This window comes from Ottowia beijingensis (genome assembly GCF_042680925.1).
GTDB classification, from domain to species: Bacteria; Pseudomonadota; Gammaproteobacteria; order Burkholderiales; family Burkholderiaceae_C; genus Ottowia; species Ottowia beijingensis.
Window position 1 is genome coordinate 110,601 of record NZ_JBHUEP010000006.1, and the last position, 110,453, is coordinate 221,053.

General features: G+C 68.7%; 109 protein-coding genes and 1 tRNA gene (1 of these 110 only partly in view). 60 read left to right on the forward strand and 50 right to left on the reverse strand.

All coding sequences use genetic code 11. The features are described from left to right. The 4 genes from rplU to proB form a co-directional block, all read left to right on the forward strand. Positions 1-120 carry the end of a 50S ribosomal protein L21 gene (rplU, locus tag ACFSCU_RS07675; RefSeq protein ID WP_180549893.1) on the forward strand. 210 nt of this gene lie to the left of the window's left edge, so the window shows 120 of its 330 coding nt (coding positions 211-330); the start codon falls outside the window, past its left edge; it ends in the stop codon at positions 118-120. Positions 121-126: 6 nt separating this feature from the next. After that, positions 127-390, forward strand: a complete 264-nt coding sequence (gene rpmA / locus ACFSCU_RS07680; protein ID WP_333706680.1) for a 50S ribosomal protein L27 — start codon at positions 127-129, stop codon at positions 388-390. 82 nt (positions 391-472) lie between these two features. After that, entirely contained in the window at positions 473-1,531 is a 1,059-nt protein-coding gene (cgtA, locus tag ACFSCU_RS07685; protein WP_377560325.1) for an Obg family GTPase CgtA, read from the forward strand. A 54-nt stretch (positions 1,532-1,585) separates the two neighbouring features. After that, positions 1,586-2,731, forward strand: a complete 1,146-nt coding sequence (proB, locus tag ACFSCU_RS07690; protein ID WP_180549892.1) for a glutamate 5-kinase — start codon at positions 1,586-1,588, stop codon at positions 2,729-2,731. Between the two features lie 28 nt (positions 2,732-2,759). Here the strand turns inward: proB and ACFSCU_RS07695 are convergent, their stop codons facing one another. After that, positions 2,760-3,296: a CNP1-like family protein gene (locus tag ACFSCU_RS07695; protein WP_377560326.1), complete on the reverse strand. Its 537-nt coding sequence runs from the start codon at positions 3,294-3,296 to the stop codon at positions 2,760-2,762. After that, positions 3,293-3,946, reverse strand: a complete 654-nt coding sequence (locus tag ACFSCU_RS07700) for an RNA pyrophosphohydrolase (protein WP_180549889.1) — start codon at positions 3,944-3,946, stop codon at positions 3,293-3,295. Before ACFSCU_RS07700 ends, ACFSCU_RS07695 begins: the two co-directional genes overlap by 4 nt. Before the next feature lie 108 nt (positions 3,947-4,054). Here ACFSCU_RS07700 and ACFSCU_RS07705 point away from each other — a divergent pair, with 108 nt between their 5' ends. Continuing rightward, the gene (locus ACFSCU_RS07705) at positions 4,055-5,800 is read left to right on the forward strand and encodes a proline--tRNA ligase (protein ID WP_377560328.1); all 1,746 of its coding nucleotides are present in this window, start codon (positions 4,055-4,057) and stop codon (positions 5,798-5,800) included. Next, complete coding sequence (locus ACFSCU_RS07710; RefSeq protein ID WP_180549888.1) at positions 5,797-6,450, forward strand: lytic transglycosylase domain-containing protein; 654 nt, start codon at positions 5,797-5,799, stop codon at positions 6,448-6,450. Before ACFSCU_RS07705 ends, ACFSCU_RS07710 begins: the two co-directional genes overlap by 4 nt. A gap of 138 nt (positions 6,451-6,588) precedes the next feature. Here ACFSCU_RS07710 and paeA read toward each other — a convergent pair whose 3' ends face one another. Continuing rightward, positions 6,589-7,881: a polyamine export protein PaeA gene (gene paeA, locus ACFSCU_RS07715; protein WP_180549887.1), complete on the reverse strand. Its 1,293-nt coding sequence runs from the start codon at positions 7,879-7,881 to the stop codon at positions 6,589-6,591. A gap of 211 nt (positions 7,882-8,092) precedes the next feature. Here paeA and ACFSCU_RS07720 point away from each other — a divergent pair, with 211 nt between their 5' ends. Beyond that, positions 8,093-9,193, forward strand: a complete 1,101-nt coding sequence (locus ACFSCU_RS07720; protein ID WP_180549886.1) for a YidB family protein — start codon at positions 8,093-8,095, stop codon at positions 9,191-9,193. A gap of 91 nt (positions 9,194-9,284) precedes the next feature. On the opposite strand, the gene grxD is transcribed toward ACFSCU_RS07720, so the two are convergent. The 4 genes from grxD to ACFSCU_RS07740 all read right to left on the reverse strand — a co-directional run bounded on the left by grxD (position 9,285) and on the right by ACFSCU_RS07740 (position 11,860). After that, entirely contained in the window at positions 9,285-9,611 is a 327-nt protein-coding gene (gene grxD, locus ACFSCU_RS07725) for a Grx4 family monothiol glutaredoxin (protein ID WP_180549885.1), read from the reverse strand. Between the two features lie 29 nt (positions 9,612-9,640). After that, entirely contained in the window at positions 9,641-10,075 is a 435-nt protein-coding gene (locus ACFSCU_RS07730) for a signal peptide prediction (protein WP_377560330.1), read from the reverse strand. Between the two features lie 97 nt (positions 10,076-10,172). Beyond that, complete coding sequence (locus tag ACFSCU_RS07735; protein WP_180549883.1) at positions 10,173-10,469, reverse strand: H-NS histone family protein; 297 nt, start codon at positions 10,467-10,469, stop codon at positions 10,173-10,175. 77 nt (positions 10,470-10,546) lie between these two features. Then, complete coding sequence (locus ACFSCU_RS07740; protein ID WP_180549882.1) at positions 10,547-11,860, reverse strand: hemolysin family protein; 1,314 nt, start codon at positions 11,858-11,860, stop codon at positions 10,547-10,549. 35 nt (positions 11,861-11,895) lie between these two features. Here ACFSCU_RS07740 and ACFSCU_RS07745 point away from each other — a divergent pair, with 35 nt between their 5' ends. Beyond that, positions 11,896-12,741, forward strand: a complete 846-nt coding sequence (locus tag ACFSCU_RS07745; RefSeq protein ID WP_180549881.1) for a symmetrical bis(5'-nucleosyl)-tetraphosphatase — start codon at positions 11,896-11,898, stop codon at positions 12,739-12,741. After that, positions 12,738-14,006, forward strand: coding sequence for a DUF445 domain-containing protein (locus ACFSCU_RS07750; protein WP_257645645.1), 1,269 nt, complete (start codon positions 12,738-12,740; stop codon positions 14,004-14,006). The genes ACFSCU_RS07745 and ACFSCU_RS07750 overlap by 4 nt, the downstream gene beginning before the upstream one ends. A gap of 178 nt (positions 14,007-14,184) precedes the next feature. On the opposite strand, the gene ACFSCU_RS07755 is transcribed toward ACFSCU_RS07750, so the two are convergent. Both ACFSCU_RS07755 and ypfJ read right to left on the reverse strand, forming a co-directional pair. Next, positions 14,185-15,636 (reverse strand): DEAD/DEAH box helicase, encoded by a 1,452-nt coding sequence (locus ACFSCU_RS07755; RefSeq protein WP_377560332.1) that lies wholly within the window; start codon positions 15,634-15,636, stop codon positions 14,185-14,187. 118 nt (positions 15,637-15,754) lie between these two features. Continuing rightward, positions 15,755-16,624 carry a KPN_02809 family neutral zinc metallopeptidase gene (ypfJ, locus tag ACFSCU_RS07760; RefSeq protein ID WP_180549880.1) on the reverse strand — a complete coding sequence of 290 codons (870 nt, stop codon included), beginning with the start codon at positions 16,622-16,624 and terminating at the stop codon, positions 15,755-15,757. 39 nt (positions 16,625-16,663) lie between these two features. On the opposite strand from ypfJ, the gene pcp reads away from it, so the two are divergent. Next, positions 16,664-17,350 carry a pyroglutamyl-peptidase I gene (gene pcp / locus ACFSCU_RS07765; protein ID WP_377560333.1) on the forward strand — a complete coding sequence of 229 codons (687 nt, stop codon included), beginning with the start codon at positions 16,664-16,666 and terminating at the stop codon, positions 17,348-17,350. Between the two features lie 333 nt (positions 17,351-17,683). After that, entirely contained in the window at positions 17,684-18,607 is a 924-nt protein-coding gene (locus ACFSCU_RS07770) for a delta(1)-pyrroline-2-carboxylate reductase family protein (RefSeq protein ID WP_180551699.1), read from the forward strand. A 4-nt stretch (positions 18,608-18,611) separates the two neighbouring features. Here ACFSCU_RS07770 and ACFSCU_RS07775 read toward each other — a convergent pair whose 3' ends face one another. From ACFSCU_RS07775 to guaD, 3 genes are all read right to left on the reverse strand, one after another. Next, the gene (locus ACFSCU_RS07775; RefSeq protein ID WP_180549879.1) at positions 18,612-18,944 is read right to left on the reverse strand and encodes a hypothetical protein; all 333 of its coding nucleotides are present in this window, start codon (positions 18,942-18,944) and stop codon (positions 18,612-18,614) included. Between the two features lie 110 nt (positions 18,945-19,054). Further along, on the reverse strand, positions 19,055-19,621 hold the full coding sequence (gene dcd, locus ACFSCU_RS07780; RefSeq protein WP_180549878.1) for a dCTP deaminase: 567 nt from the start codon (positions 19,619-19,621) through the stop codon (positions 19,055-19,057). A gap of 56 nt (positions 19,622-19,677) precedes the next feature. Next, the gene (gene guaD / locus ACFSCU_RS07785) at positions 19,678-20,976 is read right to left on the reverse strand and encodes a guanine deaminase (protein WP_377560335.1); all 1,299 of its coding nucleotides are present in this window, start codon (positions 20,974-20,976) and stop codon (positions 19,678-19,680) included. Between the two features lie 202 nt (positions 20,977-21,178). Here guaD and ACFSCU_RS07790 point away from each other — a divergent pair, with 202 nt between their 5' ends. Continuing rightward, positions 21,179-21,739, forward strand: a complete 561-nt coding sequence (locus ACFSCU_RS07790) for a TetR/AcrR family transcriptional regulator (RefSeq protein WP_180549877.1) — start codon at positions 21,179-21,181, stop codon at positions 21,737-21,739. Between the two features lie 103 nt (positions 21,740-21,842). Here ACFSCU_RS07790 and ACFSCU_RS07795 read toward each other — a convergent pair whose 3' ends face one another. Together ACFSCU_RS07795 and ACFSCU_RS07800 are read right to left on the reverse strand one after the other, a co-directional pair. Next, positions 21,843-22,913, reverse strand: coding sequence for a BMP family ABC transporter substrate-binding protein (locus tag ACFSCU_RS07795; RefSeq protein ID WP_377560336.1), 1,071 nt, complete (start codon positions 22,911-22,913; stop codon positions 21,843-21,845). 142 nt (positions 22,914-23,055) lie between these two features. Further along, positions 23,056-23,271, reverse strand: coding sequence for a hypothetical protein (locus tag ACFSCU_RS07800; protein ID WP_333706652.1), 216 nt, complete (start codon positions 23,269-23,271; stop codon positions 23,056-23,058). On the opposite strand from ACFSCU_RS07800, the gene ACFSCU_RS07805 reads away from it, so the two are divergent. Next, the gene (locus ACFSCU_RS07805) at positions 23,270-23,707 is read left to right on the forward strand and encodes an HIT family protein (RefSeq protein ID WP_180549875.1); all 438 of its coding nucleotides are present in this window, start codon (positions 23,270-23,272) and stop codon (positions 23,705-23,707) included. The genes ACFSCU_RS07800 and ACFSCU_RS07805 overlap by 2 nt on opposite strands. A 1-nt stretch (position 23,708) precedes the next feature. Here the strand turns inward: ACFSCU_RS07805 and ACFSCU_RS07810 are convergent, their stop codons facing one another. From ACFSCU_RS07810 to ACFSCU_RS07825, 4 genes are all read right to left on the reverse strand, one after another. Next, positions 23,709-24,764, reverse strand: a complete 1,056-nt coding sequence (locus tag ACFSCU_RS07810; RefSeq protein ID WP_180549874.1) for an adenosine deaminase — start codon at positions 24,762-24,764, stop codon at positions 23,709-23,711. 111 nt (positions 24,765-24,875) lie between these two features. After that, complete coding sequence (locus ACFSCU_RS07815; protein WP_377560337.1) at positions 24,876-25,970, reverse strand: DUF1521 domain-containing protein; 1,095 nt, start codon at positions 25,968-25,970, stop codon at positions 24,876-24,878. A gap of 166 nt (positions 25,971-26,136) precedes the next feature. Next, complete coding sequence (locus ACFSCU_RS07820; RefSeq protein ID WP_377560338.1) at positions 26,137-27,135, reverse strand: aromatic ring-hydroxylating dioxygenase subunit alpha; 999 nt, start codon at positions 27,133-27,135, stop codon at positions 26,137-26,139. 284 nt (positions 27,136-27,419) lie between these two features. Continuing rightward, positions 27,420-28,580 (reverse strand): BMP family ABC transporter substrate-binding protein, encoded by a 1,161-nt coding sequence (locus tag ACFSCU_RS07825; RefSeq protein ID WP_180549871.1) that lies wholly within the window; start codon positions 28,578-28,580, stop codon positions 27,420-27,422. Positions 28,581-28,777: 197 nt separating this feature from the next. Here ACFSCU_RS07825 and ACFSCU_RS07830 point away from each other — a divergent pair, with 197 nt between their 5' ends. From ACFSCU_RS07830 to ACFSCU_RS07840, 3 genes are all read left to right on the forward strand, one after another. Then, positions 28,778-29,614 carry a hypothetical protein gene (locus ACFSCU_RS07830; RefSeq protein ID WP_377560340.1) on the forward strand — a complete coding sequence of 279 codons (837 nt, stop codon included), beginning with the start codon at positions 28,778-28,780 and terminating at the stop codon, positions 29,612-29,614. Positions 29,615-29,702: 88 nt separating this feature from the next. After that, positions 29,703-29,831 (forward strand): hypothetical protein, encoded by a 129-nt coding sequence (locus ACFSCU_RS07835; RefSeq protein ID WP_257645641.1) that lies wholly within the window; start codon positions 29,703-29,705, stop codon positions 29,829-29,831. A gap of 96 nt (positions 29,832-29,927) precedes the next feature. Beyond that, the gene (locus ACFSCU_RS07840; RefSeq protein WP_377560342.1) at positions 29,928-30,629 is read left to right on the forward strand and encodes a hypothetical protein; all 702 of its coding nucleotides are present in this window, start codon (positions 29,928-29,930) and stop codon (positions 30,627-30,629) included. Between the two features lie 152 nt (positions 30,630-30,781). Here the strand turns inward: ACFSCU_RS07840 and ACFSCU_RS07845 are convergent, their stop codons facing one another. The 3 genes from ACFSCU_RS07845 to ACFSCU_RS07855 form a co-directional block, all read right to left on the reverse strand. Then, positions 30,782-31,702: an ABC transporter permease gene (locus tag ACFSCU_RS07845; protein ID WP_333708394.1), complete on the reverse strand. Its 921-nt coding sequence runs from the start codon at positions 31,700-31,702 to the stop codon at positions 30,782-30,784. Between the two features lie 172 nt (positions 31,703-31,874). Then, positions 31,875-32,936 carry an ABC transporter permease gene (locus ACFSCU_RS07850; protein WP_377560343.1) on the reverse strand — a complete coding sequence of 354 codons (1,062 nt, stop codon included), beginning with the start codon at positions 32,934-32,936 and terminating at the stop codon, positions 31,875-31,877. A gap of 185 nt (positions 32,937-33,121) precedes the next feature. Further along, the gene (locus tag ACFSCU_RS07855) at positions 33,122-34,675 is read right to left on the reverse strand and encodes an ABC transporter ATP-binding protein (protein ID WP_180549865.1); all 1,554 of its coding nucleotides are present in this window, start codon (positions 34,673-34,675) and stop codon (positions 33,122-33,124) included. Positions 34,676-34,886: 211 nt separating this feature from the next. On the opposite strand from ACFSCU_RS07855, the gene xdhA reads away from it, so the two are divergent. The 3 genes from xdhA (at position 34,887) to ACFSCU_RS07870 (ending at position 39,345) form a co-directional block, all read left to right on the forward strand. Further along, positions 34,887-36,437, forward strand: a complete 1,551-nt coding sequence (xdhA, locus tag ACFSCU_RS07860; RefSeq protein ID WP_377560345.1) for a xanthine dehydrogenase small subunit — start codon at positions 34,887-34,889, stop codon at positions 36,435-36,437. Continuing rightward, positions 36,434-36,598 carry a hypothetical protein gene (locus tag ACFSCU_RS07865; protein ID WP_333707851.1) on the forward strand — a complete coding sequence of 55 codons (165 nt, stop codon included), beginning with the start codon at positions 36,434-36,436 and terminating at the stop codon, positions 36,596-36,598. The genes xdhA and ACFSCU_RS07865 overlap by 4 nt, the downstream gene beginning before the upstream one ends. A 113-nt stretch (positions 36,599-36,711) precedes the next feature. After that, positions 36,712-39,345, forward strand: a complete 2,634-nt coding sequence (locus ACFSCU_RS07870) for a xanthine dehydrogenase molybdopterin binding subunit (protein WP_377560520.1) — start codon at positions 36,712-36,714, stop codon at positions 39,343-39,345. 48 nt (positions 39,346-39,393) lie between these two features. On the opposite strand, the gene ACFSCU_RS07875 is transcribed toward ACFSCU_RS07870, so the two are convergent. Next, a tRNA-Met gene (locus ACFSCU_RS07875) sits at positions 39,394-39,470 on the reverse strand. 50 nt (positions 39,471-39,520) lie between these two features. Beyond that, entirely contained in the window at positions 39,521-40,300 is a 780-nt protein-coding gene (locus ACFSCU_RS07880) for an enoyl-CoA hydratase (RefSeq protein WP_180549864.1), read from the reverse strand. Positions 40,301-40,424: 124 nt separating this feature from the next. Between ACFSCU_RS07880 and ACFSCU_RS07885 the strand changes: the two genes are divergently transcribed. The 4 genes from ACFSCU_RS07885 (at position 40,425) to ACFSCU_RS07900 (ending at position 44,157) form a co-directional block, all read left to right on the forward strand. Continuing rightward, on the forward strand, positions 40,425-41,243 hold the full coding sequence (locus ACFSCU_RS07885) for an enoyl-CoA hydratase-related protein (RefSeq protein ID WP_333707855.1): 819 nt from the start codon (positions 40,425-40,427) through the stop codon (positions 41,241-41,243). Beyond that, entirely contained in the window at positions 41,243-41,710 is a 468-nt protein-coding gene (gene paaI / locus ACFSCU_RS07890; protein WP_180549863.1) for a hydroxyphenylacetyl-CoA thioesterase PaaI, read from the forward strand. Before ACFSCU_RS07885 ends, paaI begins: the two co-directional genes overlap by 1 nt. Continuing rightward, positions 41,707-43,008: a phenylacetate--CoA ligase PaaK gene (gene paaK / locus ACFSCU_RS07895; protein ID WP_180549862.1), complete on the forward strand. Its 1,302-nt coding sequence runs from the start codon at positions 41,707-41,709 to the stop codon at positions 43,006-43,008. Before paaI ends, paaK begins: the two co-directional genes overlap by 4 nt. A 261-nt stretch (positions 43,009-43,269) precedes the next feature. Beyond that, positions 43,270-44,157, forward strand: a complete 888-nt coding sequence (locus tag ACFSCU_RS07900; RefSeq protein ID WP_180549861.1) for a GGDEF domain-containing protein — start codon at positions 43,270-43,272, stop codon at positions 44,155-44,157. Here ACFSCU_RS07900 and ACFSCU_RS07905 read toward each other — a convergent pair. The 5 genes from ACFSCU_RS07905 to ACFSCU_RS07925 form a co-directional block, all read right to left on the reverse strand. Then, complete coding sequence (locus ACFSCU_RS07905; RefSeq protein WP_377560346.1) at positions 44,154-45,383, reverse strand: DUF3108 domain-containing protein; 1,230 nt, start codon at positions 45,381-45,383, stop codon at positions 44,154-44,156. The two genes, ACFSCU_RS07900 and ACFSCU_RS07905, sit on opposite strands and share 4 nt — an antisense overlap. Beyond that, a complete protein-coding gene (locus ACFSCU_RS07910) occupies positions 45,329-47,173 on the reverse strand; it encodes a M61 family metallopeptidase (protein ID WP_377560348.1) in 1,845 nt (614 codons plus the stop codon). The genes ACFSCU_RS07905 and ACFSCU_RS07910 overlap by 55 nt, the downstream gene beginning before the upstream one ends. A 1-nt stretch (position 47,174) precedes the next feature. After that, positions 47,175-47,540 carry a DUF3429 domain-containing protein gene (locus ACFSCU_RS07915; RefSeq protein ID WP_377560349.1) on the reverse strand — a complete coding sequence of 122 codons (366 nt, stop codon included), beginning with the start codon at positions 47,538-47,540 and terminating at the stop codon, positions 47,175-47,177. Positions 47,541-47,689: 149 nt separating this feature from the next. Continuing rightward, a complete protein-coding gene (locus ACFSCU_RS07920) occupies positions 47,690-48,406 on the reverse strand; it encodes a DsbC family protein (RefSeq protein ID WP_180549858.1) in 717 nt (238 codons plus the stop codon). Positions 48,407-48,451: 45 nt separating this feature from the next. Beyond that, on the reverse strand, positions 48,452-49,582 hold the full coding sequence (locus tag ACFSCU_RS07925) for an FAD-dependent monooxygenase (protein WP_377560350.1): 1,131 nt from the start codon (positions 49,580-49,582) through the stop codon (positions 48,452-48,454). An 86-nt stretch (positions 49,583-49,668) separates the two neighbouring features. On the opposite strand from ACFSCU_RS07925, the gene ACFSCU_RS07930 reads away from it, so the two are divergent. The 3 genes from ACFSCU_RS07930 to ychF all read left to right on the forward strand — a co-directional run bounded on the left by ACFSCU_RS07930 (position 49,669) and on the right by ychF (position 53,048). Further along, a complete protein-coding gene (locus ACFSCU_RS07930) occupies positions 49,669-50,538 on the forward strand; it encodes an MOSC domain-containing protein (RefSeq protein ID WP_180549855.1) in 870 nt (289 codons plus the stop codon). Positions 50,539-50,633: 95 nt separating this feature from the next. Further along, positions 50,634-51,788 carry a hypothetical protein gene (locus ACFSCU_RS07935; protein WP_333705763.1) on the forward strand — a complete coding sequence of 385 codons (1,155 nt, stop codon included), beginning with the start codon at positions 50,634-50,636 and terminating at the stop codon, positions 51,786-51,788. 165 nt (positions 51,789-51,953) lie between these two features. Further along, complete coding sequence (gene ychF, locus ACFSCU_RS07940) at positions 51,954-53,048, forward strand: redox-regulated ATPase YchF (RefSeq protein WP_377560351.1); 1,095 nt, start codon at positions 51,954-51,956, stop codon at positions 53,046-53,048. A gap of 206 nt (positions 53,049-53,254) precedes the next feature. Here the strand turns inward: ychF and alkB are convergent, their stop codons facing one another. Together alkB and ACFSCU_RS07950 are read right to left on the reverse strand one after the other, a co-directional pair. Further along, entirely contained in the window at positions 53,255-53,905 is a 651-nt protein-coding gene (gene alkB / locus ACFSCU_RS07945) for a DNA oxidative demethylase AlkB (RefSeq protein WP_180549853.1), read from the reverse strand. 64 nt (positions 53,906-53,969) lie between these two features. Next, entirely contained in the window at positions 53,970-54,458 is a 489-nt protein-coding gene (locus tag ACFSCU_RS07950) for a YqaA family protein (RefSeq protein ID WP_180549852.1), read from the reverse strand. A 131-nt stretch (positions 54,459-54,589) separates the two neighbouring features. Here ACFSCU_RS07950 and dusB point away from each other — a divergent pair, with 131 nt between their 5' ends. From dusB to purH, 3 genes are all read left to right on the forward strand, one after another. Then, positions 54,590-55,627, forward strand: a complete 1,038-nt coding sequence (dusB, locus tag ACFSCU_RS07955) for a tRNA dihydrouridine synthase DusB (protein WP_377560352.1) — start codon at positions 54,590-54,592, stop codon at positions 55,625-55,627. A gap of 2 nt (positions 55,628-55,629) precedes the next feature. Continuing rightward, positions 55,630-55,863, forward strand: a complete 234-nt coding sequence (locus ACFSCU_RS07960) for a Fis family transcriptional regulator (protein WP_180549851.1) — start codon at positions 55,630-55,632, stop codon at positions 55,861-55,863. 206 nt (positions 55,864-56,069) lie between these two features. After that, a complete protein-coding gene (gene purH, locus ACFSCU_RS07965) occupies positions 56,070-57,674 on the forward strand; it encodes a bifunctional phosphoribosylaminoimidazolecarboxamide formyltransferase/IMP cyclohydrolase (RefSeq protein WP_377560354.1) in 1,605 nt (534 codons plus the stop codon). 209 nt (positions 57,675-57,883) lie between these two features. Here purH and ACFSCU_RS07970 read toward each other — a convergent pair whose 3' ends face one another. From ACFSCU_RS07970 to thiD, 3 genes are all read right to left on the reverse strand, one after another. Beyond that, complete coding sequence (locus tag ACFSCU_RS07970) at positions 57,884-58,135, reverse strand: hypothetical protein (protein WP_180549850.1); 252 nt, start codon at positions 58,133-58,135, stop codon at positions 57,884-57,886. A gap of 177 nt (positions 58,136-58,312) precedes the next feature. Next, positions 58,313-59,617, reverse strand: a complete 1,305-nt coding sequence (gene hemL, locus ACFSCU_RS07975; protein WP_180549849.1) for a glutamate-1-semialdehyde 2,1-aminomutase — start codon at positions 59,615-59,617, stop codon at positions 58,313-58,315. Then, positions 59,601-60,548, reverse strand: a complete 948-nt coding sequence (thiD, locus tag ACFSCU_RS07980; protein WP_180549848.1) for a bifunctional hydroxymethylpyrimidine kinase/phosphomethylpyrimidine kinase — start codon at positions 60,546-60,548, stop codon at positions 59,601-59,603. Before thiD ends, hemL begins: the two co-directional genes overlap by 17 nt. 100 nt (positions 60,549-60,648) lie before the next feature. Here thiD and ACFSCU_RS07985 point away from each other — a divergent pair, with 100 nt between their 5' ends. The 12 genes from ACFSCU_RS07985 to ACFSCU_RS08040 all read left to right on the forward strand — a co-directional run bounded on the left by ACFSCU_RS07985 (position 60,649) and on the right by ACFSCU_RS08040 (position 75,733). Beyond that, the gene (locus ACFSCU_RS07985; protein ID WP_180549847.1) at positions 60,649-60,819 is read left to right on the forward strand and encodes a rubredoxin; all 171 of its coding nucleotides are present in this window, start codon (positions 60,649-60,651) and stop codon (positions 60,817-60,819) included. Between the two features lie 74 nt (positions 60,820-60,893). After that, on the forward strand, positions 60,894-61,280 hold the full coding sequence (locus ACFSCU_RS07990; protein WP_180549846.1) for a response regulator: 387 nt from the start codon (positions 60,894-60,896) through the stop codon (positions 61,278-61,280). Next, a complete protein-coding gene (locus ACFSCU_RS07995) occupies positions 61,280-61,645 on the forward strand; it encodes a response regulator (protein WP_180549845.1) in 366 nt (121 codons plus the stop codon). The genes ACFSCU_RS07990 and ACFSCU_RS07995 overlap by 1 nt, the downstream gene beginning before the upstream one ends. A 6-nt stretch (positions 61,646-61,651) precedes the next feature. Continuing rightward, positions 61,652-62,185 carry a chemotaxis protein CheW gene (locus tag ACFSCU_RS08000; RefSeq protein ID WP_333705772.1) on the forward strand — a complete coding sequence of 178 codons (534 nt, stop codon included), beginning with the start codon at positions 61,652-61,654 and terminating at the stop codon, positions 62,183-62,185. Positions 62,186-62,206: 21 nt separating this feature from the next. Continuing rightward, positions 62,207-64,447 (forward strand): methyl-accepting chemotaxis protein, encoded by a 2,241-nt coding sequence (locus ACFSCU_RS08005; RefSeq protein ID WP_377560355.1) that lies wholly within the window; start codon positions 62,207-62,209, stop codon positions 64,445-64,447. An 85-nt stretch (positions 64,448-64,532) separates the two neighbouring features. Continuing rightward, complete coding sequence (locus tag ACFSCU_RS08010; RefSeq protein WP_417629395.1) at positions 64,533-70,808, forward strand: Hpt domain-containing protein; 6,276 nt, start codon at positions 64,533-64,535, stop codon at positions 70,806-70,808. A gap of 148 nt (positions 70,809-70,956) precedes the next feature. Beyond that, entirely contained in the window at positions 70,957-71,559 is a 603-nt protein-coding gene (locus ACFSCU_RS08015; protein ID WP_180549841.1) for a YqgE/AlgH family protein, read from the forward strand. Between the two features lie 121 nt (positions 71,560-71,680). Continuing rightward, complete coding sequence (gene ruvX / locus ACFSCU_RS08020) at positions 71,681-72,097, forward strand: Holliday junction resolvase RuvX (protein ID WP_180549840.1); 417 nt, start codon at positions 71,681-71,683, stop codon at positions 72,095-72,097. Continuing rightward, positions 72,094-72,609, forward strand: coding sequence for a bifunctional pyr operon transcriptional regulator/uracil phosphoribosyltransferase PyrR (gene pyrR / locus ACFSCU_RS08025; RefSeq protein ID WP_333705776.1), 516 nt, complete (start codon positions 72,094-72,096; stop codon positions 72,607-72,609). Before ruvX ends, pyrR begins: the two co-directional genes overlap by 4 nt. 2 nt (positions 72,610-72,611) lie before the next feature. Then, positions 72,612-73,574 carry an aspartate carbamoyltransferase catalytic subunit gene (locus tag ACFSCU_RS08030; protein ID WP_377560357.1) on the forward strand — a complete coding sequence of 321 codons (963 nt, stop codon included), beginning with the start codon at positions 72,612-72,614 and terminating at the stop codon, positions 73,572-73,574. Between the two features lie 73 nt (positions 73,575-73,647). Further along, positions 73,648-74,958, forward strand: a complete 1,311-nt coding sequence (locus tag ACFSCU_RS08035) for a dihydroorotase (RefSeq protein ID WP_377560358.1) — start codon at positions 73,648-73,650, stop codon at positions 74,956-74,958. Between the two features lie 22 nt (positions 74,959-74,980). Beyond that, positions 74,981-75,733, forward strand: a complete 753-nt coding sequence (locus ACFSCU_RS08040) for a lysophospholipid acyltransferase family protein (RefSeq protein WP_180549839.1) — start codon at positions 74,981-74,983, stop codon at positions 75,731-75,733. Positions 75,734-75,807: 74 nt separating this feature from the next. On the opposite strand, the gene ACFSCU_RS08045 is transcribed toward ACFSCU_RS08040, so the two are convergent. Together ACFSCU_RS08045 and ACFSCU_RS08050 are read right to left on the reverse strand one after the other, a co-directional pair. Beyond that, positions 75,808-77,523: an IPTL-CTERM sorting domain-containing protein gene (locus ACFSCU_RS08045; RefSeq protein ID WP_377560359.1), complete on the reverse strand. Its 1,716-nt coding sequence runs from the start codon at positions 77,521-77,523 to the stop codon at positions 75,808-75,810. Between the two features lie 194 nt (positions 77,524-77,717). Beyond that, positions 77,718-78,803 carry an ABC transporter ATP-binding protein gene (locus tag ACFSCU_RS08050; protein ID WP_180549836.1) on the reverse strand — a complete coding sequence of 362 codons (1,086 nt, stop codon included), beginning with the start codon at positions 78,801-78,803 and terminating at the stop codon, positions 77,718-77,720. A 57-nt stretch (positions 78,804-78,860) separates the two neighbouring features. On the opposite strand from ACFSCU_RS08050, the gene ACFSCU_RS08055 reads away from it, so the two are divergent. From ACFSCU_RS08055 to ACFSCU_RS08075, 5 genes are all read left to right on the forward strand, one after another. Then, positions 78,861-80,540, forward strand: coding sequence for an ABC transporter permease (locus ACFSCU_RS08055; RefSeq protein WP_377560361.1), 1,680 nt, complete (start codon positions 78,861-78,863; stop codon positions 80,538-80,540). A gap of 99 nt (positions 80,541-80,639) precedes the next feature. Continuing rightward, positions 80,640-80,990: an ArsR/SmtB family transcription factor gene (locus tag ACFSCU_RS08060; protein ID WP_377560362.1), complete on the forward strand. Its 351-nt coding sequence runs from the start codon at positions 80,640-80,642 to the stop codon at positions 80,988-80,990. 154 nt (positions 80,991-81,144) lie between these two features. After that, a complete protein-coding gene (locus ACFSCU_RS08065) occupies positions 81,145-81,456 on the forward strand; it encodes a c-type cytochrome (protein ID WP_180549835.1) in 312 nt (103 codons plus the stop codon). 11 nt (positions 81,457-81,467) lie between these two features. Next, entirely contained in the window at positions 81,468-82,751 is a 1,284-nt protein-coding gene (locus ACFSCU_RS08070; protein WP_180549834.1) for an NAD(P)/FAD-dependent oxidoreductase, read from the forward strand. A gap of 69 nt (positions 82,752-82,820) precedes the next feature. Then, a complete protein-coding gene (locus tag ACFSCU_RS08075) occupies positions 82,821-83,426 on the forward strand; it encodes a c-type cytochrome (protein ID WP_377560364.1) in 606 nt (201 codons plus the stop codon). A 65-nt stretch (positions 83,427-83,491) separates the two neighbouring features. On the opposite strand, the gene ACFSCU_RS08080 is transcribed toward ACFSCU_RS08075, so the two are convergent. Continuing rightward, positions 83,492-84,601 carry a YeeE/YedE family protein gene (locus tag ACFSCU_RS08080; RefSeq protein WP_377560367.1) on the reverse strand — a complete coding sequence of 370 codons (1,110 nt, stop codon included), beginning with the start codon at positions 84,599-84,601 and terminating at the stop codon, positions 83,492-83,494. 47 nt (positions 84,602-84,648) lie between these two features. Here ACFSCU_RS08080 and ACFSCU_RS08085 point away from each other — a divergent pair, with 47 nt between their 5' ends. Next, a complete protein-coding gene (locus ACFSCU_RS08085) occupies positions 84,649-85,626 on the forward strand; it encodes an MBL fold metallo-hydrolase (protein WP_377560369.1) in 978 nt (325 codons plus the stop codon). Continuing rightward, complete coding sequence (locus tag ACFSCU_RS08090) at positions 85,623-86,120, forward strand: thioredoxin domain-containing protein (RefSeq protein WP_377560371.1); 498 nt, start codon at positions 85,623-85,625, stop codon at positions 86,118-86,120. The genes ACFSCU_RS08085 and ACFSCU_RS08090 overlap by 4 nt, the downstream gene beginning before the upstream one ends. A 106-nt stretch (positions 86,121-86,226) precedes the next feature. On the opposite strand, the gene ACFSCU_RS08095 is transcribed toward ACFSCU_RS08090, so the two are convergent. Then, entirely contained in the window at positions 86,227-86,379 is a 153-nt protein-coding gene (locus tag ACFSCU_RS08095) for a hypothetical protein (protein WP_377560374.1), read from the reverse strand. Between ACFSCU_RS08095 and ACFSCU_RS08100 the strand changes: the two genes are divergently transcribed. From ACFSCU_RS08100 to soxB, 8 genes are all read left to right on the forward strand, one after another. Next, on the forward strand, positions 86,378-86,713 hold the full coding sequence (locus ACFSCU_RS08100; RefSeq protein WP_257645638.1) for a hypothetical protein: 336 nt from the start codon (positions 86,378-86,380) through the stop codon (positions 86,711-86,713). The genes ACFSCU_RS08095 and ACFSCU_RS08100 overlap by 2 nt on opposite strands. Before the next feature lie 114 nt (positions 86,714-86,827). After that, positions 86,828-88,204, forward strand: a complete 1,377-nt coding sequence (gene soxC / locus ACFSCU_RS08105) for a sulfite dehydrogenase (RefSeq protein ID WP_180549833.1) — start codon at positions 86,828-86,830, stop codon at positions 88,202-88,204. Further along, a complete protein-coding gene (locus ACFSCU_RS08110) occupies positions 88,188-89,255 on the forward strand; it encodes a c-type cytochrome (RefSeq protein WP_180549832.1) in 1,068 nt (355 codons plus the stop codon). Before soxC ends, ACFSCU_RS08110 begins: the two co-directional genes overlap by 17 nt. A 92-nt stretch (positions 89,256-89,347) precedes the next feature. Beyond that, positions 89,348-89,806: a thiosulfate oxidation carrier protein SoxY gene (gene soxY / locus ACFSCU_RS08115; protein ID WP_333707166.1), complete on the forward strand. Its 459-nt coding sequence runs from the start codon at positions 89,348-89,350 to the stop codon at positions 89,804-89,806. A 147-nt stretch (positions 89,807-89,953) separates the two neighbouring features. Then, positions 89,954-90,265 carry a thiosulfate oxidation carrier complex protein SoxZ gene (soxZ, locus tag ACFSCU_RS08120; RefSeq protein ID WP_180549831.1) on the forward strand — a complete coding sequence of 104 codons (312 nt, stop codon included), beginning with the start codon at positions 89,954-89,956 and terminating at the stop codon, positions 90,263-90,265. An 86-nt stretch (positions 90,266-90,351) separates the two neighbouring features. Beyond that, the gene (gene soxA, locus ACFSCU_RS08125; RefSeq protein WP_377560378.1) at positions 90,352-91,164 is read left to right on the forward strand and encodes a sulfur oxidation c-type cytochrome SoxA; all 813 of its coding nucleotides are present in this window, start codon (positions 90,352-90,354) and stop codon (positions 91,162-91,164) included. A gap of 149 nt (positions 91,165-91,313) precedes the next feature. Beyond that, entirely contained in the window at positions 91,314-91,991 is a 678-nt protein-coding gene (gene soxX, locus ACFSCU_RS08130; protein WP_333707167.1) for a sulfur oxidation c-type cytochrome SoxX, read from the forward strand. 64 nt (positions 91,992-92,055) lie between these two features. Beyond that, positions 92,056-93,789 carry a thiosulfohydrolase SoxB gene (gene soxB / locus ACFSCU_RS08135; protein ID WP_180549829.1) on the forward strand — a complete coding sequence of 578 codons (1,734 nt, stop codon included), beginning with the start codon at positions 92,056-92,058 and terminating at the stop codon, positions 93,787-93,789. A gap of 407 nt (positions 93,790-94,196) precedes the next feature. Here the strand turns inward: soxB and ACFSCU_RS08140 are convergent, their stop codons facing one another. Beyond that, positions 94,197-95,228 carry an integron integrase gene (locus ACFSCU_RS08140; protein ID WP_377560381.1) on the reverse strand — a complete coding sequence of 344 codons (1,032 nt, stop codon included), beginning with the start codon at positions 95,226-95,228 and terminating at the stop codon, positions 94,197-94,199. A gap of 138 nt (positions 95,229-95,366) precedes the next feature. On the opposite strand from ACFSCU_RS08140, the gene ACFSCU_RS08145 reads away from it, so the two are divergent. Both ACFSCU_RS08145 and ACFSCU_RS08150 read left to right on the forward strand, forming a co-directional pair. Further along, a complete protein-coding gene (locus ACFSCU_RS08145) occupies positions 95,367-95,666 on the forward strand; it encodes a DUF1010 domain-containing protein (protein WP_172208106.1) in 300 nt (99 codons plus the stop codon). 69 nt (positions 95,667-95,735) lie between these two features. Then, positions 95,736-96,167 carry a pyridoxamine 5'-phosphate oxidase family protein gene (locus ACFSCU_RS08150; protein WP_180549827.1) on the forward strand — a complete coding sequence of 144 codons (432 nt, stop codon included), beginning with the start codon at positions 95,736-95,738 and terminating at the stop codon, positions 96,165-96,167. A 187-nt stretch (positions 96,168-96,354) separates the two neighbouring features. On the opposite strand, the gene ACFSCU_RS08155 is transcribed toward ACFSCU_RS08150, so the two are convergent. From ACFSCU_RS08155 to gspG, 10 genes are all read right to left on the reverse strand, one after another. After that, entirely contained in the window at positions 96,355-97,755 is a 1,401-nt protein-coding gene (locus ACFSCU_RS08155; protein WP_377560384.1) for a GspE/PulE family protein, read from the reverse strand. Between the two features lie 2 nt (positions 97,756-97,757). Beyond that, positions 97,758-100,103: a type II secretion system secretin GspD gene (gspD, locus tag ACFSCU_RS08160; RefSeq protein WP_180549826.1), complete on the reverse strand. Its 2,346-nt coding sequence runs from the start codon at positions 100,101-100,103 to the stop codon at positions 97,758-97,760. Positions 100,104-100,227: 124 nt separating this feature from the next. Continuing rightward, a complete protein-coding gene (gene gspN, locus ACFSCU_RS08165; protein WP_377560387.1) occupies positions 100,228-101,037 on the reverse strand; it encodes a type II secretion system protein N in 810 nt (269 codons plus the stop codon). Positions 101,038-101,191: 154 nt separating this feature from the next. Further along, complete coding sequence (gene gspM, locus ACFSCU_RS08170) at positions 101,192-101,704, reverse strand: type II secretion system protein GspM (protein WP_180549825.1); 513 nt, start codon at positions 101,702-101,704, stop codon at positions 101,192-101,194. Next, positions 101,701-102,918 carry a type II secretion system protein GspL gene (gene gspL / locus ACFSCU_RS08175; RefSeq protein WP_180549824.1) on the reverse strand — a complete coding sequence of 406 codons (1,218 nt, stop codon included), beginning with the start codon at positions 102,916-102,918 and terminating at the stop codon, positions 101,701-101,703. The genes gspM and gspL overlap by 4 nt, the downstream gene beginning before the upstream one ends. A gap of 250 nt (positions 102,919-103,168) precedes the next feature. After that, on the reverse strand, positions 103,169-104,137 hold the full coding sequence (gene gspK / locus ACFSCU_RS08180) for a type II secretion system minor pseudopilin GspK (RefSeq protein ID WP_308645777.1): 969 nt from the start codon (positions 104,135-104,137) through the stop codon (positions 103,169-103,171). Continuing rightward, on the reverse strand, positions 104,134-104,817 hold the full coding sequence (locus ACFSCU_RS08185; RefSeq protein WP_257645636.1) for a PulJ/GspJ family protein: 684 nt from the start codon (positions 104,815-104,817) through the stop codon (positions 104,134-104,136). The genes gspK and ACFSCU_RS08185 overlap by 4 nt, the downstream gene beginning before the upstream one ends. A 67-nt stretch (positions 104,818-104,884) precedes the next feature. Further along, positions 104,885-105,241, reverse strand: a complete 357-nt coding sequence (gene gspI, locus ACFSCU_RS08190; protein WP_180549822.1) for a type II secretion system minor pseudopilin GspI — start codon at positions 105,239-105,241, stop codon at positions 104,885-104,887. After that, the gene (locus tag ACFSCU_RS08195) at positions 105,238-105,681 is read right to left on the reverse strand and encodes a prepilin-type N-terminal cleavage/methylation domain-containing protein (protein ID WP_377560390.1); all 444 of its coding nucleotides are present in this window, start codon (positions 105,679-105,681) and stop codon (positions 105,238-105,240) included. Before ACFSCU_RS08195 ends, gspI begins: the two co-directional genes overlap by 4 nt. A gap of 187 nt (positions 105,682-105,868) precedes the next feature. After that, positions 105,869-106,312: a type II secretion system major pseudopilin GspG gene (gene gspG / locus ACFSCU_RS08200; protein ID WP_180549820.1), complete on the reverse strand. Its 444-nt coding sequence runs from the start codon at positions 106,310-106,312 to the stop codon at positions 105,869-105,871. A 72-nt stretch (positions 106,313-106,384) separates the two neighbouring features. On the opposite strand from gspG, the gene ACFSCU_RS08205 reads away from it, so the two are divergent. Further along, on the forward strand, positions 106,385-106,978 hold the full coding sequence (locus ACFSCU_RS08205) for a type II secretion system protein N (RefSeq protein ID WP_180549819.1): 594 nt from the start codon (positions 106,385-106,387) through the stop codon (positions 106,976-106,978). A 115-nt stretch (positions 106,979-107,093) separates the two neighbouring features. Here the strand turns inward: ACFSCU_RS08205 and ilvA are convergent, their stop codons facing one another. Further along, on the reverse strand, positions 107,094-108,665 hold the full coding sequence (gene ilvA, locus ACFSCU_RS08210; RefSeq protein WP_180549818.1) for a threonine ammonia-lyase, biosynthetic: 1,572 nt from the start codon (positions 108,663-108,665) through the stop codon (positions 107,094-107,096). Positions 108,666-109,008: 343 nt separating this feature from the next. On the opposite strand from ilvA, the gene ACFSCU_RS08215 reads away from it, so the two are divergent. Next, positions 109,009-109,458 (forward strand): OsmC family protein, encoded by a 450-nt coding sequence (locus tag ACFSCU_RS08215; protein WP_180549817.1) that lies wholly within the window; start codon positions 109,009-109,011, stop codon positions 109,456-109,458. Positions 109,459-109,595: 137 nt separating this feature from the next. Here the strand turns inward: ACFSCU_RS08215 and coq7 are convergent, their stop codons facing one another. Next, complete coding sequence (gene coq7, locus ACFSCU_RS08220) at positions 109,596-110,228, reverse strand: 2-polyprenyl-3-methyl-6-methoxy-1,4-benzoquinone monooxygenase (RefSeq protein ID WP_180549816.1); 633 nt, start codon at positions 110,226-110,228, stop codon at positions 109,596-109,598. Between the last annotated feature and the right edge of the window lie 225 nt (positions 110,229-110,453).

Consider the following 110,453-nt stretch of genomic DNA (forward strand, 5'->3'; position numbering starts at 1 on the left):
AAGGTGCGCATCTTCAAGATGCGCCGCCGCAAGCACTACCAGAAGCGCCAAGGGCATCGCCAAGGCTATACCGAACTCGAGATCGGCACCATCAACGGCGCCGGCAAGTCCAAGGAGTAACACACCATGGCACAGAAAAAAGGCGGCGGCTCCACGCGAAACGGTCGCGATTCCAAGCCCAAGATGCTGGGCGTGAAGGTGTTCGGCGGCCAGACCGTCAGCGCCGGATCCATCATCGTGCGCCAGCGCGGCACCAAGTTCCACGCCGGCAGCAACGTGGGCGTGGGCAAGGACCACACCCTGTTCGCACTGGTCGACGGCCAGGTGTCGTTTGCCACCAAGGGCGCGCTGAACAAGCACGTGGTGCAGGTCACCCCAGCTGCGGCCTGAAAGGGCCCGGCGGCTTGACCCGAGAAGCCCCGCCCGCGCGGGGCTTCGTTGTTTCTGAGTCGACCACTACACTGAACGCACCATGAAATTCGTCGACGAAGCCTTCATCGACATCGCCGCTGGCGATGGCGGCAATGGCTGCGTGTCGTTCCGCCACGAGAAGTACAAGGAATTCGGCGGTCCCAACGGCGGCGATGGTGGTCGGGGCGGCCACGTGTTCGCGCTGGCCGATCCGAACCTCAACACCCTGGTCGATTTTCGCTACGCGCGCCGGCACGAGGCCAAGCGCGGCCAGCACGGCATGGGTTCCGACATGTTCGGCGCCGCGGGCGACGACATCACGCTGAAGATGCCGGTCGGCACCATCATCACCGATGCCGAAACGGGCGAGGTGCTGTACGAACTGCTGCACCCGGGAGAGAAGATCATGATCGCCAAGGGCGGCGATGGCGGTTTCGGCAACCTGCGTTTCAAGAGCTCGATCAACCGCGCGCCGCGCCAGAAGACCCCCGGCTGGCCGGGCGAAAAGAAGAGCCTGAAGCTCGAGCTGAAGGTGCTGGCCGACGTCGGCCTGCTGGGCATGCCCAATGCGGGCAAGTCCACTTTCATCGCAGCGGTCAGCAATGCGCGGCCCAAGATTGCGGACTATCCGTTCACGACGCTGCACCCCAACCTGGGCGTGGTGCGTGTGGGGCCTGAACAGAGCTTTGTGGTGGCCGACATCCCCGGCCTGATCGAGGGGGCCTCCGAAGGCGCCGGCCTGGGGCATCTGTTCCTGCGCCACCTGCAGCGCACGCGGCTGCTGCTGCACATCGTCGACATCGCACCGTTCGACGAGGGGGTCGACCCCGTCGCGCAAGCCAAGGCCATCGTCGCGGAACTGAAGAAGTACGACAAGGCACTGTACGACAAGCCACGCTGGCTGGTGCTGAACAAGCTCGACATGGTGCCCGAGTACGAACGTGCCGCGCGCGTGAAAGACTTCATCAAGCGCCTGCGCTGGAAGGGCCCGGTGTTCGAGATATCGGCGCTGACGCGCGAGGGGTGCGAGTCGTTGGTCCAGGCGATCTATCGCCACGTGCAAAGCGAGCAGGTGGCCAGCGCGCCGGATGGGCCGCGCGATCCCCGTTTCGATGATTGATTGCTTCAATAATAATAGCTGCCTGCGCTTTCTACATAGGCGCTGAGGCCCGAAATGACCAATAAATCCATTTCCGACGTGTTGCGCGAGGCGCGCCGTGTCGTCATCAAGGTGGGCTCCAGCCTGGTCACCAACGAGGGACGCGGTCTGGACGAGGCGGCCATTGGCGAATGGTGTCGCCAGATGGCGCTGCTGGCGCGGGAGCCCGGCACGCACCGCGAGGTCGTGATGGTGTCCAGCGGCGCCATCGCTGAGGGCATGAAGCGCCTGGGCTGGGCGCAACGCCCGAAAGAGGTGAACGAACTGCAGGCCGCCGCCGCCGTGGGCCAGATGGGCCTGGCGCAGATGTACGAGACGAAACTGCGCGAGCAGGGCCTGCGCAGCGCTCAGGTGCTGCTCACCCACGCCGACCTGGCTGATCGCGAGCGCTACCTGAACGCGCGCACCACCTTGCTCACGCTGCTCGAATACCAGGTGCTGCCGGTCATCAACGAGAACGACACCGTCGTCACCGACGAGATCAAGGTGGGCGACAACGACACGCTGGGCGCGCTGGTGGCCAACCTGATCGAGGCTGATCTGCTGGTCATCCTGACCGACCAGAAGGGGCTGTACACGGCCGATCCGCGGGCCAACCCCGGGGCCGAGTTCGTGCACGAGGCGCGTGCCGGCGATCTGGCGCTGGAGCGCATGGCCGGCGGCGCAGGCTCCAGCATCGGCAAGGGCGGCATGCTGACCAAGATCCTGGCCGCCAAGCGGGCGGCGGGATCGGGCGCCTCCACGGTCATCGCCTGGGGGCGCGAGCCGGACGTCCTGCTGCGCCTGGCGGCGGGCGAGCGCATCGGCACGCTGCTGGTGGCACCGACGCAGAAGATGCAGGCACGCAAGCAATGGATCGCCGATCACCTGCAATTACGCGGCGCGCTGGTGGTTGACGATGGTGCGGTGGCCAAACTGCGCAGCGCCGGCACCAGCCTGCTGCCCATCGGCATGACGCAGGTGGAGGGCGTGTTCGCGCGCGGTGACGTGGTGGCGATCCGCGATGCGGCCGGTGCAGAGGTGGCGCGCGGGCTGGCCAATTATTCGAGCGCCGAAGCACGCCTGCTGTGCCGCAAGCCATCGGCAGAGATTCCCACGTTGCTGGGTTACATGGCCGAGCCGGAGATGGTGCACCGCGACAACATGGTGCTGTCGCGCTGATGCGGCGTCAGCGCGCCGCCGCCCCGACTCAGTAGTACAGCGAGCGGTTGCCCGATTTCAGCTCGCGCACCATGTCGGCCACCGTCTGGCGCACGCCGGTGCCGATGCACATGCCGTCGCGCGCCAGCCGGTAGGGGTGCTGCACCATCACGCTGGTTTGGCCGCGCATGCTTTTCCAGTCGTTCTCGCCGCTGGGCGTCCAGGGGTTGCCTTGCACCTGGCGGGCGTAGACGCGGTATTCGCCCGTGGCACAGCGAATACCTTCGTACGTGGCGTTGACGGCCGACGGCCCGCGTGCCACCGCCACGTAGCGGACGATGCCGGTGTCGTGGTTGATGGTGATGGTTTCCGGGTCGATCCCCATGCGCACCGTGGCACTGCGCGGCATCTCGATGTCGATCAGCCGGCTCGTGCTGTAGACGGGTGGCGGCGGAGCGGCATCTTCCTTCCAGTCCGCACGATCCAGATCGGCATATTGGGCGTGGGCGGCGGCGCTGACGAGCAGGGCGATTGCCGCCAGGAGCGGGGATGCACACCCGTGCCAACGTTTGGCCAGGCGACTCATGATTCTTCGCGCGGGCCGAAGGGCGCTCGCGGCACGGCTTCCAGCGTCGCACCCGGCGGCAATGCCACGGGCGGCGGGCCGCGTCGCTCGTGGTGGCGCTCCTGCGTGTGGATGGGTGGCATGTCGCCGCCATCGCGTGGGCGCATGCCGCCGCGCAGGTAGCGATTGCGGTGCTCCTGGCGCGGCAGAAAACGCGCCAGTTCGGTCAGCGCCATCTCGTACACGCCACGTTTGAATTCGACGACGACATCCAGCGGCACCCAGTAATCGTTCCAGCGCCAGGCGTCGAACTCGGGGTGGCTGGTGGCGCGCAGGTTGAGCTGCCAGTCGTGCGCCATCAGTTGCAGCAGATACCAGATCTGTTTCTGGCCTTTGTAGTGTCCGCGCGCGTCACGGCGGATGAACCGGTCTGGCACCTCGTAGCGCAACCAGTCGCGGGTTCGGGCCACGATGCGCACGTGCTCCGGCTGAAGGCCGACTTCCTCGTGCAGTTCGCGGTACATGGCCTGTTCGGGCGATTCGCCACGATCGATGCCGCCTTGCGGGAACTGCCAGGAATGGGTGCGAATGCGCCTGCCCCAAAATACCTGATTTTTCTGGTTGAGCAGGATGATGCCGACGTTCGGGCGAAAGCCTTCCCGGTCGAGCATAATCTAACCCCAAATTTTGATAAGTTGGGTCCATTATGCACGGCGCCCCCTGCGCGGCAAGTGGGCACAAACCCCCAAGCTTGGCGTGGCCTTCACGCCGCTGTCCCGATGAAAGCCTCCCAGTTCCTTATCTCCACGCTGAAAGAAGCGCCGGCCGACGCTGAAGTGGTCAGCCACCAGTTGATGATGCGCGCCGGCATGATCAAGCGCCTGTCCGCCGGCATCTACACCTACATGCCCATGGGTCTGCGCGTGATCCGCAAGGTCGAGGCCATCGTGCGCGAGGAAATGAACCGCGCCGGCGCCATCGAATGCACCATGCCGGTGGTGCAGCCGGCCGAGCTGTGGAGCGAGACGGGCCGCTTCCAGTCCATGGGGCCCGAACTGCTGCGCGTGAAAGACCGGCACGAGCGCGATTTCGTCATCCAGCCAACCAGTGAGGAGGCGGTGACCGACATCGCGCGCCAGGACTTCCGCAGCTACAAGCAGTTGCCGAAGAACCTGTACCAGATCCAGACCAAGTTCCGCGACGAGCGTCGGCCGCGCTTCGGCCTGATGCGCGGGCGCGAGTTCATCATGAAGGACGCCTACAGCTTCGACCGCGACGAAGCCGGTGCCAAGAAGAGCTACCAGGTGATGGCGCAGGCCTACCGCGCCATCTTCGACCGCTTCGGCCTGACCTATCGCGCCGTGGCCGCCGACTCGGGCGCCATCGGCGGCGACCTGAGCGAGGAGTTCCAGGTCATTGCCGCGACCGGCGAGGACGCCATCGTCTACGCCACCTGCAGCGACTACGCCGCCAACATGGAGAAAGCCGAAGCGCTGGCGCCTGCCGGCCCGCGCCCCGCCGCCGTGCAGCCCATGACCAGGACGCCGACGCCCGGCAAGGCGACATGCGCCGACGTGGCCGAGTTGCTGAAGCTGCCGCTGAACACCACCGTCAAGTCGCTGGTGCTGGCCACCGACGAGCTGAACGAAGCGGGCGAAGCGGCCAAGACCCAGGTCTGGCTGCTGCTGCTGCGCGGCGACCACGACATGAACGAGGTCAAGGTGGGTAAGGTGCCGGGGCTCGACCAGGGCTTCCGGTTCGCCACCGTGCCCGAAATCATGGAGCACTTCGGCACCAAGCCCGGTTACCTGGGCCCCATCGGCCTGAAGAAACCCGTGAAGATCGTGGCCGACCGCGAGGTGGCCGTGATGGCCGACTGGGTCTGCGGTGCCAACGAGGAGGACTTCCACATCACCGGCGTCAACTGGGGGCGCGACCTGCCCGAGCCCGACCAGGTGGCCGACCTGCGCAACGTGGTGGCGGGCGATGCGTCGCCCGACGGCAAGGGCCAGCTGGCGATCGAGCGCGGCATCGAGATCGGCCACGTGTTCTACCTGGGCACGAAGTACAGCGCGGCGATGAACGCCACCTTTCTCGACGAGGACGGCAAGCCCAAGCCCTTCGAGATGGGCTGCTACGGCATCGGCATCACGCGCCTGCCGGCGGCGGCGATCGAACAGAACCACGATGCCAAGGGCATCATCTGGCCCGATGCGATCGCGCCGTTCACGGTGGTGATCTGCCCCGTGGGCATGGACCGCAGCGAGGCGGTGAAGCAGGCTGCCGAAAGCCTGTACGCCGACCTGCTGGCCGCCGGCGTCGACGTGATGCTGGATGACCGCGGCGAGCGCCCCGGCGCGATGTTCGCCGACTGGGAGCTGATCGGCGTGCCGCACCGCGTGACGATTGGCGACAAGAGCCTGAAGGAAGGCCAGATCGAATACCAGCACCGCCGCGACGAAGCCGCCACCAAGGTGCCGGCGGGCGAGATCGCCGCCTTCGTGAAGGGCAAGCTGGCGGCATGACCGCGCCCGCGGCGCGGCCTGCGCGCGATGCCTGCGTTGATCGAAGAAAGTGCCTGCAGGGCTTGCTGGTGCTGCCCGGGGCGCTTGCGTTTCAAGAGCGCGCGCAGGCCGGCGGCCAGTTGGAGGAGCCGCTGGCCGATTCGGTGCGTGGCGCGCTCAGCTCGGCCATCGCCAACAGCGCACCGCCAGTGCCCACCTTCGCGACCACCGAGGCGCGGCTGTCGTACCTGCGCTGGCTGTCGGCCATGAGCGACCGGCTGTACAGCCGCAAGCGCGACTTCAACACGCGCATCGAGTTTTTGCAGACGGTGTGGTACGAAACGCGCCGCGCGGGGCTGGACACCTCGCTGGTGCTGGGCCTGATCCAGGTGGAAAGCGCGTTCCGCAAGTTCGCTGTGTCCAGCGTGGGCGCGCGCGGCTACATGCAGGTGATGCCGTTCTGGACGCGCGTGATCGGCGACGGCGACCCGGGCAAGCTGTTTCACATGCAGACCAACCTGCGCTTCGGCTGCGTGATCCTGCGCCACTACCTGGACCGCGAGCGCGGCGACCTGTTCATGGCGCTGGGCCGCTACAACGGCTCGCGCGGCAAGTCGCCGTATCCCAACGCGGTGTTCGGGGCACAGAAGCGCTGGACGTTCGCGGGTTGAGGGCGTTGGACGTCACGTTGAATGCTATCTAATAAGTAGCTGCTTGCGCTTGATATATAAGCGTTTCAGATATTAATCTACCTGAAATTGGCTTGTGACAAGCGCAAGCAGCTATTGTTTTTTGACGACGCAGTTTGATCAACCCGCCGCCTCGCGCGTCACCAGCACCTGGTCGATGCGGTAGTTGTCCACGTCCATCACCTCGAATCGGTGGCCGCTCCACACCACATGGTCGGTGCGGCGCGGCACGCGGCGCAGCATCACCATCAGAAAGCCCGCCAGCGTGTCGTAATCGCCGGCGCTCGGCAGATCGTCCAGCGCCAGCGCGCGCTGCACGTCCTGCATCGGCGTGTGGCCGTCGATCAGCCACGAGCCGTCGTCGCGCCGCACGATCAGATCCTCGTCCTCGGGCGTCACCAGCTCGCCCATCACCGTGCTCATCACGTCGTTCAGCGTCACCACGCCCACCACCGTGCTGTATTCGTTGACGATGAGCGCGAAGTCCTCGTGCTGCTGGCGGAACTGGTGCAGCACCTCGGACAAGCTCAGCGCATCCGGCACCACCACCAGCTTGTGCAGCAGGCCGCCCTCGGTCAGCACGATGGGGCGGCCGCTGAGCACGCGCTGGAACAGGTCCTTGGCGTCGACATAGCCCAGCACCTGGTCCAGCTCGCCGTCGCACACCGGGTAGGTCGAGAACGGCTCGGCCGCGATCAGCGCACGGATGTCGTCGTCGCTGGCGTCGTGGCGCAGCCAGGCGATCTGGTCGCGCGGCGTCATGGCGCTGGTCACGGTGCGGGTGTCCAGCTCGAACACGTTTTCGATCACCAACTGCCCAGGCCGGTCGAGGACGCCGGCCTTCGTGCCGGCCTCGGCCAGCGCCAGGATGTCGTCGGGCGTGATGCGCTCGTCGCGCTGCGTGGGCAGGCCCAGCAGCCGCATGATGACGTCGGTGCAGCGCGTGTACAGCCACACCAGCGGCTTGAAGGCCACCAACACCTTGCCCATGGGGCCAACCACCCACATCGCCACGCGTTCGGGCTGGGCCATGCTCAGGCGCTTGGGTACCAGGTCGGCAAAGACGACGAACATCGACGTCACCACCGCCACCGAGCCGGCAAACGCCAGGCTGGTGGCCGTGCGCGGCGACAGCCACTGGCCGAGCAGCGCCTCGAGGTAGGGGCTGAGCAGCCCCTCGCCCACGATGCCGCCCAGAATGGCGATGGCGTTCATGCCGATCTGCACCGTGGTGAAGTAGTAGCCCGGCTGTTCCTGCACGTGCAGCACCTGCAGCGCGCGCGGATTGCCTTCGTCCGCCAGCTGGCGCAGGCGCAGTCGGCGCGACGCGGCGAGCGAAATCTCGGCCACGGAGAAAAAGGCGCTGGCTGCAATCAGCAGCGCGATGAGAAGCAGGCTTTGTGTGAAATCCATGAAGACACGGCGACGCGGGGTCGGGCTGCCGGGCAGTTTACAGGCGCTTACGCGGAAAGCGGCGTGTAGGAGCGTGCCGACATCGTTTGGCCACATCGCTTCCTATAATTTTCGGGCGTGCGAATTAAGTGCGTTGGCAGGCGCTCACTTATCGTGCATCCCCAAATCCTGCCGCGACACGCGCCCCTCATCACAATCAGAAAGGTAAATCATGTTCGACGTTTTGATCCGCGAAGCCGGTGCGCGCTTCGGCCTGGGCGACAAGGCCTTGCCGGTGGCGCAGATGCTGCTGGCCTACATGACCAACAGGGACACGGGCGGCCTGGCCGGCTTCCTGGAAAAGTTCAAGGCGGCGGGCCTGGGGCCCATCATCCAGTCGTGGCTGGGCGGTGGCCCGAGCGCACAACCGGTGAGCAACAGCCAGGTCGAAACCGTGCTGGGCGCCAGCGGCGGCCTGCTGTCGATGATCACGGCGCGCCTGGGCGTGAACCGTGACAACGTGACGTCCGCCATCGGTTACCTGCTGCCTGCCATCGTCGGCAAGCTGACGCCCGGTGGCAGCCTGCCTGCGAACCTGCCGCCCGAGGTGGCAAGCTTCGCCGCGGCGGGGCAAAGCCTGCTGGCCGCACCGGCCGCTGCCACCGTGGCGGCGCCGGCCGCGGGCGGTGGGGTGATGAAGTGGCTACCGTGGGTGGTGGCGGCCGCCGCGGTGCTGTTCGGGCTGTCGTATTGCGGCAAGAGCCGCACGCCGACGGATGCGCCCGTGACGCCGGCAGCCCCGGCGTCGGCACCTGCAGCGGTGCCGGCACCAGCTGCAAGTGATGCCCCGGTGGCCGCGTTCGGCGGCAGTGCTCCGACGACCACCCCTGCGACTGCGCCGATCACGCCAGCCGCGTCCGAACCTGCCGCTGGCGCGGCCTCTGCCGCCAGTGCAGCCGCTGCCGCCGACGAGCCCACTGGCTCAGCCGTCGTCAGCCTGATGGACGCCAGCAGCGTGCCTGCGCTGAAGGTCTACTTCGACTCCGGCAAGACCGACGTGCACAGCGACTTCGCCGCCAAGTCCGCCGATCTGGTGAACTACATGAAAGCCAACGCCGATACCAAGGCCGTCATCTCTGGCTTCAACGATCCGACCGGCAATGCTGCCGCCAATGCCGAACTGTCGAAGAACCGCGCGCAGGCGGTGCAGGCCGCCCTGGTGGCAGCCGGCATTCCGGCAGACCGCACGGTGCTCGAGAAGCCTGCTGAAACCTCGGGCACGGCGGCGACCAATGCCGCGTCGCGCCGCGTCGAAGTGGTGCTGCGCAAGTAAGCTGTCCCGCAGACCGCTGGGCCTCGCGGCCCCGGTCGACAATGAAAAACGGACGCCGCGGCGTCCGTTTTTTTTGTGGCGATAGGCTGCTTCAGCCTTGGCCAGCCACCAGTTGCTGCAGTTCGCCCGATTCGTACATCTCCATCATGATGTCCGAGCCGCCGATGAACTCGCCCTTCACGTAAAGCTGCGGAATGGTGGGCCAGTTGCTGTATTCCTTGATGCCCTGGCGCACGGCTTCGTCTTCCAGCACGTTCACCGTCGTCAGCGCCCTCGGCTCCACGCCGCACGCCTTCAGGATCTGGATGGCGCGGCCGGAAAAACCGCACATCGGAAAGCTCGCATTGCCCTTCATGAACAGCACGACGTCGTTCTGTTTCACCAGATCGTCAATGCGTTGTTGCGTGTTCTGATCCATGACTTGTTCCTTGATTTGCAATGCGCGGATTATTCCACCATCGCCCTGTCATTGGCCGCCGCAGGGAGATGGCAGACCGGCGCCAGCGCATAGGCCTCGCGCTCGAAATGGTTGTCGCGGTAGGGGCAGCCGCCCCGCAGCCATTGCCAGCCGCTGGAGGCCAGGTAAAGCGGCACGAACAGCGGGCCCCAGCGTTCGTACTGGCGAACATGCACCTGCTCGTGCGCCCGCGCACCGTCCAGGCAGGCCGTGTCCAGCCCCAGCACCACATGGCCCAGGGTGATGGCCTCGAAGCGCAGCGAGGCCGGCAGCCGGCGGCAAACGGCGGCCAGCAGACCGCCGTGCACTTCCAGCGCGCCCAGCCGGTGCTGCCAGTGGGCGCCCAGAAGGCCGGCCAGCAACGCGGCCAACAGGCCTGCCACGGTCCACGGCAGCGGCCAGACGTAACGCCAAAGACGCACCATGGGCGCTCTGAATCGGTGATCCGCCGCCGGGTTCCACGCTGGAAACGAAAAAAGACGCCCTGCGGCGTCTTTTCTTTTATGTGGCGGCGGCGGTTAATCAGGCAATCAGAAACTTGGTCCGATCCTGGCCGTCGATCCACTTGGGCGCCTTGCCGCGGCCGGTCCAGGTCTGGCCGGTGGCCGGATCGCGGTATTTGGGCGTCACCTTGCCGCCCGCACGCGTTGCGCTGGATTTGCTGCGGCCGGAAGGAAATACATCCTGTGCCGTCAAGCCATATTCGCTGACCAGACCGCGCACCTGCGCCACCGCATCGGCAATTTCACGCTGGCGTGCCTCTTCGATTTGCAGTGTCAGTGCCTGTTGCTGCTGGAGCAGTTCCTTGTACGTTGCCATGATTTGTTCGATTGATCGAGTGAAAGTGCGCTGAATATAGCATTATTCAAGCGTGAAAAACATAATCCAGCAGGTGATTAGTTGGTTGGCGCGGATTCTTCCAGCAGGGGGCGTGCCAGCACCAGGTCGATCCGTCGACCATCCAGTTCCTGCACCACGAACGACCAACCCACGCATTCGATCGCGTCTCCCACGTCCGGCAAGCGGCCCATTTCGGCCAGCAGCAGGCCGGCCACCGTGTTGTAGCGGCCCTTGTCCTCGTGTGGCAGGTCGTCTTCAATATCCAGCCGGGCTTTCATTTCATTGATCGGCATCAAGCCGTCCAGCAGCCAGCTGCCGTTGGCATGCGGCGTGGCCCAGGCGTCGATGTGGGCGCCGGGTTTCAATTCGCCGGTAATCGCCTCCAGCAGATCGCGCGGCGTCATCAGGCCCTGCACCACGCCATATTCGTCCACCACGAACACCATGTGGCCGGATTTGGCGCGCAATTGCTCCAGCAATTCCATGCCGCTGAGGGTTTCGGGCACGAAAGCCGCCTGCGAAACATGGGCGCCGATCAACGAGTCGCCCTCGCGCCCCGATTCCAGCAGCTTGGCCACCGAGATAATGCCGATCACATCGTCCAGGCCGTCGCGACATACCGGATACCACGAATGCGCGTCTTTCTCACCCTGCGTCGCCACATAATCCAGCGCCTCGGCCACGGTGGCGCGCGCGTCCAGCCATTCAATATCGCTGCGCGGCACCATCAGCGACGACAGCGAGCGGTCGTCCAGGTGAAACACGTTGCGCACCATCTGGTGCTCGTGTTCCTCGATCAGGCCGGCATCCACGCCTTCCTCCAGGCTGGCGGATATTTCCTCCTCGGTCACGGCACGCCCGTGCGATTCGTCGATGCGCAGCAGTTTCAGCACCGCCTGCGTACACAGTGACAGCAGGGCGACGAAAGGCTTGGCCGCGGTGGCCAGCCAGGTCATGGGCTGGGCGATCCAGCGCGCCACGGTTTCGGGGAACATCTGGCCGATGCGCTTGGGCACCAACTCGCCGAAGATGATGGTGGTGAAGGTGATCACCGTCACCACCAGCGCGGTGGCCGCGATCGACGCCGCGCCCGTGCTCATGCCGAAGCCTTCCAGCCACTCGGCCACCGGCCCGCTGAAGGCCGCCTCGCCGACGATGCCGTTGAGCATGCCGATGGAGGTGATGCCCACCTGCACGGTGGAGAGGAACTGCGTCGGCCGGTCCATCAGCCGGATCGCCGCGCCGGCGCCGCTGTCGCCGCTTTCCTCCATGGCTGCCAGCCGTGCCTTGCGCGATGAGGCGATGGCCAGTTCCGACATGGCGAACACGCCGTTGAGCAGGGTCAGGAAAGCGATCAGCAGGAAGTCCATGCAGGCCGGCCGCGAGGCCGGTGGAAAATGAAGACATGGCACTTTATCTGATCGGCGACGTGCAGGGCTGCGACACCGCACTGGGCCGGCTGCTCGACGAAATCGCTTTCTCTCCCAGTCGTGACCGTCTGGTGCTGCTGGGCGATCTGGTCAACCGCGGTCCCGAATCGCTGGCCGTGCTGCGGCGCATGGCGGCGCTGGGCGATGCGGCGGCCTGCCTGCTGGGCAACCACGACCTGCACCTGCTGGTGGTGTCGCAGGGCGTGCGCCGGCCGCACCGCACGGACACGCTGGGCGACATCCTCGCCGCGCCCGACCGCGATGCGCTGCTCGACTGGCTGCGCCACCGCCCCATGGCGCTGCACGAGCGCGGCGTGCTGATGGTGCATGCGGGCGTGCTGCCGCAGTGGAGCGCGGCCCGCACGATGCAACTGGCCGCCGAGGTGGAGACCGTGCTGCGCGGCGCCGACTGGCACGTGTTCATGCACCAGATGTACGGCAACCAGCCCGACGAATGGCACGACGGCCTGCAGGGCACGGCGCGGCTGCGCGTGATCGTCAACGCGCTGACGCGGCTGCGCCTGTGCACCGCCGATGGGCGCATGGAGTTCGACACCAAGGACAGCAGCGGCGCCGACGGCGCGCCGCCCGGCTTCATGCCCTGGTTCGACGTGCCGGGCCGGCAGACGGCGGATGACGTGATCGCCTTCGGCCATTGGTCCACGCTGGGCTGGCTGGAGCGACCGGATTTGATCTCGCTCGACACTGGTTGCGTCTGGGGCGGGTGCCTGAGTGCCGCGCGCATCGGCGCCGATGCGCGGGATCGCGAGCTGATCCAGGTGCGCTGCCCGCAGGCGCGCAAGCCGGGCGGCGGCGCATGAACAGCGCCAGCCCATTGCTCCCGCGTGCGCGCGATGCCGCCGGCATGAAGCGCCTGGCGCTGGGCTTGCTGCTGACCATGGCCGTGGTCTACGCCATCGCCACCACATTGGAGGCGCGCCACGCCGCCTGGGGCTACGTGGCCGCGTTCGCCGAGGCCGGCATGGTGGGCGCCATTGCCGACTGGTTTGCCGTGGTGGCGCTGTTCCGCCATCCGCTGGGGCTGCCGATTCCGCACACCGCCATCATCCCGGCCAACAAGGACCGCATCGGCGTCAACCTGGGCCAGTTCATCGCCACGCATTTTCTGGCCACCGAGCAGGTGCTGGCCAAGGTACGCGAGTTCGATGCCGCGGGCCGCGTGGCCGCCTGGCTGTCGCAGCCGCAAAACGCCGCGCGCGTGGGCGAGCGGCTGGTGGACGTGGGCCGCTGGGCCGTGGGCGCGCTGGACGACGAGCGCGTGCGCGCCTTCGTGGCCGACTTGGCGCGGCGCGGGCTGCGGCAGATGGAAGTCACGCGCCTGTCGGGCCAGGTGCTGGAGGCCATGACGCACGAGCGCCGCCACCAGGAGCTGCTGGACGGCGTGCTGGTGCAACTGGCCAGGCTGCTGGGCGAGGACAGCGTGCAGGACACCATCACCGAAGCCATCGCGCGCGAGGTGAAGGCGCTGAAATACGTGGGGCTCGACCAGGTGGCCGCACGCCTGGCCACGCGCAAGGTGGTGGTGATCGTCGCCAAGACCATCATCGACATGGCCGACGACCCGGCGCACCGCCTGCGCCTGCGCTTTGACGACATGGTGGACGGCTTCGTCACCCGCCTGAAGGACGACGCGGCGCTGCAGCAGCGCGGCGAGCGGCTGAAGCAGGAGCTGATCGACAACCCCGCGCTGGGCAGCTACGTGAACCAGCTGTGGGGCGAACTGCTGGCCTGGCTGCAGGCCGACATGGGGCAGGGCGATTCATCCATCCGCCGCACCATCACCCAGGCCGCGCAGACGCTGGGCGAGCGGCTGGCGGGCGACGCCGAGATCCGCGGCTGGATCAATGGCGAACTGCAGGCCGCCGCGCCGCGCCTGATCGAGCGCTACCGCGACGACATCCGCCACTACATCGTGGCGCGTGTGCAGGCCTGGGACGCGCGCGAGATGACCGACGAGCTGGAGCGCCACATCGGGCGCGACCTGCAGTTCATCCGCATCAACGGCACGCTGGTGGGCGGGCTGGTCGGGCTGCTGATTCACACGGCCACGCATGCGTGGCGGTAAGTCGTGCGGGAGGTCTTGTGGGAGCGGGCTTGCCCGCGATGCGGCGGTTCGCCCGGCGCTGTCACTTCATCGCGGCCAAGGCTGATACTACAAGAAAGATAGCTGCTTCCGCCTTCTGTTAAAGGGTTTCAGATCGAAATGATGCTGAAATCCTTATGTAGCGGGCGCCAGCAGCTCCTCAATCCGTAGTGGCCGGCGTGCTCTCCGGCGCCTTGAACAGCGCCGCCACCTTGCGCTTGGACTTGATGTTGGCCGACAGGCCGGCGCGCGCAGGGCGGGTTTTCTGCTCCCACGCGGGCGCCTCGTCCTGCTCGGCGGGCGCTTCGTAGGGTTGGTTGAAGAACGGATCGGCCGGCGCGGCGGCGGGGGTGCGGCGCTCGGGGTGGCGGCGCTCGCCACGTTCGCGGCGCACCTCGTCGCGGGCATCGCCGGTCTCGTCGTCACGCCAGCGGCGGCGGCCATCGTTCTGGCGGCCGTGCGGGCGCTCGTTCTCGAACTGCAGGTGCTCCAGCTCAATCTTGGTCTTGAGCAGCTTCTCCAGCTCGCCCATCAGCCGCTGGTCGTGCCGGGTGACCAGGGTGACGGCCACGCCCGAGGCGCCCGCCCGGCCCGTGCGGCCGATACGGTGCACGTAGTCCTCGGCGTGGAAGGGCACGTCGTAGTTGAAGACCGCCGGCACGTCCTTGATGTCGAGCCCGCGCGCGGCCACGTCGGTGGCCACCAGCAGGTCGACCTCGCCCTGCTTGAAGGCTTCGAGCGACTTCAGGCGCTCGTCCTGGCTCTTGTCACCGTGCAGGGCGGTGGTTTTCAGGCCGTCGCGCTCCAGCGCGCGGGCCAGCCGGGCGGTGCCCAGCTTGCTGTTGCAGAACACGAAGGCCTGGCCGAGCTGCTTGTCCTTCAGCACTTGGCGGATGGCGCGGCGCTTGTCGTCCTCGTCCAGCAGGTAGAAGTGCTGCTCGACGGTGGAGGCGGTGGCGTTGGGGCGCGCCACCTCGATCAGCACCGGGTCCTGCAGGTAGCTGGCGGCCAGGCGCTTGATCTCGGGCGAGAAGGTGGCGCTGAACAGCAGCGTGGTGCGCTGCCTGGGCAGGTAGTTCAGGATGCGCTGCAGATCGGGCAGGAAGCCGATGTCCAGCATGCGGTCGGCCTCGTCGAGCACCACGTATTCGACCTGGTTCAGCACCGCGGTCTTGGCCTCGATGTGGTCCAGCAGGCGGCCGGGCGTGGCCACCAGCACCTCGACGCCCTTGCGCAGCTCCTCGATCTGCGGCTTCATGTCCATGCCGCCGAACACCACGGCGCTGCGCAGCTGCGTGTATTTGGCGTACTGCTTCACCTGGCCCGCCACCTGGTCGGCCAGCTCGCGCGTGGGCAGCAGCACCAGCGCGCGCACCGGGTGGCGCGCGGGCGACACGGATGCGGTTTCGTGCTTCAGCAGGCGCTGCAGCAGCGGCAGCGAGAAGGCGGCGGTCTTGCCGGTGCCGGTCTGCGCGGCACCCATGACGTCCTGGCCGGCCAGCACCACGGGAATGGCCTGCGCCTGGATGGGCGTCATGTTTTCGTAGCCCATCTCGGCCACGGCGCGCTGGAGCGGCTCGGCCAGCGGGAGAGAGGAATAGGGTTGTGTCATTAACCCCCAATTGTCGCATCGCAGCAAAAAAAGTGCGTGACGGAATTAGGGGTTGCGATCACTATGCAATCAATAGCTGCTTGCGCCGTATCCACGGCGCAAAAGCCCGATTTGATGCTTAAAGCGACTGGGCGTTGAAGGTATCGCAGGCCTGCACGCTGCCCGTCTTGAAGCCCTGCGCGAACCAGCGCTGGCGCTGCGCGCTCGAGCCGTGGGTGAAGGTGTCGGGCCGCACCATGCCGGTCTGCTGGCGCTGCAGGTGGTCGTCGCCGATCCGGGCGGCGGCGTTCATGGCCGATTCAAGGTCGCCCTGCTCCAGCCAGTTCTTGGCCTGCTGCGACTTGTTTGCCCAGATGCCGGCAAAGCAGTCGGCCTGCAACTCCATGCGCACCGACAGCGCGTTGTTCTCGCGCTCGCTGACGCGGCCGCGCAGGCTGTCGACCTTGCCGGTGGTGCCCAGCAGCGTCTGCACGTGGTGGCCCACCTCGTGCGCGATCACGTAGGCGCGGGCGAACTCGCCCGGCGCGTTCAGCTGGCGCTGCAGGGTCTCGAAGAATTCCATGTCCAGGTACACCGTCTGGTCGGCCGGGCAGTAGAACGGCCCCATGGCCGACTGCCCCATGCCGCAGGCCGTGCGCGTGGCACCGCGGAACAGCACCAAGCGCGGCTCGCGGTATTGCGCGCCGCCCTGGCGGAAGATCTGCGTCCACGCGTCCTCGGTCGAGGCCAGCACGGTGGAGACGAAGGCCGCCGCCTGGTCATTGGCCGGTGGTGCCTGGCCCGGCGCCGGCTGCGACACCTGGCTGCCCGCGCCACCCAGCACGCCGATGGTCGTCAGCGGGTTGATGCCGAACACGCCCCAGGCCAGCAGCGCGATCACGATGGTGCCGATGCCGATGCTCTTGCCGCCAAAGCCGAAGCCGCCACCCCCGCCACCGGCGCGGCGGTCTTCCACGTTGTCTGACTGTCGGTTGCCTTCCCATCTCATCGCATGCTCCTCGCGCACTGCTTGCGCTAAATTGTGGCAATGGTAGTCGCCCGCCGCACCCCGCGCCCGTCAGACAAGCCCGACAAGCCGCGTCCCGTTCTGGTGACGGGGTTCGACCCCTTCGGCGGCGACGCGCTCAACCCCAGCTGGCTGGTCGCTCAGGCGCTGCACCGGCGCCAGATCGGCGGCCACCGCGTGGTGGCGGCGCAACTGCCCACGGTGTTCGGTGATTCGCTGAAACGCCTCAACGCCCTGCTGGCCGCGCACCGGCCGGCGCTGGTGATCTGCCTGGGCCTGGCGGCCACGCGCGCGGCGATCTCGCTGGAGCGCATCGCCATCAACGTGAACGACGCCCGCATCGCCGACAACGCCGGTGCGCAACCCATCGACACCCCCGTGGTCGCGGGGGCGCCCGCCGCCTACTTCAGCACGCTGCCCATCAAGGCCATGCAGGCCGAGATGAACTGGGCCGGCATCCCGGCCGAGGTCTCGCAGACCGCCGGCACCTTCGTCTGCAACCACGTGTTCTACGGGCTGATGCACCGCTTGGCCACGGGGCGCGGGCTGAAGGGCACGCGCGGCGGCTTCATCCACGTGCCCATGCTGCCCGAGCAGGGCGCACCCAGCCTGCCGCTGGACCGGATGGTCGAAGGCCTGCGCATCGGCATCCGCACCGCGCTGGCGCTGCAGCACGATGTGCGGCTGGGCGCTGGCGCGGTGGACTGAAGCCTGCCCAAGCCGGCAGCGCCCCGTACAGCGGCCGCGCGTTGCGCCGACCAGCCCCGCTGAAAAACAGGGGAGTATGTGTTTCTTGCGCTTATTGGTCGGGCGCTATAGATGTGTCATATGGGGAGTATGTGAGGCGATGCTTGGTTATCAAGAAGTCTTGGATGACGCGCGGCCCTCATCCGCTGTGTGGGAACGGGCTTGCCCGCGATGAGGCGACTCGTCGCAATGAACGCTTGATCGCGGGCAAGCCCGCTCCCACAACACGGTCTGAGACTGGCTGCGAATCAGGAAGCGACGAACCCCCGCGCCCCCATGCGCCAGAATCCCCGCATGAACATCCTGCTCGACGCCGCCCAGACCGCCGCGCGCCTGCCCTGGGCGCCGCTGGTCGATGAAATCGAAGCCCTGCTGACCGACCCCACGGTGCAGGTGCCGCCGCGCACCGTGCTGCCCATGGCGGCGGGCGCGTTCCTGTTCGCCATGCCCGGCTGCGACGCGCGCACGGCCATGACCAAGCTCATCACCTTCACGCCCGCCAACGTGGGCACGGCCACGCCCACCATCCAGGGCGACGTGGCGGTGTTCGACGTGGCCAGCGGTGCGCGCACGCTGATCCTGGATGGCCCCACCGTGACGGGGCGGCGCACGGCGGCCGTGTCGGCGCTCGGCGCGCGCTGGCTGGCGCCGAATCTGGCGGGGCCGATGCTGATCGTCGGCGCCGGCGTGCAGGGACAGGCGCACGTCGAGGTGTTCGCCGCCGCACTGGGCGTGAAGCAGTTCCGCATCGCCTCGCGCCGCCGCGCCAGTGCCGAGGCGCTGGCCGCGCACGCACGCCGCCTGGGTTTGCGGGCCGAAGTGGTCGACGACGCCGATGCCGCGCTGGCCGATTGCCCGCTGGTCGCCACCTGCACGCCCGCCAGCGCCGTGGTGCTGCGCGGCCAGCCGCGTGACGATGCCTTCATCGCCGCCGTCGGCGCCTTCACGCCGCAGATGGTGGAACTGGCGCCCGAGCTGTGCCGCGCCATCGCCGCGCAGGGCCGCATCGTGGTCGATTCGCGCGACGCGGGCCATGAGGCGGGCGACCTGCTGCAGGCGGGCCTCGACGTGGACGCCATGCCGGCGCTGGCCGACATCGTGGCCGGCCAGCCAAAAGCCCGCGACGCGCGCGGGCCGGTGCTGTTCAAGAGCTGCGGCTGGGCCGGCTGGGACCTGGCCGCCGCGCGGCTGGCGGCGAAATCGCGGCCGACGGGCTGAGCGCTTAATTCGAGAGCGCGGCCACCGGCCCCAGGTCGTCCACGCGGGCACCGCCATGGCTGCTGTAGACCGTGGCGGCCTGCGCCGGCGCCGGTGACTGCGCGAACTGGAAGTCGTGGCCCTTGCGCACCTGTGCCTGCGCCACACCGGCGATCGAGGCCAGCAGCAGCACGACCATGGTCAGCAGGCCGATCACCACCACCACGCGCTCGGGCGAAAGCAGTGTGACCAGGTCGTCCGCATCGGCGGCCGGGCTGCGCGGCGGCCGCGCCTTGTTTGCGCGGCAGGCAGCCGGAATCGTGTCCTGAAAGTCGGGGGTGTGCGTGTTCGTAGCCATGCGTTGGATGCTACGAACGTGGCCGCTCGTGACCATTCAGCCAGCGGCGGTGGCTGGCGTAGGAAAAAACCGAAGCGCGCCGTCGCCGCACGGCGATGCGGCGCCGTGCCTCAGGTCTTTGGCAGCGTCACGCCCACCTGGCCCTGGTACTTGCCGCCACGGTCCTTGTAGCTGACTTCGCACACCTCGTCGCTCTCGAAGAACAGCACCTGCGCGCAGCCTTCGCCCGCGTAGATTTTGGCCGGCAGCGGCGTGGTGTTGCTGAACTCCAGCGTCACGTAGCCTTCCCACTCGGGCTCGAAGGGCGTGACGTTGACGATGATGCCGCAGCGCGCATAAGTGCTCTTGCCCAGGCAAATGGTCAGCACGTTGCGCGGGATGCGGAAGTACTCCACCGTGCGCGCCAGCGCAAAGCTGTTGGGCGGGATGATGCAGACATCGCCGTGGAAGTCGACGAAGCTCTTCTCGTCAAAATTCTTCGGATCAACCACCGTGCTGTGGATGTTGGTGAAGATCTTGAATTCGGGCGCGCAGCGGATGTCGTAGCCATAACTGCTGGTGCCGTAGCTGACGATCTTCTTGCCGTCGCGCTCGCGGATCTGGCCCGGCTCGAAAGGCTCGATCATGCCGTGCTGCTCGGCCATGCGGCGGATCCACTTGTCGCTCTTGATGCTCATGTCAGGGTACTCTGTTTTTGATAGCTGGTCGCGCTTTCTCCTCAAGCGCCAGACCGCTATTTTGCTTGAGAAATCACGGTGCGCTCGACCACGCGGTCGTCGCCCAGCACGATGAGGGCGAACAGCAGCTCGGCCAGCGTCTCGGCCTGCGCGGTGCGGCGCGCCAGCAGCGGCGTGGCGCCGGGGTTCAGCACCACGAAGTCGGCCTCGCAGCCGGGCTGCAGGTTGCCGACCACGCCTTGCAGATCCAGCGCGCGCGCCGCGCCGGCGGTGTGCAGCCACCACAAGCGCTCGGGCGACAGGCTGATGCCCGGCTTGGGCTCCACGCCCGTGCTGGCCGCGCGGCCGGCGAAGTAAGCCGCGCGCATCGTCACGAAGGGCGAGAAGCTGGTGCCGCCGCCCACGTCGCTGGCCAGGCCGTGGGCGAAGGGCACGCGCTCGGCCCCCGCGAAGTCGAAGAAGCCGCTGCCCAAAAAGAGGTTGCTGGTGGGGCACACGGCGGCGGCGGTGTGGGTATCGCGCATCAGCGCGCGGTCGTCGTCGTGGAAGTGGATGCAGTGCGCGTACACGGCGCGGCGGCGCATCAGGCCGTGGTCGGCGTAGATGGCGAGGTAGCTGCGCGAATCGGGAAACAGCGCGCGCGCCCAGGCGATCTCGTCGACGTTCTCGGCCACGTGCGACTGGATCCACACAGCGGGGTACTGCGCGGCCAGCGCACCCGCGCCGCGCAGTTGCGCCTCGGTTGATGTGGGTGCAAAGCGCGGCGTGATGGCGTAGCCCAGGCGGTCCACGCCGTGCCACTTCTTGATCAGCGCTTCGGTATCTATCAGGCTCTGCCCGGTCTCGTCGCGCACGCCATCGGGGCTGTGGCGATCCTGCAGGCACTTGCCGGCGATCAGGCGCAGGCCGCGTGTCTGCGCTTCGGTGAACAGCGCATCGACCGACGCTGGGTGCGAGGTGCAGAAGGTGAGCGCCGTCGTCACGCCGTGGCGCGCCAGCTCGCCGCAGAAGAAGGCGGCCACCTCGGCCGCATGCGCCGGGTCGGCAAAGCGCGCCTCGTGCGGAAAGGTGTAGTGCTCCAGCCAGGGCAGCAGGCCGTCGGCGGGCGAGCCGATCACGTCGAGTTGCGGGTAGTGGACGTGCATGTCCACGAAGCCGGGGGCGATCAGCCGGCCGGGCAGGTGCGTGACGGGCACCTGCGCGAACTGCGGTGCCAACGTCGCGTGCGAGCCGGCGGCCACCACGCGCCGCACGCCGGCGGCATCGCGCTGCGTCACCAGCAGGCCGTCGCTGTCGTGCACGGCCTGGCCGTGGGCGTCGAATCGGAGGAGGGCTGCACGCCAAGCCTGTTGCATGCGGCCATTGTGCCCACGCCGGCCGGCGTGACCGGGCCACCGGCATCGCGCACGATGTGGAAATCGCTATCCAAATAATAGCTTGATGCGCAATGCCAGCCACACGTCATGTCGAATGACATAGTGATTCTGCGGCTTCGTTGCTATGCTGCCATGCTCTGGCCGGGCGGTGCGGCCGGATCGTCAAGAGAGGCGGGCGACCATGCGCGGAACTGTGCGTCGGAAGATGGTGGAAGGGGCAACCCAGGTGCTGCGGCGCCGGGGCTTGCACGCGACCGCGTTTTCCGAAGTGCTGGCGCTGACGGGCACGTCGCGCGGCTCCATCTACCACCACTTTCCGGGCGGCAAGGCCGAGCTGATCGAGGCCGTGCTGGAGGATTTCACCACCTTGCTGGACGACCAGCTGCAGGCGCTGCATGGCCAGCCGGCCGAGGCGGTGGTGCAAGGGGCGCTGGCCCTGTGGCGCGGCATGCTGCTGCGCGACGACTGCGAATCAGGTTGTCCCGTGGTGGCCGTCACCGTGGCGGCCGACTCCAGCCGCCTGCTGCAGGACTGCCGCCAGGCCTTCGCGCAATGGACGGGCACGCTGGCAGCGGCGCTGAAGGCGGCCGGCCTGCCGCCGGCGCAGGCCGCCAGCTTTGCCACGCTGCTGATGGCGGCGGTGCAGGGCGCGATCCTGCTGTCGCGCGCCGCCGGCGACATGGCGCCGTTCGACACCGTGGCCGAGCAGTTGCAGCAGCAGGCCGCGCAGTTCGCGGCCTGAGCGGCGGGGGCGACGTCCGCGCCTGGCGCCTCGATGGGCGCCGGTGTTGGCGCTCCGCGCGAACCCGGCGGATGCATGCACACCTGCCGAGCCGGGCCGGTGCTCAGCGCGGCAGCGGCGTGCGCACGCCGTCGACCAGCCAGTTCATCTGCAGGATCTGCGCATCATCGAGCTTCTGGCCCTTGCCAACCCGCGCGTGGCCTTCGTTGTCGGCGATCGGCCCGCTGAACGGGTGCAGGCGGCCGGCGGCGATGTCCTGCTGCCGGGCCAGCACTTCGCGCTGCACCGCCTGCGGCACCTTGGGGCCGAAGGCCTCGACGCGGATCATGCCTTCCTTCACGCCGCCCCACAGCTTGCCGCTTTGCCAACGGTCATCGCGCACGGCCTGCACGCGGCGCGTGTAGTAGTCGCCCCACTGGTGCGTCACGGCGGCGATCTGCGCCGTGGGCGCCACCTTGCGCATGTCGGAGTGGTAGGCCACGGCCAGTGCGCCGCGCTCCTCGGCGGCGGCCATGACGGCTGTGGAGCCGGTGTGGAAGGCCAGCACGTCGGCGCCCTGGTTCATCAGCGTCATGGCGGCGTCGCGCTCGCGCGGCGGGTTGAACCACTCGTTCAGCCAGATCACGCGCACCTCGGCCTTCGGGTTGACGCTGCGCATGCCCAGCGTGAAGGCGTTGATGCCCTGCAGCACCTCGGGGATCGGAAAGCCCGCCACGTAGCCCGCCTGGTTCGACTTCGTCAGGCGCCCGGCGGCGATGCCGGCCAGGTAGCGTCCCTCGTAATAGCGCGCGTTGGCCGTGGCCACGTTGGGCGCCTGCTTGTAGCCGGTGATGGATTCGAACTTCACGGCCGGGAAGTCGCGCGCCACCTTCAGCGTCGGCTCCATGTAGCCGAAGCTGGGCGTGAAGATGATCTGGTGCCCTTGCGCCGCCAGGTCGCGGATCACGCGCTCGGCGTCGGCGCCCTCGGGCACGTTCTCGACGTAGGTGGTCTGCACCTGCGCGCCCAGCGCCTTCTCGACGGCGCGGCGGCCCTGGTCGTGCTGCTGCGTCCAGCCGGCGTCGGTGAGGGGGGTGACGTAGACCCAGGCCGCCCTGATCGGCGCACTGGACTGGGCGAAGGCGGGAGACAAACAACAGGCGGCCACGAGTGTGGCGGCGAGGTTTTTGTACATGGTGTTCCTCTACATGGCCCCGAAAACAAACAACGCCAGGCCACCGGGGCATCGGCATGGCGGGCGCGATTGTAGGGCGGCGGGTGCGCGCGTGCTGGCGGCTGCCGTGGGGCGCCATCAATTTGATAGTGGGGTGCGCCCGTCATCCAATGATTTCAAAGGATAAACACATGAAATCAAGGTGTGACAGGCGCCAGAAGCTATGGATGTAGGAGCGGCGGAAGCCGCGAAGCAGCGCCTCTGTCGCGCCACACCCGTTCGCGGCTTCCGCCGCTCCTGCAACAGGCGGGCGATGAAGGATCGCGTTTCCTACACTGCGGCTTTTCCCGTACACCTTCATGTCAAGGAGCTTCGCCATGCCCATGTTCATCGACACCTCGCCACCCGGCCAGTGCATCTTCTGCCGCCTGGTGGCGGGCGAGATCCCTTCGGCCCGCGTGGCCGAGGACGATCTGGCGCTGGCCTTCATGGACCTGGGCCAGGTCAACCCGGGCCATGTGCTGGTGGCCAGCAAGCGCCACGCCGCCACGCTGTTCGACCTGACGCCCGAGGAAGCCGGCGCCGTGATGCGCATGGCACAGCGCGTGGCGCTGGCCGCGCGCACCGCGTTCGATCCTGACGGGCTGATGCTGCTGCAGGCCAACGGCGCCGTGGCGGGGCAGACGGTGGGGCACTTTCACATCCACGTGGTGCCGCGGCACGATGGTGATGGCATCGACTACACCTGGCCGCGCAAGGAGCCCGGCCCCGCCGCGCTGGAGGCCTATGCCCAGCGCCTGCGCGCGGCGCTCTGAATCAGCGGTTGAAGCGCTCGAAGCACGCGTCCAGCTGCTCGCGCCAGCGCGCCTTGGCCGCCGCGTCGGCAAAGCTGGCCTCGAAGCTGTTGGCGGCCAGCTGGTACGCGTGCCGTGCCGTCAGGCCGGTGGCGGCGGCCACGGCGCGCAGGTTGTCGTTCACGTAGCCGCCGAAGTAGGCCGGGTCGTCGGCGTTGACGGTGGCGCACAGGCCGGCGTCGAGCAGCGCCTTCAGGTTGTGGTCCGCCAGATCGGGGAACACGCGGAGCTTCTGGTTCGACAGCGGGCACACCGTGAGCGGCACGCGCCCGGCGCCCAGACGGCGCATCAGAACCGCGTCGTGCACGGCCTGCACGCCGTGGTCGATGCGCTCCGCCTTCAGCACGTCCAGCGCCTGCCAGATGTAGTCGGGCGGCCCTTCTTCACCAGCGTGCGCGACGATGCGAAAGCCCAGTTCGCGGCAGCGCGCGAACACGCGGGCGAACTTCTCCGGCGGGTGGCCCACCTCGCTCGAATCGAGCCCGACGCCGATGAAGTGCTCTCGAAAAGGTAGCGCCGTCTCCAGCGTCTCGAAGGCTTCGCGCTCGCTCAGGTGGCGCAGAAAGCACAGGATCAGCGTGGCGCTAAGGCCGTGCTTCTGCGGCGCCTCGGCGCAGGCGCGCGACAGGCCGCGGATCACCGTGCCCATCGGCACGCCGCGCGCCGTGTGCGTCTGCGGGTCGAAGAAGATCTCGGCGTGTACGACGTTATCGGTAGCTGCCCGCGCCAGATACGCCTGCGCCGTGTCGTAGAAATCCTGCTCGTGCAGCAGCACGCTGGCACCTTGGTAGTAGATGTCGAGAAAGCTCTGCAGGTCGGTGAAGGCGTAGGCGCGGCGCAGTGCATCCACGCTGGCGTAAGGCAGCGCCACGCCGTTGCGCGCCGCCAGCGCGAAGATCATCTCGGGCTCCAGCGAGCCTTCGATGTGCATGTGCAATTCCGCCTTCGGCATGGCGGCCAGCAGCGCGGGCAGGTGGTCGGCGGGGATTCGGTCGATCAGGTCGGCGGGCGCGGTCATGCGGGGCATTCTGCACGCGCACGCCAGTGCGGTGCGGCCCAAAAAAAAACGACCCGCAGGGCGGGCCGTTTCAAAGGCTTGGGAGACTTGCGTTTTCTTATGGCGTCGCGCTCAGCGCAGCTGGCCCAGCATCAGCCTGGTCAGGGCGCTGCGGCCGGCGTCTTCGTTGCGGAACACCGCCACGCCGTCCACCGCACCGATGGCGCCCATCAGGCGCGTGACCGGGTTGAAGGGCAGCAGGCCGGGGTTGTTGGTGCGCCAGGCCAGCGAGCCGCCGCTGCGCGTGTCCACGGTGCCGTTGCGGTGGTGGATGTTGACGGTGTGGGCGTCGGGCTGTTCGACCCGGGCGCGCGGCGGCACCAGCAGCGGCTTGTTGCGCATCGGAGGGGTGTCGCTGCTGCTGCGGCCCGGCTCCCAGCTGGACGCCTGGCTGCCCATGTGGCTGAAGATGCCGCCCATCAGGCCGGTCATCAGGAACAGGCCCAGCGCCTGGCCGAACTGCTGCGTGAACTCGTAGGGCTTCACGGCGTTCGGCTTGGTGATGTCGAAGTCCTTCTGGCCGGCCAGCTTGCCGGTGTCGGCGTTGAGCCAGCCTTCGCCGTTGGGGTTCTCGCGCACCACGAAGCCGTCCTGCGTGGCCCAGTCCAGCGCCTGGCCGCCGCGGTCGGCGTATTCCACCTGCAGGTCGCCCAGCTTGTTCTGGCTCAGGCCGGTGATCTTCAGCGCGTGGTCGCCGCGGGTCACGGTGACTTCGCTGGAGACGCATTCGTTGGGGTTGTTCTTGAACGGCTCGGTGTCGATGGTGATCTTGGTGCCGTCTTCCAGCTGGAAGGTGGTGGTGCCCCAGAAGTTGGCGTCGGTCTTGCCGTCCTTGTTCCAGTCGATGTGCGGGTCGCCCCAGATGTTGGTGACTTCGCCGTTGTTCTTGTTGACGATCTTGATCTGCGAGTTCTTCTCGTCCAGCTGCAGCTTGTAGTTGCCCAGGTCGATGTCGGCCTTGCCGTTGCCGGGGTTGTTCACCGTCCACTTGGCGTCGCTCTTGCCGTCGGGCTGTTTGCAGGGGCAGAAGCAGCCTTTCTTGTCCAGCGTGCCCAGCTGGAACTGGTTGGTGTGCGGCAGCTTGGCGCGCAGGGGGCCGGCAGCGCCGATGGGGGCAAAGCCGATGGCGGCAACGGCCACGAAGCCGGCGGGTGAAGTGCTGAACATGATGGTGGTCCTCCGGGAGTTTGTTGGCAACGGGCCGCCGACGTGTGCGTGGGTTCGTCAGCGGCTTGGCCCGCAGTAGACCTGTTGCCAACGGGCGCGACAAGCTGTTACCGATACCATCGGTAACGCCCCCATTGGTAGTGTTACCAGGCGCCCGGCGCCCGTGTCAGGCGGTCACGCCGAAGCCGATGCCGCTCTGCTTCAGATAGCGCCGGTAGGCGGCCGACAGGCGGTCGGCGGCGGAATGCGCCTCGGCGTCGGGCGCCAGCGGCAGGCGCTTGGGGCGTTGCGATTCGAGGATGGGCTGGTCCTGCCCGAAGATGGTGTCCTGGAACGCGATGAGCCGCGCGTCGGGCGAATCGAAGTCGTTCATCGCCATGCGCGTCCAGGCCACGCTGGTTTCCTCGGTCACGGGGCAGACGAACATGGCGATGGATTCCCACAGCCCGTCGATGGCCGTGCTGCCCGGCTCGGGCTGCTTGGTCAGCACCGCCGCGTAGGGCGCGGTGACTTCGTAGGTGTATTCCACCTGCGCGCCGCTTTCGGCATGGATCGACGAGCGCGGCTGCCAGGCGCGGCAGCCGGTGGCCTTCACGCCGTGCAGCGTGGGGGTGACTTCATACGGCGGGATTTCGGGCCGCTCGCGGCTGCCCAGCCAGCCTTCGTGCACGTAGCCGAAGTGCGCCATGTCGAGGAAGTTCTCGATGATGCGCGGCGCGCTGGCCTGCACCAGGTAGGGGCCGCTGGTGGTCTTGCGCAGGCGCGGCTCGGCCTCGGCGGCGAAGGCGGGCAGGTCGTGGATTGGCAGCGCCGGCCCCTCGGGCGCGGCCAGGCGCACCCACAGCATGCCGTGGGCCTCGCGCGTGTCGAAGGTGCGGGCGCAGTGGCGCGCGCCGGGCGTGAAGCCGGGCACGGCCGGGATGTGCGTGCACTGCCCGCCGGCCTGAAAGCGCCAGCCGTGGTAGGGGCATTCCAGCTGCCCATCGGTCACGCGGCCCAGCGAGAAGCGCGCGCCCCGGTGCGGGCACTGGTCGGCCCAGGCGTGCGCGGCGCCTTCGCCGTCGCGCCACAGCACCAGCTCTTCGCCGAGCAGCACCGCGGCCACGGGCTGCGCGCCCACGGCGTGGGCGAGTGCGACGGGATGCCAGAGGGTGCGTTCGATCATGGTGAAAGGGTGCAGGCAAGAAGGTTGACAGCGCGTCGATCCATATACTCCCCAATATGCCGGCCGACAGCGCTCGTCAGACGGGCGCTGGCGCCACATACTCCCACTTGTCGCTTCAGCGTTGCCAAGGCGCCGCTACCCACATTGAGGCGGCCGCGGAGCAGGCCATGCGGGCGAACGCCGCGGAAGGGCGTGGCCCGCCCGCTGGCGTTGTCCCCCTTCCCGCGAAGCGCAGCGCAGCGAGAGAAGGGGGAAGCGGCGTCAGCCGCTCAGGGGGATTCGCCTCAGTTCTTTCCGGGCACCTTGCCCTCCACGCCCTTCACGTACCAGTTGATGCCACCCAGAAACTTGTCGTCGGCCACGGTGCCTTCGGCCAGCACTTCCTTGCCGGTGTTGTCGCTGATCGGGCCCTTCCAGATGTTGTACGTGCCGGCCTTCAGGCCGCTGCGCACTTCCTCCAGCTTGGCCTTGGCATCTTCAGGCACGTCGGCGGCCAGCGAGACGAGGTCGATCGCGCCTTCCTTCACGCCCCACCAGGTCTGGCCGGTGGCCCACTTGCCGTCCAGCGCCTCGCCCACGGCCTTGATGTAGTACGGGGCCCAGTCGATGATGGCCGAGCCCAGGTGCGCCTTGGGGCCGTAGGCGGTCATGTCGCTGTCCCAGCCGAAGCCGCGCTTGCCCATCTTCTCGGCGGTCTGCAGCACGGCCGACGAGTCGGTGTTCTGGAACAGGATGTCGGCGCCGCCGTTGATCAGCGCGGTGGCGGCCTCGGTCTCCTTGGGCGGGTTGAACCACTCGTTCACCCACACCACCTTGGTGGTGATCTTGGGGTTGGTGCTTTGCGCGCCCAGCGTGAAGCTGTTGATGTTGCGCACCACCTCGGGGATCGGGATCGACGCCACCACGCCCAGCGTGTTGCTCTGCGTCATCTTGCCGGCGATCACGCCCGCCATGTAGGCGCCCTCGTAGGTGCGGCTGTCGTAGGTGCGCATGTTCTCGGCCGTCTTGTAGCCGGTGGCGTGCTCGAACTTCACGTCAGGGTGGTCGGCGGCCACTTTCAGCATCGGCTCCATGTAGCCGAAGGTGGTGCCGAAGATCAGCTTGTTGCCCTGGCCCGCCATGTCGCGGATCACGCGCTCGGCATCGGCGCTCTCGGGCACGCTCTCGACGTAGCTGGTGACGATGCGATCGCCGAACTCCTTCTCCAGCGCCTTGCGCGCGTTGTCGTGCGCGAAGGTCCAGCCGCCGTCGCCCACCGGGCCGACGTAGGCGAAGGCGATCTTCAGCGGGTCGGCCTTGGCCGGCGCCGGTGCCTCGGCCGCCGGGGCGGGCGCCGGGGCCGGGGTGGGTGCCGGCTCGTCCTTCTTGCCGCAGGCCACCAGGGCGCTGGCAGCGGCCGCCAGGGCGGCGAGTTTCAACAGCGAACGCTTGTGGTGATCGGTCATGGTGGTTCCTTCGGCTACGAGGGCGGCAGTTGAAACCGCGGATTATGCGGGAGGGCCGGCGGCGGCCTGGCAGCCCCCCTCTTCGTGGGGTGAGCCGGAAACTGTTTGATCCAGATCAATCGCGCGGACCCGTGCGACAGGTTTTGTAAAGGGAGAGTTTGAATAATGCAAACCAATTATTTAATTGTGACTCGATCATGAAAGCCGTCCTCGTCGCCCTTCCCGAGCGTGATGCCTTCGCACTGACCCTGTTCGTCGGCAAGGTGCTGGAGGGCTGGCAGTGCGACGCGGCAGACCTGGCGCACCCGGTGCCGGCGGGCGACCTGTATGTGGTGGACATGGACGCCTGGCTGGCGCGCCACGGGCGGGCGCAGGCCGGGGCCGAACTGGCGGCGCTGGTGGGCGAGCGGCCGGCCGTGCTGGTCGGCAACGTGCCGGCGCAGGTGGCCGCGCACGGTGCACCGTGGGTGGTGCTGCCCCGGCCGTATGGCGCGCAGTCGATGCGCAGCGCGCTGGAAGAGGCCTGGACCGCGCGCGCACGGCCCACGGCGGCGCCTGCTGACGTGGCGCCCGCGCCCGCCGAGGTGTTCTTCAGCACCTCGGCCTTCGGCTTTTCGACCGCCGAGCCGATGCGCGTGGCGCAGGCCACACCGCCGCCCACGCTGGGCGAGGGGGCCCTGTCGATCGAGGCCTTCCGCGCCTGCGTGGACAGCTCGCCGAACGAGGCCTGCCGCCATTTCCTGCGCCAGCTGGGCGACCGCCTGGCGCAGCCCGGGGCGTTCGAGATGGGCGTGACGCTGATCAACGGCATCATCTTCAACCCCGCGCAGGCCTGGGTGGCCAGCAACACGCCGCTGTCCGTCATGCGCATGGTGTGCCGCAGCCGGGCGCTGGGAGAGCACGTGCGGATCACGGCCCTGGCACCCACCGTCGACGCCCGCGCGCGGGCCGAGCAACGCGGCATGACGGTTCACCCGCTCGACGACATGCTGTTCGCGCTGGCCCAGATGGGCGAGTGCCGGCTGCCGCACTGAACGGCGCTCGGCCACGTCGCGCACCCGCCACGGCCGGCGCTGCCGCACGGGATGCCGGCGGCCTGGTCGCTTAGACTTTGCCTCCGGTATGAAACTGGTACTGGTTGGCTTCCCGTCCCGCGATGCGTTCGCGATCAGCCTGATGGTGCGCAAGGACCATCCGGGCTGGTCGTGCGATGCCGCACCGGCGGCCCAGGCGCCCTGGCCCGAGGCCTAGCTGGTCATCCTGGACAGTGAGGGCTGGCAGGCCGAGCAGGGCGCCGACTGGGCGGCCCTGGTCGGCAGGCGGCCCGCCGTCATCGTGACGCCCATCGTGTCGCAACGCGATGATCTGCGGCAGCAGGCCGAACAGCAGGCGGCCGATTGGGCGCGCCAGGGCTGGGCGGTGGTGCGGCGGCCGTTTCATGCCGCCGACGTGCGCGAGGCGCTGCCGACGACGCTGCAGGCAGCGTCGCCGGGGGCGGAACCCGCGCCGGTCGAAGCACCCGCCCCCTTGCCACCGCCACCGCCACCACCACCGCCACCTGCACCTGCACCTGCACCTGCACCTGCACCTGCACCTGCACCCGTGGCCGCCCCGAGCGTCAGCGTGCCGCCGCCTGCACCCGCGCCCAGCGCCCCGCCGGCCCAGAGCGTGCAGATCAGCGACGGCGCCCTGACGCTGGACGAGTTCGAGGCCGTGCTGGTCAGCTCACCGCACCCCTCCAGCCACCCCATCCTGCGCGACGTGGCGCAGCGCCTGCGCGCGGGGCAGCCGTTCGAGGTCATGGTGACCATGCTCAACGGCGCCATCCTTCACCCGGCCGAGGGCTGGGTGGCCAGCAACACGCCGGCCTCGGTGTTCGGCATGGTGCTGAAGAGCCGCGTGCTGAGCACGCAACTGCAGATCATTCCGCAGCGGCCGCACGTCGACCTGCGCCAGCGCGCCGAGCGGCGCGGCATGACCATCCACCCGGTGGAAGCCATGCTGTACGTGCTGGCCACCGCCGCCGAATGCCGCGTGCCGGAGCAGTGAGCCGCAAGGCTGTGGCCTGAGGGCGCCCCCCGAGGCGCAGCTGGGGCAGATACTCCCTGCATACCACCCCGTCAGCGCCCATCAATAAAGCGCCAGAGGCATATACTCACCTATCAGAGGAAAAGCTGCAATGTGCCGGCACCGCGCCGGCCTCACGCCCCCGGGTGGAACGGCTTGCCCAGCGAGGCCGGCATGTTGACGCGGATCCACGTCGGGTTGCGCGAGATCAGCGCCAGCACCACGATGGTGGCCAGGTAGGGCATCATCGTCAGCACCTGGCTGGGCACCTGCACGCCCTGGCCCTGCAGGTGGAACTGCAGCATCGTCACGCCGCCGAACAGGTACGCCCCCAGCAGGATGCGCGCCGGCCGCCAGGTGGCGAAGGTGGTCAGCGCCAGCGCGATCCAGCCCTTGCCGGCCACCATGCCCTCCACCCACAGCGGCGTGTAGATGACCGAGATGTACGCCCCCGCCAGCCCGCACAGCGCGCCGCCCGCCACCACCGCCGCCAGCCGGATGCCGCGCACGTGGTAGCCCAGCGCGTGCGCCGACTGCGGCGATTCGCCCACCGAGCGCAGCACCAGCCCGCCGCGCGTGCGGTACAGGAACCAGATCAGCCCGGCGGCGATCAGCATGGCGCCGTACACCAGCGGGTGGTGGCGCAGCAGCGCCGGCCCGATCAGCGGCACGTCGCCCAGCCCCAGCCAGTTGAACTGCGGCCGCTCGGGCAGCTTGGCCTGCACGTAGCCGATGCCCACGAAGGCCGAAAAGCCGACGCCGAACAGGCTCAGCGCCAGCCCGGTGGCGTATTGGTTGGTGTTCAGCCAGATCACCAGCCAGCCGAAGACGGCCGCCAGCAGTGCCCCCGCCGCCATGCCGGCGGCAAAGCCCGCCCAGTCATTGCCCGTGTGCACCACGGCGGCGAAGCCGGCGATGGCGGCGCACAGCATCATCCCCTCGGCCCCCAGGTTGACGATGCCCGCCTTCTCGTTGATCAGCAGGCCCAGCGCGGCAATGGCCAGCACCGTGCCGGCGTTCAGCGTGGCGGCGAAGAGCAGGGCGTATTGGTCCATCAGCAGCGCCTCCCCGGTCTTGCGCCCTCTCCCGCCTGCGGGAGAGGGTTGGGGTGAGGGCCGTCGGCGCACCAGGCGGCACGGCTTTTGTTCAGACGCTGTCCACCTTCACCCCCGCCCTCTCCCGCACGCGGGAGAGGGGGTGAACACCTGGAGCACAGCGCCATGACCATCAATTGCCTTTCCCCCAGCGCACCCGGTAATTCACCAGCGTGTCACACGCCAGCAGCGTGAACAGCAGCAGGCCCTGGAATACCCCCGTCAACGACTTCGGCAGCCCCAGGCGCGACTGCGCCAGCTCGCCGCCGATGTAGAACATGCTCATCAAGATCGCCGCCAGCACCATGCCCAGCGGGTGCAGCCGCCCGACGAAGGCGACGATGATGGCGGCGAAGCCGTAGCCCGCCGGCACGTAGGGCGTCAGTTGCCCGATTGGCCCCGCCACCTCCAGCGCGCCGGCCAGTCCGGCCGTGCCGCCCGAGATCAGCAGCGCCGTCCACAGCGCGCGGCGCGACGAGAAGCCCGCATAGCGCGCCGCCGCTGGCGCCAGCCCGCCCACCTGCTGCGCGAAGCCGCTGCGCGTGCGGAACAAGTACACCCACAGCAGCGCCGCGCCGGCCAGCGCGATCAGCGCACCGATATTCACGCGCGAGCCGGCCATCAGCCGCGGGATGCGCGTCACGGCGTCGAAGGTGCGCGTCTGCGGAAAGTTGTAGCCCGCCGGGTCCTTCCACGGCCCGTAGACCAGGTAGCCCAGCACCTGGATGGCCACGTACACCAGCATCAGGCTGACCAGGATTTCGCCCGCGTTGAAGCGGTCGCGCAAGAAGGCCGTGATGCCCGCCCACGCCATGCCGCCCAGCACGCCGGCCAGCAGTACGGCCAGCACGATCCAGCGCCCCGTCTCCTTGCCCGCCAGCAGCGCCACGCCGCCGGCCGCGATGGCGCCGATGACGAACTGCCCCTCGGCGCCGATGTTCCACACGTTGGAGCGGAAGCACACGGCCAGGCCGAGGGCGATCAGCAGCAGCGGCGTGGCCTTCACGCCCAGCTCGCCCAGCGCGTAGGCGGACTTGATCGGCTCCCAGAAAAAGACCTGCAGCCCGCGCACCGGGTCCTTGCCCATCACGCTGAACAGGGCCACGCCGATCACCACCGTGATCGCCAGTGCCAGCAGCGAAGAGGCCCAGGTCCACGCGCGCGAGGGGGCGGGGCGGGGCTCAAGGCGCAGCATGGCTTGCTCCTTGGCTGTTGCTCCCTCGCCCCTCTGGGGAGAGGGTAGGGGTGAGGGGCTGGCGGCGTGCCAGTGGGGTGCGTGGCTGGCCCCCACCCCAGCCCTCCCCCAGCGGGGGAGGGAGGGCCCTCACCCCAGCCCTCTCCCGCAGGCGGGAGAGGGAGCAAGCCTGGTGGGGAGTGGCTTCAATGCGCATGCGCCACCTCCCCGCCACGCTCCATGTCCGCCAGGTGCTGCTGCACATCGCCATGCCACAAGCCGCTCATCCACGCCCCGATCTGCTCCACCGTGGCATCGCGCCGCTCCACGGCCGGCGACAGCTGCCCCTTGGCCATCACGTGCAGGCGGTCGCACAGCTCGAACAGCTCGTCCAGCTCCTCGCTCACCACCAGCACGGCGCAGCCGGCGTCGCGCAGCGCCAGGATCTCGGCGCGGATCTGGGCCGACGCGCCCACGTCCACGCCCCAGGTCGGTTGCGACACGATCAGCAGCGTGGGGTTGGCGTCGATCTCGCGCCCCATGATGAACTTCTGCAGGTTGCCGCCCGACAGCGAGCGCGCCAGCGCCTGCGGGCCCGCGGCCTTGACCTTGAAGCGATCGATGATGCCCGCCGCCTGATCGCGCAGCACGCCGGTGCGCAGCCAGCCGAAGGCGCCCACGGCCTCGCGCCGCGTCAGCAGCAGGTTGTGCGCCAGGCCCATCTCGGGCACGGCGCCGCGGCCCAGGCGCTCCTCGGGCACGAAGTGCAAGCCCAGCGCGCGGCGCTGGCCGGGCGAGCGGTGGCCCACAGGCTGGTTCGCTATTGAAATGGAAGCTGTCGGCGCCCGCCGGTCCTCGCCCGACAGCGCAAACAGCAGCTCGCGCTGGCCATTGCCCGAGACGCCGGCAATGCCCACCACCTCGCCCGCGCGCACCTGCAGCGACACGTCGATCAGATCCACGCCGAAGGGCGATTCGCGCTTCAGGCTCAGGCCGTCCACCGCCAGCACCACCGCGCCCGGCGCGCGGGCGTGGTGCGCCAGCGCGGGCGGCTCGGCGCCGATCATCATGCGGCTCAAGGATGCGTTGCTTTCCTCGCGCGGGTCGCACACGCCCGTCACGCGGCCGGCGCGCATCACCGTGCAGGCGGTGCACAGCGCGCGAATCTCGTGCAGCTTGTGGCTGATGTAGAGGATGCTGCAACCCTCGGCCGCCAGCTGCCGCAGCGTGACGAACAGCTTGTCCACCGCCTGCGGCGTCAGTACCGAGGTCGGCTCGTCCAGGATCAGCAGCTTCGGGTGGGTGAGCAGCGCGCGGATGATCTCCACCCGCTGCATCTCGCCCACGCCCAGGGTGTGCACCGGGCGCGCGGGGTCGGTGTCGAGGCCGTAGGCGGCGGCGGTCTGCTCGATGCGGCGCGTGACCTCGGCCAGGCTAAGCGACTTGTCCAATCCCAGCCACACGTTCTCGGCCACGCTGAGTGTCTCGAACAGGCTGAAGTGCTGGAACACCATGGCAATGCCCAGCGCGCGCGCCTGCTGCGGGTTGGCGATGTGCACCGGCTGGCCGTCGAAGCGCACCTCGCCCGCGTCGGGCTTGGTGGCGCCGTAGATGATCTTCATCAGCGTGCTCTTGCCGGCGCCGTTCTCGCCCAGCACGGCGTGGATCTCGCCCGGCTGCACCGTCAGCGACACGCCGTCGTTGGCCACCAAGCCGGGGTAGCGCTTGGTGATGCCGGTGAGCTGCAGGCGGGCCGTCATGGTTATCGGGTCAAACAGGCCGCTCGTTGCCTTGCATCAAGCGCGAGCAGCTATTGAAATTGTAGTTATCCGGTGTGACGTTGATCGCGGGGGGTGACGCAATGTAGCACCCGTGTGCGCCCTTCGGCACCCGCGCGCCCTGCCATGGCCGCAGAAGGGGCAGGCGTTGATGCGGGGGCCGCGCGGCGGTTTTCGCGCCATACTGCCGCGCATGAGTCCACCCGTCCTGCGCTTCGTCCTGGGCCGCCAGCCGCAGACGCTGGCCAACGTGCCGCCCGACCGCACGCTGCTCAACGTGCTGCGTGACTACCTGCACTGCACCGCCGTCAAGGAGGGCTGCGCCAGCGGCGACTGCGGCGCCTGCACCGTGGCGCTGGCCGAGCGGGGCAGCGACGGCCAACTCAGCTACCGCGCCATCAACAGCTGCATCCGCCTGGCGCACAGCGTGCAGGGCATGGCCGTGTTCACCGCCGCCGACATCGCGGGTGCTGACGGCACGCTGCACCCGGCGCAGCGCGCGATGGTCGAGTGCCACGGCTCGCAATGCGGCTTCTGCACGCCGGGCTTCGTGATGAGCCTGTTCGTGCTGCACCGCCAGCCCGGCGGCGGTCATGTAGCCCCCACGCTCCCCGCTGCGCGCGGTTCGCTGCCCCCCGAGGGGGCTGGCCTCGCCTTGGCGCGGCCCGGCGGCGGGGCCGTCTCGCGCGACGAGGCGCTGCACGCGCTGTCGGGCAACCTGTGCCGCTGCACCGGCTACCGGCCGATTCTGGACGCCGCGCAGACCATGCACCACTGGCCCGACGTGCCGCTGGACGAAGCGGCGTTGCTTCAAAAATTGGAGCTGCTCGCGCCCGATGGTCGGGCGCCAGAGGCCGATTCGGCGGAAAACTTCTACGCCACGCCGCGCACGCTGGCCGAGCTGCTGGCGCTGCGTGCTGCGCACCCGCGGGCGCTGCTGGCCGCCGGCACCACCGACGTGGGGCTGTGGGTCACCAAGCAGCACCAGCGCTTCGCGCAGATCATCGACCTCACCCGCGTGGCCGAACTGCGGCGCATCGAGCGCGCAGGCGACACGCTGCGCATCGGCGCCGCCGCCACGCTGGTCGACGCCTTCGCCGCGCTGGCGCAGGATCGGCCGCAGCTCGCCCCCTTCCTCGACCGCTTCGCCGGCCTGCCGGTACGCGTCAGCGGCACGCTGGGCGGCAACGTGGCCAACGGCTCGCCCATCGGCGACAGCATGCCGCTGCTCATTGCCCTGGGCGCCACGCTGGTGCTGGCCAGCACGCGCGGTGAGCGCAGCCTGCCCATCGCGGACTTCTACCTCGCCTACCGGAAGACCGCGCTGGCGCCCGACGAGGTGCTGGCGCGCATCGACGTGCCGCTGCCCACGCCGCATGAATGGCTGCGCGCCGACAAGATCAGCAAGCGCCTGGAGGACGACATCAGCGCCGTCTGCCTGGCGGTGGCGCTTCAGATCGACGGCGGCGTGATCCGCAGCGCCCGCATTGGCGCCGGCGGCGTGGCGGCCGTGCCGGCGCGTGCCATCCAGACCGAAGCGGCGTTGGCTGGAAAGCCGGCAACGCAGGCCGTCTTCGACGCCGCCGCCACCGTGCTGGCGGCCGAGTTCGAACCCATCAGCGACATGCGCGCCAGCAGCGCCTACCGCCGCACGGTGCTGGGCAACCTGCTGCGCCGCGCCTGGGCGCAATCGCAGCCTGGCGCGGCCACACTGGCCACGCTGCAACCGGAGACCCTGCCATGACCCAGCACAAGCCCATGCCCCTGCCTGGCGAAGAACCGCCGGTGCAAGACCCCGATCCGTTCGCGCCGCCGGCCCCCGTGGAAGACCCCGCCACGCCGCCGCTGCCGCGGCGCGACCCGGGCGACGCACCGCCCGTGCAAGACCCCGAGCCGAAGCCATGAGCGAGCGGCCGGCATCGCCCCATTACGGCACGGCGCACGCGGACGATGCGCCGGTGAGCCGCGATGCCGGCAGCGCGGCGCTGCCCGCCACCGCCCCCGAAGACGTGGCCGCGATGCCGCACGCCGCGCCGGCCACCGCTCCAACGGCCGAAGCCGCCTGCGGCACGCCGCACCCGCACGAAAGCGCCCACGCGCAGGTGCAGGGCCTGGCGCCGTATGTCGACGACCTGCCCGAGCCACGCGGCACGCTGCACGCGGCGCCCATCCTGTCGCCGGTCGCGCACGGCAGGCTGCTGGGCATCGACGCCACGGCTGCGCTGGCACTGCCCGGCGTGCGTGCTCTCGTCACCGCGGCCGACATCCCGGGCGACCCGGTGCTGGCCACCTTTGTGCACGACGAGCCCATCTTCGCCACCGATGTGGTGCAGCACGTCGGCCAGGTGGTCGGGCTGGTGGTGGCCGACACGGTGCAGGCCGCGCGTCACGCGGCGCGCCAGGTCAGGCTCGACATCGCGCCGCTGCCCGCCATCCTCACCATCGAGCAGGCCATGGCGGCCGAGAGCTTCGTGCTGCCCACGGTGACGGTGGCGCGCGGCGATGCCGCCGGTGCGCTGGCCGCCGCATCGCACCGGCTGCAAGGCCGCTTTGCCGTCGGCGGGCAGGAGCACTTCTACCTCGAAGGCCAGATCGCCCTGGCCGTGCCCGGCGAGCAGCAGCAGTGGCACATCCACAGCAGCACGCAGCACCCGGGCGAGGTGCAGCACTGGGTGGCGCACGCGCTGGGCATCGCCAGCCACCGCGTCACCGTCGAATGCCGGCGCATGGGCGGCGGCTTCGGTGGCAAGGAGACGCAGGCCGGCCACATGGCCGTGTGGGCGGCGCTGGCTGCACTGAAAACCAAAGCGCCCGTCAAGCTGCGGCTGGACCGCGACGACGACTTCATGACCACCGGCAAGCGGCACCCCTTCGCCTTCGACTACGACGTGGGCTTTGGCGACGACGGCCGCATGACGGGCCTGACGCTCGACATGATGGCCAACTGCGGCTTCAGCGCCGACCTGAGCGGCCCGGTGTGCGACCGCGCCGTGTTCCACGCCGACAACGCTTATTACCTGGGCGACGTGGTGATCCGCAGCTTCCGCTGCAAGACCAATCTGCAGAGCCACACCGCTTTCCGCGGCTTCGGCGGCCCGCAGGGCGTGATCGCCATCGAGACCATCCTGGGCGACATCGCCCGGGTGCTGGGCCAGGACGCGCTGGACGTGCGCATGGCCAATCTGTACGACGGCAGGCCTCCCTCCCCCGCTGGGGCAGGGTTGGGGTGGGGGCAGACCGCGCCTGCCAGCACCGCTGCGCCCCTCACCCCAGCCCCCGGATCGAGTCCGGGGCAGGCTCTCTCCCCAGAGGGGCGAGGGAGTCACCCCGCCACGCCACTCCCTCCCCCGCTGGGGGAGGGCCGGGGTGGGGGCCGCGCCGTAACCGCTGCCGCCGCTGCGCCCCTCACCCCCACCCTCTCCCCAGGGGGGAGAGGGAGCCAAACCCCGGCTACCGCGACTTCACTCCCTCTCCCGCCTGCGGAAGAGGGCCGGGGTGAGGGCACCGCGCCCACCCCCCGCGACACCACCCACTACCAGATGCGGGTGGAAGACAACATCCTCCACGAATTGCTCCCAGAACTGGAGCACCTTGCGCAGTATCGGCGGCGACAAGAGGCTGTTTTGGCCTGGAACGCGCAAAACGCTTACCTCAAGCGCGGCATCGCCATCACCCCCGTCAAGTTCGGTATCAGCTTCACCGCCACGCTGTTCAACCAGGCCGGCGCGCTGGTGCACGTCTACACCGACGGCAGCGTGCAGGTGAACCACGGCGGCACCGAGATGGGCCAGGGCCTGCACACCAAGGTGGCGCAGGTGGTGGCCGACGAACTGGGCGTGCCGCTGGCGCGGGTGCTGGTCACCGCCAGTGCCACCGACAAGGTGCCCAACGCCAGCGCCACCGCCGCCAGCAGCGGCACCGACCTGAACGGCAAGGCCGCGCAGGCCGCCGCCCGCACCGTGCGCGACAACCTGGCCGCCTTCGTGAGCGGGCTGGACGGCTGCGGCGCGGGCGCGGTCGAGTTCCGCGCCGGCCAGGTCATCAGCCCCAGCGTCACGCGCGCCTTTGCCGAGGTGGTGAAGGCCGCCTACGCCAACCGCATCCAGCTGTGGAGCGACGGCTTCTACCGCACGCCCAGGATCCACTACGACAAGGCCACGCTCACCGGCCGGCCCTTCTTCTACTTCGCCTACGGCGCCGCGTGCAGCGAGGTCGCCATCGACACCCTCACCGGCGAATACCGCGTGCTGGCCGTGGACATCCTGCACGACGTGGGCCGCAGCATCAACCCGGCCATCGACATCGGCCAGATCGAGGGCGGCTTCATCCAGGGCATGGGCTGGCTGACCACCGAGGAGCTGGTGTGGAACGAGCACGGCGCGCTCACCACGAAGGCGCCCAGCACCTACAAGATCCCCACCGCCGCCGACCTGCCCGCGCACTTCAAGGTCCACCTGTGGCCCGAGCCGAACGCCGAGGACACCATCTTCCGCAGCAAGGCCGTGGGCGAGCCACCCTTCATGCTCGCCGTCAGCGTGTGGGAAGCCCTGCGCAACGCGGTGGCCGCCGCGCGCGCCGACGGGCAGCCGGTGCGCATGGACGCCCCCGCCACGGCCGAGCGCGTGCTGCGCGCGCTCCGCAGCGTGGCCTGAGCCCAGGAAAAAGCCCCGACTGGCATGACCAATCGGGGCTTTCTGATGTGGTGGTGGTAGGTGGAATCGAACCACCGACCTTGGGGTTATGAATCCCACGCTCTAACCGACTGAGCTATACCACCGGCAACCGCGCATTATAGGGGAAATGCACCGCGCCGGCGGCGGAAATCGGTCACTGGTTCTTGAACACCGCCGCACGCTTGTTGACGAAGGCGTCCATGCCTTCCTTCTGGTCGGCGGTGGCGAACAGCGCGTGGAACAGGCGGCGCTCGAACATCACGCCATCGGCCAGCGTGCCTTCGAAGGCCTTGTTGACGCTCTCCTTGGCCGCCATCACGGCCATGCGACCGTAGCCGCTGATCATCAGGGCGGCGGCCAGCGTTTCCTCCATCAGCTTGTCCAGCGGCACGATGCGGCTGACGAGGCCGGCGCGCTCGGCCTCGGTGGCGTCCATCATGCGGCCGGTGAGGGCCAGGTCCATGGCCTTGGCCTTGCCCACGGCACGCGGCAGGCGCTGCGTGCCGCCGGCGCCGGGGATGATGCCGAGCTTGATCTCGGGCTGGCCGAACTTGGCGTTGTCGGCGGCGATGATGAAGTCGCACATCATGGCCAACTCGCAGCCACCACCCAGGGCGAAGCCGCTGACGGCGGCGATGACGGGCTTGCGGATGCTGCGGATGGTTTCCCAGTCGCGCGTGATGTAGTCGTCGCCGTACACGTCGGCGAAGGTGTAGGTGGCCATGGCGCCGATGTCGGCGCCGGCGGCAAAGGCCTTCTCGTTGCCGGTGATGACGATGCAGCCGATGGCGGCGTCGGCGTCGAAAGCCTTGAGCGCCTGGCCCAGTTCCACCATCAGCTGCGGGCTGAGGGCGTTGAGCTGCTTGGGCCGGTTCAGCGTGATGATGCCGACCTTCTCGCCCTCGGTGCGGGTGGTGATGAATTCGTAGGCCATGGGGGTTCTCCTTGTGTGATGGTGTCGGGTTGAGTGGCACTATAACCAGCCACCATGAACGCGCACAGTTAACCGACCGATGGGTCGGTTAATGGTAAATTGCGCCCCGAGGAGACAACACCGCATGACCACCCCCGCACCCGGCGCGGCCGCCGAGCCCGCCGTCCTGTTTGCGCAGGAGGGCCCCGTCGCCGTCCTGACGCTGAACCGCCCCGCCTCGCTCAACAGCTTCACGCGGCAGATGCACCGCGACCTGTGGGCAGCGCTCGACCAGATCGAGGCCGACAAGTCGATCCGTGCGCTGGTGCTCACCGGCGCCGGCCGCGGCTTCTGCGCCGGTGCCGACCTGTCGGAGTTCGACTTCCGGCCGGGCGACGACCTCATGTTCCGCGCCGATCCCGGCCCGGTGATCGACCAGGCCTTCAACCCCACCACGCGGCGCCTGATCAACGTGCGCGTGCCCACCGTGTGCGCCGTCAACGGCGTGGCGGCGGGCGCGGGCGCGTCGGTGGCCATGGCCTGCGACATCGCCATCGCGGCGCCGGGCGCCAGCTTCATCCAGGCCTTCAGCAAGATCGGCCTGGTGCCCGACAGCGGTGCCACCTGGCTGCTGCCGCAGCGCGTGGGCCTGGCGCGCGCCATGGCGCTGGCGATGACGGGCGACAAGCTCGGTGCTCTAGAAGCCAAGGCCATGGGCATGATCTGGGACGTGGCCGACGACTCCGTCGATGCGGCGAAAAAAATGGCTGAGCGCCTGGCCGCCATGCCGACCAAGGCGCTGATTGCCACGCGCCACCTGCTGCGCAACGCGCACACGCACAGCCTGGACGAGCAGTTGGATCTGGAGCGCGATGTGCAGTCGCGCCTGGGCTTCACGCACGACTACATCGAGGGTGTGTCGGCCTTTTTGCAGAAGCGCCCAGCGCAGTTCAAGGGCGAATGATGACTGCACATTTGACTGAGGCCGAAGCCGCCGATCTGGCGCGCCGCGTGGGCGAATCCATGTACGCGGCCGACGAGGCCTCGAAAGACACCATGGGCATGGAGCTGCTGGCCTGCCAGCCCGGCCGCGCCAGCATGCGCATGGTGGTCAGGCCGCTGCACCTGAACGGCCACAAGATCTGCCACGGCGGCTTCATCTTCACGCTGGCCGATTCCACCTTCGCCTACGCCTGCAACAGCCGCAACCACGCCACCGTGGCCAACGGCTGCAGCATCGAGTTTCTGCGCCCCGCGCACGAAGGCGACGTGCTGACGGCCGAGGGCGTGGAGCAGACGCTCTCCGGCCGCCACGGCATCTACGACATCCGCGTCAGCAACCAGAAGGGCCAGGCGGTGGCGCTGTTCCGCGGCAAGAGCACGCAGATCAGCGGCACCGTGATCCCCGAGCCCGCAGGAGCCTCTTCATGACCGACAAGACCTTTGCGCTGGAGCCGATCGAGAAGGCCAGCGTCGACGAGTTGCGCGCGCTGCAGCTGCAGCGGCTGAAGTGGTCGCTGGCCCACGCCTACGCCAACTCGCCGGTCTACAAGGCCAAGTTCGACGCGGCGGGCGTGCACCCCGACGACCTGAAGCAGCTGTCCGACCTGGCCAAGTTCCCCTTCACCACCAAGAAGGACCTGCGCGACAGCTACCCCTTCGGCATGTTCGCCGTGCCGCGCGATCAACTGGCGCGCATCCACGCGTCCAGCGGCACCACGGGCAAGCCCACGGTGGTCGGCTACACGCTCAAGGACATCGACACCTGGGCCGGCGTGGTGGCGCGCAGCATTCGCGCCAGCGGCGCGCGGCCGGGTGACCTGGTGCACATCAGCTACGGCTACGGCCTGTTCACCGGCGGCCTGGGCGCGCACTATGGCGCCGAGAAGCTGGGCCTGACGGTGGTGCCCTTCGGCGGCGGCCAGACCGAGCGGCAGATCCAGCTGATCCAGGACTTCCGGCCCGACATCATCATGGTCACGCCCAGCTACATGCTGGCCATTGCCGACGAGGTGGAGCGGATGGGGCTGGACCCCAAGGCCTTGAGCCTGCGCCTGGGCATCTTCGGCGCCGAGCCGTGGACCAACGAGATGCGCACCGCCATCGAGGCGCGCATGAATATCGACGCGGTCGACATCTACGGCCTGTCGGAAGTGATGGGCCCCGGCGTGGCCAACGAATGCGTCGAAACCAAGGACGGCCCGACGATCTGGGAAGACCATTTCTACCCCGAGATCATCGACCCCGACACCGGCGAGCCGGTGCCCGACGGGCAGGAGGGCGAACTCGTCTTCACCAGCCTGACGAAAGAGGCGCTGCCCATCATCCGCTACCGCACGCGCGACCTCACGCGCCTGCTGCCCGGCACCGCGCGCACCATGCGCCGCATGCAGAAGATCACCGGCCGCTCGGACGACATGATGATCATCCGCGGCGTGAACGTGTTCCCGACGCAGATCGAGGAACTGTTGCTCAAGCGCCCCGAGCTGTCGCCGCACTACCAGTGCGTGCTGACGCGCGAAGGCCCGATGGACAACCTGAAGGTGGCGGTGGAATGCGCGCCGGGCGTCGACCCTGAGGGCATCCAGGCCCGCGCCGCCGCCAAGCTGCTGCAGCACGAGATCAAGGTGTACGTGGGCAGCAGCGTCGAGGTCGAGCTGAAGGGCGAGGGCGGCATCGAGCGCAGCGTGGGCAAGGCCAGGCGGGTGGTGGACCTGCGGCCGAAGTGACCGCGGTCACCAGGCTGGTTGTTATTGATTTGATAGCTGCTTGCGCCTGTCATAAGCCGTTTTCAGGTTGTTTTATATCTGAAATTGGATTGTATCGTGCGTAAACAGCTATTTTTATGTGAGCAAGTGCGCCGCTCACACAGCCGCTTCAGGCACCGCGCCGCGCTGCACGCCGGCGCTGCGTGAGACATTTGGCGAATCGCGCCGCCCCGGTGTGCCGGCACGCACCACCGCGCCGCGGCAACGCCCTACAGTGGGCGCGTGATCTCCGCCTTCCACCGCTTCATGAGCGCGCTGCCACCCCTCGCCCGGGGCGTGGTGGTGATGGCGCTGCTCGTGCTGGTCGGCGCGCTCGACGTGGCGACGGGCTACGAACTGTCGTTCTCGGTGTTCTACCTGATGCCCATCGTGCTGGCCACCTGGTACCTGGGCCGGCGCATGGGCTACCTGCTGTGCGTGCTGTCGGCGCTGAGCTGGTACGGCGCCGACCTGGGTGCCGGCCACCCGTACAGCCACGCCTCGATCCCGGTGTGGAACACGGTGGTGCGGCTGGGCTTCTTCCTCATCACGGCCAGCCTGCTGCTGCGGCTGCGCGGCGCGCTGGACCAGCAGGCCCGGCTGGCGCAGCACGACGGGCTGACCGGATTGCTGAACGCGCGCACCTTCATGGCGCGGGGCGAGCACATGGTGCAGCTGGCGCGCCGCCACCAGCGCCCGCTGGCCATCGGCTACATCGACCTGGACGGCTTCAAGGGCGTGAACGACCGCCACGGCCACCTGCGCGGCGATGCGGTGCTGAGCGGCGTGGCCCAGGTGCTGGCCGAGCGGCTGCGCACCAGCGACCTGCTGGCCCGCCTGGGCGGCGACGAGTTCGCCGTGCTGTGCCCCGAAACCGATGCGCGCGGAGCCGCGCGCGTGTTCGACGACTTGCACCAGCGCCTGAACGCTGCCGCCCGGGCACAGGGCTGGGAGATCGGCTTCAGCATCGGCGTGGCGAGCTTTGCGCGCGCCCCCGAACGCCTGGGCGACGCGGTGCGCAGCGCCGATGACCTGATGTACCGCGTCAAGCACAGCGGCAAGAACCGCGTGGTGCTCGAGCGGTTCGAGCCACCGGCGCCCCCGGCGCCCGCTGGCGCGCCCGCGCGTTAGCGCTGCTCGATGGTGTCCACCATCAGGTCGATGTAGGTGTCCGGCCCCTGCGTGATGCGGATGCGCACCGGCAGGTACTGCAGGCTGGGCGCGTACCAGATCTCGGCGCTGATCGGCCCGCGCGGCTTGTTCAGCGGGCGCGGCTTGAGGTGGTAGGTGGGCACCGGCCCCAGGCGCGGCAGGTGCAGGGTCTCCTCGCCGATCACGTCGTAGGTCCAGTCGTCGATGCCGCCGGGCCGCGCCATGGCGAAGTCGATGCGCGCACCCGGCACCAGCTGCACCTGGCCGGTGGCAAAGCGGTGGCCCAGCTCGACGAACTGGCTGGCGGTGTCCTGCACCGCGTCGGGGCGCGGCACGCGGGTGCCGTTGTTCAGCCGCACGTCGTCGCCCAGGCGCACGCCGCGGCGGCGGCCGCGCACGTTCTCCTCGTACACCTCGGGCCGCAGGCCGCCGGCGGTGATGTCGCCCTGGCTGGTGAAGCTGAGCGAGGCCAGCAACCCGGCGCTCATCTCCACCGCCGTGTGGTAGCGCGTGCCATCGCGCTGCCACAGCACGCGCGCGTCGCCGTGCAACTCGCCACGGTAGTGGCCGCCCAGCTTGTAGGTCAGGCGCGTGTCGGTGGGCCAGCTGGCCAGGAAGGCGGGCTCGGCCGCGCTGGCGGCCGATGCGGGCGCCGACGCGGGCGCGGCAGCGGCACTGGCGACGGTGTCGGAAGGCTCAGGGGCCGGGGCGGCTTCGCGCGATGCCGTGGGTTGCGGTGCTTCGGCCAGCAGCGGCGCGGAGGCCGTGCTGGCCGGCTCTTCCGGAGCCTCGGCGACGGGCTCGGGCACGTCCTCGGGAGGCAGGGCTGCGGATTCGGGCGCGCTCGCTGCGGACTGCGGCTTCGGTGGGGCTGGCTGGCGTGCTTCTTTTTTAGGAGCTGTCTGCGCAGGGCGGATGAGCGCTGAGGGCCGATTTGGCTTGGTTTCAGCCGTCGCGGGCGCGGCGGCCAGCAGCGCCGCCGGCGCCTCGGGCGTGATGCTGCGGGTGTAGAAGGGCGGCGCCACGTCCTTCAGGATGCTGGGCGGCCGCAGCAGCGCCGACAGCCAGCTCAGCGCCAGCGCGTGCAGCAGCAGCACCAGCGCCGTGCTGGCCAGCAACGCACGGCGGTGGCGCGCCGTGCGCAGCGGCTTCAGCGGCCCGGCCAGGGGTGCGCGTCGCTGCCGTTCTTCGGGGCCAGGCGCCATGTGGTGGACTTCTCGGGCAAGACCAGGGGCAGGCGCAGCAGGCGCTTGTCGCGTGCCACCAGCGCGACGACCCGCCGGGCCTTGCCGGCGAACAGGGGCAGCTCGTCCAGGCGCGTCAGGCGCCAGCCGGCGGTGTGCGTGGCGCTGCCCTTCGTCCTGGCAGCGGGCAGTTGCACCCCCAGCCATTCGTCACCGGCCGCCATGCCGGCCTCGGCGGCAGGGCCGCCATCCAGCACCACCTTCAGCGTGATGCCGCCGTTCTCGGCCACGCGCAGGCCCAGGGTCTGCGCCAGTTGCGAGGGCTCTTCGAGCACCTTCACGCCCTGCGATTCGAGCTGCGCCTTCAGCGGCAGCTCGGCCGTGCCGTGCACCCAGTCGGCGATCTCGCGCGCGAAGGACCGGCCGCCCAGCTCGGCCATCACGGCGGCGAAGTCGCCCTCGGTCATCGGCCCGCCCCGGCAGCGCCGCCACAGCGCGCGCATCGCGTCGTCCAGCGTGTGCTCGGTCTCGTGGCGCAGCGTGAGGTCGAAGCACAGCGCCACCAGCGCGCCCTTGGTGTAGTAGCTGACGGTGCTGTTGGGCGTGTTCTCGTCCGGGCGGTAGTAGCGCAGCCAGGCGTCGAAGCTGGCCTGCGCCACCGACTGCACCTGCCGCCCCGGCGCCTGCAGCACCTGGTTGGCGGTCTTGGTCAGCAGCTTCAGGTAGCCGGCGTCGTCCAGCAGGCCGGCGCGGCGCAGCAGCAGGTCGTCGTAGTAGCTGGTGAAGCCCTCGAAGAACCACAGCAGGCGGGTGTAATTCTCGCTCTGGTAATCGTAGCGTTCGAACTCGGCCGGGCGCAGGCGCTTGACGTTCCAGGTGTGGAAGTACTCGTGGCTGATCAGGCCCAGCAGCGTGACGTAGCCGTCGCCCACGCGCGCCGCGTCGGCGGGCGCATCGTGGCGCGGCAGGTCGGCGCGGCCGCAGATCAGCGCGGTGCTGGCGCGGTGCTCCAGCCCGCCATAGCCCTCGTGCACCACGTTCAGCATGAACAGGTAGCGATCGTGCGGCGGGCGGCGGGCGCCGTGCCAGAAGCGGATGGCGGTTTCGCAGATCTTCTGCGTGTCGCGCAGCAGCCGCTCGCCGTCGAACGCCGCGGGCGCCCCCGCCACCACGAAGCGGTGCGGCACGCCGGCGGCGGTGAACGTGCCGCTCCACAGCGTGCCCATCTCCACCGGGTGGTCGACCAGCTCGTCGTAGTCGGCGGCGCGGTAGCGGCCAAAGCCCTGCGCGTCGACGGCGACGGGCGCCATGGCCGTGGCCAGTTGCCAGTCGCGCCGCTGGCGCACCGGGTGCACCGTCAGCTCGTGCGGCTGGCGCTCGTGCCCGTGCACGCGCAGCAGCAGGCTGGTGCCGTTGAAGAAGCCGCGCTCGGCGTCCAGCCAGGCGGTGCGCACCGAATTGTCGAAGGCATAGACCTCGTAGCGCAGCACCAGCGGGCGGCGCGGGTCGCATTCGATGTCCCAACTGGCCTTGTCGATCTGCACGCAGGCGCAGGCCGTGCGGCCCTGCGTGGCCTGCAGCGGCTGCAGATGGCGCGCGAACTCGCGAATCAGGTAGCTGCCCGGAATCCACGCCGGCAGCGACACGCGCTGCACGGCGGCCGGCCGGTCGATGGTGATCTGCACCGCGAAGCGGTGGCCGTGCAGGCTGGCCGCGCGCACGTCATAGTGCACGGGCGCCGGCGTCGCCTGGGCGGGCTCGCGGGCGCGGCCGGTGCGGGCGGCAGGGGCGGGGCGTGCGCGCTTCGTCACGTCATGCCACCTTCAGGGCAAGGGCCGCCAGCACGCAGCAGGCCACCACCATGGCCGTGATCTGGCGCCGCAGGCTCAGCCAGGGGCCGAGCCCTGCGCCGGGCCAGGTGCGGCCATCCACCACGTAGGCCAGCACGAACACGGCCACCAGCAGCCACAGCGCGATGTCGACCGGCAGCAGCAGCGTGCCCCAGGCCAGGTAGGGGGGCACCGGCCCCCAGACGAAATGGAACGTGGGCACGTCCGAGTGCGTGGCCATGTAGCGCAGCCCGATGCCCCAGTGGATGCCACCGATGAAGGAGGCGAACAGCGCGGCCGCGCTGCACACCGCCCAGCCCAGCCAGGCTTGCGAACCGAGGCCCGGCACCCACTATCGCCAGCGTGAGCAGCGCCATCGGCACCAGCGCGCCGTAGGCGATGACATAGATCAGCCGCCAGCGCGGTGCGCTGCGGTAGGCGGTCCGGGGCAGGCGCTGGGGTTCGGTCACGAGGCGGCGGGGCAAGGCGGCGCGGCGGTCAGCGCTGGTTCAGCAGCTCTTCGATCTGCTGCGTGTTGATGGCGCCCGGCACGCGCGTGCCGTCGGCAAACACCAGGGTCGGCGTGCCGGTGATGCGGTACTTCTTGGCGAAGTCCAGGTTGGCCGTCAGCGCGTCGGTGTTGCACTTGCCGCTGCCCTTGGGGGCGATGTCGCGCTGCATCCAGTCGACCCAGGCCTTGGCCTTGTCGGCGCTGCACCAGATCTGGCGCGACTTCTCGACCGAATCGGCGCCCAGGATCGGGATCAGGAAGAAGTGCACGGTGATGTTGTCGACCTTGGCCAGGTCCTTCTCGAAGCGCTTGCAGTAGCCGCAGTTCGGGTCCTCGAACACCGCCAGCTTGCGCTTGCCGTTGCCGCGCGTGATGCTGAAGGCGTTCTTCAGCTGCAGCTCCTTGAAGTCGATGGCCGTGAGCTTGGCCACGCGCTCTTCGGTCAGGTTCTTGCGCGCCTTGGTGTCGAGCAGGCTGCCGTGCAGCAGGAAGTTGCCCTCGGCATCGGTGTACAGGATGTCGGTGCCCACACGCACTTCGTACAGGCCGTCCATCGGCGTCTTGCTCACCTCGTCGATGTCGGTCAGGCCCGGCACGCGCTCGGCCAGGTTCTTGCGGATGGTGGCCTCCTGGGCCGCGGCGGCCAGGGGCAGCGCCAGGATCAGGGCGCTCAGGCCGGTGCGCAGAAAAGCAGTCAACTTCATGGGGAACGGTCTTGAAAAGATGAAAAAGATCAGAGCCGCGGGCCGTCAGGCGGTTCCCATGGCCAGCCGGGCAATGCGGCGCTTGATGGGGCCGCTGGCGTCGAACGCGGCCATGCCCCAGTTGCGCAGCAGCGCGGCGGCGGGCTCGGGCCGGCCGAACAGCTGCTGCAGGCCGTCGGTGGCCAGGCTCATGCGCAGCCAGTCGCCCTGGCGGGCGCGCTCGTAGCGGCGCAGCAGCTTCAAATCATTCAGCGGGCGCCAGGGCTCGCGCGCGGCCAGCACGCGCGCCAACTCGGCGGCGTCGCCCAGGCCCACGTTCAGGCCCTGGCCGGCCAGCGGGTGCATGGCGTGGGCGGCGTCGCCGGCCAGCGCAAAGCTTTCGCCCGGGCAGCCAGGCAGGGGGCCGACCCAGCGCGTGGCGCGCGCCAGCAGCAGCGGCCAGCTGGCGCGCGGGCCGGTCTGCGCCAGGGCGCCCAGTACGCCGCCGCTCAGGTCGAACAGACGCGCGGCAAAGGCCGCGTCGTCCAGTGCCTGCAAATCGGCCAGGCGCTCGCTGCGCACCGACCACACCACCGCCACCTGCCGGCCCTGCGCGCCATCCAGCGGCAGAAAGGCCACGATGTCGCCCTCGGCCGTGAACCACTGGCGCGCCACCTGCCCGTGCGGGCGCTCGCAATCCAGCCGCGTGGCGATGGCGTGCTGCGGGTAGCGCGTGGTCTCGAACGCCACGCCCAGTTCGGCGCGCGTGGCGCTGGCGCGGCCTTCGCACACCACCGTCAGCGGGGCGGCCACCGGCGCGGTCACCACGTCGATACCGCTCTGGTAATTCACCGCCTCGGCCAGCAGGCGCTCCAGCGCCGGCACGTCGACGATCCAGTTCAGCGCCGGCACGCCCTGCGCCGTGGCGCTGAACTGCACCGCGCCGTCGCCGTCGCCATGCACTTCCATGGCCAGCACCGGCGTGGCGGCGCGCTCGGGCGGCCAGCAGCGCAGCCCTTCCAGCAGCTTGCGCGCGGCGGGGCTGAGCGCGTAGGCGCGCACGTCGCCGTGGCCGCTGGCCGGGTCGGCCGGCGGCGCCACCAGGGCCACGCGCAGGCGCTCGCGCGCCAGCAGCAGCGCCAGCGTGCGGCCCACGATGCCGGCGCCGCGGATGCAGATGTCGTGTGAGGCGGACATGGGTTCATTGTAGGCGGCGCCCCCGCGCGGCCCGGCCCGCGCATGGCGCAGAATCGCGCCATCTTTCTCAGCATGGCCGCCCGCCGATGACCAACGATTCTCCCGATGTGCAGGCCACCGTGTCCGGCCTGTTCGTGCACCCCGTCAAGTCCTGCGCCGGCGTGGCGCTGCGCGAGGCGCGGCTGATGGACACCGGCCTCGATCTCGACCGCGCCTGGATGGTGGTGGATGCCGAAGGCCGCTTCGTCACCCAGCGCGAACTGCCGCGCATGGCGCTGGTGCGCCCGCAGATCAAGGTGCTGGAGGTGGTGCTGCGCGCGCCCGGCATGCTGGCGCTGCACCTGGGCATCAACGAGGTCGAGAAGCCCGCGCGGGTGCAGGTGTGGGGCGACGCCCTGGACGCCTGGGACATGGGCGACGTGGCGGGCCAGTGGTTCAGCGACTTCCTCGGCCGGCCCGGCCTGCGGCTGGCGCGCTTCGACCCCGAGGCCACGCGTCTCGCCTCCAAACAGTGGACGGGCGAGGTCGAGGCGCCCATCGAGTTTGCCGACGGCTTTCCGCTGCTGGTGGTGGGCGAGGCCTCGCTGGCCGAGTTGAACCAGCGCCTGGCGGCGGCCGGCCACGCGGCCGTGGGCATCGAGCGTTTCCGGCCGAACATCGTGCTGGCCGGCCTGCAGGCGCACGACGAGGACCGGCTGCACGAGTTGCGCATCGCCACGGCCGAGGGCGAGGTGGTGCTGCGCCTGGTCAAGCCCTGCCCGCGCTGCCCCATTCCCAACGTCGATCCGGCCACGGGCGAGACCAGCCCCGAGGTACTGGCCGCGCTCTCCAGCTACCGCGCCAACGCGCTGCTTGGCGGCGCCATCACCTTCGGCTTAAACTGCGTCATTGTGCAGGGTGCCGGCGCCACCCTGCGCGTGGGCGATGCGGTGGCGGCCGACTGGCGCTTCGATTGATGGGATCGAAAACTCCTGTTTTCATAGCTGATTGCGCTTGCTGGATAAGCGCTCTAGCCTTTTAATGCAATGAAAAATAAAAAAACGGAGAGGCAATGAGGCGGCGCGACGAGAGACGGCTCATCCGCACGCCTGCGGTGCCCCAGCCATCGGCGCTTTCTGTACGCTTTCTGGCGGACGATTTGAGTGGGGCCATGGTCATCGGATCTCGACTGAACAACATCCTGACCGCGCTCGCAGGCAAGCAGACTGTTCATCCCAGCCACAAGGCGTTCTTGCGCAGTCAAGGCGCTCATGCACTGGTGGACTTGATCGACGGCGCGATCTCCGAAGCCGACTACGCCGCACGGGCACAACTCGAGCGCAAGACACGTCAAGAAGTCGCCCGCCAACGCGAGGAAGAAGCGGCTGCCGCACGGCGCCTGGAGGCCGCCTTGACCGCCGAGCGTGATGCCGCCCTGCAGGCTCGACTCAAGGAGGAAGCGGAGCAACAACGAGCAGCCCGTATCCGATACGAAAGCAGTCCGGAGTTCATCGCCAAGCAGAAAACCAGGGAACTGCTCCACAAGTACGGCGTCGACGAATTCGTCGCAGCAGGGGATTTCAAACGCTTGATGCCGATCCTGCACGAGTTGGACGCCGGCAGACGGCTCTCAAAAGAGGATGTCGTCTGGCTCAAGGTTCACGCCAATCGTTACCGTTTGGCTGGTGTTTTGGCTGCCCATCATCGTCGCGAGGCAGACGGCTTCCTGGCTGAATTCAGGCGCGGCGGTGACCCTTGGCAGGCCATCAGTGCCAGTGGCCACCTGCGCAAATGCGATGCCTCGCAGGAAGCCATTGATCTCCTTGCCACGATTCCTGCGCAGCGGCTGAAACAGGACAAGCTCAAGTCGGCGATGCTTACCACGCAAGGGGGTGCCATGCGCGATTTGGAGCGTTTTTCCGACGCTCAGCAAGCGGGCGAGACCGCCCATGAACTACTTCCGCAAGACTATCGTCCGTGCACCTTGCTTGGCGCCGTGCATATCCAGCAAGGCCAATACGGGCTGGGGCACGATTGGTATTGCAAGGCCGAAGAACGTGGTGCGCCTGCTGCCGGCAATGATTCGGAAATTCGCTCGTTGTTGCGCGGCATGCCCGAAGAGAAACGCCGGGCAGCCGAAACCGAACTGCTTCGCATCGATCCTGTTCGATACGGATGGATCACGAAACACCCCCGGAGCCCTCGACGCAAGGCCCCGCATGAGTGACGGCGTGGCAACCAATCAGGAGTTTGGTTGATATCATTTTGATAGCTATCGGCGCTTTTCAAATAAGCGCTGGATGCCAATTTGGCTTGTAATCCTCTGCCAGTGCCCGAATCGTGCCGCCGCTAGAATCAACGGCTTCCCCCTGAATCCACCGAAAGCCCCGACATGAGCCTGCAATGCGGCATCGTGGGCCTGCCCAACGTGGGCAAGTCCACGCTTTTCAACGCCCTGACCAAAGCGGGCATCGCTGCGGAAAACTACCCCTTCTGCACCATCGAGCCGAACACCGGCGTGGTGGAGGTGCCCGATCCGCGCCTGGCGCAGCTGGCCGAGATCGTGAAGCCGGAGCGCGTGCTGCCGGCCATCGTCGAATTCGTCGACATCGCCGGCCTGGTGGCCGGTGCCAGCCAGGGCGAGGGGCTGGGCAACCAGTTTCTGGCGCACATCCGCGAGACCGACGCCATCGTCAACGTGGTGCGCTGCTTCGAGGACGAGAACGTGGTGCACGTGGCCGGCAAGGTGGACCCGATCTCCGACATCGAGGTGATCCAGACCGAGCTGTGCCTGGCCGACCTGGGCACCGTCGAGAAAGCCCTGCAGCGCTACACCAAGGCCAGCAAGAGCGGCAACGACAAGGAAGCCGCCGCCATGGTCAAGCTGCTGGGGACCGTGCAGGCAGCGCTGAACGAGGGCAAGCCGGTGCGCACGCTGCAGCTCTCAAAAGAAGAGCAGGCGCTGCTCAAGCCGCTGTGCCTGATCACCGCCAAACCGGCCATGTTCGTCGGCAACGTGAGCGAGGACGGGTTCGACAACAACCCGCTGCTGGATCGCCTGAAAGAGTACGCCGCCGGCCAGAACGCGCCCGTGGTGGCCATCTGCGCCAAGATGGAAGCCGACATGGCGGACATGAGCGACGAGGACAAGGAACTCTTCCTGGCCGAGATGGGGCAGGACGAGCCGGGCCTGAACCGCCTGATCCGCGCCGCCTTCAAGCTGCTGGGCCTGCAGACCTACTTCACCGCCGGTGTGAAGGAGGTGCGCGCCTGGACCATCCACATCGGCGACACCGCGCCGCAGGCGGCCGGCGTGATCCACGGCGACTTCGAGCGCGGCTTCATCCGCGCCCAGACCATCGCGTTCGACGACTACATCGCCTTCAAGGGCGAGCAGGGCGCCAAGGACGCGGGCAAGATGCGCAGCGAAGGCAAGGAATACGTCGTCAAGGATGGGGACGTGATGAACTTCCTGTTTAACGTGTGAGCACCCCCCTGAGCGCCTGACGGCGCTTCCCCCCTCTGCTGCGCGAGGGGGGACACAGCCAGTGCCCGGCGCAGGTCCGGGCACGGCTGTCGCTGACGTGGCCTGCTCCGCGGCCGTTCGGGCTTTCTCCCTCTCCCGCGGGCGGGAGAGGGTTGGGGTGAGGGCCTGCTGCACATGGTGGCAACACCGCCTTGCCTTCAAGCCCGCTACCCCGCCCGCCGCAGCGTGAAGTTGATGCGCTGCGCCCCCGTCAGCGGGTGATGGCCTTCGGGCAGCGGCGCGATGCCGTGAAAGCGCAGGCGATCCACACCACCCCACACCACCACGTCGCCGTGCAGCAGGGGCACGCGCACGGTGCGGTCGGCACGGCGCAGGCCGCCCCATAGGAACACCGCCGGCAGGCCGAGCGAGACGGAGACGATGGGTTGCGCCAGGTCGCGCTCGTCGCGGTCCTGGTGCAGGCCCATGCGGGCGCCGGGGGCGTAGCGGTTGATGAGGCAGGCGTCGGGCGTGAAGCCGTCGAAGCCGGCAGCCGCCGCCGCCTGGGTGGCGAGATCGGCGAAAGGCGCGGGCAGTGGTGGCCACGGTTGGCCGCTGTCGGGGTCGAGCGCGCTGTAGCGGTAGCCGCGCCGGTCGCTCACCCAGCCGAGCGCGCCGCAGTTGGTGAGCGCCACCGACATGCGCTGGCCGCCCGGGGTCTGCATGTGGCGCCACGGTGCCTGCGCCACCACGGTCTGCAGCGCGGGCCACAGCACATCGACCCACGGCAGCGCAAAGCCGCGCAGCACCTGCGCCTGCGGGCCGAGCCGCGTCGCGCCGGTCTGCGGTGTGTCGTCGGTGAACAGGTCGGTGGTCATGGGCAGCGGGTTTCAAGCCAAATCGGCCGCCAGCGCAGGCGTGACAAGCGCTGGCAGCTATGAATCAATGAGCAAACGCGAGCTTTTCGGGCCACACATAGAGCAGCGCCAGCGTCATCGCCACATAGCGCGTGAACTTGCCCGCCGCCATCCAGGCGGTGCAGGGCGCCAGCGGCATGCGCAGCCAGCCGGCCACGGCGCACAGCGGGTCGCCGATGACGGGCAGGAAGGACAGGAAGCACGCCGGCGGGCCGATGCGTTGCAGCCAGGTCAGCGCGCGCAGGTGGGTGGGCGAGTCGCGCCATTGGTCGACCACGTGGTGTGCGCCCAGGCCCATCCACCAGGTCACCACGCCGCCCAGCGTGTTGCCGGCGGTGGCCACCGCGATGGCGGGCCAGAACAGCTCCGGATTGAGCTTGATCAAGCCGAACAGCACCGGCTCCGAGCCCATCGGCAACAGCGTGGCGGCCACGAAGGCCACCACGAACAGCGTGGACAGCCCGTATTCGGGCAGCGCCAGCGCGGCGAGGAGTTGTTGCAACCAGGCGTCCATCAGGGGCCGAGTGTAGGCAGTCGCAAAAAAGCGGGCCGGCATTTCAATTGCTGAAAATTTGGGCAGGTAGAATCCGCTCCCTTGCCGCGCGCCCCGCACCGCCGTGCCGATGCCGCCGCGCAGCCACCGCCATGCAGATCGGTCCCCATTCCCTGCCCAACCGCCTGTTCGTCGCCCCCATGGCGGGGGTGACGGATCGGCCGTTCCGCCAGCTGTGCCGCGGCTTCGGCGCCGGCTACGCGGTGAGCGAGATGGTGACCTCGCGCAAGGATTTGTGGCACACGCTCAAGACCTCGCGCCGCGCCGACCACGCGGGCGAGCCGGGCCCCATCGCCGTGCAGATCGCCGGCACCGACGCCGCCATGATGGCCGAGGCAGCGCGCCACAACATCGACCGCGGCGCGCAGATCATCGACATCAACATGGGCTGCCCGGCCAAGAAGGTGTGCAACAAGTGGGCCGGCAGCGCGCTGATGCAGGACGAGGCGCTGGCGCTCTCGATCGTCGAGGCCGTGGTGGCCGCCTGCGCGCCGCACGGCGTGCCGGTGACGCTGAAGATGCGCACCGGCTGGTGCGCGCGGGTGAAGAACGCCCTCGGCATCGCCCGTGCGGCCGAAAGCGCCGGCGTGCAGATGGTGACGGTGCACGGCCGCACGCGCGAACAGGGTTACAAGGGCGTGGCGGAGTACGACACCATCGCTGCCGTCAAGGCCGCGCTGAAGATTCCGGTGGTGGCCAACGGCGACATCGATTCACCTGAGAAGGCGAACGCCGTGCTGCGCGCCACCGGCGCCGACGCGCTGATGATCGGCCGCGCCGCGCAGGGCCGGCCGTGGATCTTTCGCGAGGTCGCGCACTTTCTGGCCACCGGCCAGCACCTGGCGCCGCCGCTGGTGCTGGAAGTGCGGCGCGCGCTGCTCGATCACCTGCACGACCACTACGGCCTGTATGGCGAATTCAGCGGCGTGCGCTCGGCGCGCAAGCACATCGGCTGGTACGTGCGCGCGCTGCCCGGCGGCGAGGACTTCCGCCGCCGCATGAACCTGGTCGACAGCGCTGCCGTGCAGTGGCAGCTGGTGGCCGACTATTTCGAGGAACTGGCTGACAGCCACGAGCGCCTGTCCCCGGCGCCCGCCGCCCAGCCTGCGGAAGCATTGGAGGCCCGCTGACCATGAGCAAGAAGAACATTGAGGAGTGTGTGCGCGACAACCTGGAGGCGTACTTCCGCGATCTGCGCGGCACCGAGCCGGGCGCGCTGTACGACATGGTGGTGCGCGCGGTCGAGAAGCCGCTGCTGGACGTGGTGATGCAGCACGCCGGCCACAATCAGAGCCGCGCCGCCGAGTGGCTGGGCATGAACCGCAACACGCTGCGCAAAAAGCTGGTGGAACATAAGCTGATATGAACCTCCCTGAGCGCCTGACGGCGCTTCCCTCCTTCTGCTCCGCAAGGAGGGACATCGCCAGCGGGCGGGCCAAGCCCTTCCGCGGCGATCGCTGGCATGGCCTGCTCCGCGGCCACCAGTGTGAAGGTGCTTGATTTTTGATAGCTGTTGGCGCTGGCGTATTGGGCGCTGCAGGTCGTTTTTATTGTTGATCTTTGAGCTTTGACATGAATGCACTGATCTCCGTTTCCGACAAGACCGGCGTGGCCGACTTGGCCGCCGCGCTGGTGGCGCTGGGCGTCAACCTGCTGTCCACCGGCGGCACGGCAAAGCTGCTGCAGGACGCCGGGCTGCCCGTGACCGAGGTGGCCGAGGTGACGCAGTTCCCCGAGATGCTGGATGGGCGCGTGAAGACGCTGCACCCCAAGGTGCACGGCGGCCTGCTGGCGCGGCGCGATGTGCCGGCCCACATGCAGGCGCTGGCCGACCACGGCATCGGCACCATCGACGTGCTGGTGGTCAACCTGTACCCGTTCGAGGCCACGGTGGCCCAGGCCGGCTGCACGCTGGCCGACGCCATCGAGAACATCGACATCGGCGGGCCGGCGATGGTGCGCAGCGCCGCCAAGAACTGGAAGGACGTGGCCGTGCTGACCGACGCCGATCAGTACGCACCGGTGCTGGCAGAGCTGAAGGCCAACCAGGGCAAGCTGTCGGACAAGACGCGCTTCGGCCTGGCGGTGGCGGCGTTCAACCGCATCAGCAACTACGACGCGGCCATCAGCGATTACCTGTCTGCTATAGATTTCGATGCTGCCGGCGCAGACGGGGTGCCGTCTATGAGCCTTTTCGCCTCGCAAAGCAACGGCCGCTTCGTCAAGCTGCAGGACCTGCGCTACGGCGAGAACCCGCACCAGCAGGCCGCCTTCTACCGCGACCTTTATCCCGCGCCCGGCTCGCTGGTCACGGCCGAGCAGCTGCAGGGCAAGGAGCTGAGCTACAACAACATCGCCGACGCCGATGCGGCGTGGGAATGCGTGAAGCAATGGGTCGAGCCCGCGTGCGTCATCGTCAAGCACGCCAACCCCTGCGGCGTGGCCATCGGCGCCAACGCGCTGGAGGCTTATTCGAAAGCCTTCAAGACCGACCCCACCAGCGCCTTCGGCGGCATCATCGCCTTCAACGTGCCGGTAGACGGCGCGGCGGCGGAAGCCGTGTCGAAGCAGTTCGTCGAGGTGCTGATGGCGCCCGACTTCACGCCCGAGGCGCTGGCCGTGTTCAAGGCCAAGGCCAACGTGCGCGTGCTGCGCATCCCGCTGGACGGCGTGAAGCGCGACGGCGCCACGGCTTTCGAGCGCGGCCAGAACGCCATGGACATCAAGCGCGTCGGCTCGGGCCTGCTGATCCAGACCGCCGACTTCCACGACCTGAAGGCCAGCGATCTGAAGGTGGTGACCAAGAGGCAGCCGACGCCCGAGCAGATCGCCGACCTGCTGTTCGCCTGGAAGGTGGCGCAGTTCGTCAAGAGCAACGCCATCGTGTTCTGCGGCGGCGGCATGACACTGGGCGTGGGCGCCGGCCAGATGAGCCGGCTCGATTCAGCCCGCATCGCCAGCATCAAGGCCGAGCACGCGGGGCTGTCGCTGCAGGGCAGTGCGGTGGCCAGCGATGCCTTCTTCCCGTTCCGCGACGGGCTGGACGTGGTGATCGACCATGGCGCCACTTGCGTGATCCAGCCGGGCGGCTCGATGCGCGATCAGGAGGTGATCGACGCGGCCGACGAGCGCGGCGTGGCGATGGTGTTCAGCGGCGTGCGCCACTTCAGGCACTGATACCCATGCGCTTTCAAAAATGACGAATGACAAATGACTTCGCTGCGCTTCAATGACAAAAAAGGCATTCGTCATTTGTCATGCGGCGCCAGCCGTGGTCATTTATCATCGTTTTGAACGCGAAACGGTATGAGCCCGCGGCGCAAGGCCGCGCCGAAAAAAGCAAAGCGGCCCGCGGGCCGCTTTTTCATGGGTGCGCGAAGTGCTGATCAGCGGCAGCGCGCCGGGTACAGCGAGCAGTTGACGCCGCGCGCGTCGTAGCGGTGGTCGTCGCGGCGCTCGGCGCGCGGGTCTTTCTTGGCCGCATCGCGCGGTGCCAGGTGCGACAGGTCGGCGAGCCTGGCACCGGCCTGTGCGGTGGCCTTCTGCGCCGGTGCGCTTGCTGCAGCGGCTTGCGGCGTGTTGGCCTGGGCGCTGAGGGCGGCGCCCGCCAGCAAGGTCAGGGCGAGGAGTCGGGGCATCGTCGTCATGGGGGTGGTTCTCAGTGCATTCAATACAGATGCGCCAAGCTTAGCCCCCGGTAGTCGGCCACGGCGCATGCCGCGCGGGCAGGCTCGTGTCGAAGTTGACGGCCGCGCGTTTTTCTTGCCCACGGCGGGCGCTGGGATGGGTCGGCGCCGCCACGGAGGCGGCGAGCATCAGAGCGACTTGAACACCTCGGCCGCCGCGGCGATGGTGGCGTAGATGTCCGCATCGGTGTGGGCCGCGCTGACGAAGCCCGCCTCGTACAGCGCCGGCGCGATGTAGACGCCGCGCTGCAGCAGGCCGTGGAACAGGCGGTTGAAACGCTCGCCGTCGGTCTTCATCACCTGGCCATAGTTCTGCGGCAATTCGGGCAGCAGGAAGAAGCCGAACATGCCGCCTTCGCAATCGGCCGAGAAGGGCACGCCGGCCGCCTGTGCCGCGGCGCCCAGGCCGTCGACCAGGCGGCGCGTCTTGCGCGACAGCTCGTCGAAGAAGCCGGGTTGCTTGATCTCGCGCAATGTGGCCAGGCCGCAGGCGGTGGCCACCGGGTTGCCGCTCAGCGTGCCGGCCTGGTACACCGGGCCGAGCGGTGCCAGCTGTTCCATCACCGCGCGCTTGCCGCCGAAGGCCGCCAGCGGCATGCCGCCGCCGATGACCTTGCCCATCACCGTGATGTCGGGCTCGAAGCCGGGAATGAGCCTGGCGTACACGCTTTGCGCGCTGCCCAGCGCGACGCGGCAGCCGGTCATCACCTCGTCGTAGATCAGCAGCGCGCCGTGCTGCGTGCACAGCTCGCGCGCACGGCGGGTGAACTCGGGCGTGGCGCGCACGAAGTTCATGTTGCCGGCGATGGGCTCGATGATCAGGCCCGCGATGTCGGCGCCGTGCAGGGCGAAGGCTTCCTCGAGTTGCGCCACGTTGTTGTATTCGAGCACCAGGGTGTGCTGCACCACCTCGGGCGGCACGCCGGCGCTGGTGGGGTTGCCGAAGGTGGCCAGGCCCGAACCGGCCTTGACCAGCAGCGCGTCGGCATGGCCGTGGTAGCAGCCTTCGAACTTGAGGATCTTGCTGCGCCCCGTGGCGCCGCGCGCCAGGCGGATGGCGGTCATGCCGGCCTCGGTGCCGCTGCTGACCAGGCGCAGCATCTCCATGCTGGGCACGAGCGAGAGGATTTCCTCGGCCAGCTCGATCTCGCGCTCGGTCGGCGCGCCGAACGAGAAGCCTTCGGTGGCGGCCTTCTGGACGGCCTCCAACACGGCGGGGTGGCCGTGGCCCAGGATCATCGGGCCCCAGGAGCCGATGTAGTCGATGTAGCGCTGGTCGTTGGCGTCCCAGAAGTAGGCGCCGTGCGCGCGCTGCACGAAGCGCGGCGTGCCGCCCACGGCGCGGAAGGCGCGCACGGGCGAGTTGACGCCGCCGGGGATCACCTGGCGGGCGCGCGCCATCAGCGCGTCATTGAGGTCAGTGCTTGGTTTCATTGAAGGGGTGAGGTATGTCGATCAAGGGATCGGGACTGGCAGCATCGTCCGCGCCGTCGTCGTCGGCCTCGGCGCTGGCCCAGAACAGCCGATCGGCCACTGCGCGGCCCATGCCGGGGCGAAAACCATGGTCCAGGGCCTGGTCCAGGTACAGCAGGGCTTCGCCCACGGCCTCGGTCAGGTCGGAGCCGGTGGCCAGCAGCGCCGCCAGGGCCGCAGAGAGGATGTCGCCAGCGCCCAGAAAGCCGGCGTCGATGCGCTCGAAGCTCTGGCTGTGCAGTTCGGCCTGCGGGCTGGCCAGCACGTTGCCCAGCTGGTCGCCCGCCATGGGCACGCCCGTGACGACCACATAGGACACGCCGTACTCCGCGGCGGCGCGTGCCAGGTCGGCGGCGCGGGCATGGCGGTCGGTGGTCGATTCGGGCAGCAGCCAGTGCCGCAGGGTGGCGTTGTTGCCCACCAGCACGGCGGTCTGCGGCAGCAGCAACTCGCGGAAGGCGTCCAAGTAGTCGTCGATTTCCTGCTCGGACCACCAGGACAGGTCGGGCATGTAGGCGATGAGTGGCACCGACGCGTAGTCGGACGCGAACGCCGCGACGGCCGCCACCACCTCGGCGCTGCCGAGGAAGCCCACCTTGATGGTGAGGATCGGAATATCCTCGGCCACGGCGTGGGCCTGTTCGGCCACCGTGGTGTCGTCGATGACGGTGTGGCCGAGCGTTTCGCGCGTGTCGCGCACATACACGCCGGTGACCACCGGCAGCGCATGCGCGCCGATGGAGCCGATCACCAGCGCATCGCTGCTGGATCCGCAGGCGCCGGTGGGGTCGCTGGCATTGAAGCTGAGCACGCACGGCAAAGTGTCGTGTTCAGCCAACGCGTCGGAAATGTCGTTATCCCGCGACGCATCGGTCGCACTGGTGCGGGTCATGAGGCACAAATAGGGCGGTTTGGTGCGACATAGTGCCACTCCGTCTGGAACCCCGTCGATACAATCAATTGCATTCTAAGCAAGTGCAACTTAAGCTGTAATGAATACGAAGACTTGGATGTGTCTGATCTGCGGCTGGCTCTATGACGAGGCCGAAGGCGCACCCGACCATGGTATCGCGCCGGGCACTCCCTGGGAGCAGGTTCCCATGAACTGGACCTGCCCGGAATGCGGGGCAAGGAAGGAAGACTTCGAAATGGTGCAGATCTGATTCGCTAGGCGGATCGGTCTGGCTTTTTTGGATTGGCCGCCCCAGCGGCCTCTTTGGAGAGTCGCGAGGGTTCGATGGCATCAAAGCGCGTGCTCGTCATTGACGACAGCAACACGATTCGGCGCAGCGCCGAAATCTTCCTCAAGCAGGGAGGGCACGAGGTCATGCTGGCCGAGGACGGTTTCGACGCCCTGGCCAAGGTCAACGACGCCCAGCCCGACCTGATCTTCTGCGACATCCTGATGCCGCGTCTGGATGGCTACCAGACCTGCGCGATCATCAAGCGCAACGAGAAATTCGCCGACACGCCGGTGGTCATGCTGTCGTCCAAGGACGGCGTGTTCGACAAGGCGCGTGGCCGCATGGTCGGCTCGCAGGAATACCTGACCAAGCCTTTCACCAAGGACCAGTTGCTGCAGGCCGTGCAGGAATTCGGTGCCACCAACAAAGGAGCTGTGTGATGTCGATCCGCAACGTGCTGATCGTGGACGATTCCAAGACGGAATTGATGTTTCTGAGCGAAATGCTCAAGAAGGCCGGCTTTGCCGTGACCACGGCGGAGAACGCCGAGGACGCGCAGCGCCGCCTCGAGCAGGCCAAGCCCGACCTGATTCTGATGGATGTGGTGATGCCGGGCCAGAACGGCTTCCAGCTGACGCGCGCCATCTCGCGCGACCCGCGCTACACCGACATTCCCATCATCATGTGCACCAGCAAGAACCAGGAGACGGATCGTGTGTGGGGCATGCGCCAGGGCGCGCGCGACTACATCACCAAGCCGGTCGACCAGGCTGAGCTGATGGGCAAGATCAAGGCTCTCGGCTAAAAGCGCATGTCCAACAAGCAAGCGCTTCGCGAGTTTCAGAGCCGGCTGGCCGAACGGCTGCAGTCGGCCCGCACCACGGGCGTGGCCGCGTCCTGGCTGGCGGTCGAGACGGGGGACCTGCGGCTGCTGTTCCCCCTCAGCCACGCGGGCGAAATCTTTTCCTGGACCGATGTGCAGCGGGTGCCATACGTGCAACCGTGGTTCATGGGTGTGGCCAACCTGCGCGGCGGCCTGTCGGCGGTCATCGACCTGGCGGCTTTCGTCAGGGGCGATGGCGCGCGCCGGGTGCGCAGCGAGAGCGAACTGGCCCAGTGCCGGCTGGTGGCGCTGAACCCCCTGCTGGAAACCAACTGTGCCCTGCTGGTGGATCGCCTGCTGGGCCTGCGGACCACCGACGCGTTCGCCTCGTCGGCCCCGCCCGACCAGTCGGCTGCGCCGTATTTCGGTCACGTTTACACCGACCTCGAAGGTCGGCAATGGCAGGAACTCAACCTGCAAGCCCTTTCCCAACACCAGGCCTTTCTGGGCATTGGTGCGTAGTTCGTTTGTCAAGGTCGCAACATGGCACTTTCCAACCTGTTCAAGAAGAAGCCCCAGGATCCTGCCCTGGACGAGGGCGAAACCATTGCCCAGGAGCGGCTTGATGGGCAGTCGATGGCATTCGATTCGCACGGCCCCACCGACAGCACGGTCATGGTGTCCACCATCGATGAGCCGGAAGAGCAGGCGCTGCCTGCCGAAGAGGCGTTCGCCGTTCCCCTGCTGGGCACCCGTTCGGCGGCGGCGCACCAGCGGGTGCTGTCGATACTGCTGGCCCTGTCGCTGATTGCGCTGGCGGCCATGGTGTACTGGACGGTGTCGCAAACCGACCGCGGCGCCCAGCAGGTGGGTGCCATCGGCCAGTCGCTGATGCAGTCGCAGCGTCTCGCCAAGTCGGTGTCTCAGGCGCTGATCGGCAGTCCCGAGGCCTTCCCTGAGCTGAAGGAAAGCTCGACCGCGCTGGCGAGCAACGTGCGCGGCCTGCAGAGCGGCAGCGCCACAGTGCCCGCGCTGGGCGAAGCCTACAGCGCCGAGGTCGGCAAGATCGTGCCGCTGATGGAGCGCGCCGAGAAGAACGCGGCCACGGTGCTGGGCGAGCAGAAGACGCTGACCGAGGTGGGCACGGCACTGCGCTCGGTCAGCCGCCAGTCCTCCGACCTGCTGGAAGTGGCTGAAACCATTTCGTCCCTCAAGCTGCAGCAGAACGCGCCGCCGGCTGAGATTTCGGCCGCGGGCCAGCTGGTGATGCTGACCCAGCGCATCGGCAAGTCGGCCAACGAATTCCTGACGATGGAGGGTGTGAGCCCCGAGGCCGTCTTCCTGCTGGGCAAGGACCTGAACTCGTTCAAGGAGATCGGTGAAGGCCTGCTCGACGGCAGCCAGGAACTGCGACTTGCGCCCGCGCGCGACGAGCAGACGCGCGAGCGCCTGACGGCCCTGCTGAAGATGTACGAGGAAACGCGCGCCCAGGCGGGCGGCATTCTGGGCAACCTGCAGGGCCTGGTGTCGGCGCGCGAGGCGCAGACGGCCATCGTGGCCGAGAGCGAACCGCTGCGCAAGGAACTGGAAGGCCTGCAGGACAAGCTGTCCTCGGTGTCGGGTCTGGGCTTGACTGGCCTGTTGCTGCTGTTGATCCCGGCCGCGCTCGCGCTGCTGGCCGCACTCGGCCTGGCCTATGTGCAGCTGCGTGACAGCCGCCAGCGCCAGATGCTGGCTGAGCAGCAGCGCCACTCGGCCGAACTGCAGCAGCAGGAAGGCAAGCGCGTTAACGACGCCAACCAGGCCGCGATTCTGCGACTGATGAACGAACTGCAGACGGTGGCCGAGGGCGACCTGACGCAGGAAGCCACGGTGACCGAGGACATCACCGGCGCGATCGCCGACTCGGTGAACTACACGGTGGAAGAATTGCGCTCGCTGGTCGCCAACGTGCAGAGCACGGCGACGCGCGTGGCGCAGACGACGTCGAAGGTGGAAACCACGTCGACCGAGCTGCTGGCCACGTCGACCGAACAGCTGCGCGAGATCCGCGAAACCGGCCAGTCCGTGCTGGACATGGCGGCGCGAATCAACGACGTGTCGGCGCAGGCGCAGGAGTCGGCCTCGGTGGCGCGCCAGTCGCTGCAGGCGGCCGAATCCGGCCTGACCGCTGTGCAGAACGCCATCGGCGGCATGAACTCCATCCGTGACCAGATTCAGGAAACCTCCAAGCGGATCAAGCGTCTGGGCGAGTCGTCGCAGGAGATTGGTGAGATCACCGAACTGATTGCTGACATTACGGAACAGACCAACGTGCTGGCGCTGAACGCCGCCATTCAGGCAGCGTCCGCCGGTGAAGCCGGTCGCGGCTTCTCGGTGGTGGCGGAAGAAGTGCAGCGGCTGGCCGAGCGCTCCGGTGACGCGACGCGGCAGATCGCGGCGCTGGTGAAGGCCATTCAGACCGACACCCAGGATGCCGTGGCCGCCATGGAGCGTTCGACGCAGGGCGTGGTGGAAGGTGCGCGACTGTCCGACAACGCCGGTACCGCGCTGTCCGAGATCGACAGCGTGTCACGCCGACTGGCCGATCTGATCGAGCAGATTTCCTCGGCAGCCTCCAAGGAAGCAGATCAGGCCAACGAGGTGGCCAGCAACATCCAGCACATCTTTGCCGTGACCGAGCAGACCGGCGAGAGCACGCGCTCCACGGCGAACCAGGTGCGTGACTTGGCGCGCATGGCCGACGAACTGCGCCAATCCGTGGCCCGATTCAAGATCGCCTGATAGCGCCAGAAAAAACGAGGCGCTGCTGCCGCGAAGAGACCGCACGCCTTCACTTGAGAAGACAGCTTCTGGAGAGCATGAAGTCATGGTGACGAGCCACCAAGCCGAAATTCGCGCCCAAGGCGCGCCCGTTGCGGGAGACCTGGGGCCACTGGCTTGGGTTCTGGATGAGACGCGCAAATCGATCGAGTCGGCGACCCGCTCCCTGAAGCGCTTCGCGCACGACGCCGAGGCGGCCAGAGGCGTGGACCTGGCTTCCGTGGACGCCAGCCAGTTGCGCATGGCGCGCCAGCAGCTTCACCAGGTGGTGGGCGCGCTGGACATGGTGGGGCAGGGCGTGTCGGCGCACATGGTGCGCGGCATGGAGGCGGCGGTCCAGCAGTTCGTGCTGCATCCGGAGAAGTGCACCGAGGCGACCGCACAGACGCTCGAGCGGGCCGGTTTTGCACTGGTCGAATACCTGGAGTCGCAACTGGGCGAGCGCCCGCGTTCGGCGCTGGGCTTGTTCCCGCAGTTCAAGCAGGTGCAGGAAATGGCGGGTGCGGATCGCATCCACCCGGCCGACCTGTGGACCTGGCCGTGGCGCTGGGTGGACCCGGCCACGCCGCCCGCGGCCCAGCCGCTGGCTTACGGGCCGGAGGTGCGCAGCCGTCTGGACCAGCGCGTGCTCAAGATCATGAAGCACGCCGACCACAATGCGGCGGCCGAGATCGGCGTCATCAGCCTCGGCCTGGCGCAGGGCGAGAACCACCGGCAGCCGGCCATCTTCTGGAAGCTTTCCGCGGCCTTCTTCGAGGCCATGGCCAAGGCGCTGGTCCCGATGGACGTCTATGCCAAGCGGGCGGCGTCACGGATCCTGCTGCAGTACACGACGCTGGCCCGAGGCGACCAGAGCGTGTCCGAGCGCCTGGCGCAGGATCTGCTGTTCTTCTGCGCCCAGGCCGTGCCGAAGCAGGCTGCCGATGCGCCCGCGCTGGACGCGGTGCGCAAAGCGTGGTCGCTGGGCCGCCACGTGGCGCAGCCTTACGACCAGTCCACCTTCGGTCTGTACGACCCGGCTGTTCTGGCGCAGGCGCGCCGCCGCATCGAGTCCGTCAAGGAGAACTGGTCGGCGCTGGCGGGTGGCGACATGGCACGCATGAAGGCGTGCGTGGACCAGTTCGGCCTGGTGGCGGAATCGCTCGACAAGCTGCACGAAAAAGGCCGCCCGCTGGGCCAGGCGCTGAATCGCGTGGCACAGCAGACCGCCCAGGCCGGCAAGCCGCCCAGCCCCGAACTGGCCATGGAAACGGCCACCGCGGTGCTGTTCCTCGAGGCGTCGTTCGAGGACTTCCATCCGAGTGACGCCACGTTCGCGGCCCGCATCCAGCAGCTGGCCGAGCGACTCGATGCCGTGCGTGGCGGCGCCATGGCGCCACCGCTCGAGGGCTGGATGGAGCAGCTTTACCGCAGCGTCAGCGACCGGCAGACCATGGGCACGGTGGTGGGCGAGTTGCGCACCACGCTGGGCGAGGTCGAGCAGCACCTTGACCAGTTCTTCCGCAATCCCGCCGACAAGAGCGTGCTGGGCCCGGTGCCCAGCCTGATGGGCCAGATGCGTGGCGTGCTGTCCGTGCTGGGGCTGGACCAGGCGGCGCTGGCGGTCGGGCGCATGCGCGACACGGTCGACGAATGGCTGATCACCGAGCAGGAGCCCGAGCAGATCAAAGCCGGTGACACCTTCGAGAAGCTGGGCAACAGCCTGGGCGCGCTGGGCTTCCAAGTCGACATGCTGGGCTACCAGCCGCTGCTGGCGCGCAAGCTGTTCGTCTATGACGCCGAAGCCGGCGAGCTGAAACACGTTGCCGGCCGCCTGGCCGACGAGCACGAAGAGGCGCTGCACGCTGAGGCGTTCCAGCCTGGCGCTGGCGTCGACATCGAGCTGGACTTCGAGCCCGCAGCGCCCGCCGGCCCGGTGACGGCGCCCGGCCAGTTGCTGGACGCCAGCCTGCCCCCCGAGACGATTCCGGGCCAGCTCGACCAGATCGCCGCCATGGCCGCGCTGGACGAAAAGCCGGCCCTGGCCAATGCCGCGCACCGTGCCGCCGAGGCGGCGCGGCAGCAGGACGAGGCCGAGCTGAGCGGCGCGCTCGAAGCGCTGCAGGCGGTCGCATCGGCGCAGGCGCCCCAGGTGCCGCCCGAGCCGGTGGCGGTGTCGGACGACGACGCCTTCGAAGACGACGACCTGCTCGACATCTTCCTGGAAGAGGCGCGCGAGGTGGTGCAGACCGGCGGCGATGCCATCGAAGCCCTGTCCTCGGCGCCGGGCGACATCGAGCAGCAGACAACGCTGCGCCGCGCGTTCCATACCCTGAAGGGCAGCTCGCGCATGGTCGGCCTGTCGGAGTTCGGCGAGGCCGCCTGGTCGATGGAGCAGTTGCTCAATGCCTGGCTGTCCGAGCAGAAGCCGGTATCGGACGACCTGCGCACGCTGACTGGCGAGGCCATGCAGGGCTTCGGTGCCTGGGTGGAAGACATCGCCATCAAGCGGGACGCGGGCTGGAGCAGCGCGCCCTTTAGCGCCGCAGCCGATGCCATGCGGCTCGAAGGCCGCCGCATTCCGCTGCAATTCGGCCAGTCCGACGTGCTCCCCGAGCCCGTGGTGGTGGCCGAGGCCGCGCCTGATGTTCAGGCGGCGCCGGCGAGCATGGGCGCCGACGATGCCGAAGACCTGACCGTGGAGGTGTCGCTGGACGACGCCACGCTTGCCGAAGTTGCCGCGCCGCCGGTGCCCGAGCCACTGGCCGCGTTCGAACTGCCCGATCTCGAGCTGGGCGCAGCCGACCTGGAGATCGATGCGTCGACACCCGTGCAGACCGCTGCATCGGCTGCCGTCGACATGCTGGAATTCGATCTGGCGGCAGAGGCGGCGGATGTTGCACCGGCGATCGAGGTGGTCGAGGTCGATGCGGCCGACCAGGACGCGTTGCTGGAGGCCGACTTCGCGCCGGCATCCGACCCCATCTGGGACGGCCCCGTGGAGACCGTGGAAGCCGCCGCGTTGGCGTCTAACCCGACTGACGAGGTCGAGCCAGCCGCCGAGTTGCCCGCGATGGAAGCGCCTGAAGCGGAGACCCCGGAGGCCATCGACTCCGAGGCGCCGATGCTCGCGCTGGATCTGGCCGAACTGGACTTCGCCACCGCCGAGACACCGCCTGCGCCAACCGAAGTGGTGCAGGTGGTCGACCAAGAGGGTGAAGCCAGCGTGGATCTGCCCATGGCGGCACTGGAGATGCCGGCGGCCGAGCCCGAGGACGCGCCGGCCGAAGCGGCTGCCGGGGCGGCCGACGAGATGCTGGCGCTGGAGCTGGGCGAACTGGACTTCGCCACCGAACACCAGGCGCCGAGCGATGCAGCGCCCGACGCCGGCTCGCACGTCGATGACGAGGTGCTGTCGGACGACGACATGTACAAGCAGATCGGCGATCTGCGCATCAGCACCCCGCTGTACAACGTTTACCTGAACGAGGCCGATGAATGGTCGCGCCAGCTCATCACCCAGCTGTCCGAGTGGGCGCTCGAACTGGACCAGCCGGTGCCCGAGGCGGCCATTGCGCGCGCGCATTCGCTGGCCGGCAGTTCGGCCACGGTGGGCTTCACGGCCCTGTCGGAGCTGGCGCGCGCCGTCGAGCACGCGCTGCAGCGCCTGCACGGTCAGCTGCGCGGCACCGCTGAACAGGCGCGCGTGCTGGGCGATGCCTCGGAAGACATTCGCCGGGTGCTGCACCAGTTCGCGGTCGGTGTGCTGAAGACCCCCAGCGCCGACATCCTCGCGGCGGTCCATGCGCTGGAGCCCACCGATGGCGACGAAGCCGCGGACGCCGTGGCGCCAGCGGTGCAAGACGGCACCTCCGCCTCGCTGGGTTTTGCGCAGGCGCTGCCCGCGGTCGCTGCGGTGGCTGCCCCCGTGCCGACGGTCACGGCCACCGATGTGGGCCGCCACACCATTGCCGACGACATCGACGTGCTGGATGCGGTCGACCCCGACCTGTTCCCGATCTTCGAGGAAGAGGCCGAGGAACTGCTGCCCCAGCTGAGCGCTTCGCTGCGCCAATGGGCCGAGCACCCGGCCGACAACGGCGCGCGCGCCCAGGTGCTGCGCGCCCTGCACACGCTGAAGGGCAGTGCGCGCCTGGCCGGCGCGCTGCGCCTGGGCGAGATGGCGCACCGCACCGAGTCCGCCATCGAAACCATCGGCACCGAGAACATCGGCAGCCAGGACGTCGAGCCGCTGCTTGACCACCTGGACGAACTGCTGGCCGCGTTCCGCCGTCTGCAGACGGGCGAGCCGGCGGTCGATGTGCCGGCGGCTCCGGTCGCACATCCGGTGCCCGCCGTACCCGTGGCGCAGCCCCAGCAGGCCACCGCCGAGCGCGTGGCGCCGGTGGCGCCCGTGGCGCGCGGCGACGTGGCGCTGCCGGCGGCCCTGTCGCTGGTGTCGGCGCGCGCCTCTGCCAGCCAGGCGGTGCGTGTGCGCTCGCAGTTGCTGGACCGCCTGGTCAGCCAGGCCGGTGAGGTGGTCACCTCGCGCGCGCGGCTGGAGGCCGAGGTGGGCCAGCTGCGCAGTTCGCTGACCGACCTGACGAGCAACCTGGAGCGCCTGCGCCAGCAACTGCGCGACGTGGAACTGCAGGCCGAAACGCAGATGCAGTCGCGCCTGGCGCTGTCGAAGGACGCGCAGCAGAACTTCGACCCGCTGGAGTTCGACCGCTTCACGCGCATGCAGGAGCTGACGCGCATCATGGCCGAGTCGGTGAACGACGTGGCCACGGTGCAGCGCAGCCTGCAGCGCGCGGTCGATGCCAGCGAGGACGACCTGGCCGCGCAGGCGCGCCAGTCGCGCGAACTGCAGCGCGACCTGCTGCGCACGCGCATGGTGGAGTTCGAGGGCATCTCCGAGCGCCTGTACCGCGTGGTACGCCAGGCCTCCAAGGAAACCGGCAAGCAGGTGCGCCTGGACATCGTCGGCGGTTCGATCGAGATGGACCGCGGCATCCTGGAGCGCATGACGCCCGCCTTCGAGCACCTGCTGCGCAACTGCGTGGTGCACGGCATCGAGAACGCCGCCGCGCGCTCAGCCCGCAGCAAGGACCCGGTGGGCCTGATCAGCATCGAGGTGCAGCAGGCCGGAAACGACGTGTCGGTGCAGTTCCGCGACGACGGCGCGGGCCTGAACCTGCCGCGCATCCGCGAGCGCGCGCAGCAGCAGGGCCTGATCACGGCCGACCAGCCGCTGAGCGACGCCGAGGTGGCCAACCTGGTGTTCGCGCCCGGCTTCTCCACCGCCACCGAGGTGACCGAGCTGGCCGGCCGCGGCGTCGGCATGGACGTGGTGCGCACCGAGGTGCAGGCGCTGGGTGGCCGCATCGAGACGCACACGCGTGAGGGCCAGGGCTCCAGCTTCCGCCTGGTGCTGCCGCTGACGACGGCGGTGACGCACGTGGTGATGGTGCGCGCCGGCAAGCTGTCGGTGGGCGTGCCGTCGAACCTGGTGGAGATCGTGCAGCGCGCGAGCGCCAAGGACCTGCAGCAGGCCTACGAGACCGGCACCTACCGTTTCGGCGGCGAGGATCTGCCCTTCTTCTGGTCGGGCGCGCTGCTGCAAAGCTCGGCGCGTACCACCGAGCCGCCCGCGCGCTCCACCCCGGTGGTGGTGTTCCGCTCGGCCGAGCAGCGCGTGGCCGTGCACGTCGACGAAGTGCTGGGCAACCAGGAAGTGGTGGTGAAGGCACTGGGGCCGCAGCTGTCGCGCCTGCCCGGCCTGGTGGCCATCACGGCGCTGGCCTCGGGTGCCGTGGCGCTGATCTACAACCCGGTGGCGCTGGCCGCGGTGTACGGCGAGCAGGCGCGTGCCCTGAGCGCCAGCGCCGCGCAGGCCGAGGCCGCCCCCGCCGCTGGCCTGCCCGCCGCGCCCGAGACGGCGTCGATCCACTCCGACATCCCGCTGGTGCTGGTGGTGGACGACTCGATCACCGTGCGCCGCGTCACGCAGCGCCTGCTGCAGCGCGAGGGCTACCGCGTGGCACTGGCGGCCGACGGCCTGCAGGGCCTGGAGCGGCTGCAGGGCGAGCGCCCGGCGGTGGTGCTGTCCGACATCGAGATGCCGCGCATGGACGGCTTCGACTTCGTGCGCAACATCCGCGCCGACGAGCACTTGCGTGATCTGCCGGTGATCATGATCACCTCGCGCATCGCCGAGAAGCACCGCAAACACGCGCGCGAACTGGGCGTGAACCACTACCTGGGCAAGCCGTACTCCGAAGAGGAACTGCTGGGCCTGATCAAGGAATACGCCCGCGCCGCCGCGACGGCACAAGGTTGAGTTAAAAAAACAATAGCTGCTTGCGCTTGTTGCCATTGGTTTTTGGATCGATTTGTATCTGAAATCTTTGTGTGACGGGCGCCAGCAGCTCATTTTTTTGTAGAAGCGTATCCGGCCGCACGGCGCAAGGCGGACTAGAATCGTCCGCATGGCCGATGACGCGCAGCAGCCGATCAACCTGACGAATCACTTTCTCATCGCCATGCCCGGCATGGAGGATGGCACCTTCACGCGCAGCGTGATCTACGTCTGCGAGCACAGCGAGCGCGGCGCGCTGGGGCTGATCATCAACAAGCCCGGCGACATCAGCCTGGCCGACCTGTTCGAGCGTGTCGACCTGCCGCTGGAGCGGCCCGAGCTGGGCGGGCAGCCGGTGTTCCACGGCGGTCCGCTGCAGACCGAGCGCGGCTTCGTGCTGCACGAGCCCATCGTCGCCGAGGGGCTGAAGCCCGACGAGTCGATCTACGCCTCCACGCTCACCGTGCCCGGCGGGCTGGAGATGACGACCTCCAAGGACGTGCTGGAGGCCCTGTCGTCCGGCGGCGGCCCGCGCCGCGTGCTGGTCACGCTGGGTTATTCGTCGTGGGGCGAGGGCCAGCTCGAATCCGAGATCGCCGGCAACAGCTGGCTCACCGTGGATGCCGATGCCGACGTGATCTTCGACGCCCCGGTCGACCAGCGCTACGACCGCGCCCTGGGCCTGCTGGGTCTGCAGGCCTGGATGCTGTCGCCCGACGTGGGGCACGCGTGACAGTCCCCCCAGAGTCACCTGCGGCGCCTTCCCCCAAGGGACAACGCCAGCGGCCGGGCGAAGCCCGGTCCACGGCGTTCCCGCACGGCCTGCTCCGCGGCCATTGGATTTGGTAGGCGAGATGGTGTCTGATTCCGGCAGCGACGTGCCCGCCACCCAGGCGAGCTTCCTGGCGTTCGACTTCGGCCTCAAGCGCACCGGTGTGGCCGTGGGCAACCGGCTCACGCGCAGCGCCACGCCGCAGCCCACCATCCGTGCCGAGGGCGAGGCGCGCTGGGCGCCCATCGCCAGCCGGCTGGCCGAATGGCAGCCCGATGCGCTGGTGGTGGGCGTGCCCTTTCACCCCGATGGCGCCGAGCACGAGAACACCGTGCGCGCACGCAAGTTCGCGCGCCAGCTGCGCGGCCGCTTCAAGCTGCCGGTTTACGAGGTGGACGAGCGCTACAGCACCACCGAGGCCCAGGCGGCCGGCGCACGGGATGCCGACGCGGCGTCGGCCGCCATCATCCTGGAACAGTTTCTGAGGAGTCTTCCATGAGTTCCACCACGGGCAGCACGCTGGCGCTCGACGCCGAGGCGCTGTATGCCGAGCTGCTGCGCAGCCTGCGCCCCCTGCTGACGGCCGATACGCGGCTGGTCGGCATCGTCTCGGGCGGCCAGTGGCTGGCCGAGCGCCTGCAGGCCGACCTGGGCTTGCCCGGCCAGGCCGGCGCCATCTCGTCCACCATGCACCGCGACGATTTCGCCAAGCGCGGCCTGTCGGCCAGCGGCCAGACCACGCTGCCGTTCGAGATCGACGGCGCCGACATCCTGCTGCTCGACGACGTGCTGCACACCGGCCGCACCATCCGCGCCGTGCTCAACGAGCTGTTCGACTACGGCCGCCCCGCCCGCGTGCGGCTGGCCGTGCTGGTCGACCGCGGCGGGCGCCAGCTGCCGGTGGCGGCCGAAGTGGCTGCCGCCCGCGTCACGCTGCCGGCCACGCAGACGCTGCGGCTGGCGCGCGGCGACGATGGCGCCTTCACCTTCAGCATCACCACCAAGAGCTGACCATGCTGGCCCGACGCAACCCCCAACTCAACCAGCACGGCGAGCTGATCCACCTGCTCTCCACCGAAGGCCTGTCGCGCGACATCCTCATCCACATCCTCGACACCGCGCAGCAGTTCGTCAGCGTGAGCGACCGCGAGGTGAAGAAGGTGCCCCTGCTGCGCGGCAAGAGCGTGTTCAACTTGTTCTTCGAGAACAGCACGCGCACCCGCACCACCTTCGACATCGCCGCCACGCGCCTGTCGGCCGACGTGTACACGCTCGACATCGCGCGCTCGTCCACCGCCAAGGGCGAATCGCTGCTCGACACCGTGGCCAACCTCAGCGCCATGGCGGCCGACATCTTCGTCGTACGGCACAGCGAAAGCGGCGCGCCCTACCTGCTGTCGCAGCACGTGGCGCCGCACGTGCACGTGGTCAACGCCGGCGACGGCCGGCACGCGCACCCCACGCAGGGGCTGCTCGACATGTACACCATCCGCCACTACAAGAAGGACTTCAGCAACCTGGTGGTGGCCATTGTGGGCGACGTGCTGCATTCGCGCGTGGCGCGGTCGGACATCCATGCGCTGACCACGCTGGGCGCCGCCGAGGTGCGCGTGGTCGGCCCCAAGACGCTGGTGCCGGGCGACTTCGGCCCCATGGGCGTGCGCGTGTGCCACACGCTGCAGGAGGGCATCCAGGACGCCGACGTCGTCATCATGCTGCGCCTGCAGAACGAGCGCATGAGCGGCGCGCTGCTGCCCAGCAGCCAGGAGTTCTTCCAGAGCTTCGGCCTCACGCCCGAGCGGCTGCGCTGGGCCAAGCCGGATGCCATCGTGATGCACCCCGGCCCCATCAACCGCGGCGTCGAGATCGATTCGCAGGTGGTCGATGGCCAGCAGAGCGTGATCTTGCCGCAGGTCACCTTCGGCATCGGCGTGCGCATGGCGGTGCTGAGCATCGTGGCGGGCAACGAGGCCTGATGTTGTTTGGTATGAAAATGATAGCTGCTGGCGCTCGTCCATCAAGCGCTGGAGCCCGATTTGGCTTGAAACCATGAAGATCCTCATCCAGCATGGCCGCGTGATCGACCCCGCCACGGGCCGCGACGAGACGGCGGACGTGGCGATTGCCGCGGGCCGCATCCTCAGCATCGGCCAACCGCCGGCCGACTTCACGCCCAGCCGCACCATCGATGCCCAAGGCTGCTGGGTGCTGCCCGGCCTGGTGGACCTGACGGCGCGCCTGCGCGAGCCGGGCCACGAGCACGCCCGCATGCTCGAAAGCGAGATGGCCGCGGCGGTGGCCGGCGGCGTGACCAGTCTGGTCTGCCCGCCCGACACCGACCCGGTGCTCGACGAGCCCGGCCTGGTCGAAATGCTCAAGACCCGCGCCGAGCGCCTGCACCAGGCGCGCGTGTTTCCGCAAGGCGCGCTCACGCGCGGGCTGAAGGGCGAGGTGCTGACCGAGATGGGTCAGCTCACCGACGCCGGCTGCGTGGCCTTCGGCCAGGCCGAGGCGCCCATCGTCAACACCCAGGTGCTGCAGCGCGCGCTGCTGTACGCCAGCACCTTCGGCCACGCCGTGTGGCTGCGCCCTGTCGATCCATGGCTGGGCGGCGGCGTGGCCGCCAGCGGGCCGCTGGCCATGCGCATGGGCCTGTCGGGCGTGCCCGCGGCGGCCGAAACCATTCGCCTGCACACGCTGTTCGAGCTGCTGCGCGCCATGCGCGGCGGCGGCGCCGGCCCGCGCCTGCATCTGTGCCGCCTGTCCAGCGCGGCGGGGGTCGAACTGCTGCGCCAGGCCAAGGCCGACGGCCTCAACGTGACGGCCGACGTCAGCATCAACAGCCTGCACCTGACCGACCTGGACATCGGCTACTACGACAGCGCCGCCCGCCTTAACCCGCCGCTGCGCCAGCAGCGCGACCGCGACGCCCTGCGCGCCGCGCTGGCCGACGGCACCCTCGACGCGCTGGTGTCCGACCACACCCCGGTCGAGGCCGATGCCAAGCAGTTGCCCTTCGCCGAAGCCGAGCCCGGCGCCACGGGGCTGGAGTTGCTGTTGCCATTGGCGCTGAAGTGGGGGACCGAGCCCGGCGGCCCCGGCCTGATGCGCGCGCTGGAAGTGGTGACCAGCGCACCGGCCCAGGTACTCGGCGGCGCGCTGGGCACCTTCCAGGCCAGTTGCGGGCGCTTGGCCGAAGGCGGCGCGGCCGACCTGTGCGTGTTCGACCCGCAGGCGCACTGGCAGGTCGAGCCTGCCGCGTTGCGCAGCCAGGGCAAGGCCACACCCTTTGCCGGGCTGGAGCTGACGGGCCGCGTGCGCACCACGCTGGTTGGCGGCCACCTGGCACACGCCGACTGAAAGACGCCGGCGGAGCATTCGCATGAAATCGCTGACGGCGTTCTGGCTGCTGCTGCGCGGTGGAGCGCACATCGCGGGCGGCTGGTGGACCATCCGCACGCGCTTTCCCAAGCTCTCGCAGGCCGAGCGCGAGGCCGAGGTGCAGCGCTGGGCGCGCAACTTCCTGCGCGTGTGGCGCATCGACCTTGACGTGCGTGGCGCGCCGCCCAAGGACGGCCCGCTGCTGATGGTCGTCAACCACATCTCCTGGCTCGACATCCTGGTCATGCACGCGGCGGGCTATTGCCGTTTTGTCTCGAAGTCGGACGTCAAGCGCTGGCCCATGATCGGCATGATGGCCACCGGCGCCGGCACGCTGTACATCGAGCGCGACTCGCGCCGCGACGCGCTGCGCGTGGTGCACCACATGCGGGATGCGCTGGTGCGCGGCGAGGTGGTGGCGGTGTTCCCCGAGGGCACCACCAGCAACGGCATCACGCTGCTGCCGTTCCACGCCAACCTGATCCAGGCGGCCATCTCGGCCCATGCGCCGGCGCTGCCGGTGGCCCTGCAGTTCATCGACGGCCGCAACGGCGCCATGAGCACGGCGCCCATGTACATCGGCGACCAGACCCTGCTCGAATCGGTGTGGCGCACGCTCACCACGCCCGGCCTGCGCGCCGTCGTCAGCTACGGCCAGGCACAGTCGCCCGAGGGGCGCGAGCGACGCGAATGGGCGGCAGAGCTGCGCCGTCAGGTGGACGGCCTGCGCAACGGCGTGGATGCTCCTGAATAAATAGCTGTAAGCGCCCGTCGGACGGGCGCTGGAGGGCTATTTCATGCAAAATCCTGGTGCGTAAAGCTGGGCGCTCAGGGCCGCTGGCGCAGGCGGCGCAGCCCCGGCAGCAGCAGCAGGCTGCCCAGCAGCATCAGGCCCCACTGGCTCACCGTGGGCACGGCCACCGTGCCGGCCGCGCCGACCACCTGCAGGGTGACGGTGGCAGTGACGCAGGGGTCGCCATTGAGCGGGCACAGCTGGTAGCTGAGCGTGTGCTGGCCCGGCGGCACGCTGGCGGCCACCTGCACGGCGCCGGTGGCGGGGTCGAGCGTGATGCCCGCCGGCCAGGTGCCCGAAGTTGCGACGGTGGCGTTGCCACCCGCGCCCAGCTGCACCGGCTGGCCGTTGATGGTGTCGTTGGCCGCCACGTTGGCCACCGGCGTGCTGTCCTGGCCCGCCGTCGCACTGCCGCTGTCGCCGCCGGCGGCCAGCGTGGCCGCGGTCAGCGTGAAGTTGACCGTGCTGTCGGCACAGTGGCCGAAACGGTCGCACAGGGTGTACGGCAGGCTGTAGTTGCCGGCCGGCACGGTGGGCAGCACGCTGACCGCTCCGGTGTCGGCATCGAGCGAGATGCCGCCCGGCCACGCGCCCGAAGGCGCCACGGTGGCATTGCCGCCGGTGCCTAGCGTGGCGGGCGCGCCGTTGACCTGGTCGTTGACCGCCACGTTGGCGATCGGCGTGCCGGCGGTGCCGGCCGGCAGCGGGCCGGGTGCGTTGTCCACGGTGGGGACGATGCTGGCGTTGACCTGCAGTGTGGCCTGGGCGGTGGCGCACAGCGGCTGCGGCAAGGTGTCGGTGCGGCAGATCCGGTAGGTCACCGTGTGGCTGCCGGGCGCCACGGTGCCAGCCACCGACAGCGTGCCGTCGGCGTTGAGGGTGATGCCCGCGGGGGGCGGCGCGCTGGTAACGGGGTCGTCGATCAGGGCGTAGGTCCGCACGTTGCCGCCGGCGCCGGTGCTGACCGGCGTGGCGACGTTGACGCGGTCGTTGCTGAACACCGAGGCGGTGGTGCCCGCCGTGCCGGCGGTCAGCGGTGTGCCCGTGAAGTCGTCATTGCTCGCCGCCAGGTAGGTGGCGGGGTCGCTGGGGTCGAACAGCTGGCTGGCCGGAATGGCGACGGGTGCTGAAGCGCCAGGTGTTGTCCAGCGGATGGTGAGTGCGGCATCGTTGCCCCAATTGTTCCAGGCCACGCGGATATTGACCAACGTGTTGGGCGCGGGACTGGGCAGCGAACCATTGCCTGTATAGCCATCCGTCGCTTCGGCAAGGCAGAACGAGGCCACCTTGGTGCTGTAGCCGAGATTCCGGTAATCCGTGCCCTGGCTGCTCGAGGCATCAAGCACCGCACCGTCGTTGCCCACGCAGCTGATCGCGTAATTGCCCTGGGCCGGCATCAGCACGGCCGTGTAAAGGAAGGCGCCCTGAATCCAGTTCCGGCAGGCGTTGGTCTGACCGGCGAGCGCGGCGTCGCCTATGGGGTACTCGCACAGGACATCGATCGACGGCTGTGTTGCCGGGTTGCTGGTGCCGGCGAACGTGAGATTGGGCCACGAGGACTTCAGCGTGGTGCCGCTGACCGCCACGGCCCGGTTGGCACCCTCATTGGCGAAGGTGATCAGGCGGCGCACTGCGTCATAGCGATGGGTTGTCCCAGCGACCACCAGGTTCTGGTAGTAGGTGTAGGGATTCGGGTTGGGGTACGGCGGTTGGTACTGCGAGGGCTCTCCGCGAAACAGGTCGATCAGCACGGGATCGGCTGCATGGGCCGGCCAGACGGCAAGGAAAAGCGTGGCCAAGAGTGCGGCACGCGCGGTGGATGAGTTGGCTTGATGCATGGACACATGACGACGAAGGAACTCGGTATCAAAACAATATGCGTCGGGTGGACCCGCGCTCAGGCCCACGGCATGGCCCCGATGCGTTCTGTGTGCCCGGGTGCGCCTCAGGCCGGTGCGCGCTGCGCCATCGCAAACGTCACCACATGGTCCACCTCCGGCCGGATGCCGATCCATTCGCCGACGCGGTGGTTGTGGTGGCTGGGAACGTGGACCATCAGGGTCTCGCCGCTGGCGAGCCTGAGCGTGTAGAGGAACTCGGAGCCGCGGAACGCCTTGCGCACGACCTGCGCGCGCACCGGCGCCTGGTCGTCGTGCACGATGTCGTCGGCGCGCAGCAGCAGCTCGCACTGGCCGCCGGGATAGGCGCCGGGCAGCGGGCAGTCGGTGAGGTGATCGAGCGGGCCGAGCGGCGTGTCGAGCCGGGCGCCGCCGCCGTGCTCGTTGGCCACGATGCGCGCCGGCACGAACACGCCGTGGCCGATGAAGTCGGCCACGAAGCGCGTGGCCGGGCGGTGGTACAGGGTGTAGGCGTCGTCCCACTGGTGCAGGTGGCCCTCGTGCATCACGCCGATCTGGTCGCCGATGGCAAACGCCTCCAGTTGGTCGTGGGTGACGAACAGGGCGGTGGCCCCGGCGCTTTTCAGGATGCCGCGCAGCTCGTGCGCCAGGCGTTCGCGCAGGTCGACGTCGAGGTTGGAGAAGGGCTCGTCCAGCAGCAGCAGGCGCGGCGCCGGCGCCATCGCGCGGGCCAGCGCCACGCGCTGCTGCTGGCCGCCGGAGAGTTCGTGCGGGTAGCGCCGCTCGCTGCCCGTCAGGTCGACCAGCGCCAGCACCTCGGCCACGCGGCGGTCGCGCTCGGCCGCGGGCAGGTGCTTGAGGCCGAAAGCGACGTTGCGCCCCACGTCGAGGTGCGGGAACAGCGCGTAGTCCTGAAACACCATGCCGATGCGCCGCGCCTCGGGCGGCACGTGCTGGCGGGCGCTGCTCACCAGTTCGCCGCCCAGGCGGATTTCGCCAGCGCTCACATGCTCCAGCCCGGCCACGGCGCGCAGCAGCGTGGTCTTGCCGCAGCCCGAGGGGCCGATCAGCACGCCGATGTCGCCGGCGCGCAGGCCGAGCGAGGCGTCCTGCACCGCGGGGCGCGCCTGGCCGGGGTAGCGAACGTCGACCTGATCGATCTTGAGGAACATGGAAGCAGATTCTAGATGCGTACAATTCTCATTTGCCACACGCTGCCTGGGTTTTGAATGAAATCGGGCTGCATTCGGCTACCCATCTGCGCAAGCAGCTCTTATTTAAATAGCAAAAACCCCGTCTTGCGCGCCCTTCCCACGCTGATCCTGCTGCTGGTGGCCTGTGTGCTGGCGCTGCCGGTGCTGGCCGTGATCGGCCAGTGGACGCAATGGGACGCGCAGACCGCCGACATCCTGCGCGAGATGGCGGCCACCGTGCTGCCCGAATACCTGTGGGTGACGCTGCAACTGGTGGTGATGGTGGGCATCGGCGTGGTGGCCATGGGCGTGCCGGCGGCGGTGCTGGTGACGGTGTTCGACTTCCGCGGCCGGCGCGCCTTTGAATGGCTGCTGCTGCTGCCGCTGGCCATGCCGGCCTACGTGACGGCCTATGCGTACACCGACTTCCTGCAGTTCTCCGGCCCGCTGCAGACAGGGTTGCGCGCCGCCTTCGGGCTGGAGGGGAGGCTGATTCCCGAGGTGCGCAGTGTGTGGGGCGCGGCCTGGGTGTTCTCGTTCTCGCTCTACCCGTATGTCTACCTGCTCGCGCGCACCGCGCTGGCCGAGCGCGCGCCGCAGCTGATGGAGGCTGCGCGGCTGATGGGCGCCTCGCTGCCACGCCGCCTGCGCGAGGTGGCGCTGCCCATGGCGCGGCCCGCCGTGGCCGCGGGCACCGCGCTGGCGCTGATGGAGGTGCTGGCCGACTACGGCGTATCGGTGTACTTCGGCATCCAGACCTTCACCGCCGGCATCTACAAGGCCTGGCTGTCGATGGACAACCGCATCGCCGCCGCCCAGCTGGCCACGGTGCTGCTGGCGCTGGTGATGGTGCTGCTGTGGCTGGAGCAGCGCGCCCAGCGCCGCCTGCGCTTCGTCGGCAGTGCCACGGCGCGCGCCAGCAGCAGTGAGGCACGGCCGATTCCGCTGCGGGGCATGCGCGGGGCCATCGCCTGGGTGCTGTGCCTGCTGCCGGTGCTGATGGGCTTCGTGCTGCCGGTGGGCTTCATGCTGCGCCCGCTGTCGGCCGACTGGTCGGTGCTGCCGTGGGACCGCTTCCTCATCTGGACCTGGAACAGCGTGCGCTTAGGAAGCATCACCGCCGTGCTGGCCGTGCTGGCGGCCTGGTTCCTGGCCTACAGCCTGCGCCGCGCGCCCACGCTGCTGCGCCGCTGGGCGGTGCAGATCGTGTCGCTGGGCTATGCGGTGCCGGGCGCGGTGATCGTGGTCGGCCTGCTGCTGCCGGTGGGCTGGCTGCAGGCGCGCTGGCCCGAAAGCGGCGTGGGCGCGGTGGTCACCGTCACCATCTGGGGGCTGGTGTGGGCGTACCTGGTGCGCTTCGTGTCGGTGGCGCTGCAGTCGATGCAGAGCGGCTACGCCCGCGTGCCGCGCAGCCTGGACGAATCGGCCCGCATGCTGGGCGCCACCGGGGTGGAGCTGGCCGCGCGCGTGCACTGGCCGCTGCTGCGGCGCGCCGGCTTCGCGGCGGGGCTGCTGGTGTTCGTGGATGTGATGAAGGAGCTGCCGGCCACCATCGTGCTGCGCCCCTTCAACACCGACACGCTGGCCGTGGTGGCCAACCAGCTGGCGCGCGACGAGCGCCTGGGCGAGGCCGCGCTGCCCTCGCTGGCGCTGGTGCTGGTGGGCCTGGTGCCGGTCATCCTGCTCAGCCGCACCTTGAGGGCACCTCCCTCCTGAGCGCGTTCGTCGCTTGCCCCTTCTCCATGGGAAAAGGGGGCGCGCAGCGCCGACGCCGACGCGTATAGTTTGGCCAACCGCCCGCCGTTGCCTTCCGCCATGCAAAGAAAAGCCGCCGCTTCCGTGACCACCCCCGACGGCGAACTCGAATCCGACGAGGTGTTCGAGCTGGCGGCCGAGGTGTTCCGCGTCATGTCGGCGCCGATGCGACTGAAGATCATCAGCGCGCTGTGCAACGGGGAGAAGAACGTCGGCGAACTGCTGACCGAGATCCACGCCACCCAGCCCAACATGAGCCAGCACCTGAACACGCTCTACAAGGCCGGTGTGCTGGGCAAGCGGCGCGATGGCGTGCAGATCTACTACCGCATCATCAACGAGCGCGTGGTCACGCTGTGCCGCGCCGTGTGCACGCAGATCGCCATCGAAACCGTGGGCGAGCCGCGCTGAGGCGCGCCGACGCGCGGTCGCCGTGGCGTTGCGCTGGGGTTATTCCCGAGTCTGCCCGCGCGGGGGCCGCCCTATCATTCGTTTACATATAAGCGGCGGCGAATCTTGCGCCCGCTCGCACCCACACCACCCATTTCCCAGGAGGAGCGCATCCATGAAACCTTTCGTGTTTTCGGGCCTGGCCGCCGCGGCCCTGTGCCTGGCGGCCGGCAGCGCGCAGGCGCAGGTCGATCCCCTGCAGGTGCGCAGCTGGGCCGCCAGCTGCGCCGCCTGCCACGGCACCAACGGCCACGCGCAGACCGGCAACGAGGTGCTGGCGGGCGCCAACAAGGACGAAATGATGAAGAAGCTGATGGACTTCAAGAGCGGCGCCAAGCCCGCGACCATCATGCACCAGCTCAGCAAGGGCTACACCGACGAGCAACTGGCCGCCATCAGCGCCTGGTTCGCGGCGCAGAAGAAGTGAGGAGGCACACCATGGATCGTCGTCAATTCATTCAGGCGGGTTCCGCCGCCTCGGCCGCATCGGTGCTGGGCCTTTCCGCCGGCTGTGCCTCCACCAGCAGTGGTGCGGGCGGCCATGTCGTGGTCGTCGGCGGCGGCTATGGCGGTGCCACCGCCGCCAAGTACATCCGCATGTGGTCGGATGGCAAGGTCAACGTCACGCTGGTCGAACCGGGCGATGCCTTCGTTTCCTGCCCCATCTCCAACCTGGTGCTGGGCGGCAGCAAGCAGATGGCCGACATCACCACGCCCTACGACAACCTGGCCAGGCGCCATGGCGTGAAGATCGTCAAGGACCGCGCCGTCGCCATCGACGCCGACAAGCGCCAGGTGCGCCTGGCCGGCGGCACCACGCTGAGCTACGACCGCCTGGTGCTGTCGCCCGGCATCGACTTCATGCCCGATGCGCTGCCCGGCCTGAAGAAGCCCGGCGCGCAGGACAGGGTGCTGCACTCCTGGAAGGCCGGCGCGCAGACCGTGGCGCTGCGCCAGCAGCTCGAGGCCATGCCCGACGGCGGCGTGTACGCGCTGGCCATTCCGCTGGCACCCTACCGCTGCCCGCCCGGCCCGTACGAGCGCGCCTGCCAGGTGGCGTATTACTTCAGCAAGGCCAAGCCCAAGTCCAAGGTGCTGATCCTCGACGCCAACGACGACGTGACCTCCAAGGGCGCACTGTTCAAGAAAGCCTGGGCCGACCGCTACAAGGGCATCATCGACTACCGGCCCAAGCACGCGCTGACCGACGTCGATGCCGCCACCGGCACGCTCAAGTTCGAGTTCAACGACGACATCAAGGCCCAGGTGCTGAACGTGGTGCCGCCGCAGCGCGCGGGCGACATCGCCCACAACGCCGGCCTGACCACCGCCAACAAGCGCTGGTGCGAGGTCGACTGGCTGACCATGGAATCCAAGGCCGCCAAGAACATCCACATCCTGGGCGATGCGCTGCAGATCGCACCCGGCATGCCCAAGTCGGGCCACATGGCCAACCAGCACGGCAAGGTGGCGGCGGCCGCCATCGTGGCGCTGCTGGCCGGCCGCGCGCCCAACGCGCTGCCGATCTACAACAACACCTGCTACAGCTTCGTGAGCGACACCGACGTGGTGCACGTGGCCAGCGTGCACCGCTACGACGCCGAGAAGCAGACCATGCTGGCCGTGCCGGGCTCGGGCGGCGTGTCGGTGGCCGCCAGCGAGCTGGAGGGCAAGTACGCCATGGCCTGGGCACGCAACATCTGGGCTGATACCTTGGCCTGATGCCGGGCGGCACTGCAACCGGGGCGCATGGCGCCCCTTTTTGATGAAAGACTTTTCGAGGTTCACTTCATGCGCACACAGCCCTTCGGCCCCGTTCTGGTTCTGGCGGCATTGATGGTGGCGAGCCTGGCGCCCGCCCACGCCGACGAGGCGCGCGCCAAGAAGATCATCGGCGGCTCGTGCTTCCTGTGCCACGGCGCCGAGGGCGAATCGGCCAGCGAGGTGTTTCCGCGCCTGGCGGGGCAGAACGCCGAGTACATCGCCAAGCAGCTCGAAAACTTCAAGAGCGGCAAGCGCAAGAGCAGCGCCATGGCCAACATGGTGACCGATCTCTCGCCCGAGGACATGGCGGCGCTGGGCCAGTTCTACGCCAGCCGGCCGGCGCACAAGGAGGCGGCCAAGGACACGCAGCTCGCCGCCGTCGGCCAGTACATCTACCACCAGGGCAACAAGTTCAGCGGCGTGCCCTCGTGCGCCAGCTGCCACGGCCCTGAAGGTGCCGGCAGCAACGCGCTGCCGCGCCTGGCCGGGCAGCACGCGGCGTACCTGGACAACCAGCTCAAGCAGTTCAACAAGCGCGAGCGCAACAACGACAACGCGGTGATGCACACCGTGGTCGAGAAGATGACCGCGCTCGAGATGGCCGCCGTGGCGGAATACCTGACCGGCAAGTAGCTACTGAATCGATAGCTGCCAGCGCTTGCTGGATAAGCGCTGAAGGCCGATTTGACCAGTAATCTTCAAGGGGCCACCGGCACCACCACCGGCGCCTGTTGCGTGGCCGGTTGCGCGGTGTGCACCGGCTCGGCCAGCACGCGGTCCATCAGCCCGGCGCCGGCCCACATGCCCAGCAGCGTGAGCCAGGCGGTGAGGGCGAAGATGGCGCCGCCCGTCATGCCCGCACCCACGGCGCAGCCGCCGGCCAGCATGCTGCCGAAGCCCATGGCCATGGCGCCGACGATGTAGCGCGCCATGCTGTAGCCGTCCTTGAAGCCCTCGACCTTGAACTCGCGCCCCACCAGCGCGCCGATGAACGAGCCCACGAATACGCCCGGCAGCATGCCGGCGTCGAAGCCGAAGGCCGGCGCCGGGCTGGCCAGCACGCGCATCAGCCACTCGGCCGAGGGGCCGCTGAAGGTGAGGCCTTGGATCTGCACCGCGTCGAAGCTGGCCTGCGACACCGCGTAGCTGAACCACCAGGCGGCTGCCACGGCCAGGCCGGTGCCCAGGCCGCCGATCCACATCCACAGCCGGTTGCCGCTGCGCACCGAGAAGATGATGGCCACCACCAGCCACAGCAGGCCGAACACCAGGCCGTCGACGTTGCCGGCGCCCACGCGCGCCAGCACGTCGCGTGCGGCGCCGCCGTCCACCGTCCACCAGCCGGAGATTTCGGTGCGCAGCGGCGCCAGGCTGCCCGCCAGCGCGGCCTGCGCGGTGACGGCGAACACCAGCCCCGACAGCAGCGCGCGCAGGTTGCCGTTGGCCGACAGCACCAGCAGCCGGCTGGCGCAGCCGCGCGTCATGATCATGCCGACGCCGAACAGCAGCCCGCCCACCAGCGCCCCCGACAGGCTGCCGCGGTTGGCCAGCTGGCGCGCGCTGCTCACGTCCAGCCAGCCCAGCAGGATCAAGCCCTGCACCAGGATCAGCGCGCTGGAAAACGCCAGCAGCCAGACCGAGAGTTTCTCGCCGAACTTGCCGTGCCAGAACTCGATCACCGCCGCGCGCAGGCAAAAGCGCGAGCGCTGCGCGAAGAAGCCGAACAGCACGCCGATGAAGGCGCCGCCCACTGCCAGCACCGAAGCGGTGCCATAGGTTTCCACCCAGCTTGCCAGTTCCGTCACCATGGCCAATAATTAATTCAGCAATAACTTATGAATAGTAAGAGCGGATGATGCAGCCTGTGATTGATCGCCGTCAACTTCTTCAGCGCTGCGCCTGCGTGGCCTTCGGTGGCATGGCGTGGGCGCGCTACTCGGACGCCGGCGCGCAGGCCGCTCCGCCCGAGATGACGGCGCGCGAGGCCGCGCCCGGCTGCTGGTATGTCGAGGGCCTGTCGGCGCTGGGCTCGCCGGCCAATGCCAACTTCATCTCCAACGCGGGCTTCATCGTCACCTCGGCCGGCGTGGTGGTGGTCGACGCGCTGGGCTCGCCCGCGCTGGCCGAGCGCCTGCTGGCCGAGATCAGGAAGGTCACGCCGCAGAAGGTGACGCACGTGATCGTCACGCACTACCACGCCGACCACGTGTACGGCCTGCAGGTGTTCGAGCAGGCCGGCGCCAAGATCATCGCGCACCAGGCCGGGCGCGAATACCTGCACGCCGACACCGCGCGCCTGCGCCTGCAGGCTTCGCGCGACGAGCTGGCGCCGTGGATCGACGACAAGACCCGCCTGGTCGCCGCCACCGAGTGGATCGACAGCCGCCGCGAGCTGGCGCTGGGCGACACGCAACTGGTGCTGCAGCCCGTGGGCCCCGCCCACACGCCCGAAGACCTGGCGGTGTACCTGCCGGGCCGCAAGGTGCTGTACGCGGGCGACCTGGTGTTCCGCAGCCGCATCCCGTTTGTCGGCCAGGCCGACAGCCGCAACTGGATCGTCTCGCTCGACAAGCTGCTGGCCTTCGACACCAGCGTCATCATCCCCGGCCACGGCCCGGTCTCCACCGAGGCGCGCAAGGACATGCAGCTCACGCGCGACTACCTCATCTACCTGCGCAAGACCATGGGCGCCGCCGCGCGCGACATGACGCCCTTCGACGAAGCCTACAAGGCCACCGACTGGAGCCAGTACGAGCACCTGCCGCTGTTCGGCCCCGCCAACCGCATGAACGCCTACAACACCTACCTGCTGATGGAGCACGACCCGGAATGAACGTGAACGCCGACGATCACCTGCGCTGCTCGCGCCGCCGGGGTTTGCAGGCGCTGGGCGCGCTGGTGCTGGGCGCCGGCGCGGGCAGCGTGCAGGCGGCGGGCAAGCTGCCGCTGTCCACCTCGCTGAAGGACGAACTGGCCCGTGCGCTGAAGGCGCGGCAGCCACTGGTCGTCATGGTCAGCCTGCACCGCTGCCCGTGGTGCGACGAGGTGCGCAACAACTACCTGGCGCCGATGCGCGCGCAGGAGGGGCTGCACGTGGTGCAGGTCGACATGCTCAGCCCCGCGGGCACGCGCACCCTGCAGGGCGAGCCCATCACGCACAACTCGCTGGTGAGCGGCTGGGACGTGAAGATCGCGCCGACGGTGCTGTTCCTGGGCCCCGGCGGCAAGGAAGTGGCCGAGCGCCTGGTGGGCGGCTCGCCCGACTTCTACGCCGCCTACCTGGACAACCGGCTGACGCAGGCGCGCAAGGCGGTGGCGGCCGGTTGATGGGTTGGGTACATTGAAAACAAGTCTCAGACCGTGTTGTGGGAGCGGGCAAGCCCGCTCCCACACAGCGGATGCGGTCCGCGCCCCCTCTGAGACTTGGTGATGATCAAGCAAAAAAGATAGCTGCCAGCGCTTGATATACAACGATTTCAGATACTTTTGTCTTGAAATTGTTTGCAGACAAGCGCAGGCCACTATAAAAAACAGAGTCCGGCCCTGAAGCGGGCTGCCCCGCAAGCTGCACCAAGGAGACCAGCATGAAGCACCTTCCCCGCATCCGCACCCTGGCACTGGCCGCGCTGGCTGGCGTCAGCCTGGGCGCTGCCGCGCAAGGCCCGGCCATCTTCAAGGAGGCCGACCTGAAGCTGGGCGAAAAGCTGATCGCCGAGAACAAGTGCAGCGAGTGCCACGCCAAGAAGTGGGCCGACGCCGGCAACGCCATCTACCGGCCCAAGGGGCGCATCAACACCGCGGGCCTGCTGCGCGGCATGGTCGAGCAGTGCAACACCGAGCTGAACCTGGGCCTGTTCCCCGAAGAGGTGACCTCGGTCGCCGCCGTGCTCAACCGCGACCACTACCGCTTCGCGGATTGACTGCTGCCGTTCTGCCGCGCCGTCAAGTGCTGTCGCCCTCGGGATAACCCCGGCCCGTGGCAGGGTCAATCAGCGTTAATATCAGCGCTTGCGCATATACAAATTTTCAAACCCATGGCAGACGACCAACTTCAACCCGCTCCAGCCAGCCTGGACCGCGGGCGCCTGCGCAAGGCGCCCGAGAGCTTTCTCGACCAGACCGGTGTCCGCACCGTGTTTGCCGAGGGCAAGCGCGGCCGGCGTGACTTCATCCGCGGTGCCTTTGCCGCCGCACTGGCCGGTGGTGCTGCCGCACGCGCCACGGCGCAGACCGCGGCCGCCGACGGCGACCCGGCCATCCTGAACCTGCCGGCGCACAGCACCGGCCTGGGCCAGCCCGTGGTGACCGACGGCTACGGCCTGCCCTCGAAGTTCGAGGGCAACGTGCAGCGCCGCCAGAGCCCCGGCCTGACGCAATCCACCCAGTCGTCGGTGTCGTTCGCGCCGCTGCAGTCGCTGTTCGGCATCGTCACGCCCAGCGGCCTGCACTTCGAGCGCCACCACCAGGGCTGGTGGGACGTCGATCCGGCGCAGCACCGCTTCATGGTCAATGGCATGGTCAAGACGCCCAAGGTGTTCACCATGGACGAACTGATGCGCCTGCCCAGCGTCAGCCGCTTCTACTTCATCGAGTGCGGTGCCAACACCGGCATGGAGTGGGGCAACGTGGCCGTGCCCACCTGCCAGTACACGCACGGCATGCTGTCGTGCAGCGAGTTCACCGGCGTGCCGCTGATCACGCTGCTGGAGCTGGCCGGCGCCGACCTCAAGGGCGGCAAATTCGTGCTGGCCGAAGGCGCCGACGGCTCCAGCATGACGCGCACCATCCCCATGAGTCTGGTCACCAGCGGCCAGGTGCTGGTCGCCTACGGCCAGAACGGCGAGATGCTGCGCCCCGAGAACGGCTACCCGCTGCGCCTGGTGGTGCCGGGCGTGCAGGGCGTGAGCTGGGTGAAATACCTGCGCCGCGTCGAAGTGGGCGACCAGCCCTGGGCGACGAAGGACGAGGCCATCCACTACGTCGACCTGATGCCCGACGGCACGCACCGCCAGTACACCAGCATCCAGGAGTGCAAGAGCGTCATCACCACGCCCTCGGGCGGCCAGGTGCTGCTCGACAAGGGCTTCTACAACATCAGCGGCCTGGCCTGGTCGGGCCGCGGCAAGATCAAGCGCGTCGACGTGTCCGTCGACGGCGGGCGCAGCTGGCGCAATGCGCGGCTCGAGACGCCGGTGCTTGACAAGTGCCTCACGCGCTTCAACCTCGACTGGGTGTGGGACGGCAAGCCCACCATCGTGCAGAGCCGCGCGATGGACGACACCGGCTACGTGCAACCCAACTACAAGCAGCTGCGCGACGTGCGCGGCAACCGCTCCATCTATCACAACAATGCCATCCAGTCGTGGTTGGTGCAGGAAAACGGCGAGGTGAAGAATGTCCAGCTCTCGTAAAGCGCTCGCCACGCTGCTGCTGGCCGCCTTTGCCCTGCCGGCGCTGGCGCAGGACAAGTTCCCCGGCATCGGCCGCGCCGCCACGCCCAAGGAAGTGGCGGCCTGGGACATCGACGTGCGCCCCGACTTCAAGGGCCTGCCGCCCGGCAGCGGCTCGGTCGCCGCCGGCCAGGACATCTGGGAAAGCAAGTGCGCCAGCTGCCACGGCTTCTTCGCCGAATCCAACTCGGTGTTCACCCCGCTGGTGGGCGGCACCACGGCCGAGGACGTGAAGACCGGCCGCGTGGCCAACCTGACGCGCACCGACTACCCCGGCCGCACCAGCCTGATGAAGGTGCCCACCGTCTCGACGCTGTGGGACTACATCAACCGCGCCATGCCCTGGGATCGGCCCAAGTCGCTCAAGCCCGACGAGGTGTACGCCGTCACGGCCTTCCTGCTGAACCTGGCCCATGTGGTGCCCGAGAACTTCACGCTGTCCGACAAGAACATCGCCGAAGTGCAGCAGAAGATGCCCAACCGCAACGGCATGACCACCGCGCACGCCATGTGGCCGGGCAAGGAACTGAACGGCACCGCCAAGCCCGACGTGGTGGGCACCGCCTGCATGACCAATTGCCCCGAGCTGAAGATCTCCTCGCGCCTGCCCGAGCACGCCCGCGACGCCCACGGCAACCTGCGCGAGCAGAACCGCACCGTGGGCCCGCAGCGCGGCTCCGACACCAGCAAGGCCGAGGGCAAGCTGGGCGATGCCGCCGGCCCGGTCAAGGTGGTCGGCCCCGTGGGTGGCGCCGCCAGCCCGAACGCCGCCGCCATTGCGCTGACGCAAAAGCACGCCTGCACCGCCTGTCATAACATCGACGGCAAGCTGGTGGGCCCGAGCTTCGTCGAGATCGCCAAGAAGTACAACGGCAAGACCGACTACCTCGCGGGCAAGATCAAGGCCGGTGGTTCCGGCGTCTGGGGCGAAATCCCCATGCCGCCGCAGACCCTGCCGGACGAGGACACCAAGGCCATGGCCGCCTGGCTGGCGGCCGGCGCCAGCCGGTGACGACCGCACACCCTTCGGGGTGTGCTGGGGATTTTCCCCATGTGCGCTTTCCGCTCAAGCATTAGCATTCACTTATTTACAGGAGAAGTACGATGCAGACACGTCGACAAACCCTCAAGCAGAGCGCCGTGGTGGCGGGTCTGCTGGCCGGCACCGGCCTGTTCCCGCAATACGCGCTGGCCTTCAACAAGGCCGCTTTCGATGCCAAGAGCCTGAACGACGCCCTCAAGGCACTGGGCGCCAGCGGCGCCCCCGCGGCTGACGCCGGCGTGACGCTGACCGCGCCCGACATCGCCGAGAACGGCGCCGTCGTGCCGCTGGCCGTGGCCAGCACGCTGCCCAACGTCAAGCAGCTGCTGCTGCTGGTCGAAAAGAACCCCAACGCGCTGGTCGCCGTGTTCAACGTGACGCCCGAGGTGGACGCCAGCTTTGCCACCCGCGCCAAGATGGGCGAGTCTTCCGACGTCTACGCCGTGGCCATCACCGCCGACGGCAAGGCGCACTACGCCAAGAAGGAAGTCAAGGTCACCCTGGGCGGCTGCGGCGGCTAGATGATGCCCCCCCTGAGTCGCCTGCGGCGCCTTCCCCCAGGGGACAACGCCAGTGGCCGGGCCAAGCCCGCTCCACGGCGCTTCCGGGCGGCCTGCTCCGCGGCCTCTTGAACGTTTTTGATCACAGATTGAATTAGGAGAAAAGACATGGCAGATCCGATGCGAATCCGCGCTCAGGCCGCTGGCGACAAGGCCACGGTGCGCGTGCTCATGAGCCACGAGATGGAGTCCGGCCAGCGCAAGGACGCTTCCGGCAAGCTGGTGCCCGCATGGCACATCCAGGACGTCACGGCCAGCCTGAACGGCAAGCCCGTGTTCTCCTGCGAGTGGGGCCCCGCAGTGTCCAAGAACCCCTTCCTGCAGTTCGCCATCAAGGGCGCCAAGGCTGGCGACAAGATCGCCGTGACCTGGAAGGACAACAAGGGCGAATCCCGCACCGACGAAGCCACGGTGTCGTAAGCGCTTCATCTTCGTCCCCACAAGGCGGGCGTGAACAGGCCCCACGCCCGCCTTTCCTTTTTCTGCATCACGAGGAGACAAGCAGGATGCAAATACGAAAGCTCTCTCTGGCGGTCGCCGCACTCGGCCTGATGGCGTCCAGTGGCGCCGTACTGGCGCAAGAGAAGACCTCGATCCAGGCGATCGAGGAATACCGCGAGATGCTGCAGGACGGCAACCCGGCCGAGCTGTTCGAGGCCAAGGGCGAAGAGCTGTGGAAGAAACCGCGCGGCCCCAAGAACGCCTCGCTGGAGAAATGCGACCTGGGCAAGGGCCCGGGCGTGGTGAAGGGCGCCTTCGTCGAGCTGCCGCGCCACTTCAAGGACACCAACAAGGTGCAGGATCTGGAGTCGCGCCTGATCACCTGCATGCAGACGCTGCAGGGCATCGACCCCAAGGAAATCATCAAGGGCCAGTGGGGCCGTGGCGAGCGCGCCAACACCACCGCGCTGGCTACCTGGATTGCCGCGCAGTCCAAGGGCATGGCCTTCAACCTGCCGCAGTCGCATGCGCAGGAGCGCACCATGTACGAGGTGGGCAAGCGCCTGTTCTTCCAGCGCGGCGGCCCGCACGACTTTGCCTGCGCCTCGTGCCACGGCGAAGAGGGCAAGCGCATCCGCCTGCAGGATCTGCCGCTGCTGACCAAGGCGCCCGGCGACGGCGTGGGCTTTGCCGCCTGGCCGGCCTACCGCGTGTCCAACGGGCAGATGTGGAGCATGCAGCACCGCCTGAACGACTGCTACCGCCAGCAGCGCTTTCCCGAGCCCGACTTCGCCAGCGACGTGACCGTGGCGCTGGGTGTGTACCTGGGCGTGAACGCCAAGGGCGACAAGTCCGCCGTTCCCACCATCAAAAGATGACCCCCCTGAGCCGCCTTCGGCGTCTTCCCCCCAAGGGGACAACGCCTGTGGCCGGGCCAAGCCCGCTCCACGGCGTTCTGGCGTGGCCTGCTCCGCGGCCATCGGTATTGGTTGAAAGCGCAACGGATCTCTGAAAGGAATATGTCGTCATGAGCAAGAGCAAACACATTCTGGCGCTGGTCGCCGCGGCGGCCCTGGTGGCCGGCTGCGCCGGCAGTGGCGGTTCGGCGGGCGGCAGCACGCAGTCGGCAGCCGAACTCGACGCGCTGACGCAGCAGATCGTCAAGCAATCCTTCCACGACAAAGGCATCGTCAAGGTGGCCGACGTGTTCCGCGACGACGAGACCACGCGCCTGTGCAACGCCGCCGACGTGGCCGGCAAGCCGCTGGACGGGGACACCGCCAAGCGCATCGAAGAGCTGAACATGAAGGCCATCAAGTGGCCTTCCGACGGCAAGTTCCTGGGCGACTGGCGCGAGGGCGAGAAGATTGCCCAGAGCGGCCGCGGCATGACCTGGACCGACACGGCCAAGACCGTGAACGGCGGCAACTGCTACAACTGCCACCAGATCACCAAGGAGGAAATCTCCTTCGGCACCATCGGCACCAGCCTGTACAACTTCGGCAAGATTCGCGGCGTGACCGACCCGAACAGCCCCGCTGCGCAGGAAATGGTGAAGTACACCTGGGGCAAGATCTGGAATAGCAAGGCCTACAACGCCTGCTCCAACATGCCGCGCGCCGGCCACATGGGTATCCTCAACGAAGATCAGGTGCGCCACCTGGTGGCCCTGCTGCTCGATCCCAAGTCGCCGGTCAACCAGTAAACCCTGTCCCTTCAGCCCGGCCAGGCCGGGCTTTTTTGTCTCACATACATCAGTAAGTGCTGATATGAACCTCACCAAACGCGAATTCCTGCAAGTGCTCAGCGCCGCCAGCGCCGCCGGCATGGGCCTGGGCCACTTTGCCAACGCCAGCGCCCAGACGGCCGCCGAAGGCCTGTACGACATCCCCAAATTCGGCAACGTGTCCTTCCTGCACATCACCGACTGCCACGCGCAGCTCAAGCCCATCTACTTCCGCGAGCCGAGTGTGAACCTGGGCATCGCCGAGATGAACGGCAAGCTGCCGCACTTGGTGGGCGAGCACCTGCTGAAGGCCGCCGGCGTGAAGCTCGGCACCGCCGAGGCGCACGCGCTGACCTACCTCGACTTCGAGCAGGCCGCCCAGCGCTACGGCAAGGTGGGCGGCTTTGCGCACCTGGCCACGCTGGTCAAGCGCATGCGCGCCAGCCGCCCCGGCGCGCTGCTGCTGGACGGCGGCGACACCTGGCAGGGCAGCGGCACCTCGCTGTGGACCAACGGCCAGGACATGGTCGACGCCTGCAAACTGCTGGGCGTCGACGTGATGACCGGCCACTGGGAATTCACCCTGGGCATGGACCGCGTGAAGGAAATCGTCGAGAAGGACTTCGCCGGCAAGGTCGACTTCGTGGCGCAGAACATCAAGACGCTGGACTTCGGCGACCCGGTGTTCAAGCCCTACGTCATCAAGCAGATGAACGGCGTGCCCGTGGCCATCGTCGGCCAGGCCTTCCCCTACACGCCGATTGCCAACCCGCGCTACATGGTGTCCGAGTGGGAGTTCGGCATCCAGGACGAAAACATGCAGAAGGTGGTCGACGAAGCGCGCGCCAAGGGCGCGCAGGTCGTCGTCGTCGTCAGCCACAACGGCATGGACGTGGACCTGAAGATGGCCAGCCGCGTGCGCGGCATCGACGCCATCATGGGCGGCCACACGCACGACGGCATGCCCGTGGCCACAGTGGTCAAGAACGCCGGGGGCCAGACGCTGGTGACCAACGCCGGCAGCAACGGCAAGTTCCTCGGCGTGCTCGACTTCGACGTCAAGAACGGCAAGGTAGCCGACTACCGCTACAAGCTGCTGCCCGTGTTCGCCAACATGCTGCCGGCCGACAAGGACATGGACACGCTGATCACCAAGATCCGCGGCCCCTACGAGGCCAAGCTGGCCGAGCAACTGGCCGTCACCGAAGGCACGCTGTACCGCCGCGGCAACTTCAACGGCACCGGCGACCAGCTCATCGTCGACGCGCTGATGGACGTGCAGGGCGCCGACCTGGCCTTCTCGCCCGGCTTCCGCTGGGGCACCACGCTGCTGCCCGGCCAGCCCATCACGCGCGAATGGCTGCTCGACATGACCGCCACCACCTACAGCTATGCCACCCTGACCGACATGAAGGGCGACATGATCAAGACCGTGCTGGAAGACGTGGCCGACAACCTGTTCAACCCCGACCCGTACTACCAGCAGGGCGGCGACATGGTGCGCGTGGGCGGCCTCACCTATGCGTGCGACCCCACCGCCGGCGCCGGCAAGCGCATCAGCGACATGCGCCTGAAGGGCCAGCTCATCGACGCCGACAAGACCTACAAGGTCGCCGGCTGGGCCCCCGTGGCCGAAGACGCCGCCAAGGCCGGCAACCCCATGGTGTGGGAGCTGGTCGAGAAATGGCTGAAGGCCCGCGGCGGCAAGGTATCGCCGCGCCAGCTCAACCAGCCCAAGCTGACCGGCGGCCTGCCCAACCCGGGCTACGCTGGCTGAAGCGCCTGAACGCTATTCTTTGAATAGCTGACCCCGCAGCGTGCACAAGCGCTGCGGGGTTTTTGTTGGGGCAGAACGTGTCCGGTAGGCTGGCGTTGAGCGCAGCGAAGCCCAGCTTCCGGGCTGGCCCCGCAAGCGGGTCTTCGTTGTCGCGACGTTTTCATATACTCCCTGCATAGGTGGCTGCCAGCGCTCTATTGACGGGCGCTAAAGCCATATACTCCCTATATGGATTCGCCTGCATGCGCAGACATGCATCTCCCTTGACACCCGCCAGCGCTGCCAGCCGCCGCACCAACGGCGCTGGCTTGCCCGGGCCACCGGGCTGTCCTGCCATCGCATGCATTCATGCTCAAAACCCTCCATAGCGGCCAAACAGCAAGCGCGAGCAGCTATTGAAACAGTAGCTAAAGCGGCATCTCGTTCAGCTGCTGCACCGTCACCGCAGGCGGCGGCCGGCTGTCCATCAGGGTGTCGAGTGGGCTCGGCACGCCGCCCGCCACCTTCAGCACGTGGGTGTAGACCATCGTCGTGCTCACATCCGCGTGTCCCAGCAGCTCCTGCACCGTGCGGATATCGGCCCCGCGCTGCAGCAGGTGCGTGGCAAAGCTGTGCCGCAGGGTGTGCGGGCTGGCCGGCTTGGTGATGCCCGCCGCACGCATGGCGCGGTTCAACTGGCGCCTGAAGGTGTCGGCATAGCCGTGGTGGCGCCGACGCACGCCGCTGCGCGGGTCGGTGGACAGCACGGCTTGCGGAAACACCCAGAACCATGCCCAGCTCTCCCCGGCGCGCGGGTACTTGGCGGCCAGTGCATGCGGCAGCTCCACCCCCGGCACGCCGTCTGCCCGGTCTTGCGCCCACAGCGCGTGCGCCCGCGCCATGTGCAGGCGCAGCGGCTCGCGCAGCGTCACGGGCAACATCACCACCCGGTCCTTGCCGCCCTTGGCCTCGCGCACCACGATGGCGCCGTGGTCAAAATCCACGTCCTTCACGCGCAGCCGCAAGCCCTCCATCACCCGCATGCCGGTGCCGTACAGCAACTGCGCCAGCAGCAGCGGGCTGCCCTCCAGCCCCGCCAGCGTGCGCTGCAATTCGTCGGTGGTCAGCACCACCGGCAAGCGCCGCACCGCCCGTGGCCGGCCCACCTCGGCCATCCACGGCAAATCCATCTTCAGCACTTCGCGATACAAAAACAGCAGCGCCGCCAAGGCTTGCTTGTGAGTGGACGGAGACACCTGTCGGACTTCAGCCAGGTGCGTGAGAAACGCCTCAACCTCTGGCGCCCCCATCTCGCGCGGATGCCGCAACCCATGGAAGCGAACATACGCCCTCACCCAATGCGCATAGGCTTTCTCCGTCGCCAGCGCAAAGTGCCGATAACGCGCCGCCGAACGCAACTGGTCAAGCAACTTCGGCGGAGATGTAGTTAAACTGGTCATTTTTACAGTATAAATGCTTGCGCGCCGGTGCAGCAAGGATGTACGATGGCGTTCAGGCTCCGCTGAAGCGTGTCGGGTTAACCGATATGACGCGGATTCGCTGTATAAATCAAGTTAGTCCCGCAGACACCCCAATTTATGCAGGCCGCTATTCATTCCAGCGCTTCGCCTTTCTCAAAAGTTTCTCCTTTGGGGTTTGGGTGCTGCGCCGGGCTTCGCGCGCATTCGCTGCGTCAGGTTGTAGCCTTTTTGGCCTCTAGCGCTTGCCACTCAAGCGCCAGTAGCTATTATTTTTGCAGCGCTGCGCCGCTTCCGTGGCCCAGCGTTTTTTTGTGGGTCGCGCCCGTCTTCAAATCCAGGCGCTCCCTTTTGGCCTTCGGGTCTAACTCTGCAGTCAAGCGGACTGGCCTACGGCCAGCCGCTTACTTTGGCCGTTAGACATCACAAATCCAAACATCCGGCCGCCTCATGCTCACCTCTGAAGTCCTGGATTAAACCAGTCGCAGCGTGCTGTGCTGGCTTGCCACCGTCGACGAAACGGGTCAGCCGAACGTCTCCCCGAAGGAGATATTTGCTGCCTTCGACTCTCAGCACATCGTAGTTGCAAACATTGCATCGCCAACGAGTGAACGCAACATCGAAGTCAATTCTCGTGTTTGCATCAGCTTCGTCGATATCTTTGTTCAAAAGGGATTCAAGGTCATCGGTACCGCGCGGAATATAAGAAGATCCGACGCCGATTTCTCTAAGTGGTCTACGCCGCTGGAAGCTATGGCCGGTGCGAAGTTTCCTATTCGCTCCGTCTTCGTCATTCAGGCCGTCTCAGTGGAGCCAATCATTGCCCCGAGTTATCGCCTCTATACCGCCGAAACAACAGAGAAATCGCAGGTAGCGTCTGCTATGCAAACGTATGGCGTTCAGAGGAGCAGCGATGTCTAACCCAGCATGCAAGCGGACCGGAGTACCGGCCGCTTCATTCAAACGTTCGCATCAACGCGCAGTTGCGGTGCCAGCGCAGGAGTTCGCGGGAGCACGCAGCCTCCGCCCCTGATTCCGGCCCGCAGTTTGCTACAAAAATAATAGCTTCTTGCGCACGTCAGACGGGCGCTGAAGGCCAAAAAGGCCTCTAATCCCGCGTCACCCGCAGCACTTCCTCGCGGCTGGTGATGCCCTGCTGGATCAGGCGCTCGCCATCGTCGCGCATCAGTTGCATGCCCTTGGCCAGGGCGGCGGCGCGGATGTCGGCCTCGGGGGCCTGGCCGTGCACCTGGGCGCGGATGTCGTCGTCGACCACCAGCAGTTCGAACACGCCGGTGCGGCCCGCGTAGCCGGTGCCGCCGCAGGCGTCGCAGCCCTTGCCCCCGCAGGTGGTGCAGTACTTGCGCACCAGCCGCTGCGCCAGCACGCCAAGCAGGGATGAGCTGAGCAGGAAAGGCTCCACGCCCATGTCGATGAGCCGGGTGACGGCGCTGGCGGCGTCGTTGGTGTGCAGGGTGGCCAGCACCAGGTGGCCGGTCAGGCTGGCCTGGATGGCGATCTGCGCCGTCTCGATGTCGCGGATCTCGCCGATCATCACAATGTCGGGGTCTTGCCGCAGGATGGCGCGCAGGGCGCGGGCGAAGTCCAGTTCGATCTTGGGGTTGACCTGCGTCTGGCCGACGCCGGGCAGGTCGTATTCGATCGGGTCCTCCACCGTCATGATGTTGTTGCGGTGCGCGTCCAGCCGCGCCAGGCTGGCGTACAGCGTGGTGGTCTTGCCGCTGCCGGTGGGGCCGGTGACCAGGATGATGCCGTGCGGCTGGGCGATCAGGCGCTCGAACTTTTGCAGCACCGCGCCCTGCATGCCCACCGCTTCCAGGCTCAGCTTGCTCTCACTCTTGTCGAGCAGGCGCAGCACCGCGCGCTCGCCGTGCGCGCTGGGGATGGTGGACACGCGCACGTCGATGGCGCGGGTGCCCAGGCGCAGGCTGATGCGGCCGTCCTGCGGCAGGCGCTTTTCGGCGATGTCCAGGTCGGCCATGATCTTCAGCCGGCTGATCAGCGCGGCGTGCAGTGCGCGGTTGGGCTGCACCACCTCGCGCAGCGCGCCGTCGACGCGAAAGCGCACGCTGCTGTGGCGCTCATACGGCTCGATGTGGATGTCGCTGGCGCCGTCGCGTGCGGCCTGCGTGAGCAGGGCATTGAGCATGCGGATGATGGGCGCGTCGTCGGCCGATTCCAGCAGGTCTTCGACGGCCGGCAGCTCCTGCATGATGCGCGACAGGTCGGCGTCGGATTCGACCTCGCTCACCACGGCGGCGGCGCTGGATTCGCTTTGCGAATAGGCGGTGCTGATGCGCTGCGCCAGCGTGTGCGGGTCGGATTGTTGCAGCGACAGCGGTTGCTGCGCGGCGCCAAAGCGGCGCATGACTTCGCTCAAATGGCCGGCGTCGGGGCGGCCGTCGTGCCATAGCGTCAGCGCCTGGCCATCGTCTTCCAGCAGCAGCCGCGCGGTGCGCGCAAAGGCGTAGGGCAGCGGGTAGCGCATGGCTACGGCTTGGTGATGGTGGTGCCGCCGTAGTAGTTGCCCTCGCCCGCGGCGGGGTTGATCAGCGGCGGCGGCGGCGCCGGGCGCGACCAAGCATCGGGGCTGGCGGGCACCACGGGCGGCATCACCGGCGCCTGGTTGATCTGCAGCACGCTGCTGGGCTGGGGCTGGTTGCCCTGCTGTGCCGAGCGCATCAGCTCGTAGCGGTCGAGCGAATAACTCTCGGTGGAGGCGGCATCGCGCACGATCACCGGGCGCAGAAAGACCATCAGGTTGGTCTTGGTGAGCTTGCGGTTCTGGCTCTTGAACAGGTTGCCGATGACCGGCACGTCGCCCAGTCCCGGCACCTTGTCGACGCTGGAGGTGTACTGGTCTTCCAGCAGGCCGCCCAGCACGACGACGGCGCCGTCGTTGACCAGCACGCTCGATTCGATGGCGCGCTTGCGCGTGATGGGCCCGGCCTCGGTGGTGGCCTGAAGGTTGGACGATTCCTGGTAGATCACCATCTTGATGGTGCCGTCTTCGCTGATCTGCGGGCGCACGCGCAAGGTCAGGCCGACGTCCTGCCGCTCATACGTCTGGAACGGGTTGATCGTGGTGCCGCCCGTGGCCCCGGTGTTGGTGAAGCTGCCGGTGACGAAGGGCATGTTCTGGCCAACGATGATCTTGGCCTCTTCGTTGTCGAGCGTCAGCAGCGTGGGGGTGGACAGCACGTTGCCGGCGCCGGTGCTCTGGATGAAGTTGGCCAGCACGCCCAGCGCGCGCGTGGCCAGCCCGAGGTTGAAGCCGGTATTGGGCCGGCCCGTCGCCAGGCTGCTGACGTTGCCGGTGTTCTGGTAGCCCAGCGCCGCCGCCGCGATGTCGAAGATGTTGGTCGAGTTGCCGGTTCCGCTGCCCCGGCCGGTCGAGTAGTTGGTGCCAATGACGCCGACCGTGCTGCCGCTTTGGCCAAACGCCTGCCACTGCACGCCGAAGTCGGCCGCGCGGTCCATGTTGACTTCGGCGATCAGGCTTTCGATGAACACCTGCGCGCGGCGCTGGTCGAGCTGGTCGATGACGGCGCGCAGCTCGCGGTACACCGGCTCGGGGGCGCTGATGATCAGCGAATTGGTCGCCGGGTCGGCCTGGATCTGGCCGCCGGTGGAAGGCTGGTTGCCGCCAGCGGCGTTGATGCTGGGGCCGCTGTTGAGGCCACCCATGCCGGTGCCGCGGCCGCTGTTGCTCGTGTTGCCCAGGTTCTGGGATGGCTGGCTGGCCGTCAGGCCGCCGGTGCCGGACGCGCCACCGCCTGCCCCGGCCGCGCCGCCGCCCGCCGTGTTGTTCTGCCCCGGCAGCGCCGCCATTGCCGCGCGCAAGGTGACGGCCAGCTTGGTGGCGTCGGCGTTTTTCAGGTAGACGACGTGGATGTTGCCGCTGCCGCCGTCGGGGCGCGCCTGCGGCGCCTGGTCGAGCTGCTGGATCAGCGTCTTGGCCAGCGCCAGCCGCGCCGGGTTGGCGGCGCGCACGATGATGGCGTTGCTGCGCGGCTCGGGCACCAGCGTGGTGCGGTAGCCGTCGCCGCTGCCCGTGGCCACGCCCATGGCCGCGGGCGGCACGCCGGGCTGGCCCGGCACGCCCTGCGCCACCGCGGACGTGCCGCCGCCACCGGATTCAATCAGGCGCGCCACCAGCGGCGCCAGGTCGGACGCCACCGCGTGGCGCAGGCGCACGATCTCGACGCCGGTGGCGTTGGACACATCCAGCGCCGCGATGATGCGGCCCAGGCGCTGCAGGTTGTCGCCGTAGTCGGTGATGACCAGCGCGTTGGTGCCGGGGTTGACGTTGATGGTGTTGTTGGGGCTGATCAGCGGGCGCAGGATCGGCACCAGGTTGTTGGCGTTCTCGTGCGTCAGGCGAAAGATCTGCGTCTGGATCTGGCCGCCGCCGCGCACCGCGCCGGCCGACACGGCGGCGGATTGCAGCTTGGCCTCGGACTCGGGCACCACCAGCACCATGCCGCGGTTGTCCACCAGCGCAAAGCCTTGCGTGCGCAATTGGGCGCCAAACAGGCGCATGGCCTCGGCCGGGCTGACCGGCGCGGTGCTGGTCAGCGTCATGGTGCCCTTCACGCGCGGGTCGACCACCACGTTGCGGCCGGTGATGGTGGCCATGGTGCGCGCCACGGCGTCGATCTCGGCGTTGGCGAAATCCAGCGTGACATTACCGCCGCTGCGCGCCGCGGGCGCGCTGTCGGAGGCGGTGGTTTGCGCCTGCGCAGGGCCCGCCAGCGCGAGCGCCAGCGCGGCGGCCACGGCCACGCCCCAGCGCGCAGGCGCCGGCGGGTGGGGGTGATGAGGAGCACGGAGCATCGGGTCAGCAGCCTGGCAAGCTATGGCGACTGTAGCAGTTGGGTCATCCTGCACGGGGCGCAGGCGTCTGGATTGATGTAAAAAAGCCATACAGGAGAGACGGGGCGGCGCTTAGGGGGGGTGCTCAGCCGAATGAAATGATGGCACGGTCGCCCTGGCGGCGGCCGATGATGTTGAGCAGGTTGGCCAGTTGCGCCTCCAGCCCCGGCGCGGCGCTGGCCTCGCCGTTGAAGCGCAGGCGCCCGCCCACCCACTGGCCGCTGCCTGACAGGCGCAGGCTGCCTTCGAGCGTGGACAGATCCAGCGCCACGGCCTGGCCGCCGCTCAGCTTGAGCTGGTACGAACCGATGGGCCGCAGCGTGGACAGGCGCGACGACACGTGGCGCGCCGTGACCTCCGCGCGGCCGTCCACCTGCAGCCGGCCGGCCAGCCATTCGGCAGCCAGGCCCTGGGTGCTCAGGCTCAGTTCACCTTCGGGCTGCAGGGTGTTCCACGGCGTGCCCAGGCCAGTGAGCAGGGCCGACGGCCATTGCGACTGGCCATCGGCCAGCGCCACGCGCGCGCCGCCCCAGCGCGGCGCCACGCGCAGGCGCAGCGGCGCACCGGCTGTGCAGCAATCGGCCGTCACCTGGGCCTGAACGCCCGGCAGCGCGGGCGTCAGCCGCCATTGCACGCGGCCGGGCAGGGCGGCGCTGTCCTGGCTGCCGGCGCCGCCCGTCAGCACCAGCCGGGCCGAGCCCGACCACACGCTGCCCTGCGGCTCCGTCAGCAGCAGCATGCCGCCCGTGGCGCGCGCCAGCCCCGCAGCCAGCCAGCGCGCCGGCGCCTGGGTGACCAGCATGAAAGCCGCACCGATCAGCACGCCCGCCACCGCCCAACCCCACGGTGCGCGGACCGCGGGCGCAGCAGCGGGGCGCCGACGCAGGGCGGTCATGCAGACTGCTCCACGCGCGCTGCTGCGCTGGCAACGTCAACTTTCGAAAGGCCGCGGAGCAGGCCATGCGCGAAACGCCGTGGCCGGACCTGCGCCGGCCACTGGCGTTGTCCCCCTTGAGGGGGAAGGCGCCGCAGGCGACTCAGGGGGTGTTTCATTGGCCCGGCAAGCTCAGCGACAGCGTGCCGCTCCACAGCACCGGCGCGCCGGGCGCCGTGTTGGCGCCGCGGGTCAGGCGCGCGTCGACCGGGGTGGCGCGGGCGTTGATGCGCGCATCGGCCAGCCACTGGGCCAGCGCGTCGGCAGGCGTTTCCTTGAGCGCCACGTTGGCGCGGTCGCCCACCACGCTCAACTGCCCGGTGGCGCCCAGCCGCTGCTTGACGGCCGCTTCCAGCGCGCGCAGCGCCTCGTCGCGCGACAGGCGCGGCAGCGCCTTCAGCGCCTCGGCCTCGGTCTTCAGGCGCTGCATCTGCTGCGCCTGCACCTGCAGGGCGGCGCGCTGGCTGTCGGCCTCGCGCAGGGTGCGCAGCGCCGGCGCCAGGCCCAGCCACCACAGCAGCGCCAGGCCGACGACGGTGGCGGCCAGCGCCGCCAGCCGGCGCTCGCGCGCGCCCAGCCGGGCCCAGGCGGCGGCCAATGGGTTGGGCGAACGCGGCGGCCGGCTCATGGTGCGGCCCCTTCGCGCAGCACCAGCGCGTCGGCGTCGGACTGCAACTGGTAACCCAGCGGGCGCAGGCGCTGGTTGGCCTCGGCCAGCTGGCTGGCGGCCACCTGCACGCCCTTGGCGCGCAGCTCGCCCGCTGCAAATTCAATAGCTGTCGGCGCTGTGCCGGCGGGCGCTGATTGCCCAAAAGCCTCTAGCATCGGTTCCAGGTCGCGGGCCGAGGCGGCGCCGGTGGCCTGGCGCAGCGCGGCCACCTCGCGGCTCATCTGCACGGGGGCGTCGACGACCACCTTCACGTTCGGAAAGGTCTCGGTCAGCGCCTGGCTGATCTGGCCGCGGCGCACCTGCAGTTCCTGCTGCGTGCGCCAGGCCCACAGGTTCAGCCCCACCAGGTGCGCCAGCAGCAGCAGCGCCAGGCCCCAGCGGGCGGGGCGCCACAGCGGGGCGTAGAGGAAGTCGCGCCACGCCGCCCCGGCGCGCTTGGCGGCGCGGGCGCGGCCGGTGCGGGCCAGGTCGAGTTGGGCCAGATCCCAGCGCGTGCGGCTGGCGGCCAACAGGCGCTGGGCGGGCGCCGCGATGGTGACGCGCCGGCCCAGCGTCTGCTCGGCCAGTTCGGCCACGGCGGGTTCGGCCAGCACCTCGGGTTCGGCAGCGTCGGCGTCGGCGTCGGCCAGCAGCGCCAGTGCGCCGGGGCCGAGCGGCAGCGCCTGCGCGCTGCCGGGCACGGTGTCGCCGCTCATCAGCACCGTGGGGCGCTCGGGCTCGCCGGTGATGGTGAGGTGCGGCGCGCCGGCGCGCGGGTGCAGCTCGGGCACGATGCGGGCCACCGGGCGCTGGGCGGCGTCCAGTGCCTGCAGGTGGGCGGTCAGCCAGGGTTTGCTGCACACCGCCACCCAGGCCGAGCCGCCGGCCGCGGCGTCGGGGTCGACGGCGAAGTGCAGCTGGTCGGCATCGTCCAGCAGGTGGTCTTCGAGCAGGCCGACCAGGATGGCGCGCAGGCGCGGTGCCCCGGGCCCGGCGCCCTTGGGCAGATCGACCCGGTGCCACGACAGCTGCGCCGCCGGCACCACGGCCACCACCTCGACACCGCGCCCCGCCGCGGGCAGCAGCGACGCCGCGGCGCTGCCGTGGCCGGACAGGGTCTGGCCGTCGGTCGACGTGGCGAAGGCGTAGCTGCCCGGCGGGCCGGGCGGCAGGGTGATCAGCAGCAGGCTCATGGGGGTCGCGCGATTGTAGGTGGCGTGTGTGACGGCGCCACGGGGCGCCGGTGACTCCTGATGCCTAGGCGCTTTCAAAAATGACGAATGACAAATGACAAATGACCTTGGCTTCGCCTTCGATGAGGGCGCCATGACGCTTTTGTCATGCGCGCGCAGCGCGCGTCATCGAGGCCGCGCCAGCGGCCAGGTCATGCGCCGCCAGACGCGGTCATTTGTCATTTGCCATCGTTTTGAACGCCAAACGGTATCAGCGCGCCACCGGCACGCTCAGCGCCGCGCGTTCGCGCCACAGGGTGCTGACCCGGTTGCGCCCGGTGCGGCGCACCACCGACACCTCTTCCAGCGCCACGTCGTCCAGCCGCAGGCGGCCGCGCACCTCGAAGAAGCTGGAGTTGACGCCGGCCCAGGCGGTGTCGGCACGCTGCAGGCGGGCGTCGGCCAGGTCCTTGAAGAAGTCACGCTCGCGCTCGCCCACCAGGCGCTGCGCGTCGGCCGGGTTCAGCCCCAGCGCGGCCACCAGCACGGGCGCGGGCGCGGTGTTGACGTTGACCTTGGTGGCGGCGCTGCCTTCCAGCGGCAGCACGGTCAGGTAGGGACGCAGCACCTGCAGCGACTCGGGCGACAGGCCCAGCCAGGCCAGCTGGTCGAAGCGGCGCGGCAGCAGCGGGGCGTCGTTGCCGTCGGGGGCGGCGGCCTTCATGGCGTCGGCGGCGCGCTGCAGGTTGTCGCGCAGCAGCGCCAGTTCGGCGTTGCGCAGGTTCAGCAGCTCGAACAGGCGCTGGAAGCGCAGGTAGGCCTCCTGCCGCCCGTTGGCATCGCCGACCGCCAGGTTCATCACGTTCAGGCGCGATTGCAGGTCGGTCACCTCGCCCGAGAGGAAGGCGTCGCGGTGGGTGTCGCTGCTGCTTTCGCCCGCGGCCAGAAAGGTGGACAGGCGCGCCTCGGCCAGCGGCACGGCCCAGGGCTCGCCCAGGTGATCGACCATCTGGCGCTTGCGCTCGTCCTCGCTGTAGTCGCCCGACAGGATCAGCCGGCTCCAGTCCAGCGCGCCGGTGAGCAGCCAGGCCGACTGCACGCGGGCGCGCTCGGCGGCCTCGACCTCGACGCCGCGCCACTGGCGCCACAGCGCCGCGGCGGCCAGGGTGGCGACCAGCGTCACGGTGATCATGGCGGCCAGCAGGGCGGCGCCGCGCTGGGCATGGGTTGCGCGCTTCACCGCCGGCCTCCGAAGTCGGGCCGCACCCAGTCGACCACCATCGGCCCGGCCAGGCTCTGGCCCGGCGCCAGGGTGATCATCAGGCGCACGCCGTCGGGCAGGGCGTGGGTGTCGCCCAAGCCGGCCGAGGCACTGGACAGCGGGTTGGTCCAGGCGTTGGCGCGGTAGTAGTGCAGCTGCCAGTCCAGCGCCGCCAGCAGCGCCACGGCCTGCGCACCGCCGGGCTGCGGGCCGGGCGGTGCGCCGTTCTGCGCCCAGCGCGCGGCGGCGTCCCAGGCGTCGAGCCAGGCATGGTGCGAGCGCACCGGCGCCGACTGCCAGCGCAGCCACTGGCCGTCGCCGGCGCGGCGCGACCAGGCCGCCACGCGCAGTCCGGCGGCGGGCGTGTCGGTCAGCATGCGGGTGATGCGCAGCACGCTGCCGTCCCAGGCCAGGCTGCGCTGGCCGGCCGGGCCCGCAGGGTTGCTGCCGTCGGTGTTGGGCCAGGTCATCATGGCGTCAAGGTCGGCGCGCCACTGCGTCAGCCCGGCCTGCAAGGTCAGCACGTCGTCGGTGTAGCGCTGCGTGGCGGCCTGCGCGCGGGCCATGCCGTCGATGCCGCGCCAGGTTAGCGCGGCCATCACGGCCATGATGCTCAGGGCCACCAGCACCTCGATCAGGGTGAAGCCACGGGATTTCAAGCCAAATCGGGCTCCAGCGCCCGTCTGGCGAGCGCAGGTAGCTATCAAAAAGCAAGTGCTCCGCATCTCAGTTGTTGCCCACGATGGTGGTCACGCGCACCACGGAATGGCCACGCTCGTTCACCGTCACGTCGACGCGGCGAAAGCGCGGGTTGGGCGTGGGCCGCACGGTCTGGGTCACCTGCAGGCTGCGCCCGGCCTGCGTGCAGTCGCTGTTGAAATCGCCCACGCCGGGCAATTGGCGCGCCAGGCGCAGCTCGGTCAGGGTGTTTTCGGCGCACAGTTGGGCCAGCAGCACGGCGCCCTGGCGGTCGGCGTTGTCGGTCAGCGCGGCGGTGGCCTTCAGGCCGGCGACCAGGGCGATAGCGGTGATGGCCAGCGCCACCAGCACCTCCACCAGGGTGAAGCCGCGCGCCGGGCTCACTGGATCTGCTCCACGCTGAACGGTCGCAGCCCATCGGTGGCCACGCGCAGCAGTGGCTGGCTGGTGCCGGCGCGGTGCAGCACCACGGCCTGCGCGGCGATGATCGGGTCTGGCCCCAGCATCAGCGGGGCGTTGCCGATGGCGGCCGTTTGCGCATCCAGCCAGTGCGTGGGCAGCGGCGCGGCGCTGGCCGGCAGGCCGTCGAACGTGAAGCCGCTGGCTGTGCTGCGCCAGCGCACCGGCACGCCGGCGGCGCGCGACTGTGCGCGGGCCGTCTCGAGCAGGGCCGCCAGCCGTTCGGCATCGCGCGCCAGCACTGCGCCCTCGTTGTCGCGCAGCGCCAGCGAGGCGACGGCCGTGCCCAGCGCGATGATGGCCACGACAACCATCAATTCAATCAAGGTGAATCCCCCCTGAGGCGCTGCGCGCCTTCCCCCCAAGGGGGGACGCCGCCAGCGGCCGGGCCAAGCCCGCTCCGCGGCGACCGCTGGAATGGCCTGCTCCGCGGCCGCTCGACCAGGCCGCGGCATGCCGTGGCACGGGCAGACGCTGCACGCCGGACTTGGGACAGGGCGCGCGTTCGCGGTCATGGGGAGTCGTAGCCGCGCGCGCAAGGCGCGCGCGGGATCACTGCCAGCTGCCGATATCGGCGTTCTTGCCGTCGCCGCCGCTGGCGCCGTCGGCGCCGAAGCTCATCACATCCACCTCGCCCTTGATGCCGGGGTTGAGGTACTGGTAGGGGCGGCCCCAGGGGTCGTTGGGCAGCTTTTCCAGGTAGGGCTTCCAGTTGATCGGTGCCGGTGCCGTGGTGGGCCGGGCGATGAGCGCCTGCAGGCCCTGCTCGGCGGTGGGGAAGCGCTGGTTGTCGAGCTTGTACAGCTTGAGCGCCTGCATGATGTTGTGCACGTCGGTGCGGGCGGCGGTGGCGCGGGCGTCGTCGGTGCGGTCCAGCACGTTGGGCACGATCAGCGCCGCCAGCACGCCGATGATGACCAGCACCACCATCAGCTCGATCAGGGTGAAGCCGGCGGCGCGGCGCAGGCGGGCAACGAAGGGGCGCGAAACGGTCATGGGTACGGCCTGGGAGCGAATTCGCTTCAATGATAATCGCCGCATCATGACACGCAGCCTGCCGAAACGCCCATGAAAGGGCGCCTGTCTCCCCGTCTGACGGCCGGCCTGCTGACGCTGGCCATCTGGGCCCTGGCCGCGGGCAGCGCGCTGTTCTGGGGGCTGCGCCTGGGCAGCGGCCCGATGCGGCCCGATGCGGCCGTGGCCGGCGGCCCGCCGCCCGGTGGCGTGACGGTGGACACGCGCACCGTGGCGCGTGCGCTGGGCGCCACCGAGGCCCCGGCAGCCAGCGCGGCGCCGGCGCCCGATGTGGTGGGGCGCCTGGCGCTGCGTGGCATCGTGACGCACGACGGGCGCGGCGCGGCGCTGATCGCTGTGGACGGCAAGCCGCCCAGGCCGGTGCGCGTGGGCGCCACGCTGGACGGGGTGGAGGGCGGCTGGACGGTGCGCTCGGTATCGCCGCAGGCGGTGGTGATTGCCGCCGACGGCCGCGAGGCGCGGCTGGAGATGCCGCCGCTGTCGCAGCGCTCGTCGGCCGGCGATGCGGTGGCGCCGGCGCGCCCGGCGCCGGGGGCGGTGCCGTTCACGCCGGCCATCGGCACCCTGCCGCCACCGGGCGTGCCGCCCGGCGCGATCGCGCCCACACCCCGGCCACCGCAGCCGTAGGCCATGCCGGCGCCGCCGGGTGGCTGAGCGGGCTCAAGGGTTTTAGGTCAAATCGGCCTTCAGCGCAGTGTGGACGGGCGCTGACAGCTATCAATAGAGAAGCGAACCAGGCCGGTCAACGCCCCTGCAGGAACAGCTGGTATGCCGGGTTGTCGGTTTCCTCGACCCACGGGTAGCCCAGCTCGCCCAGAAAGCGCCGGAACGCCGCATCGTCGGCCTTGGGCACCTGCATGCCGACCAGGATGTGGCCGTAGTCGGCGCCCTCGTGGCGGTAGTTGAACAGGCTGATGTTCCAGCTCGGGCGCATCAGGCTGAGGAACTTCATCAGCGCGCCCGGCCGCTCGGGGAACACGAAGCGCAGCAGGCGCTCGTCCTTGGACAGCGTGGAATGGCCACCCACCATGTAGCGCACGTGCTCCTTGGCCAGTTCGTTGTGCGTCAGGTCCAGCGCGCCGAAGCCGGCTTTCTGGAACGCGGCGGCGATGCGCGGCGATTCGCCCTTGCCGGCGGTGGTGAGGCCGACGAACACGTGCGCCTGCGCGGCATCGCTGATGCGGTAGTTGAACTCGGTCACGTTGCGCTGCCCGCCGGGCAGGCTGCCGATCACCTCCAGGAAGCGGCGGAAGCTGCCGCGCTCCTCGGGGATCGTCACCGCGAACAGCGCCTCGCGCTCCTCGCCCACCTCGGCGCGCTCGGCGACGAAGCGCAGGCGGTCGAAGTTCATGTTGGCGCCCGAGAGGATGGCGACGTAGCTCTCGCCCTTGGTCTTGTGCTTGGCCACATACTGCTTGACGGCGGCCACCGCCATGGCGCCCGAGGGCTCGACGATGCTGCGCGTGTCGATGAACACGTCCTTGATGGCGGCGCAGACGGCGTCGGTGTCGACGGTGATGAACTCGTCCACCACCGTGCTGGCAACGCGGAAGGTCTCGTCGCCCACGCGCTTCACGGCGGTGCCGTCGGCGAACAGGCCCACGTCCGGCAGCGTCACGTGCTGGCCCCGGCCCACCGACTGCGCCATGGCGTCGGAGTCGCGCATCTGCACGCCGATCACCTTGACCTCGGGCCGGATGGCCTTGATGTACGCGCCCACGCCGCTGATCAGCCCGCCGCCGCCGATGGCCACGAACACCGCGTGCAGCGGCCCCTGGTGCTGGCGCAGGATCTCCATGCCGATGGTGCCCTGCCCGGCGATGACCAGCGGGTCGTCGAACGGGTGGATGAAGGTCAGCCCCTCCTCGGCCTGCAGCTTGACGGCGTGCTCGTAAGCGTCGGAATAGCTGTCGCCGGCCAGCACCACCTCGCCGCCCAGCGCCTTGACGGCATCCACCTTGACCTGCGGCGTGGTGGTCGGCATCACGATAACGGCGCGCGCGCCCAGCTTGTGCCCGCCCAGTGCCACGCCCTGGGCGTGGTTGCCGGCGCTGGCGCAGATCACGCCGGCCTTCAGCTGCTCGGGCGTCAGGTGCGCCATCTTGTTGTAGGCACCGCGCAGCTTGAAGCTGAACACCGGCTGCTGGTCCTCGCGCTTCAAGAAGACCTTGTTGTGCAGGCGGCGGCCCAGGTTGCGTGCCGGGTCCAGGTCGGACTCGATGGCGACGTCGTACACGCGGGCCGTCAGTACCTGCTTGAGGTAATCGGTGGCGGTCAGGGGCTCGGGGCGCCGGGCGGCGGTCTGGGTGGTCATGGCTGGCGGGTGAGAGCGGGCAAGACGGGCATCATAAAGAGCCGCTGGCCGGGCAGCGCGGTCTGGGCGGCCGGAATGCGGCGGCGCAGCAAAAAAAAGCCCCGGACCTTGCGGTTCGGGGCTTAATCCACCTTGTTGAAGGGGTGGAGGAGACAAACAGTGCAGGTGAAGAATCACTTGCTTGGGACGGAGTGTACGCGAAAAGCACGCTCGTTCGCCAGCTTTTTGCTGCAACGCAACACTGCCCGCGGGGGTATCCGGGATTTAGTTGGCAAACCGGGCAGGCGGGCGTGCCGAATCCGCTACGCTAGCGTCTGTTTTGTCACAGGCGGAGGGCGTGGCCATGGAATGCACAGTGAGTTGGACGGGCGGGGCGGGCACGCGCTCGGGCATGGGTTTCGTGGCCGAAACGGGTTCGGGTCACGTGATCGCCATGGACGGCGCGCCCGACGCCGCCAAACCCGAGAACGGGGGCCAGAATCTGGCGCCGCGCCCCATGGAGACGGTGCTGGCCGGCACCGGCGGCTGCACGGCCTACGACGTGGTGCTGATCCTCAAGCGCGGTCGGCACGATGTGCGCGGCTGCTCGGTCAAGCTGACCAGCGAGCGCGCGGCCGAGGACCCGAAGGTGTTTACCAAGATCCACATGCACTTCACCGTGACCGGCCAGGGCGTGCCCGCCAGCGCGGTGGAGCGGGCGATTCAGCTGAGCCACGACAAGTACTGCTCGGCCTCGATCATGCTGGGCAAGACGGCGGAGATCACGACCTCGTTCGAGCTGGTCGAGGTGTGAAGGCGGGCAGATTGCACTCTTAACAGTAGCTGTTTGCGCTTGTTGTATAAGGATTTCAGAGAAAAATCTATCTGAAATCATCGTCTGATAGGCGCGAGCAGCTCTCAATATAAGAGCATTCGACGGGGCGAAGGCGTTTAGATGCGGTGCGCCGTGGTCGTCATCACCTTGGCCGCCAGCCGCATCAGCCCGCGCACAGGCGCCGGCAGCGGTGTGGCGCCAGCGTGCAGCGCGTCGTCGGCGTGGCGCGCCTCATCGACCTTCATCTGCTCGACGATGGCGCGTGAGCGCGTGTCACCGGAGGGCAGGCGCTCCATGTGGCTGGCCAGGTGCGCCTCGACTTGGCGCTCGGTCTCCACCACGAAGCCCAGGCTCACGGCATCCCCGCCCAGCCGCCCCGCCAGCAGGCCGATGCCGAAGGCCCCGGCGTACCACAGCGGGTTCAGCCAGGACACGCGGTCGCCCAGTTCATCCAGGCGCTCCCTGGTCCAGGCCAGATGGTCGGTTTCTTCGCGCGCTGCGGCATCCAGCTGGCGCCGCAGCGTCGGGTCGGGCGTGCTGAGCGCCTGCGCCGTGTAAAGCGCCTGCGCACAGACTTCGCCCACGTGGTTCACGCGCATCAACGCACCGGACAGGCGCCGCTCGGCCTCCGTCAGCATGGTGGTGGGCGCGGCCCCGGCAGCCGGGCTGGGACGGGAGGCCTGTGGCGCGGCCAGCAGGGTGCGCAGGGTGCTGTCGGCTGCCGACAGCAGACGGTCTGTCAGGTTCATGATGCCGATGGTAGGGCAAGTGGCCGCGCCGGCGATAGCCGGGTTTCAGGCTGGCTTTGCGTTGCGATTTGGCAACAAATCGGGGTTAACCCGCGGGTTTTATGACGCCAGTGTCATAGAATTGAAAAGCCTCGGGAGTTCAATTGGTTTCAGCTTCCGGTGAGGTGACGTTTGGGCGGCACGGTGCTGATTCCCTCGTTGCTTCGAAGCCTGTCTTCCGTGTCT

Coding starts and splice junctions, on each gene's coding strand:
- gspM (WP_180549825.1), bottom strand. CDS start 101,704: ATGAGCCGGCCGCCGCGTTCGCCCAACCCATTGGCCGCCGCCTGGGCC.
- soxY (WP_333707166.1), top strand. CDS start 89,348: ATGCAGACACGTCGACAAACCCTCAAGCAGAGCGCCGTGGTGGCGGGT.
- ACFSCU_RS07810 (WP_180549874.1), bottom strand. CDS start 24,764: ATGACCGCGCCCGCCGACCTGATCGACCGAATCCCCGCCGACCACCTG.
- ACFSCU_RS08085 (WP_377560369.1), top strand. CDS start 84,649: ATGCAGCCTGTGATTGATCGCCGTCAACTTCTTCAGCGCTGCGCCTGC.
- ACFSCU_RS08155 (WP_377560384.1), bottom strand. CDS start 97,755: ATGCGCTACCCGCTGCCCTACGCCTTTGCGCGCACCGCGCGGCTGCTG.
- ACFSCU_RS08090 (WP_377560371.1), top strand. CDS start 85,623: ATGAACGTGAACGCCGACGATCACCTGCGCTGCTCGCGCCGCCGGGGT.
- ACFSCU_RS07770 (WP_180551699.1), top strand. CDS start 17,684: ATGAACATCCTGCTCGACGCCGCCCAGACCGCCGCGCGCCTGCCCTGG.
- pcp (WP_377560333.1), top strand. CDS start 16,664: ATGGTAGTCGCCCGCCGCACCCCGCGCCCGTCAGACAAGCCCGACAAG.
- ACFSCU_RS08060 (WP_377560362.1), top strand. CDS start 80,640: ATGCAAAGAAAAGCCGCCGCTTCCGTGACCACCCCCGACGGCGAACTC.
- ACFSCU_RS08065 (WP_180549835.1), top strand. CDS start 81,145: ATGAAACCTTTCGTGTTTTCGGGCCTGGCCGCCGCGGCCCTGTGCCTG.
- ACFSCU_RS07800 (WP_333706652.1), bottom strand. CDS start 23,271: ATGGCGAAGCTCCTTGACATGAAGGTGTACGGGAAAAGCCGCAGTGTA.
- guaD (WP_377560335.1), bottom strand. CDS start 20,976: ATGCAACAGGCTTGGCGTGCAGCCCTCCTCCGATTCGACGCCCACGGC.
- soxZ (WP_180549831.1), top strand. CDS start 89,954: ATGGCAGATCCGATGCGAATCCGCGCTCAGGCCGCTGGCGACAAGGCC.
- ACFSCU_RS08100 (WP_257645638.1), top strand. CDS start 86,378: ATGAAGCACCTTCCCCGCATCCGCACCCTGGCACTGGCCGCGCTGGCT.
- ACFSCU_RS07990 (WP_180549846.1), top strand. CDS start 60,894: ATGGCATCAAAGCGCGTGCTCGTCATTGACGACAGCAACACGATTCGG.
- purH (WP_377560354.1), top strand. CDS start 56,070: ATGAATGCACTGATCTCCGTTTCCGACAAGACCGGCGTGGCCGACTTG.
- proB (WP_180549892.1), top strand. CDS start 1,586: ATGACCAATAAATCCATTTCCGACGTGTTGCGCGAGGCGCGCCGTGTC.
- ACFSCU_RS07865 (WP_333707851.1), top strand. CDS start 36,434: ATGACCCAGCACAAGCCCATGCCCCTGCCTGGCGAAGAACCGCCGGTG.
- pyrR (WP_333705776.1), top strand. CDS start 72,094: ATGAGTTCCACCACGGGCAGCACGCTGGCGCTCGACGCCGAGGCGCTG.
- ACFSCU_RS07920 (WP_180549858.1), bottom strand. CDS start 48,406: ATGAAGTTGACTGCTTTTCTGCGCACCGGCCTGAGCGCCCTGATCCTG.
- ACFSCU_RS07950 (WP_180549852.1), bottom strand. CDS start 54,458: ATGGACGCCTGGTTGCAACAACTCCTCGCCGCGCTGGCGCTGCCCGAA.
- ACFSCU_RS07880 (WP_180549864.1), bottom strand. CDS start 40,300: ATGGCCTACGAATTCATCACCACCCGCACCGAGGGCGAGAAGGTCGGC.
- ACFSCU_RS08015 (WP_180549841.1), top strand. CDS start 70,957: ATGGCCGATGACGCGCAGCAGCCGATCAACCTGACGAATCACTTTCTC.
- gspL (WP_180549824.1), bottom strand. CDS start 102,918: ATGAGCCTGCTGCTGATCACCCTGCCGCCCGGCCCGCCGGGCAGCTAC.
- ACFSCU_RS07705 (WP_377560328.1), top strand. CDS start 4,055: ATGAAAGCCTCCCAGTTCCTTATCTCCACGCTGAAAGAAGCGCCGGCC.
- ACFSCU_RS07750 (WP_257645645.1), top strand. CDS start 12,738: ATGAACAGCGCCAGCCCATTGCTCCCGCGTGCGCGCGATGCCGCCGGC.
- soxA (WP_377560378.1), top strand. CDS start 90,352: ATGCAAATACGAAAGCTCTCTCTGGCGGTCGCCGCACTCGGCCTGATG.
- ACFSCU_RS08040 (WP_180549839.1), top strand. CDS start 74,981: ATGAAATCGCTGACGGCGTTCTGGCTGCTGCTGCGCGGTGGAGCGCAC.
- ACFSCU_RS07930 (WP_180549855.1), top strand. CDS start 49,669: ATGACCAACGATTCTCCCGATGTGCAGGCCACCGTGTCCGGCCTGTTC.
- ACFSCU_RS07905 (WP_377560346.1), bottom strand. CDS start 45,383: ATGGCGCCTGGCCCCGAAGAACGGCAGCGACGCGCACCCCTGGCCGGG.
- ACFSCU_RS08145 (WP_172208106.1), top strand. CDS start 95,367: ATGCAGGCCGCTATTCATTCCAGCGCTTCGCCTTTCTCAAAAGTTTCT.
- ACFSCU_RS07850 (WP_377560343.1), bottom strand. CDS start 32,936: ATGCTGCGCCTTGAGCCCCGCCCCGCCCCCTCGCGCGCGTGGACCTGG.
- ACFSCU_RS07710 (WP_180549888.1), top strand. CDS start 5,797: ATGACCGCGCCCGCGGCGCGGCCTGCGCGCGATGCCTGCGTTGATCGA.
- ACFSCU_RS07825 (WP_180549871.1), bottom strand. CDS start 28,580: ATGACCGATCACCACAAGCGTTCGCTGTTGAAACTCGCCGCCCTGGCG.
- ACFSCU_RS07755 (WP_377560332.1), bottom strand. CDS start 15,636: ATGACACAACCCTATTCCTCTCTCCCGCTGGCCGAGCCGCTCCAGCGC.
- ACFSCU_RS07700 (WP_180549889.1), bottom strand. CDS start 3,946: ATGCTCGACCGGGAAGGCTTTCGCCCGAACGTCGGCATCATCCTGCTC.
- ACFSCU_RS07845 (WP_333708394.1), bottom strand. CDS start 31,702: ATGGACCAATACGCCCTGCTCTTCGCCGCCACGCTGAACGCCGGCACG.
- ypfJ (WP_180549880.1), bottom strand. CDS start 16,624: ATGAGATGGGAAGGCAACCGACAGTCAGACAACGTGGAAGACCGCCGC.
- ACFSCU_RS07935 (WP_333705763.1), top strand. CDS start 50,634: ATGAGGCGGCGCGACGAGAGACGGCTCATCCGCACGCCTGCGGTGCCC.
- ACFSCU_RS07995 (WP_180549845.1), top strand. CDS start 61,280: ATGTCGATCCGCAACGTGCTGATCGTGGACGATTCCAAGACGGAATTG.
- soxB (WP_180549829.1), top strand. CDS start 92,056: ATGAACCTCACCAAACGCGAATTCCTGCAAGTGCTCAGCGCCGCCAGC.
- paeA (WP_180549887.1), bottom strand. CDS start 7,881: ATGGATTTCACACAAAGCCTGCTTCTCATCGCGCTGCTGATTGCAGCC.
- ilvA (WP_180549818.1), bottom strand. CDS start 108,665: ATGACCACCCAGACCGCCGCCCGGCGCCCCGAGCCCCTGACCGCCACC.
- rpmA (WP_333706680.1), top strand. CDS start 127: ATGGCACAGAAAAAAGGCGGCGGCTCCACGCGAAACGGTCGCGATTCC.
- ACFSCU_RS07790 (WP_180549877.1), top strand. CDS start 21,179: ATGCGCGGAACTGTGCGTCGGAAGATGGTGGAAGGGGCAACCCAGGTG.
- ACFSCU_RS08075 (WP_377560364.1), top strand. CDS start 82,821: ATGCGCACACAGCCCTTCGGCCCCGTTCTGGTTCTGGCGGCATTGATG.
- ACFSCU_RS07820 (WP_377560338.1), bottom strand. CDS start 27,135: ATGATCGAACGCACCCTCTGGCATCCCGTCGCACTCGCCCACGCCGTG.
- gspG (WP_180549820.1), bottom strand. CDS start 106,312: ATGACCGTTTCGCGCCCCTTCGTTGCCCGCCTGCGCCGCGCCGCCGGC.
- soxX (WP_333707167.1), top strand. CDS start 91,314: ATGAGCAAGAGCAAACACATTCTGGCGCTGGTCGCCGCGGCGGCCCTG.
- xdhA (WP_377560345.1), top strand. CDS start 34,887: ATGAGTCCACCCGTCCTGCGCTTCGTCCTGGGCCGCCAGCCGCAGACG.
- cgtA (WP_377560325.1), top strand. CDS start 473: ATGAAATTCGTCGACGAAGCCTTCATCGACATCGCCGCTGGCGATGGC.
- ACFSCU_RS07830 (WP_377560340.1), top strand. CDS start 28,778: ATGAAAGCCGTCCTCGTCGCCCTTCCCGAGCGTGATGCCTTCGCACTG.
- ACFSCU_RS08000 (WP_333705772.1), top strand. CDS start 61,652: ATGTCCAACAAGCAAGCGCTTCGCGAGTTTCAGAGCCGGCTGGCCGAA.
- ACFSCU_RS07740 (WP_180549882.1), bottom strand. CDS start 11,860: ATGGACTTCCTGCTGATCGCTTTCCTGACCCTGCTCAACGGCGTGTTC.
- coq7 (WP_180549816.1), bottom strand. CDS start 110,228: ATGAACCTGACAGACCGTCTGCTGTCGGCAGCCGACAGCACCCTGCGC.
- dusB (WP_377560352.1), top strand. CDS start 54,590: ATGCAGATCGGTCCCCATTCCCTGCCCAACCGCCTGTTCGTCGCCCCC.
- ACFSCU_RS07735 (WP_180549883.1), bottom strand. CDS start 10,469: ATGGCAACGTACAAGGAACTGCTCCAGCAGCAACAGGCACTGACACTG.
- ACFSCU_RS08140 (WP_377560381.1), bottom strand. CDS start 95,228: ATGACCAGTTTAACTACATCTCCGCCGAAGTTGCTTGACCAGTTGCGT.
- ACFSCU_RS08215 (WP_180549817.1), top strand. CDS start 109,009: ATGGAATGCACAGTGAGTTGGACGGGCGGGGCGGGCACGCGCTCGGGC.
- ACFSCU_RS08010 (WP_417629395.1), top strand. CDS start 64,533: ATGGTGACGAGCCACCAAGCCGAAATTCGCGCCCAAGGCGCGCCCGTT.
- ychF (WP_377560351.1), top strand. CDS start 51,954: ATGAGCCTGCAATGCGGCATCGTGGGCCTGCCCAACGTGGGCAAGTCC.
- ACFSCU_RS07885 (WP_333707855.1), top strand. CDS start 40,425: ATGACCACCCCCGCACCCGGCGCGGCCGCCGAGCCCGCCGTCCTGTTT.
- ACFSCU_RS07805 (WP_180549875.1), top strand. CDS start 23,270: ATGCCCATGTTCATCGACACCTCGCCACCCGGCCAGTGCATCTTCTGC.
- hemL (WP_180549849.1), bottom strand. CDS start 59,617: ATGAAACCAAGCACTGACCTCAATGACGCGCTGATGGCGCGCGCCCGC.
- paaI (WP_180549863.1), top strand. CDS start 41,243: ATGACTGCACATTTGACTGAGGCCGAAGCCGCCGATCTGGCGCGCCGC.
- ACFSCU_RS07720 (WP_180549886.1), top strand. CDS start 8,093: ATGTTCGACGTTTTGATCCGCGAAGCCGGTGCGCGCTTCGGCCTGGGC.
- ACFSCU_RS07695 (WP_377560326.1), bottom strand. CDS start 3,296: ATGAGTCGCCTGGCCAAACGTTGGCACGGGTGTGCATCCCCGCTCCTG.
- ACFSCU_RS07775 (WP_180549879.1), bottom strand. CDS start 18,944: ATGGCTACGAACACGCACACCCCCGACTTTCAGGACACGATTCCGGCT.
- ACFSCU_RS07730 (WP_377560330.1), bottom strand. CDS start 10,075: ATGGTGCGTCTTTGGCGTTACGTCTGGCCGCTGCCGTGGACCGTGGCA.
- ACFSCU_RS08005 (WP_377560355.1), top strand. CDS start 62,207: ATGGCACTTTCCAACCTGTTCAAGAAGAAGCCCCAGGATCCTGCCCTG.
- ACFSCU_RS08110 (WP_180549832.1), top strand. CDS start 88,188: ATGTCCAGCTCTCGTAAAGCGCTCGCCACGCTGCTGCTGGCCGCCTTT.
- ACFSCU_RS08205 (WP_180549819.1), top strand. CDS start 106,385: ATGAAAGGGCGCCTGTCTCCCCGTCTGACGGCCGGCCTGCTGACGCTG.
- soxC (WP_180549833.1), top strand. CDS start 86,828: ATGGCAGACGACCAACTTCAACCCGCTCCAGCCAGCCTGGACCGCGGG.
- grxD (WP_180549885.1), bottom strand. CDS start 9,611: ATGGATCAGAACACGCAACAACGCATTGACGATCTGGTGAAACAGAAC.
- ACFSCU_RS08095 (WP_377560374.1), bottom strand. CDS start 86,379: ATGCTGGTCTCCTTGGTGCAGCTTGCGGGGCAGCCCGCTTCAGGGCCG.
- dcd (WP_180549878.1), bottom strand. CDS start 19,621: ATGAGCATCAAGAGCGACAAGTGGATCCGCCGCATGGCCGAGCAGCAC.
- ACFSCU_RS08035 (WP_377560358.1), top strand. CDS start 73,648: ATGAAGATCCTCATCCAGCATGGCCGCGTGATCGACCCCGCCACGGGC.
- ACFSCU_RS07985 (WP_180549847.1), top strand. CDS start 60,649: ATGAATACGAAGACTTGGATGTGTCTGATCTGCGGCTGGCTCTATGAC.
- ACFSCU_RS08050 (WP_180549836.1), bottom strand. CDS start 78,803: ATGTTCCTCAAGATCGATCAGGTCGACGTTCGCTACCCCGGCCAGGCG.
- ACFSCU_RS08030 (WP_377560357.1), top strand. CDS start 72,612: ATGCTGGCCCGACGCAACCCCCAACTCAACCAGCACGGCGAGCTGATC.
- gspD (WP_180549826.1), bottom strand. CDS start 100,103: ATGCTCCGTGCTCCTCATCACCCCCACCCGCCGGCGCCTGCGCGCTGG.
- ACFSCU_RS08070 (WP_180549834.1), top strand. CDS start 81,468: ATGGATCGTCGTCAATTCATTCAGGCGGGTTCCGCCGCCTCGGCCGCA.
- ACFSCU_RS08080 (WP_377560367.1), bottom strand. CDS start 84,601: ATGGTGACGGAACTGGCAAGCTGGGTGGAAACCTATGGCACCGCTTCG.
- alkB (WP_180549853.1), bottom strand. CDS start 53,905: ATGACCACCGACCTGTTCACCGACGACACACCGCAGACCGGCGCGACG.
- ACFSCU_RS07855 (WP_180549865.1), bottom strand. CDS start 34,675: ATGACGGCCCGCCTGCAGCTCACCGGCATCACCAAGCGCTACCCCGGC.
- paaK (WP_180549862.1), top strand. CDS start 41,707: ATGACCGACAAGACCTTTGCGCTGGAGCCGATCGAGAAGGCCAGCGTC.
- ACFSCU_RS08055 (WP_377560361.1), top strand. CDS start 78,861: ATGAAATCGGGCTGCATTCGGCTACCCATCTGCGCAAGCAGCTCTTAT.
- ACFSCU_RS07870 (WP_377560520.1), top strand. CDS start 36,712: ATGCCGCACGCCGCGCCGGCCACCGCTCCAACGGCCGAAGCCGCCTGC.
- ACFSCU_RS07815 (WP_377560337.1), bottom strand. CDS start 25,970: ATGTTCAGCACTTCACCCGCCGGCTTCGTGGCCGTTGCCGCCATCGGC.
- ACFSCU_RS07795 (WP_377560336.1), bottom strand. CDS start 22,913: ATGTACAAAAACCTCGCCGCCACACTCGTGGCCGCCTGTTGTTTGTCT.
- ruvX (WP_180549840.1), top strand. CDS start 71,681: ATGGTGTCTGATTCCGGCAGCGACGTGCCCGCCACCCAGGCGAGCTTC.
- ACFSCU_RS07925 (WP_377560350.1), bottom strand. CDS start 49,582: ATGTCCGCCTCACACGACATCTGCATCCGCGGCGCCGGCATCGTGGGC.
- ACFSCU_RS07835 (WP_257645641.1), top strand. CDS start 29,703: ATGAAACTGGTACTGGTTGGCTTCCCGTCCCGCGATGCGTTCGCGATC.
- ACFSCU_RS07745 (WP_180549881.1), top strand. CDS start 11,896: ATGGCACTTTATCTGATCGGCGACGTGCAGGGCTGCGACACCGCACTG.
- thiD (WP_180549848.1), bottom strand. CDS start 60,548: ATGACCCGCACCAGTGCGACCGATGCGTCGCGGGATAACGACATTTCC.
- ACFSCU_RS07970 (WP_180549850.1), bottom strand. CDS start 58,135: ATGCCCCGACTCCTCGCCCTGACCTTGCTGGCGGGCGCCGCCCTCAGC.
- ACFSCU_RS07960 (WP_180549851.1), top strand. CDS start 55,630: ATGAGCAAGAAGAACATTGAGGAGTGTGTGCGCGACAACCTGGAGGCG.
- gspN (WP_377560387.1), bottom strand. CDS start 101,037: ATGACCGCCCTGCGTCGGCGCCCCGCTGCTGCGCCCGCGGTCCGCGCA.